Genomic DNA, 115343 nt, shown 5'->3' with positions numbered 1-115343 from the left:
AGGGTGGATTTTCCCGCTCCGTTTGGTCCCATCACGGCCAGCACCTCGCCGGGCTGTATCGATACCGAAACATCCCGCAACAAAGGCCGCCCCCGCACCTCAAAGGACACATTTTGCGCCAAAAGGGTCATATCCGCCGCCTTTTCTTTTCACGCAGCAACAAAAACAGGAAAAACGGCCCGCCGAAAATGCCGGTGACCAAGCCAATCGGCAATTCAGCCGGTAAGACAATGACCCGCGCCACCGCATCGGCCAACACCAGTAAAATCGCCCCACACAGGGCCGATGCCGGTAAAACCGTGCGATTGTCCGGCCCGCAGACCAACCGCACCAGATGCGGGGCCAGCAAACCAACAAAGGCAATGATCCCGGAAATCGCCACCGCCGCCCCCACCACCAGGGCGGTGATGATGGTCGCCCGTCGTTTAAGGGCTTCAACTTCTATGCCCAAATGGCGGGCCTCCGCCTCGCCCAGTAAAAACAGGTTTAACGGTGTGCCCAATGTCAGCAAATAGCCCGCCCCGGCCAGCATCACCAACAGGGCGGGCCAATCTGCCTGCCCGCCGCCGGAAACGGAGCCCATTTGCCAGAATGTGAGGCTGCGTAACTGCATATCATTGGCAAGATAGGTAAAAATCCCCACCCCGGCGATGGCAATGGCATTGATCGCCACCCCGATTAACAACATCAGGGCCGCATCGGTATAGCCCTCCTGACGCGAAAGCGCCCGGATCATCATCGTTGCCAAAACCGCCCCGGCAAAGGCTGCCACCGGCACGCCATAGGGCCCGACCAGAGGATAAAACCGCCCCAAAATTTCGGGACCACAGACAATCATGGCGACAGCCCCGCAAGCAGCACTGGCCGAAACCCCGATAATGCCCGGATCGGCAATGGGATTACGAAACAGGCTTTGCATGACCGCCCCGGCTATGCCCAAAACCCCGCCTATCACCACGGCCCGCACAATGCGCGGCAGGCGCAGACTATCCAGGATGCGGGCAGTAAAATCATCAACACCCGAACCCGCCAAACCCGTTTTATGGGCCAGATGGAGGATGATTTTAACGCTGTCAATCGGTGCCCCGCCAATGCCCAACGAAAACAAAACCACTACCGCCAATGTTCCCGCAAGAACCAACACCGGCACAACAGAAAACCCGGCATGATGACCTGGCAAGACAAAAAGCCCAAAACGGCACAACCAGGCCAAACTGTTCACAAATCCTGTCATTGGTCCGCTTCAAACTGATGAAGACGCGTGGCGATTTGGCGAATTTCATCGGCGGATCGCGGGCCAAATCCCAAAATGGTAGAGGCGGAAACACTTAAAACATGCCCCCTCGCAACTGCGGGGTGTAACCCGAACACCGGGCTGGCCTGCAAACCGGCAATACCGCCAAGCTGGTCCAGCGTGCTGGATGTCACCAGGACATAATCGGCACGATTGGCGGCAATAATTTCGGGCGAGACGGGCTTGAACCCTTCGTAATCCACCATCGGGTTTTCAGCGCCCACCAGATCAATAATTTCGTTGGCCGTGGTATTTTGCCCCGCCGACATCGGCTGTCCATGCCCGACCGACATCAGGAACACGATGTTTTCGGGCCTGCCTTTTGCCTCCTTTTCAGGGTTATTTGCCCCGGCAAGGGCATGAATGGCAGTAATGTCGCCTTCAACCTTTTTGCGCAATTTCGCGCCTGCCTCATCCCGGCCAAGGGCCGACGAAACCGCATCAATTGCCGCAGGCAGATTTTCAATCCTGTTAAGGGACGGTAGTAAAACCACAGCAACACCGAGTTCACGAAGCCGGTCAAGGGCTGCCTCAGGGCCACTTTCGGCAATGGCGATGATGATGTCGGGCCGCAGGCTGATAATCCCCTCGGCAGCAAGGGTGCGCATATAGCCAACCCTGGGCAGGCTCTGCACATCCTTGGGCCAGGTACTGGTGATATCCACCGCCACCACATTTTTGCCCGCGCCCAGGGCATAAACAATTTCGGTTGCCGGGGCGCCGACAGTGACAATGCGTTGTGGCGGTGTTTTCGCACGCCCAACCGCAGTGCCCTGGGCAAAGGCCGGAAAACACAACCCCAGCAAACCAATAATCGCCGCGATAAAAAGCAAATATGACCGCATGGCTCATGCCCCCGCCCGGCGAGAGGATAAGGTGGCAAATTGCCACCCCTGCCGGAACTTTGCCGGAGCAAAAATGCAAAAACATACCCGGAAAAAGACCGGTGGGAATAACGCAGAGAAAACCCGGGAAAACGGCGTTGTGAGTAGGGCCGCCACGATCCGGGCCAACCGGGTTTGCGCATCATCACGGCGGGCATTATAAACTTTGGCAGGCCACAAAAGTCGGGCTGTCGGGGTCATCATCATGGTGTCATTTCCTGGCAGTCATCAAAGCAGCGGGACCATCCCCACACCTTTTCAGACGAGCCAGGTGGCATGATTTCCGAAATTAATTTTATTAATTATCATTATCATAAAGTCGAAAATCAATTCGGTATCGATACGGCGCTTAGTCCCGCTTTATTCGCGCATATTTCACCCCACCCAAACGGCACGCCCCGCCTCAATATGCCGGGCGTGCCGCCGTGCCAGGCAGGTCAGGCAAGTCAGGCCGATATTTTATCGGATGATCCCGCCCGCAAACCGGCCAGAAACTGCACGCTCACCACACCAAACAAAATCAACAGCGGGATATGCCAGCTTTGCAAAATGTCATGCAAGGCACCAAATAAAACCGGCCCGGTTGCGGCCAGCAAATACCCCAATGACTGGCACATGCCCGACAGTTTGGCCGATGTTTGCGGGTCCGCCCCGCGCATCCCCACCAGCGTCAGGGCAACGCTAATCATGCTGCCCTGCCCCATACCCAGGCAAATCGCCCACAAATAGGGCATATCGGTTGTGGCAAAAACAAAACCGGGAATGCCGATAAATAACGGAATATGCAACACCGTCATGGCGAGCTTTTTGTTGGGAATGGCCGAATAAATCAACGGGGACAATAAGGCTGCCGGAATACCAAATATATTGAAAACCGTCAGAAGGGTGGCGGACTCGGCCTCAGACATACCAGAATCGAGATAAATTTTCGCAACCCAGGCAACACCGGTATAAAACATCATCGACTGACTGCCAAAAAACAGGCTGAGCCACCAGGCTTCACGGTTGCGCCACAACGAAATGCGCGTTGCCGTTCCTTGTGCGTGATGATGATAACGCAACATCGGCAGCCAGCATATACAGCCAACCACAGCAACCACCGCCCACAGGCCAAGGGCATAGCGCCAGTCCCCGTCCATGCTATTGCGAATGGGAACCGCGCTAAAGGCGGCAATCGATGCGCCGCTTGACATCACAAAGGTATAAAGGGCTGTCACCAGCGCCACGCGGGCAGGAAAACTGCGCCGAACCAGGGATGGTGTCAGCACATTCATCACCGCAATCGCCGCGCCCAAAACAACCGTGCCCATAACCATGACACCATATTGCCCGCTGGCCCGCAGCCCCTGCCCCACCGCCACCAGCACCAGCATCGTGATCAGGGTTGCCTCCAGGCCAAAACGCTGGCCCAAACGGGGGGCAAAAATAGATAACATACCGAAACAAAGCACAGGAATGGTGGTTAACAGGCCCAGCTGCGCCCCGGAAAGCTGAAGGTCGATCCCGACCCTCTCGGCAAGTGGCCCCATAACCACGATACTGCCGCGCATGTTAAAGGCCAGCAGCAACACGGCGGCCAAAAATCCGAGATGCGGCCATAACCGGCGAAAGCCGCGCTCTGCCGGGTCGCTTGTCTTTAAGGGCATATCACTCGCTCCACCATCCGTCGCATCATCCGCCAGGTTGGTTGCAGCCATCGAGGACGGCGCAGAGGCATGTTTATCAGGCATTGTCAAAAATCCATTTGTCCGGCGGCGCATGATTGGCAATCAAAGGCCCCGGGCGCACAACATAGAATCAGACCTAAAATATCCGTGTTAATAAAGGGCGATCCGACATCAAAAACCGGCCCGTAGTGCCGGTTATTTAGCCCAACAAAACGGGAATGATGGACCAGAAAACCCGCACCGCAATGACCAGAAACAGAATGGCAATCAACCGTTCGATGATGCCCGAATTGCGTTGCAGCCAGGGCAATACCGCCCCATGGGACAACCCGATTGCCACCAGACAATACCAGGCACAATCAATACCCGCTGCGGTTAAGGCCAGCCAGATTTTCGCCGTCCAGCTTGCATCGGCGGAAACAAACTGGCTAAACAGCGCCAGGAAAAACAACGCAATTTTTGGATTGAGAAAGGCAATCATAAAGCCATCGCGCGCGGCGTGGCCAATATTATCGGCGGTCGCACGATTGGGACCTTCGGTGGCAAACCGCGCCCTACTGCCCGCCCCGCGCCACGCCTTGAGGGCCAGCCAGGCCAAATAAAGTGCGCCCAAAATGCTGACCGCTTCGCGAAATACCGGCATGGTCTGGAACAAAACGCCCAAACCCGCCATCGTCATCACCGCGTAAAAGCCAACCCCCGCGCCATGCGCGAGTGCACAGGCAAACCCCGCCTGCCGGGACTGCCCGACAGAATGGCGCAAAACCACGGCAAGGCTTGGCCCCGGCGTCATCGCCCCCAAAATGCAAATGGTGGCAACAGACAGCCACGCAGCGAACGTCATAACGTTTCCCCGGTATTCTTAATCTTTTCATTCTCAAGCCAGAAAGCTATCTGCCCCGGCATCCGGTTTCAACGCAAATGACCACCGTCAGAGGTATAGGCCCCCTTGCCCACAGATACAAACGGGCCACCCGATCCGGAAGATCACAAGAAAATGCAACAACTCAAGCAATATAAGGCGGTATCCCACCATACAGGCAGACCACCACGATCACACCCGGCAAACCAACGCCAGGACTGGCAGGACTAGCTGGATAGTGCCGGGGTAAAGCAGCCAATTGAAAGAACGGAAATTTGCAGTTCCGATGCCTCTCTGGCGTTGGAAGACGCAATGGCCGAGCATGAAACCATGCTGAGATGGCCGGCTATCGTTCAGAATGCCCAAAAAACGGCGATTTGATTACACCTTTTAATATCTGTGCGCCAACACCGTTTGCCTATTGGCTGGTTTCATCCGGGCACCGCTGGAACCGGCCGCTGGTGCGCCAGTTTGGTAACTGGATTATTGAGGAAATGCTCCTTTTCCAAAATTAATCGCCACGCCCTCCCAAAAAAGCTTCTCCGCCACAACAAATAATAAACGGCCCCAACCAAACTTCTGGTTTTGCTTGCAAACCCTGCGCATCGTTACAATCAAATCGGGACTTTGCGCCACATTTCGCCCTAACAGCGCCCTATCAACCGCACAAATCCCGTTCAAATTCCCATACAGACAGAACTGCAGGGCGAATTCCCGCGCATCATCAAAGGCCGCAAAAACGCACCGGGCATACCCCGGCATGTCGTTGCCAACGGTCACGATGATGCATCCTTAGCGGTTTAAAGAAACAAGGTCGGCCCCAATGACAGGGCCAAACAAATCTGGTTTGGACAGCAAACAGGCGGGGGGATTCACGGGGAAAATGAACCCATCCGCAAAAAGGGAAACCGAAAGAATGGCGAAAAAACATATTCGTTTCGCAATCGGAACACTTGCGCTTGGATTTAGCGGCATTGTTGCCGCCCCTGCCAAGGCCGATCCACCCTCGTGGGCCCCGGCACATGGGGCGCGCGCCAAGCATGGTGATGGCGGCCACCATAACAAAGGGCACGATTTTGGCGCGGATGGCTATGGCGACCTGTTTTTGCCCAACGGTAACGTTCTGCAATGCAACCGCGATGTCATCGGTGCCATTCTGGGCGGCGCGGCAGGGGCGGTCGCCGGGTCTACTATTGGCAAGGGCGATGGCAAACTTCTGGCAACAATTGGCGGTGCCATTTTCGGGATGCTGGCTGGCAATGCAATCGGGTCTGGCATGGATGCAGCCGATTCGGCCTGCAGTGGCTATGCGCTTGATCGTCTTCCCGATGGTCAGACCGCGACCTGGACCAATCCCGACTCGAAACAGCAATATAGTATTACCCCGGTCAAAACCTTCAAAAACGAAGATGACCAATATTGCCGCGAATATAACGCATCGGTAAAAATCAACGGCGCACAGCAGAAAACCTTGGGCACAGCCTGCCTGCAACCGGATGGCTCATGGCGGCTTCTTTCATAAGTTTATCAGCGCTGTTGTTCCGCAGGTTGACGCAAATTCAAAATTGCGCCAGCCTCAAATACCCTTAAAAGTTGAATTTTCCTTGGACAAACAACACCTTAATCAGTAATGAGTGACTTTGAAGTAAAACAATTTACCTTTACGTCACTTTGCGCTACATTACGGAAATAAGAAGACAAAGACAAAAACAAAACCAACAAAGCTCCAGGGAGGATTTCGTGGATAAAAGCATCCTCGAAGCCGTAGAAGCCAGACTGCCGCAATTACGCGGTCTGAACGCCATTGTCGCCTTTGATTGCGGCGATGATGGCAGCATCGTAATTGATGCCACCGGGCCAGAACCGGAAATAAGCGACGAAGACCCGTCAGATGCGGACTGCATTCTGAAAATCTCCCAGGCAAATTTACAAAAACTGATCGCTGGCAAACTCGATCCCATGCTCGCCTTTACACTGGGCAAGCTCAAGGTGAAGGGATCAATGGGAATCGCAGCCAAGCTTTCGTCACGGCTTGACTGACGTCAGACATTCAAATTTCAGGATCGGGGGATTCGGATGCCGAAATCAACACTGGGCCGGTTTTTACTTTCAACATCAACCTTGGGTTTATTTTCCTTGTGCGCGTCACAGGCAATGGCCGACCAGACATTGAATTACAAGGTTTTCAAGGACGGCGAACCGATTGGGTCGGAACAGGTTATCCTGTCCGATACCAGCGACGGGCAAACCGCCCGTGTGATGACCGAAACATCGGTACAGGTTCTGTTTTTAAAGTTCCATTATCATCATGACCGGACTGAAACCTGGAAAGACGATGCCCTGGTTTCAGTAAAGGCCGAAACCGATGATGATGGCACCCCCTATCAATGGCTGGCCGAATATGAAGGCAAATGCTTTGAAGTTGCCGGCAAAGGGGTCCCCAGGCGCGAACAATGTGACGGGGCCTGGCCCCTGACATTATGGCGCGAAGACGTTACCAGCAAAACCAGCCTTTATAGCGTCATTGACGCCGCACCTTACAAGGTGTCGGTCGCCAAAACCGTCGATAACAGCCTTGAAATCGACGGCAAAACCGTTCCGGCCACCCATTATGTGATGACCGGGGATGTTACCCGTGACCTTTGGTACGACAAAGAAGGCAAGCTGCTCAAAACCAGCTTCAAGAAAAAAGGCTATGACATCGATTTTATCAGGGTCGATGCCAATTAAGGCCGAAAACCGGGCAAAAGCCTGAATTCACAGTTCGTTTCTAGGGAGAAACAAATGAAAAAAACGTTGAACAGGGCCGGCCTTGGCGCGGCAGTTTCGGCTACCGCTTTCATGGCTGCAATGACATTGAGCGGGCAAGCACAGGCATCTGGCTATCAGCTTCGCGAAGTCAGCGGCACTTTGCAGGGATCTTCCTTTGCCGGAATGTCCACTTCCTCACAGGATGCCTCGACCATTTTCTATAACCCGGCAAATATCGGCCAGTTTGACCACAGCACCTATAGTGTTGGCGGAACGCTGGTCATGCCGAAATCAACCCTGAAAAATGCCAAGGCAACCGCACCCTTTGGTCAGAATGTCTCGCGGACTGACTATGGCGACATGGCGCAGGATGCGTTTATACCGAATGCCCATGCGGTATGGAAACTAAACGACAACCTGAATATGGGTATTTCCATAACCGCCCCCTGGGGTCTGGTGACAGACTATGACGGCAACTTTGCCGGACGGTTCTTTGGTACGACGTCCGATATTAAAACCACCAACGTCAAACCGGCCTTTGCCTATCGTTTTGATAACGGCCTTTCGCTGGGTGCCGGTCTGCAAATTCAATATATGGATGCACGCCTGTCAAAGGCCGTCGTCACAGGTGCTGGCACCGAAGCCGCCTCGGATGTACAGGGGGATGATCTGGCGCTGGGTTGGTCGGCGGGCATGAACTGGGAAATCATCCCGGGAACCCGCATTGGGGCCAGTTACACCTCCGAAGTGACCCAGCATTTGAAAGGCGATATCAAATTTGGGTCGACAGCTGCCTATAATGACCGGTCTGCCACTGCCGAAGTCACAACGCCTGAATACGCAACATTCGGCATTGCCCAGGATATTGGCGAAAAATGGACGGTCATGGCGGATGCCCAGTGGACAAATTGGACGGCGCTTAAAAACCTGACATTCAATTACAGTGGCAATATTTCCAACCTAGGCGGCACAGTTACCTCGACGTCGGAATATTATAACTGGAGCAGTGCATGGTTCGCCAGCATCGGTGCGCGGTATCAGTATAACGAAAACTGGGCCTTTACCGGCGGTGTCGCCTATGATCAGACACCGGTTAAAACCGACCATCGCACGGTACGTTTGCCGGACTCCGACCGTTATTGGGTATCTCTTGGCACGTCTTACAAAGTCAACAATTGGGCCGATGTAAGCCTGGGCTATACGCATATTTTTGGCAAAGAAGCCCATGTCAATTTACGAGACGCCTCTGGCAACACGTTTTCAGGCGATTACGAGTCCAAGGTTGATATCATCGCCCTGCAAGCAAGATTCCAATTCTGATCCTATATATACCGGTACGGTCGTTTCCGCGTGAAACGCACCGTGCCGGCTTTTCCTTGCCCCGAAAGTGACGTTAACGTAATGGAGTTAACGCAAATGATCCAAATGAACGTCCAACAAGCCTCTGCCGCCGCGCCAGGTGTTGACATGGTCACGCCCCTTAAACCGCGCCGGATCCATGATATTTTTGATGAATCCGCCCGGATACATGGTGATCGGCCCTGCATCGATTTTCTGGGGCGTATTTATGACTATCGCGAAATTGCCGATCAAGTCGACAAAGTGGCCGAAGGGTTTCACCAGCTTGGCGTGCGCAAAGGGGACAAGGTAGGGCTGTGCCTGCCCAATACCCCGTATTACGTGGTTTGTTACTATGCCGTATTGAAATGCGGCGGTGTGGTTGTCAATTTCAACCCGCTTTATGCCAAACGCGAAATTGCCTTTCAGATCAATGATTCCGGTGTGCGGATCATGGTCACGCTGAATTTGAAACAGATTTATCCCAAAGTCGCGGCCTGCCTGGACGAGACAAGCCTGCGCCGCATTGTCGTCTGCGAAATGAGCGACATTTTACCGGCCGTTAAAAGCGTTCTGTTTTCGCTGTTCAAACGCAGCGAGTTGGCCGATGTGCCGCATGATTTGCGCAATATTCCCTATTCGCGCCTGGCCAATTGCCCGCCTTTGCAAAAACCCTGCGATACCAGCCCCGATGATTTGGCGGTGTTGCAATATACCGGCGGCACCACCGGCCGCCCCAAAGGGGCGATGCTGACCCATGCCAATTTAAGCGCCAATGTCGAACAGCTTAGCCGCTGGATGCCCAATGCCCGCCCGGGGCAGGAAGTGACCTTGTGCGTCTTGCCGTTTTTCCATGTCTTTGCCATGACGGTCGCGCTCAATACATCGATCAATCTGGGTGCCGAAATGGTCTTGCAGCCCCGGTTTGAACTGGAAGCCCTGTTAAAGGCGCTGGATCGTAAAAAAGTCACCATCTTTCCCGGTGTGCCAACCATTTACACCGCGATTAACAATTCCCCCGAAACGGTTAAATACGACCTTTCATCGGTACGCTGCTGCATTTCAGGCGGTGCGCCGCTGCCCGTTGAAGTCAAACACCAGTTTGAAGACCTGACAGGCGCCAAACTTGTCGAAGGGTATGGCCTGTCCGAAGCCAGCCCGGTTTGTACCTGCAACCCGATATTGGGCACCAACAAGGAAGGCTCGATTGGTATTCCCATGCCAGGTGCCGGGGTTGAGATACGGTCGCTGGACGATAAAACCCGTGTTGTCGCGGATAACGAAAAGGGCGAATTATTTGTATCGGGCCCGCAGGTGATGGCCGGATACTGGCAAAACCCCGACGAAACAGCCGCCTGCCTGAAGGATGGCTGGCTGGCAACCGGCGATGTCGGCTATCGCGATGAAGAAGGGTATCTGTTTTTGGTCGACAGATTAAAAGATGTGATCATGTGCGGCGGCTATAACGTGTATCCTCGTGCGATTGAGGAAGCGCTGTATCTGCATCCCGATATTGCCGAAGTTACCGTCATCGGCGTGCCCGATTCCTATCGCGGCCAGGCACCCAAAGCATTTGTTCGCCTAAAAGACACCGCCAAGCGCGACGCCATAACACCCGATACCCTGCGCAGTTTTCTGGATGATAAAATTTCTCGCATCGAAATGCCCCGCGAAATCGAATTGCGCGATGAATTGCCCAAAACAATGGTCGGCAAGCTGTCCAAAAAAGAACTGGTCGACGAAGAACGCCTGAAATCGGCGAAAAAGGCATGATTGACGTTGGCAAATGCCAAAAATGACACAAAAGAAAAATCAAAATGACGTTAACGTAAACTTGTTGACGTATAGATAAAATAATGTACCAATAGGGCCATGAAATGCCGAATGTAGACAACAGAATCTACACTGTTCCGGAACTGGCAAAGGATTTGGGTGTCACCCCGCGAACCATCCGGTTCTATGAGCAAAAAGGGCTGGTTTCGCCGCAACGTGCCGGCAGCACCCGGGTTTATACAAGGGCAGACCGGGCCAGAATGCTGATCATTTTGCGGGGCAAACGGCTGGGTTTCAGCCTGCGCGAGATTGCAGATTATCTGGATCTTTATGCCGCAGACCCGACCCAAAGCGAACAGATCCGCATGCTGCTGGGCCAGGTACGCCACCGGATAAAGGATTTGACCGAACAGCGCCAGGCGCTGGATGTCACCCTCGACGAATTACGCGAAATCGAACAACAGTCGATTGATGCACTCAAAGAAAAAGGACTCGATCCGGATGCGGAATGAAACCGCGCCGGATAGCAGAAACGCTCAGGAAGGAAGATCCGCTATGACCAATGCAGTAATTGCCGGCTATGTCCGGTCCCCTTTCACCCCGGCACGCAAGGGTGCGCTGGCAAAGGTGCGCCCCGATGATCTCGCCGCCCAGGTTGTCAAAGGGCTGGTCGAGCGTACCGGGATTGATCCGAACGCGATTGAAGACCTGATTTTGGGCTGCGCCTTCCCCGAAGGCGAACAGGGCCTGAACGTTGCCCGCCTGATCACGTTTCTGGCAGGGTTGCCGCGCTCCGTTGGCGGGGTAACGGTCAACCGGTTCTGCGGGTCTTCCATGCAATCCATTCACCAGGCCGCCGGGGCCATTGCCATTGGCGCGGGGGATGCGTTTATTTGCGCGGGCGTTGAAAGCATGACCCGCGTTCCCATGATGGGCTTTAACCCGATGCCCAACCCGGCCCTGTATAAGGAAATGCCCGAAGCCTATATCGGCATGGGTGATACCGCCGAAAATGTTGCCAAAAAATGGAACCTGTCGCGTGCCGATCAGGAAGCCTTTGCCATTGAAAGCCACAAACGGGCCGCAAGCGCCCAACAGGCCGGCAAATTTACCGACGAAATTATTCCCATCAACGGCCCCGATGGCACCGTGGATCAGGATGGCTGTATCCGTGGTGACACCACCGCCGAAGGTCTGGCTGACCTGAAACCGGCCTTCCGGGAAGATGGCGTTGTCACGGCAGGAACCTCCTCGCCATTAACCGATGGCGCATCTGCAGTTTTGGTCTGTTCCGAAGAATTTGCCAAGGCCAATGGCTTAACGCCACTTGCGCGCATCAAATCCGTCGCCGTTGATGGCTGCCTGCCCGAAATCATGGGCATTGGCCCGGTCGGGGCAAGCAAAAAGGCCCTGAAACGGGCGGGCATTACGGCTGCCGACCTGGGTGTTGTTGAACTGAACGAAGCCTTTTCATCCCAGGCGATGGCATCGATTTCCGAACTGGGCCTGGATCCCAAAACCGTCAATATCGATGGCGGTGCCATTGCCCTTGGCCACCCGCTGGGTGCGACGGGTGCCCGTATCGTTGGCAAGGCTGCGGCCCTGATGAAACGCGAAGGTGCAAAATACGCCCTGGCATCACAGTGCATTGGTGGCGGACAGGGGATCGCGACGGTTCTGGAGGCAATGTAATGGCTGAAATCAAACAGGTCGCCGTGATTGGCGCCGGTGTTATGGGGGCATCGATTGCCGCCCATATCGCCAATTCGGGAACGCCGGTTCTGTTGCTTGACATCGTGCCGGAAGGGGCCAAAAACCGCAATGCGGTAGCCGAGGGCGCGGTGGCAAAAATGCTGAAAACCGACCCGGCCCCCTTTATGAACAAGCGTGCGGCAAAACTGATTACATGCGGCAATATCGAAGATGACATGGCCAAACTGGCCGATTGCGACTGGATTGTCGAAGCCGTCATCGAACGCCTAGATATTAAACAGAACCTGTATCGCAAGATCGACGAGGTGCGCAAGGCAGGCTCGGTTGTGTCATCGAACACATCGACCATTCCGCTGGCAACCCTGATCGAGGGCATGCCTGCAAGCTTTGCCAGTGATTTCATCATCACCCATTTCTTTAACCCGCCGCGCTATATGCGCCTGCTGGAACTGGTTTCCAGCGGTGAAACCAATGACGGCGTGGTCGATATGGTGGCGGCCTTTGCCGATGAAAAACTGGGTAAAACCTGCGTTGTCTGCCATGACAAGCCCGGTTTTATTGCCAACCGCCTGGGCGTTTACTGGATTCAGGCCGCCATGGTCGAGGCGATGGATGCCAAATTAACCGTCGAAGAAGCCGACAGTGTCATTGGCCGCCCGTTTGGTATTCCCAAAACCGGCGTATTTGGCCTGATGGATCTGGTCGGGCTGGATTTGATGCCCCATGTCCAATCAAGCATGGCCGGTGCCCTGCCGAAATCGGACCCGTTCCACGCCATTTACCGGGAATCAGAGCTGGTTTCCAAACTGATTGCCGATGGTTATACCGGCCGCAAGGGCAAGGGTGGTTTTTACCGTATCAACCGTGCCGATGGTGGCAAGGTCAAGGAATCGGTCAATCTCGAAACGGGTGAATTTGCCAAATCCGAAAAGGCCCGCCTTGAAAGTGTAAAGGCCGCAGGCAAAGACCCGCGTGCTCTAATGGAAAGTGGCGATAAGGGCGGCAAATATGGCCGTGCCGTGATGGCAAAGACCCTGGCCTATGCCGCCTTCATTGCCGAAGAAGCCGCGCAGAACATCGTCGATGTCGATGACGCCATGAAGCTGGGCTATAACTGGAAAACCGGCCCGTTCGAGCTGATTGACAGCATCGGGGTTGATGCCCTGATCGCGATGCTTAAGGAAGACGGTATCGCTGTACCGCCGCTTCTGGAACGCGCTTCCAGCAAAACATTTTACAAGGTCGAAGACGGCACCCTGCATTATCTGGGTTTTGATGGCAGCTATCAGGCTGTGACCCGCCCCGAAGGCGTCTTGCTGCTTGAAGACGTCAAACGCAAATCCGAGCGTATTCTGGGCAATGGCTCCGCCTCCCTTTGGGATATTGGCGATGGGGCGGTTTGCCTTGAATTCCATACCAAGATGAATGCGCTGGATGCTGATGTCATGGCGATTGTGAAATCCGCCATTCGCACAGTGAAAAAGCAATACAAGGCACTGGTCATTTATAACGAAGGCAGCAATTTTTCTGCCGGGGCCAATTTGGGCTTGGCACTGTTTGCCGCCAATATTGCCGTTTGGCCGGAAATTGAAAATCTGGTTGAAACCGGGCAGATGACCTACAAGGCGCTGAAATATGCCCCCTTCCCGGTTGTGGCCGCACCCAGCGGGTTGGCATTGGGTGGTGGGTGCGAAATTGTGCTGCATTCCGATGCCGTGCAGGCGCATGGGGAAACCTATATCGGGCTGGTCGAACCCGGTGTTGGCCTGGTTCCGGCCTGGGGTGGATGCAAGGAAATGATCCGCCGCTGGCATGAAAACCCCAAATTCCCCAAGGGGCCAATGGCGGCCAGTGCCAAGGCATTTGAAATCATCAGTGTCGCGACCGTTGCCAAATCCGCCTATGAGGCCAAGGAAAACCTGTTCCTGCGCCCTGATGACGGCATCACCATGAACCGCAATCGTCTGCTGTTTGATGCCAAGAAACGCGCACTTGCAATGGTTGAAGGCTATGAACCGCCCGAGGAAATGGTTTATCGCCTACCCGGCGAAAGTGCCCGGGTGGCCTTTGAAATGGCCGTCGATGGTTTTTACCGCCTGGGCAAAGCCACCGATTATGACCGCGTGGTCGCCGGTGAACTGGCAACCGTTCTGGCTGGCGGCGACACCGATGTTACCGTCGAACTTTCCGAAGACGACATGCTTGAACTGGAACGTGAAAGCTTCATGCGTCTGGCCCGCAACCCCGGCACGCTGGCGCGCATCGAAACGATGCTGCTGACCGGCAAACCGCTGCGGAACTAAAGGACAGAAAAATGGCTGAATTTAAAGCACCCCTGCGCGATATGCGTTTCGTCCTGACCGAGCTGTTTGACTATAACGACATCAACCAGCTTCCCGGTTGCGAGGATTTCACCCCCGACGTGGTTGATGCCGTTCTGGAAGAGGCCGCCAAGGTTTGCGAGGAAGTCCTTCATCCCATTAATCGCAGCGGCGACGAGGAAGGCTGCCATTGGGATGACGGCGTTGTTACGACTCCGAAAGGATTTAAGGAAGCCTACAAAACCTTTGCCGAAGGCGGCTGGACCGGCATTGCCTGCGACCCCACCTATGGCGGCCAGGGCGCGCCCAAAACCCTGAATGCTCTGGTCGAGGAAATGATCTGTTCGACCAACCTTTCCTTTGGCATGTATCCGGGCTTGTCATTTGGGGCCTATGCCGCCTTGCACAGCCACGCATCGGATGAATTAAAGGACAAATACCTGCCCAAAATTGTTGATGGTACCTGGTCGGCCACCATGTGCCTGACGGAACCACAATGCGGGACCGACCTTGGCATTATTCGCACCAAGGCCGAACCACGTGATGATGGCAGCTATGCCATTACCGGCACCAAAATTTTCATCTCCGCCGGTGAACATGACCTGACAGAAAATATCATTCATCTGGTGCTGGCAAAACTGCCCGATGCGCCGAAGGGCACCAAGGGCATCAGCCTGTTTGTGGTACCCAAATTCATGGTCAATGAAGATGGCAGCCTTGGCGATCGCAACAGTGTCAAATGCGGTTCGATCGAACATAAAATGGGCATCAAGGCATCGGCCACCTGTGTGATGAACTTTGACGGCGCCGTTGGCTGGCTGGTGGGCGAACCGCATCAGGGGATGCCCGCCATGTTCACCATGATGAACCAGGAACGCCTTTCGGTGGGCATTCAGGGGCTTGGTATCGGCGAAGCATCCTATCAGGGGGCGGCAGCCTATGCCCGCGACCGGTTGCAGGGCCGTGCCCTGACCGGGCCGAAATCTCCCAACAAAGAAGCCGACAGCCTGTTGGTTCACCCCGATGTGCGGCGCATGTTGCTGACCCAGCGTGCCTATAACGAAGGGTCGCGGGCGATGGGAATTTGGGTGGCACGTGCCCTTGATACCATGAAGCATCATGGCGATGCCAAAACCCGCGAGGAAGCCGACGAATTTGTGCAATTGATGACCCCCATCGTCAAAGCCCTGTTTACCGACTGGGGGTTCGAAACCGCCAATCTGGGTGTGCAGGTTTTTGGCGGGCATGGCTATATCCGTGAATGGGGCATGGAACAATATGTGCGCGATGCCCGCATCGCCCAGATTTACGAAGGCACAAACGGCATTCAGGCCCTGGACCTTGTCGGGCGTAAAATGGGGGCCAAGGCCGGGCGTTACCTGCGCCGTTTCTTCCACCCGGTTCAGGAATATATCGAAACCCATGTCAGCGACGAGGGTTTGGGCGACTTTGTCCAGCCGCTGGCAAAGGCTTTCATGCGCCTGCAACAGGCTACCGCCGAAATCGCCCAGCGCGGCATGAAAAACCCCGATGAAGCCGGGGCCGCCGCAACCGAATATCTCCGCCTGTTTGGCCTGGTGGCGGTTGGCTTCATGTGGGTGCGCATGGCTGAAATCGCGCTTAAAAAACAGGATGATGACAGTGACGGCTTCTATAAGGCCAAGCTGGTAACAGCCCGGTTTTATATGGAACGCATCATGCCGCAATCCGGTGCGCTGTTCTCATCTATCATGGCCGGTTCCAAAACCATGATGGCGATGGACGAAGACGCCTTCTAATTTATATCGGTTTCGCAACTTCCTTTTAAAACCGCCTGTTGGCGGCAAATTCGGGGCAGACGATGAATTTGATCTTTCGCTTGATCCGCATTTTATTTTTGGGGTGGTTGCGGCCAAGTATACACCCGATGGACCCGTCGGCCATTGCCTTTCGGGCGTGGCCGACGGATCTGGACATCAATATCCACATGACCAATTCACGTTACTTTGCCCTGATGGATTTGGGCCGTACCGAATTGATCCTGCGCTCCGGAATTTTTCGGCTGGTGTTAAAGCATAAATGGCAGCCGGTTGTTTCGGTCTCGACCATGCGTTTCAAACGCGCGATCAAGCCGTTTCAACGTTTTCACCTTGAAACGCAGGCCTTGTATTGGGATGAACAGGGATTTTATCTGGAACAGCGATTTGTCGGCGATGGCAAAACCCTGGCGCTGGCCGTGGTCAAGGCAGTGTTTGTCAGCCGAAAGGGTGTTGTCCGCCCCGCCGACATTTGCGCAAAACTGGGGCTTGATGATCCGTCGCCCGATGTCCCAGCCTGGCTAACTGGCTGGCCTGATATTGAAAGTGCCATTGAACAACGGCTGGGCGCGATTTAACGCAGTACCAAACCAAAACGTCATTAAACCCAATTCCAGAAGGCCGACACCTGAAATCAGCAAACGGCCCATTCATCATTCCGCCGGGGAGGATACCCATATGTCATCGCAAGATGCCGTTCTGCTGAAAATTGAAAACGATATTGCCACACTAACCCTGAACCGTCCGGAACGCATGAATGCCCTGGACGATGCAATGGTAACAGGCCTGTTGGCGGCCCTGGACCAAATCGAAAACGAAATAAAAAATATCGGCGCGGTCATTATCACCGGCAGTGGCGGTACCTTCATGGCGGGCGGGGATGTAAAATTCTTTCACCAGCTTGGAGCCATCCCCGCAAACGAAGCCCAGCCGCAAATCCGGGCCATGATCGACAGGGTGCATGAAATCATCACCCGTCTGGTCAATCTGCCCTGCCCTGTTATTGCCAGTGCCAGCGGTGCGGTTGCCGGTTTTGGCCTCAGCCTTCTCAATGCCTGCGACATGGCACTTGCGACCGATGAAACGGTTTTCACCCTGGCCTATTGCCATATCGGCACCTCGCCCGATGGCGGTGCCACCCATTCGCTGGTGCGCCTGGTTGGTATGAAAAAGGCCAAGGAAATTGCCCTGCTGGGCGACCGATTTGATGCCAACGAGGCCTTGCGCCTGGGATTGATCAACCAGGTGGTGGAGGGTTCAGAGCTTGAAAAGGCCACGGCAAAACTGGCGATGCGGCTTGCAGCTGGTCCGCGTGCGGCCCTGGCAAAAACCAAGGCGCTGTTAAACAGCGCACCAGAAAGGGATTTGCACAGCCAACTGGCAGCAGAAGCCGAGGCCTTTGCCGAATGTGCCATTAGCCCGGATTTTCGCGAAGGCGTTCGTGCCTTTGTTGAAAAGCGCAAACCGGTTTTTAACAGCAAATAAGAGGGTCATGGCAACCGGTTTCATAATCGGCACAGCACAAGACCACGAACCAGACCAGTCATCAGGGGACGAAACATGGCCAACCTTAACGGCAAAACCCTTTTCATCACCGGCGCATCACGCGGCATTGGCAAGGAAATTGCCCTGCGCGCCGCCCGCGACGGGGCGAACATTGCCATCATCGCCAAAACCGATACGCCGCATCCCAAACTGCCCGGCACCATTTACAGTGCCGCCGAAGAAATTGAACAGGCCGGCGGCAAGGCCCTGGCCCTTAAGACCGACATTCGCGACGAAGACCAGATTGCCGATGCCGTCGCCCAAACCGTGGCAAAGTTCGGCGGGATCGATATTCTGGTTAATAATGCCAGCGCCATTAATCTGACGCCAACCCTGAAAACCCCGATGAAGCGGTATGATTTAATGGCCCAGGTCAATACCCGCGCCACCTTTGCCTGTGCCCAGGCCTGCCTGCCGCATCTTTTGAAATCGGATAACCCGCATATCCTGACCATGTCGCCACCACCCAATATGAGCCCGCAATGGTTTGCCAACCATCCGGCCTATACCATGTCAAAATATGGCATGAGCCTTGCCACCTTCGGCCTGGCTGCGGAATTTGCCGATGAAGGCGTGGGGGTAAATTCGCTATGGCCTGTCACGGTGATTGAAACTGCCGCACTTAATATGATCCCCGGCCTTGAAGCAGGCCGGGCCCGCAAACCGGAAATCCTGGCCGACGCGGCCCATGCGATCCTGACCAGCCCGGCAAAGCAGGTAAGTGGCGGGTTCTTTACCGATGAATGCGTACTGGAAGCCATCGGTATTACCGATTTGGAATCCTACAACCTGTCCCCAGGCAAAGAACCTTATCCCGATTTCTTTTACGAGCCCGATAAAAATGGTGCCAATGACCCGCATGTCGCCAAATTGCTCAAGGTCATTGCGCAATATCACAATCACGCGCCTTCTAACGCATAATACAGGTTTTCTTGGCATTGGCGGTGATCGTCAATGCCACCTACCGGGGCCAAACCATTGTGGAATGGCCTCAATCGCCCGCGACCTCGACCCGCCCAACCTACCGGGCGGGTTCTTTTTATCCCGTGCCCAAATACAAAAAGAGCCGCCTGGCACATGCGCAAGGCGGCGACTTTTTGCAAAGCGGGAACAGGTCGGTAATCGATAGAAGCGTTTAAGCGATTACGATGCGCGGGATGCCAATGTCTGACGCGGCATAACACGTTCATGACGCGCCGGGGTCGGCAGCATCATTTGCGCCTGCAACGCCATATTCAGATCCTGGCAGGTATGGTGACGGTCAAGAAAACGGTCACACCAGTCCTTGCCCTGATTGGCCGACAGGAATGCACAGCGCAACATGGCAAATTTGTTTGCGCTATGGGCTTCTTCTTCGCCCGTAACATGGGCCAGCCAGGTTGCGATGGCAGAATGGGCGGCGGTGTCCAGCATATCCTGCAAATTGCCCTTGGCAACGGCACCGACCATGTCGTCGCGCAAAGCCAAGCGCAGTTCGCTCGCCAAACGGTCTTCGGCGATTTCGCTTTTCACGCCGAACGAACGGGTCCAGGCGCGTGCAGTTTCGTTCAGTAACCGGGACATTGCTGCCGGTTCGCTTGACAGACCAGACTTTGAATTTTCCACGTTACTCATCTCAACCATGATGCAATCCCTATTCGGGTGAATATGAAGGTTAACAAACCGTTTATTGATATCGTTGATCTTCACAATGACCGGAATATAGTCTGAATCTTTGCCGAAACTTAGACGTTTTTGTGGCACGGGCCATGCACTGCCCACATGGGGCCATACCATTTACGCACTTATTTTTTACTAGCTAAACCGATGTTTTTTCAGCGCCTTCCACGCCAATCAAATGTTGCCCGGCCATGATCTGATCCAGCGGCTTTACCGGCCATGACAGGATCTTGAGCTTCTCTTCCTTGGTCAGCGACTCCACACCCAGACGGGCCAGTTTTTCATAAATGATGCCCACCTCGATCTGGGTACGGCGGTCTGGCTTGCGTGCAGGTAACAGCGCACTGTGCAACGCATTGGCATAGGGGTCCTCGATCAGCTGCAACAACCCGTCGCGCACATCTTCACCGGTATGCTGGGCTGTAATGCGATAAAGCGATGCCAGTTCTTCCGGCGTTGCAGTTTCTTCGGGGGTCAAAAACAGTTTCAGTTTCCGGGTTTTCTGGCCCAGGCGCAGCAGGCTTGACCAATGGGTTAACCAAGGCGAGAGCACCAAACCGGCCAAAATCGGCGTCAGCCACCAGAAAAACGCCTGATCCACATAAAGCGCAATCGCGCCCCAGGCCAAACCCGCCAAAATAATGCCGATATGGGTTTTGACAGCCGCCATGAACGGCACCCCGGTATCGTCCCGTTCCTGCGCATCCCAGCCCACCTGGTTGCCAGTCAGCACCGAAAACACAAAGCGCGAATGCAGCGTCATCATGATCGGCGCTTGCAGGGCGGAATAAATCATTTCCAAAAGGCCGCTGAGCAACACGGCAGCCCCGCCATATTTGCGCCGGTCGCGGCCCAGAAACACCATAAAGACCGAAATCACCTTGGGCAAAACCAGCATGCCAATGGTGAAAACCAGCAACACCACCATTTCCATTGACCGGTCCACCGGCCATTGCGGGAACATGGTGAATTGACCGGGGAAAAAGCTGTAGGTCAGGCGCGAATTTTGCAGCGTTGCAATGGTGGAGCTTAACAACAGCAAAAACCACAAGGGCGAGGACAGAAAGCTCATAACCCCCATAAAGAAATGCAGGCGCGAGAGCGGCAAAAAGCCCGGAGCGAAAATAAGCCGCGCATGTTGCATATTGCCCTGACACCAGCGCCGGTCGCGCACGGCAAAGTCAATCAGATTGGGGGGAAGTTCTTCCCAACTGCCTTCAAGCTGCGGGATCAGCCATACCCGCCAGCCTGCCTTGCGCATAAAGGCGGCCTCGACGAAATCGTGGCTTAAAATATGCCCGCCCATCGGCGGCTTGCCCGAGAGAACCGGCAAGCCACAACAATCGATAAAGGCCTGTACGCGGATAATGGCGTTATGGCCCCAATAGTTGGAACTGCCCATGCACCAAAATGCCAGCCCGGCCGACATGGTCGGGCCATGCACGCGCGAAATGAACTGCAAAATACGGGCAAACAGGGTGGAACGGCCGGTCGGCTGCGGCGGGCTCTGAATAATCCCGGAATCCGGGTTGTTTTCCATCAGATAGGCCATGTTCACCATCGCCTCGCCCGACATCACACTGTCGGCATCAAACACGATCATATGATCATAGTTCGACGCATAGGTTTCGCAGAATTCCTTGAGATTGCCTGATTTACGCTCGGTATTTTCCGGGCGACGGCGGAAAAAGATTTTGCCGCGCGCATTCAGTTCCGAGCAGGTGCGCGCCCAGGCCATTTCCTCGGCAATCCAGATGTCGGGGTCGCGGGTGTCGGAGAGCACAAAAAAATCAAAGGCATCAAGTTCGCCCGTCGCTGCCAGGCTTTCATAACTGGCGCGCAAACCGGCAAAAACGCGATCCGGGCTTTCATTGTAAACCGGGATCACGATAACGTTTTTCGATTTCAGTTTGCCTTTGCGTTCAATCGGCTTCATCCGGCGCAATGTGATGGCATCAATGCCAAAGGCACGTAGAAAAATACCGACAACACCGGTGTAAAACGACAGGGCAATCCAGGCAAAATTGATGGTGAAAAAGGTAATCACCACCATTTCCATGCCGGTTAGCTGGTCTGCCCCCAAAACATCACTCATGAGCCAGGCGGCATAAAAGGTTGTCACCAGCGACGCGCCAAACAAAAACAGGCGCCGCACCGTCGAGGAAGGCCCCGCCAGCTTTACAGCCGGGTCAAGTTCTTCGGGGGAGCGGGGCATAGCCGGGCTGTCGGTCATCAATTTTGTTCCTGGGCAGAAAGGCAGTTTGAAAAATAAACGGGCGACCCGCGCCACCGGGGCGCTCTGAAAATCAGAACGCCCACGGCATGGTCCAGGTTTCGCTAATTACGCGGTCTTTATAATGCAAAAAGGCGCGCAAATTGGAAGTCGGGGCTTCGCCGGTCCCGGCCAGATCAAACAGCACGCGCACACCGCCATTTTCTGCATCCTTAACAACATGAACATTGGTGACATTGGCGTTTGATGCACTGATATCGGCCTGCAAATTGGCAATATCATCCAGATAATAATCCAGATCCCCCCCGCGGAAATTAAGGATAAAGCGATGAACGCCGCCATTATCCTCGTCCCCGCCTGTGACCGGGGTAATGCGGGTATCAAGGGCGCGCGCCATGCCATGCAATTCGCGGCCATCGCTCATGGCGGTCAGGTCATAGGAAATTTCCAGCTGATCACCCGCCTTGGGTTTCACATCGGGCACCCAAAAGGCGACGATATTTTCGTTGGTTTCATCGGGCGAGGGAATTTCGACCAGTTCAACATGGCCCTTGCCCCAGTCGCCTTTCGGCGTGATCCAGTAACCGGGACGTTTTTCAAAATGCGCACTGGCATCCTGATAATGGTCAAAATTGCGATCCCGCTGCATCAGGCCAAAACCACGCGGGTTCTGATCCAGAAAAGAGCTGATCTGAAGGTTTTTGGGGTTATCAAGCGGACGCCAGAGCCATTCCCCCTGCCCGTTATGGATCAGAAGGCCGTCGCTGTTATGCACTTCATCGCGATAATCATCGAAATGACGGCGTTTCTGTTCGCCAAACAGGAACATGCTGCTTAAAGGCGCAATGCCCAGCTTCTGAATCTGGTCGCGGAAAAACAGGGTTGCCTTGATCGAAGCAACCGAGCGTTCGCCCGGAACAATATCAAACTGATAGGCCCCGGTCACACGCGCACTATCAAGCAGGGCATACACCGTGACCTTACCCCACGGATCGGTCGGCTGTTCGATCCAGAATTCACGGAAAACCGGAAATTCCTCGCCCGAGGGAGCGGCCAGATCAATCGCCAGCGCCCGTGCCAACTGACCACGCACCTGATTGCGGCCCATCACACGGAAATAACTCGCCCCAAGGAAGGAGGCCAGTTCTTCGTTGCTGGTTACGGAATCAAGCGGGTATTTCAACTTGAAACCGGCATATCCCTGCGCGCCGACATTATTGTCCGAAAGCCCGGTATCGGCAAAGTCAAACAAATTGGCGGAATAAGGCACGGGTTGTACCTTACCGTCACGCACGGTGTTAATGCCCACCGGCACGTCATACATGTAACCGGGATGATAAAGTTCCATTGAAAACCCGGTTGCAGGGTCCTTTAAAAAGGCCTGATCGGATTTGAATTTGATTTTGGCATATTTTGCCGCATCCAGATCGGCCAGGGCTGCTGGCAATTCACGATGCGGATTTTCAAACGGCTTTTTAGCCAGTTCGCGCGCACGGTCAATCACCAGTTGCGGGCTAAAGGCCGGGGCCTGTTCGGCCTGATCAGCCTGCTCCCCTTGCGCCGCCTGCACCGCATCACCAGACGGTGCCTGATTATCGTTTGTGGCGGGCGCATTTGCATCTTGGTCCGTCGGTGCGTTGTCAGTTGGCGCGTTTTCTGCTGCCTTGCCTTCACCGGCACTGTTATTGGCATCTGGAGCCGGTGCATTTTCCGCAGCAGGCGTTGCAGATGACACGGATGCGTCAGAAGCGGGCTTATCGCCCTGGTCTGCCGGAGCTGTCTGTTTGCCCGCGTCAGCCGATGCTTTTGCGTCCTGACCAGAGGCCGGGGCATCCGATGCGCCTGTAGCACTTTGCTTGGTGGTTGCATGCGCCTTGGCGGCCGCCGCCATCGCTGGCTGACCGGCAAGACACAGGGTCGTCAGCACATAGGCCGATGCCATTCCCAACCGGAACAGGGGAAAACGTTTGTGCGGGACACATTGCGAGTCAACCTGCTGGCAAATTTGCATTTTTTTCACGCCGGAACCTTTGTTGATATGCCTTGCGGGCTTTTGCACGATGAACGGGGCAGCAATGTGACAGTATTGAACCAACAGGGTTTTACCCCCAATTGACCCATAATGACCATACGGATTTAGGCCCTGTTTAAGGTCTTGAAAAGCCGGTTTTTCGCATCTTCAACGCAACAGACATATGAATGTTTCCAGCGCACCGTTCAAAGGCGTGGAAAAGCTGGGTTTTTTCTTATTTTGCAATGCAACCGCTTTTGCGTTTTCCGGCATTTATTCCTGCCTACGGGTAAGATTTCCTTTTGAAAACAAAGGAAAATTTCACCAGATTCCGTCCTGCAAACAAACAGACCACAGGGACCGAACAAAACAACCACACCTGGCAAAAATTATTTTGCACAGCAGCAACACGCCATGATTGCATTATGGATTCGGTTATCCTTGTTCCAGCTTGTAAAAAGCTGTCACAAAAATCGACAAGGTCATAGAAGACCGAATATCTGCCCGCAACTTGTCCCGAGCGTCGATCGCAATCATTCCCCTTATTCCCGCTCGACCCATTCAAGGAAAAGCGCCTCGGCCTCTTGCGCAAATTGCTCTGCATTGGCGCGCTTTGGCACCTCGTCCACACGGTCAAGTTCATCCTGTATCAACTGCTCTATTTCCGGCAATCGGATCGTATTCCCGGCCTCGCGGGTTTCTGCCTTGCGGGCGATCAGTTCGTCCACCTGCTCCACCAGCGCCGGGGCAAGTTTTGCCGCCTGCATCAGCGGCTGTATGCTCATCGGCGGGCGATGCGATGGATCAAGGCGCAATGCGCGCACCGATAATGCCGGACGCAGCGCATAGAAATACCGTTTCACCGCGATCTGACCATCAGGATCAAACCAGCGGCTGACCATTCCCTTGCCAAGACTGGCATAATGGCGCGCATAGCCATACGGGTCAAAATGACGGCTGGCAAGATCGGCCAGTTGGGCCACCACCGGATCATCCTTGATATAGCGAATCGGACTTTCGATCCATTCCGACAACACCGCGTTATGCTTGAGCAACAGACCAAGTGCCTTGCGAATATCCCATCCATTCAGATCAATCAGGTCGACAATCGGCCGTTCGATCACGTCACGAACGGGCTTAAGCGCCAGATAATCGCGGCGCGAGCGGATATAAAGAAAACGCACATCATAGTCGCTGTCGGGCGAAGGAAAGCCCCAGGCGCGGGAACCGGATTCAACCGCCATTAACAGGCGCACGCCATCCTCGCGCGCCACACGGGCCAAGCGCTCTTCGATGTCGGCACGTATTTCCGGCGCAATCGTGAAGAGATTCTTTTGCATCATCACTCGCCCATGTCTTCCGTTTGGCTTCCGTCAGATCAACCAGAAATCGAACGTCCTATTCGCAGACAGTGCGATTCTGTTGAAACACACGTCACTCTTCTGGCGAATAAAGATTAAAATTTCAATTAATGGGGGAAACCACCACAAAACCGGGCAAATGTGCATCTGCAGTCACAAAGGGGGCCGTAAAACGCCCTAACTAAATAGAGGCTGGCGCAAACCCTTCAAACATACCGTGATAGGATTTGGCCGGTGGCGTGCCATAGGTGCTGTGTTTACTGGTCGTCAATTGCAGGGCGGCCAACCCCTCGACCATTTTGATCGCGGCCTGCACCCCGTCAATCACCGGCACGCCCAAATCAGCACTCAGGTGTTCTGCAATATCCGTCATCCCGGCACAGCCCAGAACAATCGCCTCTGCCCCGTCATCGCGCAGGCTTTTTTGCGCTGCTCCATACAGGGCTTCATAGGCACGGGCGGCCTCTTCGCCTTCAAAATCCAGGGTGCGCACCCCGGCGGCCCGCACCACACAATCGCGGTCCGCGCCATATTTGCGCACCAGATGTTCCAGCGGGCGCACGGAAACAAACATGGGAGTGACAATGGCATAGCGCCCGGCCAGGGCCTGGGCAAAACGAATGGCCCCTTCGCACAGCCCCATCACCGGCGCCTGGGTCAGGCAGCGGGCGGCATCCACGCCGGTATCGTCAAAACAGGCCACGACATAACCGTCAATCCCGGTCGCATCAAGCTTGCGGATGACCGAAAGCAAACCAACACTGGCAAAGGCTTCATCGTAATATCCTTCGATGCTGTCGGGGCCAATATCGGGGTTAAGGGCCACCACCTGATTGTGGGGATAAACGGTACGCTGCGCCTGAATACGGATTTTATCGGTAAAACCGGCCGACATGTTCGGGTTGATCACCGCGATTTTTGACATTTTCTATCGCCCCCCCTGATCACGCCTTGCGACGGCGCAACAACACCACCGCGCCAAAGGCCAGGCCGATGACAACAAAGGAAAATACCGTTGTTAACGTACCCAGCGCATACAGCACCGGTGTGGTGACATTGGTGGTCATGCCGTAAATTTCCAAAGGCAGGGTGTTTAAGGACCCTGCCGTCATCAGGGTGCGGGCAAATTCATCGTAAGACAGAGTAAAGGAAAACATCGCAACGCCAATCAGACTGGGGGCGACCATTGGCAGCACCACATGGCGCACCGTTTGCCAGTTTGACGCGCCCAAATCCCGGGCCGCTTCCTCAAACGAGGGATCAAAACGGTTAAACACCGCAAACATGATCAACAAACCAAACGGGAAGGTCCAGGTCAGATGCGCCCCCAGGGCGGAGCTATACCAGTGCGGCTGTATTTCAAAGATATTAAACAGCAAGCCAATACCCAGCGAGATCAGGATGGAGGGGACAATCAAACTGGCAATCGCAAGGTAAAACACCACCGTATCACCGCGAAAGCGCCGCCGGAAAGCCATGCCCGCCATGAAGGACACGACAACCGTCACCACCATGACAATCAGCCCCAGTTTGAGCGAGCGCATGAATGATCCGCCAAAATCGCCCACCGCCTGTTGCTGAAACAGATTTACAAACCAGTGAAAGGAAAAGCCATTCATCGGAAAGGTCAGCCCGCCATTTGGCCCCTGAAAGGACAGGATAAAAATGGTCAGCATCGGCCCATATAAAAACAGCACAAACAGGGCAAAAAAGGCAGCAAGGAAATAAAAGGCCGCCGGTCGTTTTTCGCGGGTGATGGCCATGTCAAAGCTCCTTGCGAATATCAACGAGGCGCAACAGGGCGGTGACGATCAGCAATACCGTGATCAGCAGCACAACCGCACTGGCCGCGGCTGCCGGATATTGCAACAGCCCGATTTCATTGGAAATCTGCAACCCGACGGAGGCACTTTGCCCGCCGCTCATTAACCGAACCGTAATAAAATCGCCCATCACCACCGTGATAACAAAGATCGATCCAATGGCGATACCGGGTTTGGACAACGGCAAAATCACATGGCGCAGGGTGGACCAGGCACTAGCCCCGTTATCACGCGCGGCCTCGATCAATGAACGGTCAATCCGCATCATCGAATTGAAAATCGGCACCACCATAAACAGGGTGTATAAATGCACATCGGCCAGGACCACGGCAAAGTCGGAAAACAGTAAAAATTCAAGGGGTTCGTGGATAATCCCCGCCCCCATCAGCGCCTGATTAAGCAAACCGTTACGCCCCAGAAACGGAATCCACGAAATCATGCGGATGATGTTTGATGTCCAGAACGGAATGGTGCAGACCATAAACAGAATAATCTGCCAGGTCAGACTGCGAACATGAAAGGCCAGGAAATAGGCCACGGTAAAACCGATACCGAGCGTAAAGGCCCAGGTCAGCGCGGCATATTTAAAGGTGTTCAGATAAATTTGCCAGGTCACGGAGGAGCCCAGCAGGTAGCTGTAATTTTCCAAAATAAAGTCGGGCAGGATGCGGTATTCGTCATAATCCCAGAAACTGACCACAACAATTGTCAGCAGCGGTATCACCAGAAAAATGGCAAATACCAACGCCATGGGCGTGATCAGAAAATAGGAACCGCGTTTGGAATTGGATGCTGACATACCGTTCCGCCACATTCAGAAATTTCCCAAAGGATCACCGGGCCGCCGCATGTGCGGCCCGGTCGCCTTATCCCCGCATCACGCGGCGATAAATTCGTTCCACTTGCGAACCATGTGTTTGTTTTCATCCATTACAGAGTTCCAGCAGGCAACATGGCCCATGCGTTCTTCATAAGAACCGCCATCGCGCACGGCACCAGCCTTTTCCATCACCTTGCCTTCGGGGCTAAGGATGTCGCTCTGGGCGGGTTTGCCTTCCATCCAGTAGCCCCATTCATCGGCGGTCATGAATTTTTTGGCCGTTTCCGGTGCGGCACTGTAATAGCCCTGGCGGTTCAGATACGCCCCGACCCAGCCCGACAGATACCAGTTGATATATTCATAGGCCGCCTCAAGCTCGAGGCCGGAAAGATGCTTGGCCAGACCAATACCGCCACCCCAGGCGCGATACCCTTCCTTGAGCGGCTGGTATTTGCATTCGATCCCCTTGGAGCGCACAGCCGCCACGGCAGGCGACCACATCGACTGGATCACCACCTCGCCCGACGACATCAGATTGACCGATTCATCAAAGCTCTTCCAGAAAGCGCGGAACTGGCCGTCCCTTTTCGCCTTGATCATCAACGCAATGGTCTGGTCAATTTCGTCCTTGGTCATGTTGCCCTTGTCGCCATAGGTGATTTCACCCATCGCCTCGGACACCATCGCCGCATCCATGATGCCAATCGCCGGGATATTCAGGATCGATGCCTTGCCCTTGAAATCGGAGCTGAGCAAATCCGCCCAGCTATTGACAGGACGATTGATCAAATCAGGCCGAATACCCAGGGTATCGGCATTGTAAATGGTCGGGATCAACGTCATCCACTGGGTCGGCGCACTGGCAAATTCGGTGCTGTCCGGGCCTTCGACAAAGCCAACCGTGTTTGGTGCCGTGCCCTGGGCAATTTTGGACTCCGGCGTTAGCTTGCCGGTAATGAATAACGGCGAAATTTTATCGTAATTCTTGATCTTGGTGGTATCCATCGGCTGAAGCGTGCCCGCCGGGAAAACCTTTTTACAAATCCAGTATTCGATATCGGCAATATCAAACGAATTGGGCTGGGTCACAGCGCGCTGGGCCACGGCATCGGAATCAAGGGCCGTCATTTGCAGGGTAAAGCCCAGATCTTCCTTTACCTTGTCGGCAACAGCATTGATGTTGGAAACCCCGGTGCCAAACTGGCGCAGAGTCACATTTTTAATGTTCTGCGCCCAAATGGTCGGAAAACCGGTAATTGCACCAGACCCGATGGCAACACCGGCTGTCGCGGCTGCACCCTTAAGGAAACCGCGACGGGTAACATCCTTGCTCGGCAGAATGGACTTCAATTTGGTCTTGTCGGTCGTCATGTGAAGCTCCTGATAAAAAGATGTTTTTTTGATTTCAGGCCAGAACATGTGCGTGTTCGGGTTCCCAATAGGCGATAAACTTTTCCTTCCTGCGCACAGGCGCACGCCGAAATTCGCTTTCGGTCTTCATAAGGGTGATGTCCTTGCCATCGATCGTGGTGGCAACGATCCGCACCCAAAGTCCCAAATATTCCACTGTGGTGATTTCAACCGGGATCTGGCTTTGCCCGGCCCCGGCGGGAATTTCCTGCGCCAAGCCGATCAGATCGGTGCGAATGGTAAATTCAAGGTCTTCGCCGGTTTTCACATCATTATGTGCCGGTAAAACAAACTGGTCCGGCCCGCGCTCGATAATGGTCGCGGTTGAATCTGCGCGAGTGACCCGGCCTTTGAAAATGTTTTGCCCACCCATGAAATTGGCAATAAAACGCGATTTGGGCCGGTTAAAAATCTCTTCCGGGCTGCCTTTTTGGCGGATAACGCCATCTTCCATCACCACCACCATGTCCGACAGGGCCAGGGCCTCGTCCTGGGCGTGAGTGACATGGACAAAGGTAATGCCCAAATCCTGCTGCAAGCGGCGCAGTTCATCGCGCATCCGCGCACGCAAAAAGGGATCAAGCGCTGAAAGCGGTTCGTCAAGCAGCAGGACTTCGGGCTGCGTAATCAGCGCGCGCGCCAGGGCAATACGTTGCTGCTGCCCTCCTGAAAGCTGGTCCGGTTTGCGATCGGCGAATTTTTCCATATGCACGCGGGCCAGCATTTCGGTGGCGCGTTCGGCCCGCTCGGCTGGTGCAACACCCTGCATACGCAGGCCAAAGGCCACATTTTCCGCACAGGTCATATGGGGAAACAGCGCGTAATTCTGAAACATCATGGCCGTACCGCGCTTGACCGGCGGCAATTCCGTTACATTACGCTGCCCGATTAGCAGATCCCCTTCGCTGATCACCTCGTGACCGGCGATCATGCGAAGGGTTGTTGTCTTGCCACAGCCCGATGGACCGATCAGACAGCAATAGGCGCCAGCCGGTATTTTGAGATCGATCGATTTGACTGCGATTGTGCTGCCGTAATATTTACTGACAGCGATCAGCTCAATGGCCCCGTTACCCGTCATCCGCCCACCCGATACTGCATGCAAATTGTCAACAATCTGTGTTTTGAATTGTTAGCAAATGCTATGCCACTTCAGAAAGAGCGCACAAAAGCTGGCATTCATGATCCTCAGGTTGATCATTCACGCCACCAGTGCCTTTTTTATGCACATAAATTGCATATCTTTTAATCAAACACGATGTTATGAATATTTTTTGATCTATCATTAAAACGTGCGAAACTGTTCCTTCGATTTTTTGTTGTGTAAATCGTCAACAATTTTGTAAAACATTTATATGACATCCTCACCCCACTTTCAGGAAAGACGCGCCGCGATGGCCCACCCCGCCGAGCCCCAACGCTTTACCGGCAGCGGCAAATTACGGCCGGAAGAACAGATTTATCAGGAAATGCTGGGCGCCATCCTGGACCGGCGCCTCGAACCCGGCATGAAGCTGGTGGAAGAAGACCTTGCCAAAACCTTTGGCGTCAGCCGGGCGCGTATTCGTGCAGCCTTTCTGCAACTGGCCCATGACAAGCTGATCAATCTGGTTCCCAATCGCGGGGCTTTTGTTGCCGAACCCACCATCGACGAAGCGATTGAGGTTTTTTCCGCCCGCCGTATGATCGAAGATGGCGTGGTGCGCAAAGTGACCGCGCACATGAATGCGGACCGCGCAGAGCAAATCCGCGCCCATCTGGCGGCCGAGCACAAAGCCCACCATGATGGCGACCACCGCGCCGCGATTATTCTATCAGGCGAATTTCACCTGTTGCTGGCCCGCCTTGCCAATAATCTGGTGATTGAGGAATTTTTGGAACGGCTGATTTTACGAAGCTCGTTGATCATTGCGATGTATGAAAGCCCGCAACCGGCCGATTGCTCGCATGATGACCATGACGAATTGCTGCGCACCCTGACCGGCGGCGACCCGGATGCCGCCGCCGCCTGCATGGCCCGCCACCTTGATAACATCCGCGACCGCCTGCAGCTTCATCGCGAAAAACCTGGCAAAACCGATTTCGCCAGCATCTTTGGCCGCCAGCCCAGCAGCAAGGCGAGCTAACAGGCAAATTCCCACAGCAGCCTGCTTTTATGACCTTCGCCGACATAGAAAGGGACGAGGTGCCAAACCCCGTCCCTTTTGCTTTAACGCCATCGCAGCGAGCAAGAACATGCTCAAGAAGGCAAACGAGCCTTAAAAACCAACAGCGCACCCATCCTTGCGCGGGTCGGACCCGGCAACATATCCGGCATCGGTTTTGGCAATAAGCTGCGCACCACCAAATCCAAAATTGGTTTGATCGGGCGTTTCGACCAAAATGTTATGACCCTTGGCGCGCAAGGCTTTGATCGTTTCATCCCCCAAAACATGCTCGACCGCCACATCCAGCCCGGAAATGGCCTGCCAGCGCGGGGCATCGGCGGCGGTTTGCGGGTCCTGGCCCCAAAGCTGGGTACGCAGCGTCATTTGCAAATGCCCCTGGGCCTGCATCGGCCCGCCCATGACGCCAAAGCTCATAACCGGGTTGCCATCCTTGCCCATCAAAAAGGCCGGAATAATGGTTTGGAACGGACGTTTGCCACCCGCAACCAGGTTGGGATGCCCCGGCTGCAACGAAAAGCCATGCCCCCGGTTTTGCAAGCTGATTGACGTACCCGGCACCACAACACCGGAGCCAAAACCCAGATAATTCGACTGAATAAACGACACCATCATGCCGCTTTCATCCGCCGCCGTCACATAAACCGTCCCGCCATGTTCGGGCGCACCGGCCTTGAAATCCTGCGCGCGCGCCGGATCAATCAGGGCCGCCCGCGATGCCAGATAATTATCTGACAGCAAATGTTCCACCGTCACATCGCGCATATGGTCCAGATCGGCGACATAAGTGTGCAAATCGGCAAAGGCCAGTTTCATGGCCTCAATTTCCAGATGCAGCACCTCGGGGTCATCAGGGCCATATTGATCAATCTGGCAATGGCGCAAAATGCCCAAAGCCATCAGGGCCGAAATGCCCTGCCCGTTGGGCGGAATTTCATGCAGGGCCACATCGCCAAATTCCTGGCTGATGGTGCCACACCAGTCCGCCTTATGATTGGCAAGGTCTTCTTCATTCAGGGCTGCCCCGTGTTCACGGGCAAAATCGGCAATTTTTTTCGCCAATCGACCTTTGTAAAAACTATCCCCACCGGTCTGGGCAATATCGCGCAGGCTTTCGGCCATTGCCGGGTTGACAAACAACTCGCCTGCTTTGGGGGTACGGCCCCCGGGCATAAAGGCTTCGGCAAAGCCGGGTTTGTCATGCAACACTTTTGCGCCATTGGCCCAAAGCTGGGCAATGATGGGCGATACGGCAAAGCCCCGGCTGGCATATTCGATAGCCGGTTCAAACAGCTTTTCAAACGGCAATTTGCCAAATTTATCCGATATCGCCCGCCAGGCCGAAACCGCACCAGGCACCGTGACAGCCTCCCAGCCCCGTTGCGGCATTTTTTCCTGCCCGGCAAACCGTTCGGGCGACCATGCAGCCGGGGCACGGCCCGATGCATTAAGACCGTGAATTTCCGTGCCATCCCAAATAATGGCATAGGCATCGGAGCCCAGCCCATTGCCGGTTGGCTCCACCACCGGCAGGGCAATGGCGGCGGCCAAGGCAGCATCGGCGGCATTACCGCCCTGGGCCAGCATCCGCAAACCGGCCTGTGCGGCCAGTGGTTGCGATGTCGAAACAATATTGCGCGCCATCACCGGTGACCGGCGCGAGGCATAAAGCCCTTCGGTGGTAAATTTCATGGGTTTAATTCCTCCTCGCAGCACTCAGGCGAGCGCATCTTTGTTTCCATTGCCCTTTTTATGGGCTTTCCAGATCGACCGGATGCTTAAAATAACCGACAAAACCGCCGCTGCCAAAAACAGGGCAGAAATCGGCCGGGTAAAAAACACCGTCCAGTCGCCATCACTCATTAACGCACGGCGCAAATTGGTTTCGGCAATCGGGCCGAGAATGACCCCCAGAACCAACGGGGCCAGCGGATAATCCAGACATTTCAAAATGTAACCCACCAGCCCGATCGCGCCGAGCAGATAAAGATCGCCCATGCGGTTATTAAGGGCAAAGGCCCCGATCACGCAGCAGATCATCACGGTTGGCACAATGAACTGTTTGGGAATATCGGTAACCCGCAAAAACAGCCGCATCGAGGCCACACACACCACCAGCATCATAAAGCTGGCAACGGTGAGGGCGATAAACATGCCATAAACCAGATCGGCATGATCCAGAATCAGCCTAGGGCCAACACTAATGCCATGCACCATCAGGGATGCCATTAAAATCGCATCTACTGCCGATCCGGGAATGCCCAGCGAAATCAGCGGGATCAACCCGCCGCCTGCCGTGGCAGAATTGCCAGCCTCGGAGGCCACAACCCCATCGGCAATCCCCTGGCCGAATTTTTCCGGCGTTTTGGAACTGCGCTTTGCCTGATCATAAGCCAGCAGATTGGCAATAGAGCCCCCGGCCCCGGGCAGCGCCCCAATCACAACCCCCACCAGCGATGATCGGATCAAATTAACCGGGCGCATCAAAACTTCGCGCATGACTTCCCAGGTTTTGAAATCGATACTTTTGGGGATCAGGGCATGATTGACCTTTTTGCCGTGAATTTCGACCTCGTCCAGAAGCTGGCTGATGGCGAAAATGCCAATCAGCACCACCAGAAACGGCAGGCCCGGTGCCAGCAAATCCATATCAAAGGTCAGGCGCGGGCGACCCATCATCGGGTCCGGCCCAATGGTGGCAAGGCCCAGGCCAATCACCCCGGCAATCAAACCACGAATCAGCGAATTTCCCACCAGGCTGGCGACAATGGTTAAGGCAAAAACGATCAGCGAAAAATATTCCCACGGGCCCAGGCGCACTGCCACAACTGCCAGCGGCGGGGCGGCAACAATCAGCACCAGTGTGGAAATAATGGTGCCAAAAAACGAGGCCCACACGCCGAGCGACAAGGCCCGGCCCGGCTCGCCATTGCGCGCCATGGGAAAGGCATCAAAGGTGGTGGCAACCGAACTCGGCGTGCCGGGAATACCTAACAAAGCCGCACTGATCAGGCCGCCGGTATAACCCCCGACATATACCGACAACATCACAGAAATGCCCTGAAGGGGTTCCATGGCAAAGGTCAGCGGCAAGGTCAGAATAATTGCCATCGTCACGGTAAAACCGGGGATCGCGGCGGCAACAATACCGGCAACCGACCCGATCAACATATAAATCAGGGTGTCAAAGGCAAAAACCTGATGCGCGCCCTGAAAAAAAGCATCCAACATATGTCTGAACTTTCAGCAGTATGTGACGGCGCTGTATCGCTGCCTAAAAGGCAATCAGAACACCACGCGGCAGGAAAACATTGAAAACATCGGCAAACAGCATGTTCAGCCCGAACGAAAACACCAATGCGGCGATAACAGACTGAATAACCGTTCGGCGCGTCACACCCGCGATCAGCAATTGCGCAATCAGCAAAAAGCCGAACGTCGCCAGCGAAAAGCCCAACGTGGACAACACGCCAAGGTAAATCACCAGCAAACCGTAAATCGCAAAGGAAATGCGCCGGATTTTAAGCCAGCGCCCAAAGGCATAAACCGCTTCGGGCATGCCGCCATTCCGGTGAATATCAATCACCGACTTGATGGCGGCAAACAGGCACAAAGCTGCCAGCACAATGAAAACCAGCTTGGGGAAAGACCCGGCCCCCAATGGCTCCCAGCGTGATGTCGGCAAGGATGATGCCCGCCAGACGCAATAAACTGCAGCAACACCAAAAACAATATAGGAAACCAGCCGGGCCAGTTCGTTTCTGGCCCGCGTGGCAGCAGATGCCACTGCATCTGCCGCCGCCGGTTTCGGGGTATCGGCCGTCATCCCTGCAACTTGCCGACCAGTTTGGTCACGTCAGCATCAAGTTTTTCGAGATAGGCTTTGTAATCTTCCTCGCCAATGAAGACATTGGCAGAACCGGCATTTTTCATTTTGGTTTTAATGTCATCAAGCGACATGGCTTTTTTCAAATCATCCGCCAGCTTGTCGACAATCGGCTGCGGTGTGCCCTTGGGCAGAACAACCCCGCGGGTCACCGCCATTTGCAAATCGTAACCCTGTTCTTTCATCGTTGGCACATCGGGTTCTTCGGCGGTGCGTTCTTCCGTGCCCACACCGGCAAAAATCAGATCGCCGTTTTTCACAAACTCACTCGCCGATGAAACATCGCCAATGGCAATATCAATATTGCCGCCCACCAGGGCGCGAATACGTTCACCCGTGTCGCGGAACCCGACATAACTGAACTCGACACCCAAAGCATCCTCGATCATGGCCATGTGCAAATGTGGCACCCCGCCCAGCGTCACACCGGCGCGCACCTTGCCCGGGTTGGCCTTTGCATAGGCCTTGAGTTCCTCAAGATTTTTGAAATTGTCGTTTTTGGAAAGCGTCAGATATTGCGGCGAAGATGCCACCAGCGCGACCGGAATAAAGCTGTCCCAATCCAGGTCGGTGATGCCGGTTTTATTTGCCGTTAACAACCCTTCGTGGATTTGCGAAATCGTATAGCCATCTGCCGGGCGCTTGGCAAATTCCTTCAGGCCCACCGTTCCGCCAACGCCGGGCATATTAATAATTGGCACCGGCTGGCCGGTCACTTCCGACAGGCCAAGGCCAACAATGCGCATCAGGGTGTCACTACCGCCACCCGGGCCCCAGGGAACAATAAATTCAATCGGTTTACTTGGATAATCCTGCGCCATAACCGGCGTTACCGCCGCAGCGGCCAGCATCAATCCCGCCGCCATCGCAATTTTGCGAAGCATATCTCCAGCCTCCTGATAAGTGGTTCATTATATAGTCAAACCATTTTAGATATGGTTCGTTATGTTTATGCCCATATTGTTTGCACCTTCATTGCTGCAACGCAAGCGGAAAACACAAATTCGCCACAAATTGGCATTTTCAACCTTCGCATTTGCAAAATATCTATACAAAAATATTGATTTATGCGTAGAACCATTAACACATTAAAGCAAAATTGGTTTGGATTGGTTCAGAATGATGGATCTGGGAAGCGGCGCACATCTTTATCTGGTTTGGGGCGGCGCCATGCTGTTTGCCGGTGTGGTTGGCGGCATTATGGCAGGATTACTGGGTGTTGGCGGCGGCATTGTCATTGTACCGGTGCTGTATCATTTCCTCTCCGTGATGGGGGTGGATGAAAGCATGCGCATGCAAATTGCCGTGGCAACATCGCTGACCACCATCATTGCCACCGCCTTGTCCTCAACACGCAGCCATTACAAAAAAGGGGCGGTTGATGTCGGGCTGCTTAAACGCTGGGGCCCTGCCATTGTTGTGGGCGTTATTATTGGCACGGCCATTGGCGGCCATGTCGATGGGCGTGTTCTGACCGGCGTTTTTGCCGTGGTGGCCCTGCTGGTCGCCACCAACATGATGCTGGCCCGCGACCGGTCTGCCGACCCACAAAAAAATCCGCCCAAATCGGTATGGGCCTTACTGGGCATTCTGGCCGGGGGGCTTTCGGCCATGATGGGCATTGGCGGGGGCACCATTTGCGTGCCGATGCTCAGTTTTCTGGGTTATGACATTCGCAAGGCTGTCGGCACCGCATCGGCCATTGGCCTGATCATTGCCCTGCCCGGCACCATTGGTTATGCCATGTCGGGCATTGGCATTGATGGCAGACCGCCCTTTTCGCTGGGTTATGTCAATGTGCTGGCTGCCGCCCTTCTGATACCCATGACCGTGATGTTTGCACCAGTCGGCGCACGCATTGCGCACAGCATTCCGCAACGTGCCTTGCGCATCTGTTTTGGGCTTTTCCTGCTCGTCACATCAATTCGCATGTTCCATGACCTGATTTTTTGATACCTGATGGCACTGGAAACGTCCGTCGCAACAAGAAAAACCGCCATGAATGATATATCAACACAGGGGCTGGCCGAAAAACTGCGCAATGCCTTTAACCAGGGGCAATATGTGGAGAATGGCCGTGTTATTGCCGAGCGCAGCCTGGCCGAAAAACTTGATGTGGGCCGCCGTGCGCTCCGCAAGGCACTTGACGAACTTGAAACCGACGGGCTGATCTGGCGGCGGCAGGGACAAGGCACCTTTGTTGGCACCCCGCCCACCCCGCGTTTGCGCCGCCTGGAAGGGCTTGCCACCAAAACCAGCCCCCATGAAATCATGGAAGTCCGCCTTGAAATTGAACCATCAATGGCGCGCTTTGCCGCCCTGCGGGCATCCCAAGCCGACATTGATACCATGCGCATGATGGTGGAAAACGCCGCCCAGGCCCAAAACCAGGCCGATTATGAAAAATGGGATTCGGCCTTTCATCAAAAACTGGCCGAAAGTGTGCGCAATACCCTGTTTTTAGCGGTATTTGAGGCCGTAAATGCCGTGCGCCGTGATGCCGCCTGGGCTCGCATGCGCGAAAGCAGCCATTCAGACCGCCTGATCACCAAATTATCCGAACAGCACCACGCCATTGTTGATGCCATCGAACAACGCAACCCCAACCGCGCCGAAGAAGCCATGCGCGCCCACCTTTTGCAGGTTGAACGCGCCCTGACCCAAAGCGGATGAAGCAACGGCACGCCCGAAAATGCGGCAATCCATTGCTTAATGTCATTTATAAGCCGGATAACGGGCAAATCTGCCCAAGGCGGCAAATGCCAGCAGCATAAAACACAGTGCCGGCATCAGGGCCGTTTCCGCACTTCCGCTGCGGTCTGCCAGCAAGCCTCCCAGCAATGACAGCACAAACGCTACGCCAAAACCAATCAGGGTCATGCCCGCACTTAGCCGGGTGACGGCAATACCGGACGCAATAACCGGCGGCAAGGATACCAGTAAAATCAGCTCGATTGTTGCGGCAAAGCCAACTGCCAGGGCCGATAGCCAGGATACCCACCCCTCAAAAACAATAAAGCCCGCCAGCCCGATTGCCGCGATCAGGGCCGACACGGCAACCGGTTGACGAAACCCGATCCATTTCGGAACCAAAACAACCGCGAAAGAGGCAAAAAGCGGCATCACATTATAGGCGAATAGCACGCCTGTAAGGGCATCCGCCTCGCCCCGCGCCTGAAGGATCGCGCCCATATAGGCATTGACCACAAAAAAGGCGACAACCGAGCTCCCCAACAACAGGCCATATTGCCATACACGCCCATCATTTGCGCGCGGCAACGAAGACCTGGCCGAAAGAAAGGGTGCATCATCGCTCCCGCCTACATGGACGGACAGTTTGGGCACGCGCACCAACAACACCAAAAGCGCAATCAGCAAAATAGGCGCCGCCCATAAAACCAGGGCAAATCGCCAGTCACCCCCTGCCAGCGGCAACACCACTGGCAGGGTCAACCCTGCCCCGGATAATTCCCCCAACATCATGCCATTCAGATAAACCGCACTGCCAAGGGCCGTATGTGTGGGCGTCCAAATCCGCGTTGCCGCTGGCAAAGCCGTTTGAAACACGGCAACCCCCAACCCCATCACCACAGAAACACCCCACAGCAGCGCCGTGGAGGGCACCTGACCACGGGCCACCGATGCCACCACCATGACCACAAGCCCACCCACAATTGCCGCCCGCACGCCAAAGCGGCCAATGATCCACGCGGCAGGCACAGCACCAAACGCAACCGCAATAACCGGCAGCATCGTCAAGGCCCCAATCCCTGCCGCACCCAAATCAAAGCTGTTTGCCATGCGTGTTGCCAAAGGCGGGGCTGACAAAATGGGCACCCGCAGGGTCCAGCCCACCAGCCACAAAACGGCCAGCATTCCATAAGGTGGTAACGCGGCAGATGGCTTGGCAATATCCCGGCACATAAAACAAAAAGCCCTTTGATTGATATGAGATTTTATCACGCACATATTGGCAAGGGCCGGGATAGCGGCAAACAGACCAGGCTGCCATTGAGTTTTTGGTCGATAGATATTAGAAATTCTTACATTATGGAAAATTTGAAACACCTGCGTGCCCTGCTGGCCTTTCACGAGACCGCAAACCAATCAAACCTCAGCAAGGCTGCGGATGTTTTGCATGTCACGCATGGCGCGATCAGCCAGCAAATCAAGCTGCTGGAACAGTATCTGGGAACCAGGCTGTTTCATCGCCGCCCCAATGGCGTGGCATTAACCCCCGCCGGGCAGCAACTTTATCAATCCACACAACAGGCGTTTCCACTCCTGCAAAAAGGTGTCTCTGCCGTTAAACGACAACATCAGCGTCAGTCTTTAAAACTATCGCTGCCGCATTCGGTCGCACTGAAATGGCTGGTGCCACATCTGCCTGATTTCCACAAACGCCATCCCGGTATCGCCCTGTTTCTGGAAACCGATGACACAATTGCAGATTTTGACACATCGGAAATCGATCTTGCCCTGCGCTTTGGCCTGCCCGGATGGGACGGCCTGTTTCACGAGAAAATCGCGGATGAAGAACTGGTCGTCGTTGCGGCCCCCGCCCTGGTTGGCAACGCCAAATTGCCGATGCCTGCCGGAGATATCGTCGAGCTGCCGCTGCTCTATGATGCCTTTAACAAAGGCTGGGACCAATGGGCGATAAAAGCAGGCATCGACCCCAATCTATTAACGGCGAAAAACATAAAATACTTCGATAGTGCGGTGCTTTTGGAAGCCGCCATCGACCGGCAGGGCGTGGCCCTGGCAAGGCATCTGCTGGCCGCCAGAGACCTTAAAGCTGGCAGGCTGGTGCGGCTGGATGACATCGCCGTTCCACTGGGGCGCGGGCTGTATTTTGTCTGCCGCAACGGCGACCAGGACCGCACCGCGATCCGGGTTTTTAAAGACTGGCTGCTATCACTGTAACGACGCACCTTGAGTGACTAACGGATAAAACCTCACCCGATATCAATTTGTTATCACGCAATATTTTCCCAAACCCCTGCCTGGCAACGCTGCCAGATGTCAACCGCATTACTTTTCATATGATGACTTTACAGGCCCTGATCCGCCCCATACATTCCCGGCAACGGAAATACCGGTCCAATTTGCAGCCTGGGTGACAGATTCCATGCAATATAGTACTATTGTATGATTTTTTACGGAATCTGGAGAGAATTTGCGGTATAGACAGACAATAACGTCATGAATTGCGAATATTTTTATGGCTTTAGCTGTCTGTTGATCCCGGGCTTGCCTCTGGATAACGGATATACAGATCCAACTCACAGGAGAACCCGATGCTGAGCGGAAAAAACTATATTGCTGGTGAATGGCTGGATGGCCCCGATGTTTTTCAGGCGGACAATCCTGCCACCGGCGAGAAGCTGCCGACCAAATTTCAGCAGGGTACCGAAGAACATGTAGATCAGGCGGCCCGTGCGGCAGATGCCTGTGCCGAGGAATTTGCCTCGATGGCACCGGCAAAACGGGCGGCCTTCCTGCGCGCCTGTGCGGAAGAAATTGACGCGCGCGGCGACGAACTGACCGAAATGGGCAATCTTGAATCCGCCCTTCCCGCTGCCCGCCTGCAGGGAGAACGCGGCCGTACCGTCGGCCAGCTGCGCTTCTTTGCCGACTGGATCGAAGAAGGCTCGTGGTTTGAAGCCCGCATCGAAACCGCCCAGCCCGACCGCGCCCCGCTGCCCAAGCCCGACATCCGCTCGATGTTCAAGGCCCTGGGTCCGGTTGGCGTTTTTGGCGCATCAAACTTCCCGCTGGCATTTTCGGTTGCCGGGGGTGATACCGCATCGGCCCTGGCCGCTGGTTGCCCGGTGGTGTTCAAGGCCCATGCCGCCCATCCCGGCACCTCGGAAATCGTCGCCCAGGCCATTGCCGCAGCAGTTGAAAAAACCGGCATGCCCAAGGGCGTGTTCAGCATGGTGCATGGCGGCGGCCGTATTGTCGGTCAGTCGCTGGTCGCCCATCCGTTAATCAAGGCCGTTGGCTTTACCGGCTCAACCGGTGGCGGCCGTGCCCTGTTTGACATTGCCGTCAGCCGCCCGGACCCGATCCCGTTTTATGGTGAACTGGGCAGCAACAACCCGGTTTACCTGCTGCCAAATGCCATGAAGAAAAATGCCGCTGGCATTGCCAAGGCCTGGGCCGGGTCGCTGACAATGGGTGTCGGCCAGTTCTGCACCAATCCGGGCCTTTTGCTGGCCGTTAAGGGCGCGGATCTGGATACCTTTGTGACCACCGCCGTTGAAGAACTGGGCGGTGTTGCCAGCCAGGCCATGCTGACGGACCGGGTTTCCAGCGCCTATCATCATGTCAATGACGACATGGCAAAACACCCGAAAGTCACCTGTGCGCTCAAACGCCGTGACACTGACGGCCCGTTTGAAGGCAGCCCGGCGGTTTACCGTGTATCGGCGGCCGATTGGCAGGCAAACCCGGAACTGGCCGAAGAAATGTTTGGTCCGGCCGGGATCATCATTGAATGCGACAGCGAAGAGCAGATTTTGGAAATCTCGGCCAAGCTGCTGGGTCAGCTGACCGCAACCATCCAGATGGACGATGCCGACGCCGCATTTGCCACCAAGCTGCGTCCGCTTCTGGAAAAAGTTGCCGGTCGTATCCTGGTCAATGGCTGGCCGACCGGTGTGGAAGTGTGCCATTCAATGGTGCATGGTGGGCCGTACCCGGCAAGCACGGATTCGCGTTCAACCTCGGTCGGTTCGCTGGCGATCAAGCGTTTCGTCCGCCCGGTCGCCTATCAGGCCTTCGCCGATGCCCTGCTGCCCGACGCGCTGAAAGACAGCAATCCGCTGAACATTCCGCGTCTGGTCGATGGCAAATGGCAGATGCCGAAATAATCGATAGATATCAAATTTCTAACGCAAAAGGCGCTGTCATCGGGCAGCGCCTTTTTGTGTGGCTCGTCTACAGCCAAAACCTTAATCGCGCGGCACACCAGCCTTATCTTCGCTGCCACGATGATAGCGAAATGTACCGGTGGCAGACGCAATGATATCGCCCTTGTCGTTATAGGCCGTGGCGGTTGTGAAAATGATCTTGCGCCCACCGCCCTGTCGCTGCGCTTCGACCTTCACAATATCACCATCAACAGCCTGCCCCATGAATTGGGTCGTCAGGGACAGAGTCAGGCAGCGACGGATATTTCCCGAAACCGTGCAATAGCAGCAGGCGTACCCGGAAGCTGTATCGAGCAGCGTCGCAAGGACACCGCCATGCAAAATTCCGGCGCGATTACAATGCCGGGGCGCGACATGCAGTTCGACAACAGCACGGTCATCTTGCCACTCCACCAGGCGATACCCCAGCATTTCCTGCAGGCCGCTGCCATGTTTCTGCTCGTAACAAAGATTGTTGTCGTCGTCGTTATTCATATGCGCCCTTCTTTTCCAATATGTGCCATTTTCTCACATAATTAATGACGTTTTTACACATAATAACAGAAATAATTCCAATTCCTTTGAAGCATAAACACAAATAATGCATTTTCCTTGTGCGCCGCGAAAATTCGATATCCTTCAATTTCAATAGCTTAACGGTTATCGTTCTCCAAACAAGAACGGGGACGCCGCAAACTGGTGATAGTGGGCAATGCTCGCCTTTGCTAGCTTTCAAATCACGGAAAACAAACCGCACTTCCTTGCCAAAGGAGATTTGAAAATGGCTACTCTCGCATTTAACAGCGCCTCTGTTTCCCACAAAGAACCGAAAGCGGCAAAACCGAAATTTGCCTGGCTTGCCGACTTTTTTGAAGCTGTTCGCATTGCCCGGATCATGGAAAACAGCCCGGCACGCGATCACTCTGCCCTGGTTAATGAATGGCGCGCCCACATGCTTGGCGAGAAGAACTAAGCGTTCTTCTCTGCCCTGCCTGATCGCGATGCGTAATAATCGCGCTTGACCGTTTTGGGCCGGGCGACCTAAACGATTATATGCAAAAGTTTGACATCGTCACGATCAGGCTGTTCGTCGCCATTGTTAAGGCCGGCAGCATTAATGAAGCCGCCCGGCGCGAACATATCGCAACATCCGCCGTCAGCCGGCGTATTGGCGAGCTTGAGGCCCTTTTGGGTGTGCGCCTGCTGCGCCGCCTGCCCCGTGGTGTAGAACCCACCCCGGAAGGCACCATTTTTGCCCGCTATGGTGAAAAGCTGCTGGGTGATTTGCGCCATCTGTCAAACGAACTGAGCGACTTTAACGCCGGTCAGAAAGGCGAGATTTTTCTGGCCACGGTGACATCGGGCATCCTGACGGGGCTTCCGTCCTATCTGGCCGATTTTGGCCGGGATTTTCCCGGTATCACGGTTGATGTCAGTGAACTGACCAGCCGCGAATCGATTGATGCGGTACGTGAAGGCCGCGCCGACCTTGCCGTGGTGGCCGACAATATCGGGCGCTACGACCTTGATTATCATGTTTTTTGCGATGACCCGATCTGGCTTGTGACCCCCAAAGGGCATCCGCTCATTCCCGATCCGAAAAATCCGCAACCGGTTTATTTTGCCGATGCCATCAAATACCAGATCATTTCCCTGCATGAAGGGGGCGTGATTGACGATTTGATCAGCGAAGCTGCCAACAAACTAAGCCGTGCCATGCACCCGCATATCAAGGTGATGCGTTTTGGCTCGTTACGTCGGGTAATTGCGGCGGGGCTGGGCATCGGCTTTTTGCGTCGCTCCAGTGTCGAAGAGCATCTATCGCACATGAATATTTCCGGCACCCCCATTGCCGATGACTGGGCCAAACGGCAATTGCTGATTGTGCATGAAGCCGAAAAAAACCTGTCTTCGGCCACACGCACCTTCCGCGACTATCTATTGAAAAAGTCAAACGCCGCCATTGCACCGGAATAACCCGGCAAGCCCTCCGTAAATTAACCCGGCCTGGCCCGGCGGATTACGGCTGGCAATACCAAGCCAGCCGCACATTTTTACGTGAAAAAGACGGCCAGATCAGGAAACCAGGCTGTTATGGTCGCGGCTGCCAAGCGGCATCATATAATTTGCCAAGACCACGGTCCGGCGGGCTTTTTGGGCCGCCTGCTCCAGAATAATGGGCGGCAATACCGGCCACGTCCCGACAGGGTCGAGCAAAACACCCTTATCCTGCCCGACCAGCGCCAGCATTTCGGGCACATCCTCGCGCGCGTGAACACCACCCCCCGCCAGAATCGGCAAAAACAGCCGATTGGGCCGATCCGTTTTTTGCCGCCAGTCCTGCAAGGAAGGTTGGCCTTCAATATTGACCACAGAAACCGACATTTCCGGCAGAACATTGGCAACACGCTGCGCCAGCCAGATTTGTTCGCTTGTTGCTTCGCGCAGGGTTTTAAGACCATGCGCAATCAAAAACAGCGTCGTGTCACTGGCCGCCCAATTCTGTATCCGCAAGGTCTGTTCCAGATACCGGGCCACCATTGGCACGAAGCCGTTCAAACCGGTCACAGGGGATAACACCATCGCATGTGACAAACCGGCAGCATCCAGTATCTTTGGCAATTCTTCCGTCACCAGATACCCCGCACTAAAAAACAGCGGCACCACCAGCAACCGGTCCGTTTTACCCTGCTGCGAAAGGTCATCCAGCACCTGTTCCAGGCCCGGTTCGGACCGCATATAGGCAGGCACCACATCACCAAACCAGGCTGGTGACAGCTTTCGCGCCAGATCCCCTGCCGGATCGCCATTTTCAACACTGGTACCGTGGGCAACAATCAATAAGGTCGTTTTACCGCGATAGGACATGATTCACGTATCACCTTGCTGCGAGCCAAAATTCCAGAACGTTTCCAGACTGTATTGAGGTACGGCAGGAATCAGACATCCGATCAGTTTTTTATTCCTTTTTCGCAAAAACAAAACACAACCCCGCCTGATGCAAATCCAAGGCTTGCAACATGTCGGCCGCGACCACGGGCTATAACCATGCTAAATGTGCTAATATCCTGAAATTTCCACCCGGAACGGTCATATAGCGCCCGGCTCGGGCACGAAAGCTCCGGCCCGGTGGGTGGGTGGTTGATCATGGCCGCCCCTTCCTGCCTGCGCCCAGGTGATTGCGTTACGGAGACCAAAATGAGCCCGCATAACCATGATGATGATATTGGCCAAGACGATCCGCACGATTTTGCCAATAGTGACCGGCAGATAAACCAATATGACGATCCTCACCCTCATGCAAACAGGACGCAGGATGAAAGACAACGCGCCAGCCATCGCGAGGACTTAACCCGTAATCTGCGCCACCCGCCCCATTTAGGCCGCAGAATGCCCTCAGCACCCGCATTTCTTGCCGACGAACCTAACGATGGCAAACGCCGTGGCCGTTATGCCCTGCGGCAAATCGCGGCCATTTTTATGGTCTTTATTGCCGGTGGTCTTGGCGGAGCAGCCATTATGGAAGCCACCCTGTCTGACACACCGGCCAACCGGGATTTTGTAAATGCCCTGCCTGCCATTTCCAGCGCGGGATATGGCATTTATGCCAGCGAAGTCCGCCACCCTGTCGAAGTCTATGCCGATCAAAAGGATCATTTGGTGAACTGGCTGAGCAAACGGCTGGGCGTTTCCTTTTCCGCACCTGATCTATCATCGCAGGGGTTCCACCTGATAGGAGGCCGCTTGGTCCCGCTTGAGGATAAACCCGGCGCATTGTTGATGTATGAGAACAATAACAACCAGCGTGTGACCCTGTTGGTGGGACATAATCCCGACAATATATCGACCGGTTTCAGCTATCAAAGTCACGGAAAAATCGAAACATTTTACTGGATAGACGGGCCAATCGGCTATGCCATCAGCGGCGAGATCAACAAGGAAAATCTTGAGGATGCGGCCCTGGTGGCGTATCGCCAGACAGGGGGATAATTAAGCCCATTTCAGAAACAGTTTGTCTATCCTTTGGTTGATTGTGGATAATTAAAAACAACGTAATCTGGCTTCAACACATGTCCCCCTGATACAGGAGCCGACAATGATTACGATACGCAAATCACACGAAAGAGGCCGGGCCAATTTTGGCTGGCTCGATTCCAACCACAGCTTTTCGTTCGGCCATTATTATGACCGCAACCATATGGGCTGGGGCCCGTTAAGGGTTATCAACGAAGACCGGGTTATTGCCGGTGCCGGTTTTGACCCCCACCCCCACCGCGACATGGAAATCATTTCCTATGTCATTGACGGGGCCCTGGAACACAAGGACAGCATTGGCAACGGGTCGGTCATTCGCCCCGGCCGCCTGCAACGCATGAGTGCGGGAACCGGCATTCGTCACAGTGAATACAATGCCTCGAAAACCGAACCGGTGCATTTCCTGCAAATCTGGATTCTGCCCGAGCAACAGGGCATAGCGCCCGGTTACGAGGAAAAGGACATCGCCGCCACAGCAAACGACCTGCAGCTGATCGGCAGTCGTTCAGGCCGCGATGGGTCCATCACCATCCATCAGGATGTGGATCTTTATGCCGCCCATCTTGGCAAAGGCAGCGTGGTCGAGCACACCCTGCAAAAGGGACGAATCGCCTGGCTGCAAATGGTCAGCGGCACGATTGACCTTGGCGAAACCACGCTAAATGCCGGGGATGGTGCCGCCATCACCCAGGAAGACATCCTGAAATTACAGGCCCGAACCGATACCGAGGCCCTGCTGTTTGACATGGCCGCCTGATCGTTGCGACCAGCCCGTACCTGTTTGCATCGCGTAACGATGCCCAAAATCCATTCGGAGTTTTTAAAATGAACAATCCTGCTGGCCAGTCTGGCCCCCGTCCGATCATTCCCGCCCTTGGTTCTCTTTGGGCGGCACTGGAACCCCTGTCATGGCTGATCTTGCGCGTCACCACAGGTATTTTGTTAATGCCGCATGGTGCGGGCAAACTGTTTGGCCTGTTTGGCGGTTATGGCCTTGAAGGAACGGGCGGCTATTTCGACAGTATCGGTTTCCATCCTGGCTATTTCTTTGCCCTTCTGGTGGGCACACTGGAATTTTTTGGCGGTGCGCTGCTGGTTCTTGGCCTGCTGACCCGCCCGGTCGCGGCTGCCGTGGTTATTTTCATGTCGGTCGCCTTTTTCATTCACCTGCCAAACGGCTATGCCTGGATCGATGCCGGCGTTGAAATGCCGATCATGTGGGGCATGCTGGCCCTGGCGGTTCTTATTCGGGGTGGCGGGCGATTCTCGCTCGATCACAAACTCGGCTACGAATTTTAATCATCCGGTTTTATGACCGAAACGGCAAAAGGCGGGGACTCCTCACGGAAATCCCCGCCTTTTCTTTGCTTTTCAGCATCTTATAATACTCCTCAAATAGGGATGTAGGGAAAATCCAAAACTGCCTAAGGTTGCGCTCAGAATGCACCTGACAGAGAAGTCAAAGCCATGAACCGTACACCTGACCACATGACTGCACTGGCACCGATCCCCCGCACATCCTGTCGTGCGGAGCGGACCGCTGTCTCCAGAATCATTGTCAGCGGTGCTGACAGGGCACTGTCGCCAGCCGAAAATCCGGCGGCGCAAACACGCCAGGATGACCTGTTGCAGGCCTTTATTGTCTGGAACATCGAAACGCATAAAACAGCGCGTCATACCCTGTTTGCGCATTGGCTTCGCACTTAAACAGGTGCCCCCTGCAAGCGGCTCCCCGTTAAACGAGGGCCACTGCGGAACTTCAACTGTTTTGTCATATCGTGGCGCATCATCAGACATGCGCTGTATAAGGGATACACTCATGGCTGACGCACCGTCGATCATATTCGTCGATGACGATCCAAATGTTCTTAGCGGCCTGCGACGTCGTGTTCGGGCCAAACGACCAAACTGGCGTTTGCAGTTTTGCGACAATGGGCAGGAAGTGCTTAATCTGCTCAATTCACATCACAGTGCGGATGTCATTGTATCTGACATGCGCATGCCCATCATGGATGGCGCAGAACTGTTTCGCAAAGTCTCGCAGCTTTACCCGGAAATCGGGCGGATTCTGCTTTCGGGATATGCTGATGAACATGCAAATCTGCTCGGTACGTCGGCCACGCATCATTTTTTGATGAAACCCTGTGATGACCAATCCATCATCAATGCAATCGAACGCGCCCTGATTTTACGGTCCTATCTGCGGGACCCGTATCTTCTGGGGGTCATGTCCTGTTTGCCGGCGCATTATCTGTGGCCGACCTCATTTCGCAACATGCAGGTAACACTGTATCACGATGGCCCGGTTTCGGAACAAAGCCTGTCGCACTATGCAATGGACCACCGCGACTGCGTGACCTTTATTCAGCATTATGCCCAGCGCGAAGGCCTGATTGCTGAACACAGCACACCGACCCTGCATCACCTGTTCGAGGTGCTGGGGGTTGAAAGTGTCAAAGCCCTGACATTGCTGTTTGAAATCTATGGCAATGGCGACCTTGAAACGGCCGAAAATGACCCCGACCTGGTCCGCACGCTAATCATGGCCGAAATTGCCGCCCATTTGGGCCGCCATGACAAAAATGGATTTGAAAATATTGATGCCAGTCGGGCAGCAGCCCTTTTGGCGCATGTCGGTAGCAAACTGATTGAAATGGTGTTGCCCAATCAAAGCATGTCGGCCCGCCATATCGCCGACAAGAACCAGTGCGACATCATTTCAGCCGAAATTGATGTGATGGGAATCAGTCATGCCGGGCTGTCGGCCTGCATGGCCGCACTCTGGAGCTTCAAACACGAAATTATTGAGGATATTGCTTTCCATCACCGGCCGGAATCGGCCCCCTCTGGTCGATCCTCAACACTGGCAGTCGTCTACGCAGCCCAGCATTTTGCCCGCGAATATGGCCGTTCAGGACGTTTGGTGAAAGAAAAATACCCGCTCTCGGAACGTTACCTGGCCGCTGTTGGCCTGGGCGAGAAATGGGCTGCATGGTCCAGCATCGCACGCGATACCATCCGCCTGCATGAAATGCGCTAAAAAACCTTCTTAACAAGCTCGCCATGCGATTGCACCATCGCGCGCATTAAAGGCAGAAGGCTCTAAAACCCGGTTTCCACCTGTGATCCCTGACAGAAAATGGAAACCGGGTTTTGTTTTTGGCAATACTCACAGCTGAAAAACCGGGACTTGGACGGAAACAGGGATGGGGACAGGAACGGGTTCCGACACCAGAACCAGCACATCGTTCCGGCCCCGTCTGACGGCAAATATCAGCTCAGATGCTCCAATCGCTCGGTCGATATCGGTAACTTGATCACAAACTCCGCCTCACCAACCAAACCGTCACTCAGGACAAGGTCGCCGCCAAAATCATCCTGGATCAATTTACGGCAAATTGGCAACCCCTGCCCCGTACCAACACCATGTTCCTTGGTGGTAAAGAAATAATCGAAAATACGATTGCGCAGTTCTTCGGGAACGCCGCCGCCATTATCACGCACGCGAATTTCAATCAGCGCGTCTAGCTGCGTGACCATTATGGAAATTTGCCCATTACGAATGCCATTGCCTTTAATCGCCTGTCCAGCATTGACGATCAGATTGATCAATGCCTGGGACAGATGGTTACGCCTGCCAACAACTTCGGTTACTTGGGCATGGTAGCTATAGTCAAGCTGGGCGGTATGTTTGATCTGGTTGCGCGTCAGGGTAATGGCCGTTTCAATTTCATCTGGCACGGACACCGTTTCAATCGACTCGTTGGTCGGATGGGCAAACTTGCGAATGCCACGCACAATCCCGGCAATACGCTCCAGCCCTTCCAGGCTTTCGCGTAAGGCCAGGGGCACTTCCTCGGCCATAAATTCAACCCGGTCGCGGTCAATTTCAATCCGTGCGGCACCATCATCGGTATAACGGATCGCCCCGGTCAGTTCGTTAAAACTGTCGGACAGAAATTCAAGATTATTGTGAATATATTGGGCCGGGGTATTGATCTCGTGCGCGACCCCGCCAGCAAGCGTCCCAAGCGCGTGCATTTTGGCATATTCGGCAGCTTCTTCGACAACATTTTGCTGCTGGCGGGCAACCTGGGCATCAATATCGGCCTGAAGGGCGCGCTGACGGCTTCGCAGCAAAATCGCCAACAGCCCGATCATCACCAAAAGCCCGAATATGAACAGATATGACAGTTCCTCGATATCGCTTTTGACAGCAGCGATATTGGATGAATTATAAACCGACACATAATTGGTTGTCAGAACCGCCACATCCTGAATTTGCTCGGCCATACTCTCGAGTGTCCTGTCCATATCCGCCACCACCTGGGCCGGCGGCATATCGGAACGGATTTTCTGATCAATCTCGGCAATAAACGCAGTCAGGTCTTTTAATAATTTAATTGCTTCGGGGATTTCCTGAAGGGTTCTAAAACCGCTGCCGTCACGGACAATCGCAACGCGGCTGACAAAAAGATCATAATCAAAAAGGATGTCGTCATAGGACAGGCTGCCGTCACGTTGGTCTTCCGAAAACCGAAGAATATCGCGATCAAGCACCAGATACTGTTTTTGTATCTGGAACATGGCCCAGGCAAAATTTTCACGATAGGCAAACCGTTCATCTTCGAGTTTGCGCACAATCGTCATCGAATAAAAATAATAAACGGCCACAAACAGGGTCAGAATTAATATCGTGACCCCGTTTGAAACCAGTGTAATTTTGCGGTTTTTTTTACGGTTGAGCATTAATGCTTTTCACCTGCCAGACAGCATAAGACCAATATTGATCTGTCTGTAAATCAGGGTCACTGTCAAACGGGAAAATAACCCAATAAGGACCCTTATCGCGCACCGACATGGCCTTGCCATCCAACTGATACGCAAGAATAGCCCCTGTTGCCGTCAGGCGTTCGGCCGGGACCGTAACACTATAATCATTCAGGGCGAAAACCCGAATATTGCCGCCTTCGATGCCGTTGTTTTTCAAAAGGTCAGCAAAAGAAACACCGGTAAAATCGTGTTTTCCTTCTGTCCAGGGCGTTGATGTTTTAATCGTTGTGGACGGCATTTTCACGAGGTCATCATAAGAAAATACCGTTTTTGTTCCGTCCAGTGCAACGACCGCCAGTTCGTTACGGGCCTGTGCCGGGTTTGCGGGCAACACCCACATGGCAAAAGCCATGAGAAGTGCAAATCCAGTTACAAAAGCTTTCATGTATTTTCCCCCTCCCGGAAATAAATCCGATCCCCAAACCTGGTTCAGACTTGGGGGTTATAGTGTACAAGATCAAGACGTTGCGATACCGGCAACGCTATTCATCAACAGATTTTCGGGTATTTCCGGTCGCGAGAAATAATATCCCTGCATTTCATCAACACCGTATTTCTGCAAACGTTTGGCAACGGTCAGATCCTCGACCCCCTCGGCAATCACGCACAAACCCAGCTTGTGGGCGATCTGGACAGTCCACTCAACAAACGAATTATCCAGCGTTTCCGTCATCATACGCGATACAAGGCCGCGATCGAGCTTGATGCCGGTATAAAAATTATGGCGCAGCAACTGGATCGAATTGTTTCCCGTGCCAAAATCATCAATCAGCAACTGAACCCCCTGCTCCTTCAAAAAGCTGGCATTGCGAATAAAGGCCGCAGAAAGAACCTTGGGATTATGCTCGGTAATTTCAAATTCAAGCTCGATATGCCTGCGTCGAAAATCAATAACCCGCTGCATCAGAAACTGGACAAAATCCATATTGGCCAGTGAATAAGGCGAACAATTCACCGAGATACGCGCAAAACTCCCTAATTTCGCCTGTAGGGTATCTGCAGCATCTTCAAGCAAGTAGAGCACGTTTGACGTCATCTGGTTCATCACCGGGTGATCTTCGCTCGCCCCGATAATATCCTCAAGGGTAAAGCGCTGCTGCAAACATGAAAAGCGACTAAGCACTTCACCCCCGACGATACTGAAATCCTTTGCCGAAACCCTTGGTTGAACTACAATACTGTGATGATTTTTTTCAATGGCGTCGCCAACCTCAAGCGCCGACACCTTGTGTCGTGCCGCGCCAGGCAAAGGACTGGATATGCAGTCATTCAATGCTTCCCGCAAAATAGCGGGAGAAACCGGCTTTGCCAGCACACGGCTGACCATACCCCGATTGATGGCATCACGCAGCGACAGGAAAGAAACATTGCCCGAAAGCAAAATGCGCGGCACTGCCGGGGCAACCTCGGACGCCCGGTGCAGAAATTCAATTCCGTCCATTTCCGGCATCATAAAATCGGCGAGAACGGCATCCACAGTCGAAAAGTTTTTCGCCAGCCAGTCCAGGGCGGCAATAGCAGAACTGTTGGTCACGATATGAAAGCTGCTCCCCAGGGTCCGACGCACGGAAGACAGCAGCATTTCATCGTCATCCACCATCAAAATGGTGGGTCGAAAATTAAGGGCTGCGTGTTGCATCTTGATGATTACCCCGTTGCGCGAACCATACCGATCAGGCGACCGCCCGCCTTTGGCCCTGTGCGATAAAGTTGCGCACCGATGGACATAGCGGATAGGCTTCAGTCTCAGGACGATAGAATATCCGGATTTACGGCAATATCCCCAAACGAGGAGGGATTTTAATGAAACTATCCAGTTCGGGCATCAAAGTTGCCTTTGTCGATGATGACGACAACCTTCTGGCAGCACATCGCCGCAGTTTGCGTGGCATGTCACTGGACTGGGAAGCTCTGTTTTTTAACAACCCCCAAGACGCACTTGACGTTATTTCCGGGGATCCCGCGGTTGATGCCGCTATTCTCGACATTCACATGCCCATCATGACCGGGCTGGAGTTGGCGGCGAAATTGCGCAAGTCCCGGCCAGACGTCATTATCATCATGCTCACCGGCTATGCCGACCTTGAAGCCGCCCTTGAAGCGGTCAACGAACATGGCGTGTACCGTTTTTATCCCAAACCCACCCCCTTGCGGACTCTGCTTGAGGGCATATCCGACGCCGTCACAAAAAACCGCAACACCCAAAACCAGATTTCGTCGGCATTTCTCGATATTTTCAATCTGGGGCTTATTGCAACCGACGACACCCTGTCGGTCCGCCATATGAATGCCCAGGCCGCCGAGCTGTTACGGCGCTGCCCGCTTTTGCATATCCAGTCCGATAACCGTCTGGTCCTGGAGCGTGCCCCCGAAGACCTCGACAAATTCCTAAACCCGCCGCCCGGTCGCTCGCTTCCGCAGCAAAAAGGATTTTCGCTACAATCCGATGATATGGCCGTATCAATCTTTCTAAAGCGCATTTCGACAGCAAATGGCGAAAAACCGGGTTTTGTTTTTGTTTTGGTCGAACCTGAAACCGTGGGCCCGCCGTCAGTTGACAATCTGATGGATGTCTTTGGCCTGACCCGTTCCGAAGCCCGCCTGACCCAGAAACTGGCCGAAGGTGTTGCCCTGGACGAGGCATCCGAAGCGGTTGGCATTTCGGTGCATTCGGCGCGCACCTATTTAAAGGCGATTTTCATGAAAACCGGGGTTAACCGCCAGCCCCAACTGTTAAAAACCGTGTTTTCCAGCATTCCGTCGCTCCGCAATTAAAGAGATTTGTCTTTAAACGGGCTTACCTGCCAAAACGATATGCCCCGAAACAGGCGCAATCAGGGATGTTTGGACAATTGCCGGGGCGGCAGGGCGGCCCGCCATTGTTGCAGGAAAATATTGCGTTTTGCCTGATCCAGCCCCACCAGCAGGGCCGGCGTTAACATAATTGGTCGCAGCTCCTGCGGGTCAGCATTTCGCGGGCTGCCAACCAGCCTTGCAAGCCGGGCCGGGCCATCGATGGGGGATAATAAACCGGCATCGCGTGATAAAATCGCCCGCCCTGGCGGCGACAGCATAAAATCGATAAAGGCGCGCGCCAGACCAGGCCGTTCGGCATTGCGCGAGATAAAGGCCGCCCGCGACATGATCAGGGTATAATCACTGGGCAGGACAATCCCCACCCGGTCATCCCGGCCAATACGCGACAGGGCATAGGACCCCAACACATTATAGCCCAGCAGCAACCGCCCATCGGCCACCCGGTCCAATATCTCGCCGGTACAGCAAAAAAGCTGTGCTTCATTCCGGCCAAGACCTTCCACCAGACGGCCCCAGGTACTGGCCTGAATGGCATCCTGAAAGGCAAATAAATAGCCCACACCAGATGTTTCGATATCGTAACTTCCAACCTTGGCACGAAAGGTATCGCTTTCACGCAACAGGTCGATCAAATCAAACCGGCTTTGCGGCGCGGGGCGATTGGCAAAAAAGGCCTTATTATAAACCGTTACTGCCGGTTCATAGGTCAGACCAAACAGTTCATCGCGCCATTTGGCCCAATCAGGCAGGCTTTCCCCCACATTTGGTCCCGGTGACTGGGCACACCCATCATTAACCAGCTTCAATTGCTGATCAATCGACGAGGATATGATCAAATCCCCGATAAAACGGTCCTGCGCGCAGGCATATTCAACCGCGGCATTCAGTTCGTTGGTGGTTACTTCGTTATACGTAATCAAAATCCCCGGCCAGCGTTCCTGGAAGGCTTCAATCACGGGCGCAATTACCATGTAATCGGTGGTGCTTTGAATAACCAGACGGCCGGAAATATCGGTCGGAATGGGGAAATCCCGGTCCCGGGCACTGGCAACCTTATCAGCCATGGCCCACATGCCGGTTATAGCCGCACAACAGCCCATAAGCCCCCATACCAGACCCCGGATATACCGTTTATGCCACATCTGGCGTGCCATCCTGCCACAGGATCTGATCATGATGCGCTCACCGTAAATTCAAGGCCAATTTCAAAACCATCCGCCGTTTTGCGCCGCACCAGAACCGCTCCGTGCGATGACGCAACCGACGATACAATCGACAGCCCCAGCCCCGCACTGTCCGGTCCAATCCCGTTGGATGCAAAACGCTCACCAATCCGGGCGGACATATCGGAGGCAATGCCCTCCCCGCCATCGCGAACCAAAAGGCTGGCATGGCCAGCTTGAACCGCTGTCACACGCAAACCTACCGGCGGCTTGCCGTGCTTCAGGGCATTGTTCAGCAAATTCTTGATCGCCTCGCGCAAACTGATCGGATCACCGGTAATCGTCACCGGCTCGTCTGGCAAATCAACCGCAATATCAGCCTCGGAAACGGCACGGATTTCCCGTTCCGCTTCCAGGGCCAAACGCCGCAAATCCAGTTCCTGCGCCACCGCCATATCCGCCCGGTGCGCAATCAGGGCATGGCTTAAAAGCTGATCTGCCAGCCGCCCCAACCCCACGGTACGTTCGTGCAAACGCTGGTGCAAACGGGCCAGAACCTCGGGGTCGGTTTCCTCCAGGGCCAATTGCGATTGCGCCCGTAATGCCGTTATCGGCGTTCGGATCTGGTGGGCGGCATCGGCCACAAAATTCTGCATGGCCTCAATCCGCCGGTCGAGGCGACGCATGAAACGGTTAATCGCCTCTAACAGCACCGCAACTTCGGCAGGCGCAGCAATATCGATGGGGGATAAATCATTTACATCACGTTCAAGGATCGTATGTTCCACCCGGGCCAGCGGGCGCAAGGCAATGCGCATTGCCACCACCACCAGCAACAACAAAACAATCCCGGCGGCGGCAATGGTCAGCACCGCCTGGGCGGTAATGCTGCGCGCGAGCGCCAGCCGTTCGGATGTGGTTTGCGCCACAATGACTTTAACATCGCCCGTCACTGAGCGTTCGGCCAATTGCCGCCGTAATAGATAGGCGCGTACATCCACGCCCTTATAATGGGCATTATAGGTTTGGTCCGCCCCTGCCCCGCGCTTGTCATCCTTAGGCAATGGCAGGTCGCCATAACCGGTCAGGGTTTTGCCATCCGGGCCGATAATGCGATAAAAAACCCGGTCTGCACGAGCCAGCGACAACAGCTCGAAGGCAGAAACCGGCAAATCCACATTGGCATGCCCGTCCGTAACCAGAATACGTTCGGCAATTTGCAAGGCCGCGCCGCGCAACAGCCGGTCAAAGGTCTCATCGGCGGCATCCTGGCCGTATTTATTGGCGGCAAAAATCGTTCCCAACAACACCACCGCCAAAATCACCGCCATTGCCATGCCCAGACGCACGGCAACCGATTGGCGGGGATGGGTTATGGGTGGGGCGGGGGCGGGTCTCATTATGATTTATCAGCCTGTTCACCGGGAACGGCCTGATATCCCAATCCGCGCAGGGTACGAATTTCCAGGCTGGCATCTGCCAGTTTGCGCCGCAGGCGCGCCACATAGACCTCCACCGCATTCAGCCCGGCTTCCCCCGTCAGGCCATATAACCTGGAATAAAGCTCTTCTTTTTGCAAAACACGGTTCAAATTCATCATAAAGGCTTCAAGCAAAATAAATTCACGACGGGTCAGCTCAATATCGGTGTCATTCACACGCACCGAATGATCGGCAAAATTGCAATGCAGGTTGCCCACCGTAATACCGGCCTCATTCGCCCCATGCTTGCGCCGGGTCACAGCACGCGCCCGTGCTTCGAGTTCACGCAAGTCAAACGGTTTGACCAGATAATCGTCAGCACCAAAATCCAGCGCATCGATTTTATCATCCACCTGCAAACGCGCGGTCAGCACCAGCACCGACACCCCGTTTTTGGCCGCCCGCAATTGTTTCAGAAAATCCAGCCCCGAACCATCGGGCAAATTAATATCGAGAATAATCAGGTCATAGGATTCCAGACGCAAAAAGTGGCCGGCATCCTCGATCGTCGCGGCCACCTCGCAGACATGCCCCTGACGCGAGAAATGCGCAAGGATGGCTTCCGCCACATCTTCGGTATCCTCGACAATCAGTATTCTCAAGATGCTGCTCCTGTAATTTTTGCGATGACAGGTTGATGAAAGGTTGAGCCGCTAATCTCCTATACACCGTCGTACCAGCAAGGTGCGACCAGAAACTGGGAGGAATAACCATGAAAAAGATTGCCGCACTTGGTGCAGCAACCATCTTTGCTGCCTTGTCCTTTACATCTTCCGCCTTTGCTTACGAGCCCGAACAGCCCGAATGTATCGCCCCGGCCAATGCCGGCGGTGGCTGGGACTTTACCTGCCGCCAGATCGGCAAGACCCTTTATGACCTTAAAACCATCGCAAGCCCGATGCAGGTTGTGAACCTGGCTGGCGGCGGCGGCGGTGTTGCCTATGCCGAAGTCGTTTCCAAGCGCAATGACGACAATGACCTGATCGTTGCTGCTTCTTCGGCTACCACCACCCGTTTGGCCCAGGGGGCATTCCCCGGTTCGACGATGGATCAGGTGCGCTGGGTTGGTACCATTGGTGCCGATTATGGCGTGATCGCCGTAGCCAAGGATTCGCCGATCAACACCCTGCCGGAACTTTTTGAAAAAGTTAAAGAAAACCCCCGTGGCGTGGCATTTGCCGGTGGGTCGGCTGTGGGTGGCTGGGACCACCTCAAGGTTCTGATCGCGGCCAAGGCGGCTGGCATTTCCGATGCCCGTGCCGTCAAATACATTGCCTTTGAAGGCGGCGGGGAAGCCGTCACCCAGCTTCTGGGGGGGCATGTTCAGGCCTTCACCGGTGACATTTCCGAAGCCAAGGGCTTTGTTGATTCGGGTGATTTGAAAATTCTGGCCGTTCTGGCCGAAGACCGCCTGCCGGGCGACGAATTCAACAAATTCCCGACCGCCAAGGAACAGGGTATTGATGCGATTGGTGCCAACTGGCGTGGTTTTTATGCCCCCAAAGGCATGAGCGATGAAGCTTATGACTATTGGGTCAAAGCCATTCAGGACACCTATGCCAGCGACGAATGGAAACAGGTCATGGCAAATAACGGCCTGATGCCGCTTGCCAAATTTGGCCCGGACTTTGAAAAGTTCGTTGCCGACCAAATCTCCTCTACCCAGGAACTCAGCCGCGAAATCGGTCTGATCAAGTAATTATCCGCCCTTACGGAGCGCCGCATCCTTCTGGTTGCGGCGCTCTCGTCATTTTGGAGACGTGCCATGAGTGACAGAGTTCTGGGCGTTGCATGCCTGTTGCTTTCTGCATTCTATATTTTCATGGCGACCCAGATTCAAACCAGCTTCATCACGGACTATCTGGGCCCGAAATTTTTCCCGATTCTGATTGCCAGCCTGCTGGCAATTGCCGCCATTTTCCCGATTATCAAGCCGGATCCCGACCCGGACTGGCCCGGAATCGGACGTTTGGTGGAAATAGTATTCGCCGTTGCCGTTATGGTGGCCTACACCTATGCCCTGCCCGTGGCCGGTTTCGTTGTTTCAACCGCCATTACCGCCGGTATTCTAAGCTGGCGTCTGGGGGCAAAACCCGTCGCCGCCGCCACTGCCGGTGTATCCATTTCCGTAGGCATTTACGTCGTATTCCACCTTATTCTTCAACTCTCGCTGGCCCGCGGGCCCTGGGGGTTCTGACATGGAAGTATTCTCACAACTCGCCGACGGCTTTGCCGTTGCGCTGACCTTCCAGAATCTGGCGCTTGCCCTGGTTGGCTGTTTCCTCGGCACCATCATTGGTGCGCTGCCCGGTCTTGGCCCGTCCAACGGTGTTGCCATCCTTATTCCCGTGGCCTTCACGCTGGGCCTGCCCGCCACCCCGGCGCTGATCCTGCTGACCTCGGTTTATTACGGGGCGATGTATGGCGGGCGTATTTCCTCGATCCTGCTCAATATTCCCGGTGATGAACCGGCCCTGATGACCACGCTGGACGGCTATCCGATGGCGAAAAAGGGTCAGGCGGGTGAAGCCCTGGCCCTGTCGGGTATTGCTTCGTTCGTTGGTGCCTTCTTTGCCACCTGGGGTCTGGTTTTTCTGGCACCGCAGCTGGTCAAGGTTGCCCTGCTGTTTGGTCCGGCCGAATATTTTGCCCTGTTCTCGCTAGCCTTTGCCACACTGGGCGGCATTGCCTCGCAAAATCAGGCCAAGGCAGTCATTGCCGCCATGATCGGCCTGGGCATTGCAATGGTTGGCGTGGACCACCAGACCGGTGTGCCGCGCATGACATTTGGCAATATCCACCTTTATGAAGGCATCGACTTCCTGGTGGCGATTGTCGGTCTGTTTGCGATTTCCGAAGTCCTGCTGTTCCTGGAACACAAGGCCGGTGCCGCCCCCAGCGAAGCCAACCAGAAACTGGCCCGTGTCACGGCACCGTTCTGGATGCTGAAAAAGACCGCCGGCACAATGGGCCGCAGCACCATTATCGGCTTTTTGGCTGGTGTTTTGCCCGGTGCAGGCGCATCGCTGGGTTCGTTTGTGTCCTACACCATCGAAAAAAAGATCAGCGATAAAAAAGGCACCTTTGGTACCGGCGATCCGCGCGGGGTGGCCGCACCGGAGGCCGGTAACAACGCCGCGGCTGGTGGCGCACTGGTACCGATGCTGGCCCTGGGTGTGCCCGGTTCGGGGACCACGGCGGTTTTGCTGGCAATGCTGATGGCACTTAACATCACGCCCGGCCCGCTTTTGTTTACCCAGCGTCCCGATGTGGTCTGGGGCCTGATTGCCGCCCTGTTTATCGGCAATATCATGCTGCTGTGCCTGAACATTCCGCTGGTCGGCCTGTTCGTGCGTGTGCTGCGGGTTCCCAGCAAATATCTGATGCCTGCCGTCACCATGATTTCCTTTGTCGGCATTTACGGCATTTCGGGTTCGACCTTTGATTTGCTGATGATGATCATTTTTGGTGTTGTCGGTTATGTGCTGCGCAAGCTCAATATCCCGACGGTGCCGATCATTTTGGGCATTTTGCTGGGCAACGAAATGGAAAAGAACCTGCGTCGCGCGCTGGAAATTTCCAATGGGGATGTCAACATTCTGTGGGGATCGCCCTTGACGATTGGCATCTGGGTTCTGGCGATTGCCGGTTTCATCGCGCCCTTCGTGGTCGGCCGCTTCCTGCGGCCGAAAAAAGACCCGACCGTCGCCCCCTAAACATCTCATCAAAGGCCGGGATCACCACAATGATCCCGGCCTTTTTTTATCTACAATCCTGGAAAATTGATTTATTTGATTTAAATAATCGCGCCACCCCAGCAATAGACAGGTAGAACATGGCCCTGCCATCCGGTTTGAACAGTTTTTTTTCAGGTCTGACACCGCGTTTTTTCCGCCTGCTGTTTACCGCCCTTTTTGTCGGTTTGCTGGGCGGGCTTATTGCCGATTACATCGCGATGCCGCTGGCCTGGATGATGGGACCAATGCTGGCAACCTTCGTTCTCGCCCTGTTGCGCCTGCCAATGGCGGTGCCAATGAAATTTCGCGCCGTTATTCTGGGTGTCATCGGGGTATTTTTGGGTGGCTCCTTTACCCCCGATACCTTTGACCATGCGGCGCGCTGGCCTGCCAGCATGGTTGCCGTTTTGCTGTATGTGCCCGTGATTACCGCCATCATTACCTGGTTTTACATCAAAGTGGCCCGTCTGGACCCGGCCACAGCCCTTTTTTCCGCAACACCGGGCGGCTTGACGCCAATGGTGGTTTTGGGGGCGGCTGCTGGCGGGAATGAACAGGAAATCGCCCTGACACAGGGCCTGCGTGTTTTACTGCTGGTCATGTCCGCCCCCATGATTGTGCTGATCATGACGGGTGTGGTTGCCAACAGCCACGGCGAAGGCCACACCACCATCATGACCCTGAATGAAGGATTGCTAACAGCGGCGTGCGCCCTTGCCACGGTGGTGCTGTTTCGCCGCCTGCGCATTCCGGCCGCCGAAATGACCGGCGCCATGCTGGCCAGTGCCAGCCTGCATGTCAGCGGCATTGTGGTCGGCAATTTGCCCGAATGGCTTTTGGCAGGCAGTTTGCTTATTTTGGGTGCCGCCATTGGCAGCCGCTTTGCCGGGGTCAAACTGGCGTTTCTGATCCGGCTGTCGGGCTATGCCATATTGGCAACCATCGTTATTGTCGGCTTTACCGGCGTGGTGGCCTATGGCGTTTCGGTGTGGCTCGACCTGAATTTTATGGCGGTGTTGCTGGCCTTTGCGCCGGGCGGGGTGGCGGAAATGTCGCTCATTGCGCTCGCCCTTAATATCGAACCCAGCTTTGTCGCCTTTCATCATATCGTTCGCATTTTTGAAATCGTGCTGCTGGCACCGATGCTGGCAAAATGGTTGCAAAAACGGCATCTGCGTAAATTGCAAGGCTGACAGCCACAAACCCGCTGCCCATTCTGTCACCACATCGCGCCAGCAGCACCGCTAACCCAACGGCTACCGGCCCATTGTTACGGCCATTGGCCCAACAACCGTTTGCACCATGCGCACCGATATGCTGGCAAAACCGGCGGCGCGCATGGCCTGTGCAATCTGGTCTTTGTCAAACGACGCATCATTGCCCTTCATCGCCGGGATCAACCGCCCGACAATATGGGGTTCGGGCAAGGTGCGTTCGTGGCACAGTTCCTCGTGAAAGCTGACAAACACGCCCCCCGGGGCCAGGGACTGGCGGCACCGGCGTAACACCGCCGTCAGATCGCGGGCATAATAAAGGGTCATCGATGCCCAAATCACATCCTGATTTTCCGGCAGATCAACATGATTAAAATCCCCTGCCATCACGGTAATCCGGTCCCGGGCCGGGAAATCCGCCAATTGTTCCTGCGTCATCCGTTGGGCAAGGGGCGGTAAATCAATGATGGTGGCCCGTCGTGCCGGGTGTGAGGCGACAATTTTTTGCGCCAAAATGGATGACCCAGCCCCGATATCCAGAAAATGCCGGGCCGTTTCCCATTCCGGCAATTCACACAGGCAGGCAAACATCTGCTCTCCGGCGACAGAGCGATGAAAGGCAAACAGGCTTTTGGCCGCCCCATCCCAGTGTTCTGCACGGTTCATATCAAGCGGGGCAGATGTTTCGCCCCCCTTCAATAGCAGCTCCAGGTCATCATGCCGGGTTTTCGCGAGATGAAGGATCAGGTCACCCATCGATTTTTCACCATCGCTTTGTAAAAAAGCACCATATCCGGCCCGGTTCACAAACAGGCCCTGCTGTTTTTCAATCAACCCCATCGCACACAGGGCATTAAGGTACAATTCGCAACGCACCGCATCAAACCCCAGCCTTGTTGCAACATCCTGCGCCGTTATTGGCGTTGCCAAATGGTCAAAAATACGCTGCGAAAAGGCAATTTTGACAATTTGCCAGCGTATCGGGGCCTGAACCAGATCAACCAGCATCGCTGGCAGCAGGTTATCGTGCTTTTCCATCGCCAAATTTACCATTTTACCCGCCAGTTCACCCCGATTGTGCGGGCCTGCCCATCTTCCACAACCATGCCCGACATCGTTGCCGTCGCCCGGCGATAGATTTCCTGATCAAAAATATTTGCCATCCAGATCGAAATTTCCGACCGCCCGAGGCGATAGCCGATTTCCGCATCGGTAATGGCATAGGCATCCTGCCGGGCGGTATTCTGACTGTTAAAATAATATGGGCCCGACCCGTTAAGCCCGGCCTGCCCAAACCAGCCCTCATCGGCATCCTGCCGATAAGACAAACCCACCGCATAGGTATAGTGCGCCGCCATTGGCAACCGGTTGCCCGACAGGTCCTGTGTTGCCCCCGTTGCGGTTGTCACCCGGTAGGATGTTGCTTCGCTATACTGCAACCCAAAGGAACCATAAACCGACCAGTCTTCGGTCACGCGCGCATCGGCACTGGCTTCCAGCCCGTAAATTTCGGCTTCGCCCGCATTGGAAACCTTCTGATTGCCGCCAACCACAAAATCAACAATCTGCATGTCGGTGACTTTGGTGTGAAACATCGACAAACCGGTGGTTAGGCGGCCATCCAGTGCCGAGAATTTCACACCGGTTTCCGCCGTCCAGCTATATTCGGGGTCATAGGTGAAACCGGCAACATCAGTTGATTGCGCATAATTATAGCCGCCGGGCAAATATCCCCGCGCATAAGAGGCATAGGCCATCACACCATCGGCGACATCATAAGACACCGAAACTTTAGGCAATAAGGTTGTGGTGGTGTTTTGTGCCGCATAATAGGCCTGACTGCCCGTACCGCTGTCATAATGCTGCGATCCATCCTGGCTGATACGTTCAAGACGTGCCCCACCGCCAAGCCGCACTTTCTCCGTTACATTGACTTCAACCTGACCAAACGCCGCGACCCCGGTTTGTTCAATATCGGTCAGGCGGGTTGTGCGCGGGGTGGAAAACCGGAAATCGGTATTGGACCATTCATAAAAACCATACAAACCGGCCAGCCAGCGCCAATCGGCATCCGGCTGATCGGATGACAGGCGCAACTCCTGGGACAAAGCATCGTTTTGATTGGAAAACTGCGAGGGCAAAGCCGGCAGCGTCCAGGCATCAAGATCCATTTGAAAATCACGGTCATAATGGGTCCAGCCAGAAACGCTTGTCAGTTTCAACCCCTCAAACTCATGATCCACCCGCAGGGACTGAACGGCGGTTAAGCTGTCATCGTAACTTGTTGAATTATAGTTGGTCACAAAGCGGTCGGTCGCCCGTGCCCCTTCGACATAGCGAAGGCGCTGCTTGCCAAGGTTCTGACGGTCTATCACGCTTTTTAGCGTTATTTCCGTTTCATCACCTGCCCATATATCCAGCCCGGCAGAGCTGGTAAAATTATGGTCATTGCCGCCCTTTTTGCTGTCATCATACTGGTTGTAATAAACGCCATCCGTTGTTTCACCCCGCACGGCAAAACTTGCAGCCGCCTTTTGCGGCACAAGCACACCTGAAACCCTGGCATTGGCAACATAGCCCGGCGTCCAGTTTCGCGCCCCGTCTTCAAAATAGGTTTCCAGGCCAATTTCCGCACTGTTTGACCAATCCGGCGTGGCGGTAGAAACCTTAATCGCACCCGCTTCGGTATTGCGACCATAAAGGGTTCCCTGCGGGCCCTTCAGGATTTCCATGCTGTCGGCATCAAATAAACGCGGCGCCTGCATCGCCCCATGCGGCAGGGCGACATCATTCACAAAATACCCGACCGGGTCCTGCATGGATGTATCCGTGGCAGTCATGCCACGGATCACCACGCGCTTTAAAATGGTGCTTTGTTCAATCTGAACATTGGGCACCTTTTTCGCAATCACGGCCAAATCATCCACCGCCGGCCTGTCCAGGGCCGATTTTTCGATGACCGAAACACTGCCCGGCACACGATCTTGCGTTTCCTGCCAGCGTCGCGCATCAATCAATACCGGCTCGGTTTGAAAAACAGGCAATGCCTGATCATTTGCCGTTTTCGACTGTGGCTGAGAAACCTCCTGTGCATGGGCCACAACATTCCCCAAACAGACAGCCATGACGGAGACAGTGGCCCCAAGGCCCCTTTTCCCGATACGCATCCTTTGTCACCTTTTCCAAATTAATCCGAGCAAAAGGCTTAGGACGTGTTGGCAAAAGCCGCGATCAAATGCCGAACAGGGAGCTATCAAACTGCGAACACATATTTACGGCGCAAAAACAGCGAGATGCCCAAAATCACCAGCAACAGAACCACATTCAGCATGTAAGGCGCGATCTGGGAAATCTGATACAGAGCCGCCCCGGCAACCGACCCGGTTGCCATGCCAATGCCTTGGGCAATGGCATTAATGCCGGCCCCACGAGCCTGCGCGTCGGGCCCCACAGCAAGACTTAACAGAGCCAGATTTCCCGGCACCAGCAAACCAAGCGAAACGCCCAGCAAAATCATGGAGAATGTCAGAAACATTAGGGTTGGCGCCATCGTCGCCCCCATCATGGCCAATGCGGCAAGTAATGCGCCGGTTTGTAACAGGGTCATGGGATGGCATCGTAAAAAGCGCACGCCCACCCCCTGGCTGATCACCATGCCCGCCAAAGACAGCATCATCATTCTGCCGCTTTGCTGCATGGCCTGTTGGGCGGAAAAGCCAAAAACATCCTGCAACCGCAAGGGTGTTACCTGATACAAAAGCCCATAAACCGACAGGCCACACACCGTAACCGCCAGAAACGGCAGCAAACTGCAAAAACCATTCGCCAGCCCTTCAGAAGAAAACAAGGGTTTCGCCCGGTACGGGCCTGTTTTACGTTCATCATCATGCAGGGTTAAAAACACCCCCAACATGGCTGACAAAATCAAGACCGCGATCAATGTGAGGGCCGGGAATAGTGCCGTCGCACTCATTTGCCAGGCAATAACACCGCCCAGAATGGAGCCCAGACCAAAGGCCATTCCCATCAGGGCCATCGCGCCCGCCCGTTGATCGGGGCAGGAATGATCGGCAAGCCAGGCTTGTGCCGCTGGCATAAGCCCGCCACCAAAACCCACCTGAACAAGCCGGGCGCACAGCAAAACAGCAAACAAAATACCGGAATGATCAAACACCGCACGGTTATGAATGATCCCGCCTAAAAGCAGCAAAAAACCGGCGGCCGTCATCAAAGCAAGCAACAAAACCGGGCGACGCCCTTTTCTGTCACTAAAACCGCCCCAAAACGGGCCGGACAGTGCCAGCAACAAAGCAGACACTCCGATTAAAAGGCCGGTCTGTACATCACCAAACCCCAACAACCGCCCCAGGGTTGGCATGACAATTAGAATGAACGAATGCCCGGTCGCATTGACAACCAGCGCCCAAACCAAAAATATCCTGGCAATACGGTGTGTGGTCCCAAACCTTTTTGAGCGGCCAATATCCTGATCCATCTGATCCCTTCCCATGTTCCGTAACAACGCGTGTGATCTCGTCTGTTAGAAAGGGATCTGATTAGGCGCTATCACCGGGCGAACATCGCGCATCATTTGGCGAATGTCACATATCAGGGCATTGACGGAATTGCTGTGGTGTTTGTCCAAAGCGGGCGCGAAAACAACTGCCAAAATGGCTGGAACTGCTAAAGCCACAAAAATAGGCAATATCGGTAATGCTTTGATGATCCCGGCCCAGCAAAATGCGCGCCTGTTCAAGGCGATAGTCACGCAACCAGGCAAAAACCGTTGTCCCGTAAGCCTTGCGAAAACAGCGATTAAGCCGGGTATGGGTAAATCCCGTCGCCCGGGCCAGGGTTTCAAGATCGGGCGGGCAGGACAGATCCTTGATCAACAAATCGCGGGTCTGGGCAATCGCGCGTTTTTCTTCTGGCGAAAGGGCATTGGAAGTCCCAAGATCCGGTGTTGGTGTTTTTTGCAAACACTCCACCAGCAAGGTCAGCGCGGCACTTTCGGCTGCCAGGCGGTCCAGCCCCGTTACCAGCGGATTACCCAGCAAATCACGCAGCACATTTGGCATATCCAAATTCGCCGTTAACCGCAGGGCATGACCATCGGATGTAACGGGCTGCAAACGGCTGTCGTTAATTTCCTCAAACACAGCGGCAAATCGGGGACCACTGAATTTGAGGGCCACCATCTGGCATTCCTGACCCGCTGGCGTATGACGGCACATGGCCTGGTCATCGGGCCGATAAAGCCATATGTCACCCGGTCGCACCAAAGACGATGGAGAACGACGCCCGAAGGAAAAATTGCTGTGTCCCCTCAGGCCAAAGCCCAATATGGCAACAGGCGCGTCATGATCGACGCAGGATCGGAAATCCTGTTTCAGGGAACATTCGCTTTTGGTGATCGAAATTCCCGGCGCGACATTTCCCGTCACGAAACGCGGGCTGCCGTAATGGACAGGAAGCTGATTTTCCTGCCACCCCTGCTTTGCCATAAAACCGGATAAACGGCCTGAATCGACCTCCAGAACACCCGCAGACATGTCATGCGCCACAAGAGACAGCGTCATCTGACCAACCTTCTTAACACATACAATCCCTTTGGTGATTGTATGGCATTAAGAGTGATAATGATACTCATTAATAATGAAGGTCATAAACACGCATGAAAATGCCGAGCAGGCAAACGCGCGAAGGCCTTTCAGCCCCCCCCTCGATCAGGCCATTTTACGTTCGACACCTTTATAAAACACGGCCTTGCAGGGATTGCCGCCAATGGCATAGGAAAGTTCCGCAGGGCTATCGATGTCCCACACCACAAAATCGGCAACCTTGCCGGTTTCAAGGGTTCCGTGCGTCTCACCGCGTCCCAGCGCCCGCGCGCCATTGCGGGTAATACCCGCCAGGGCTTCTTCGGGCGTCATGCGAAACAGGGTGCAGGCCATATTTGCCATTAGCAGCAAGGACAAGGCTGGGGACGTGCCCGGGTTGCTGTCGGTTGCAAGGGCGATATTGACACCATGCTGACGCAACAGGTCAATCGGTGGCAATTTGGTCTCGCGCAGGCAATAAAAGGCACCGGGCAGCAACACCGCCGTTACCCCAGCCTTTGCCATCGCAATCACGCCGTCTTCCGCCAAATATTCCAAGTGGTCGGTTGAAAGTGCCTTGTAATCAGCAGCCAGAATACTGCCTTTCTGGTCACTTAACTGTTCTGCATGCAGTTTGACCGGCAGATTCAGCTTGCGTGCGGCCTCAAACACACGGCGGGTTTGTGCGGTGTTAAAGGCGATATTTTCACAAAACGCATCAACCGCATCGGCCAACCCTTCGGCGGCGATGGCGGGCAGCATTTCCGAACATACGAGGTCAATATAACCATCGGCATCGTCGGCATATTCCGGTGGCAGGGCATGGGCGCCGAGGAATGTCGTAACGACATCAATCTCATTTTCCCGGCCCAGGCGACGGGCCGCGCGCAGCATTTTGGCTTCGTCTTCGGTCCGCAGTCCGTAACCGGATTTTATTTCGATGGTGGTGACACCTTCACGCAGCAAATTGTCCAGCCGCTTTTGCGCCTTTGCCACCAGTTCATCCTCGCTGGCCGCGCGCGTCGCCGTGACCGAGGACCGGATACCACCCCCGGCCCGGGCAATTTCCTCGTAACTCACACCATTCAACCGTTTTTCAAATTCATCGGCACGGTTGCCGCCATAAACCAGGTGGGTATGGCAATCAACCAGACCGGGTGTGACCCACGCCCCATCAAGGTCACTCACCTGACGGGCCAGTTTCGCGGGCTCGGCTGGCAAACCCTCCATCGCGCCAATCCAGGCAATTTTACCATCCTGTATGGCAATGGCCCCGTTTTTCAGGGTGCCATAGGGCTGGTCAATCGCCGGGTTCATCGTGGCGAATTGACCGTTGATCCAGATATGATCCCACATGGTTGTATCCCTGTCTTGGCAGTTTATATGTATATACATAATGATGCGCCATTCACGCTAAAACGTCAATGGCGCAGTCATTCAGATTGTCATACGAGCCCGGCCTGCCCTGGCAAACCGGCACATAAGATTAATCAGGCAAAGCTGGGCAAAAGGTCATCAACATAACCATGAATGGCCGATGATTTCAAAAGGGCCTTTACCGCTGCAATATCCGGGGCGAAATAGCGGTCCCGGTCATAAAAGGCTGCAACCTCGCGAACCGAAGCAATCACCTTTTCCAGCGCGTCGCTCGACGTCATCGGGCGGCGAAATTCAATCGCCTGGCAGGCGGCCAGCATTTCGATTGCCAGAATACCATTCACGTTATCGGCAATATCGCCCAGACGACGCCCGGCAAAGGTTGCCATTGAAACATGGTCTTCCTGATTGGCCGATGTTGGCAAACTGTCGATCGAGGCCGGGTGGGCCAGCGTTTTGTTCTCCGATGCCAGGGCGGCTGCCGTGACCTGGGCAATCATGAAGCCCGAATTCAACCCGCCATTTTCCACCAGGAAGGCCGGTAAATCGACCATTGCCGGGTCAATCAAAAGCGCAATGCGCCGTTCGGAAATCGCCCCAATTTCCGATGCGGCAATTGCCAGAATATCGGCGGCAAAGGCGACCGGTTCGGCATGGAAATTCCCGCCCGACAGAATATCGCCCTGATCGGGAAAAATAAGCGGGTTATCGGTCACGGCATTGGCTTCGCGTTCCAGAATGACGGCTGCATGGTGGATCTGATCCAGGCACGCCCCCATCACCTGGGGCTGACAGCGCAGCGAATAGGGGTCCTGCACCCGTTCACAATCAACATGGGATCGGCGAATTTCGGAATCGGCCAGCAATTCGCGATATTTGGCCGCGACCGCAATTTGGCCCGGCTGGCGGCGCAGTTTGTGGATACGGTCATCAAACGGCGTATCGCTGCCCTTGGCGGCATCCACCGACACCGAACCGGCCAAAACGGCAGCGGCAAAATTATCCTCGATGGCAAACAGGCCGGAAAGGGTTAGCGCGGTTGAAACCTGGGTGCCGTTCAACAGGGCCAGGCCCTCTTTCGGGGCCAGGGTGACACCCTCTATTCCGGCCTTTGCCAGGCCCGCCATTGCGGAAATGATCTGTCCCTCATGGCGCACGTCGCCTTCGCCAATCAACGCCAGGCTCATATGCGCCAGCGGTGCCAAGTCGCCCGATGCCCCGACCGATCCCTTTGCCGGGATCAGCGGATAAATACCGTTGTTAAACAAGGCGATCAGCGCATCAATCACCAGCGGACGCACGCCCGAATGACCTGCGGCAAGGCTTGTGACCTTGAGCGCCAGAATCAGCCGCACAACCGCATCAGGCAGTGCATCGCCCGTACCCGTGCAGTGCGACAGCACCAAATTGCGCTGCAAATCGCGCAGGCTGTCTTCATCAATGCGGGTTTTTGCCATCAGGCCAAAGCCGGTATTAATCCCATAAACGCTTTTGCCGCGTTTCAGCACCTCTTCCACAGTGCCCGCGGCAATGGCAACCCGTTCGCGGCAGGCATCGTCAATATCGATCTGCACATTGCCAGCGGCAATTTTGCGCAATTGGGCCAGTGTCAGTTCGCCCGGTACAAGCTTGATCGTTTCCATGATTATTTCACCATCGGCAGGTTAAGGCCCTGTTTGCGGGCACCGTCAATTGTAATGTCTTCGCCAGCATCAGCAGAGCAACACCCCGCGCGGTTTCGGGTCATGGGCCGTTTTTGATGCAATATGTATATACAAATTTATAAATCGACTTTTGTCAAGCGGGCAAAGGAAAAGGATTTCCTGTTCTACACGGCGGATTATTGCGATATTTTTGACAGTTCAGGGCCGAACAGGTACATAAAAACATCTATACATTTAACAAAATCAAGGTTAGCTGTTACAGCCGGTTGCCGCTTTGGCAACGGTACAAAACCAGACATGACGAAAAAGGCCCGTTCCTTGACCCAGGATTTGCCCGCAACACTGCCCGCTACCAGCCTGACCCTTGATGGCAAGGGTCCGCTTTATGACCAGATCAAGCGGGTGCTGGCGCGCAATGTCATTTCCGGGTACTGGCTTGCCGGGCAGCAGATCCCGACCGAAATGGAACTGGTGGCGGTTTTTCAGGCATCCCGCATGACGGTCAACCGCGCGCTCCGCGAACTGGTGGCCGAAGGGGTATTAACCCGCACACGCGGGGCGGGCACCTATGTTGCCGATCGCAAGGCACAATCACCGATTTTGGAAATCCGGGCGATAGAGCGCGATATTCTGGCACGCGGCCATCGCCATGATTGCGACATCATCACATTTGAAACGGTTGAAGCCGATGCCAGCCTTGCCACCCAGTTTGGGTTAACATCCGGCGCGATGCTCAGTCATTTTATCTGCCTGCATCGCGAAGAAGGGCTGCCCGTCCAGATCGAGGATCGCTGGGTGAACCTGGCCGCTGCCCCGGCCTTTGCCCGCCAGGACTTTCGCGATATTACGGCGGCGGCCTGGCTTTTGGAAAATGCGCCTTATTCCGACGCCCAGCACCTGATTGAGGCCATTGCCGCCGATAACATCACCGCCAAACGGCTTGATATTGCCTATGGCGCCCCCTGTCTGGTGTTGCACCGGCGCACCTGGTTTCACGGCACGCCTATTACGGTGGCAAAATTCATTCATCCCGGCGAAAGCTATCAACTGGGCGGGCATTTTGCCCCCAGCCACCCCAGTGATGGTTAAGAAACAGCGAACCAACGGCTTTGCCTAAAGAACACTGCCAAACACAGACAGAGAGTTGTCGACCAGAATGTCCTGATATATTGCTTAAGCGCACTAAGCTCCCTAAAGCCCCTTACGCGACAAAACGGATATTTCATGCCTGATAAAACTGCACAATCCGGCAAAGAACTGCCGCAGACAAAAGAGCATGAACACAATACGTCCTTTGCAACGCAGAACATACCCGCCCCCGGCACAGGCAATGGCTTCATGAGGCAGCTCGTCGCATTTTTATATCGTTATCGTTTTTTGTGTTTGATGTTATGGGCGCTGGCAATGGTCGCGATTGGCTATGCCGGGATAGAACGCCGCTTTGCCGTGACGGATAAACACAATCTCGATAAATTTGTTCATGTCGGCGTGTTTGCCGCCATGGCGTTTTGGCCGATCATGGTTTGCGGCTGGCGAAAAACCGGTCTTTTTTTCGCGCTGCTGGTTATTTTAGGTGCCCCAGGCCTGGAACTGATGCAGGCCCATTTTGGCAATGGCCGCATTGCCTCCCTTGCGGATATGACAGCCAGCCTGAGCGGTGCCGCCGCCGGAATGGTATTGGCAGCCCTGGTGCGCCGAACAGGCTAACGCCTCACAAAGACAGAACGTCAATCCTGACGCAGCAGCCAGACTCGCAACCAGCGGGTGACAAAGACGTGAAAATTTTCTGACGCAACATAATCCGGCAGAATTTATATCGTTCAAAATCTCTATATCATTTCAAATACTTACCAAAAATATCGGCAAATCAAACAGATCATGCTCATTTGAATGACATGATAGCCGAGATTTTGCTATTCTTTTGGACAGTTCCATTTCTCTTGTCAGCTTGCTAGGCAAAGCGTTAACAGAGTTATACGTTTGACCAGTTTCGGGACACTGGTGCAAAGGGTGAATACTGCTTTTGGCAGCAGACAGATCGTGCAAAACGCTTAACAGGCTTACAGGGACGAGGGCTGGCAGATTGCGGGGTGCAACTTGCCAGATTTTAACAGGGGGAATGCTGGGTGTTAACACACGGCAGAAATCAGGCAATTTTACGCGACCTTTTTGCGCTGGGCGATGTGCTCGTGCTGCTGGTGGGCGCGGTTATTGCCTCGCTGCTGCGGTTTGATACCTTTTTCCCGACCGACGATTTTCTGGTTCCGACCTTTATGGCGCCTTTGCTGTATCTCATGATCATGATCATGATCCGCGGCTATCAGACACTCAACCCCGAAACCATGCAGATCGGCCTGTTCCGGTTACTTACCGCACAATTGGGCACCTATGCGCTGATGCTGGTTTTTGCCTATTTTGCCAAAGTATCAGAGGATTTCTCCCGTCTCTGGACCGGCTATTCGCTTTTGGCCGGTACCGCCCTTTTGATCGCACTTCGGATCGGCGTGTTTGTCTGGCTGCGGCGCAAGGGCACGGCGGGTCATTTTCGCCCGCGTGTGGCGCTCATTTGCAGTGCGCCGGAACCGCTGATTATTTCGCAATTGCGCGCCCGGGCCGAAAGCCACAGCTTTAATATTATTCAAAGTCATCGCATTGTGCCGGGCATCTCGGGCCCACAGGCCAGCGAAAGCCTGCGGGATGCCCTGCATGGCATGCGCGTCGCCCAGCCCGATATTGTGGTAATGGCGGTAAATTCCAGCGATAAAATCCGCTATGCCGATATTCTCGACGATGTCGGGGCCATTTCATCGGATCTGGTGGAAATTTCCGATTTGAATGAAGGCCAGGCCGGGGACGTGGCCAGCGAATGGATTATTCTCGCTGGCCTGCCGTTTTTACGTCGGGCGATGCGGCCCTTTGGCGCACGCGGATGGTGGGTGAAGCGGCTGGAGGATATTGTGCTGGGTACGGCCGCACTGGTCATTCTGTCCCCCCTCATGCTAACCATTGCGATTGCCGTCAAGGCGACCAGCCGGGGGCCGGTATTATTTGCGCAGTTGCGCCACGGCTTTAATGGCGAGACAATCCGGGTGATGAAATTTCGCTCCATGTATGTGGATAAAATGACCGATACACCGGAAAAAGTGCAACAGGCGCGGCGCAACGACCCGCGCATTACGCCGCTGGGCGCGTTCCTGCGCAAAACCAGCCTGGACGAGCTGCCACAGCTTTTTAACGTGCTGCGCGGCGATATGTCGCTGGTCGGCCCGCGCCCGCATGCCACGGCCCACAACGAGCTTTACCGCACCCGCATCGACGGCTACTTCGCCCGCCACCGTGTAAAACCCGGCATCACCGGCTGGGCCCAGGTCAATGGCTGGCGCGGCGAAACCGACACCGACGAAAAAATGCGCCAGCGCGTACTGCACGATATGTATTACATCCAGAACTGGTCCCCGTGGCTGGATATGCGAATTATGTTTTTAACCTTGGTAAATGGGTTTGTGCATCGAAATGCGTATTAATAATAAAAATAATCTTAGCAAGATAAAATGACCCAAAAAGTACTGACCGTATTTGGCACTCGCCCGGAGGCAATTAAAATGGCGCCACTGGTACAAGCGCTGGCAGTTGATTCGCGCTTTAACGCCAGGGTTTGTGTTACAGCGCAACATCGTGACATGCTTGATCACGTATTACATCTGTTTGACATCACGCCAGACTATGACCTCAACATCATGAAACCGGGACAAAGCCTTAACGATATAACCACTGCGATCTTGCTTGGCATAAAACCCGTACTCGAAACCTTCAAGCCGGATCTCGTGTTGGTCCATGGTGACACGACGACCACTTTTGCGGCCTCGCTTGCGGCATATTATCAACAAATTTCGGTGGGCCACGTTGAAGCAGGATTGCGAACGGGCAATATTTACGCACCTTGGCCGGAAGAAGCCAATCGCAAACTGACAAGTGCCGTCACCCGCCATCATTTTGCCCCCACAGCAACTGCCAAAGCAAACCTGCTAGCAGAAAATATTCCCGACCAACATATTCACGTAACAGGTAATACGGTTATTGATGCGTTGCTTTGGGTTCGCAACAAAATTGACCGGGATGCGGCGTTAAAAGCCCAACTGGCGACCCAATATCCAATGATCGACCCGGCAAAAAAACTGGTCCTGGTTACTGGCCATCGCCGGGAAAGTTTTGGCGAGGGCTTTGAACACATTTGCAATGCCTTAAAGGATATTGCCAAACAACACACCGATTGTCAGATCATTTATCCGGTTCATCTCAATCCAAATGTGCAGGAACCAGTTAATCGTCTGCTTAAAGCAGTGGGAAACATTCATCTAATCCCGCCACAGGGTTATTTACCATTTGTTTATCTGATGACCCAGGCCACCCTGATACTAACAGATTCTGGCGGTGTACAGGAAGAAGCCCCCTCATTAGGCAAACCCGTACTTGTTATGCGGGAAACAACAGAAAGACCGGAGGCCGTGGCAGCCGGAACCGTTAAATTGGTAGGAACGGACGCAAATACCATTACGACAGAAGTAAATAACCTGCTGACAGACGAAAATGCCTATCGACACATGACGCTGGCACATAATCCATACGGAGACGGCAAGGCTTGCCAACGCATCCTTACTTCACTGCGTTAACGAACCAGGTACGCGCGTAAGCTCCAATCGCAAGGAAGAACTATGCAATTCAATACCGTATCCGTAATTGGCCTTGGCTATATCGGGCTACCCACGGCCGCTGTATTTGCATCACGCAAAATCAGGGTGATTGGCGTCGACGTAAACCAGAACGCGGTCGATACCATCAATCGTGGTGAAATTCATATTGTGGAACCTGACCTTGATATGGTTGTGCATGCAGCCGTAACCGAAGGTTACCTGCGCGCCACCACGTTGCCAGAACCCGCTGATGCTTTTTTAATCGCCGTGCCAACCCCTTTTAAGGGAGATAATCATGAGCCGGATTTATCCTATATAGAGGCCGCCACCAAAGCAATTGCACCAGTCCTTATGCCCGGAAATCTTGTTATTCTCGAATCAACCTCGCCCGTCGGTACAACCGAGAAAATTGCGCAATGGCTCGCAGAAGCGCGACCAGATTTGACCTTTCCACAAAGCCAGGGTGAAAATTCGGATATTCGCATCGCCCATTGCCCGGAACGGGTATTACCCGGTCAGGTTCTGCATGAACTGGTCAGGAATGATCGTGTTGTGGGCGGCATGACACCAAAATGCTCTGCTTTGGCATGTGCGCTATATAAAACTTTCGTGCAGGGCGAATGTGTCGTCACCAATGCCCGTACCGCCGAAATGGCCAAACTAACCGAAAACAGCTTTCGCGACGTGAACATTGCCTTTGCCAACGAGCTATCGATGATCTGCGACAAACTCGACATTAATGTCTGGGAGTTGATCTCGCTTGCCAATCGTCATCCACGTGTCAACATTCTTCAGCCCGGACCCGGCGTCGGCGGGCATTGTATCGCAGTAGATCCTTGGTTCATAGTACATAGCGCACCAAGTGAGAGTAAATTAATTGAGACGGCAAGGAGAGTAAACGACGGAAAAAAAGAGTGGGTCTCAAAAGACATAATACGAACAATTAAAGTTTATTTAAAAACAAAAAAAATAAATGACCATAAGAAAATAACAATATCATTTCTCGGAATAACATTTAAACCGAACATAGACGACCTCAGAGAAAGCCCCCCTTTGGAAATAATAAAAAAAGTATCAGAAAATTTTGACGGCACAATAAAAGTTGTGGATCCTAATATTTCAAATGAAAAAAATCCATTCAACACATCAACCCTAACAGACGCAATAAAAAATTCAGATATAATAATTGAACTAGTTAACCACAGGGAGTTCTCTGAAATAATTACAAAACCTCAAACAAAATTCAAATCATATTGCCGGCACATAAATAAAATAAATGAAAAAAAATGATAAATATAAAAAAAATCACAGCGCCACTTCTATTTCTGCTTTTCTTCTCGGCGCAAGTACTTTTGTCTCAAATAAAAAACGAAATATCTTGGGGGTACTACGCCACAGATATAACAAAATATTATGGTATATTTTTCATATTCATCACATCATTAATAACAGGATACTACATATCACCTAACATTACAAAAAAAATACCTGCAGATCATCATGAAAGTATATCTTTTTCACGACTGTACTTCCTTGTCGTCTTTAGTCTGCTGTTCATTTTTTTAAAAATATATATCCTTGGCGATATCCCATTAACAAGTAACAACCCTTTAATTAGATCAATTGGTCAAAACTTAGGTGGCCTAATAGATTACCCAGCTCGGCTTATAACTCTACTCGCAATACTTTCATTTTACGCCTACCACCGAAACCTAGCAAAGAAGGTTATCCCTATTATCATAATAGGTTATTTGTTTAATTTATTAATGCTGAACAGATCTGAACTTTTACTTATGACCTTTTCTATGTTTGTCATATTTATGTTTGACAAAAGAATTAAATTTTATAAATTTACGATTTATTTCTTTCTTTTATTATTTTCAGCTTTCTCTATTATCTCGCTTCTTGCGATTATAAGATACGGATCTCAAAATATCGGGAGTGGACTATCATTATTACAATTATCACTTTGGATTATTCATGGAGATTTAATAGGAGCTCTAAATTTTGGTTCGTTTGTAAGTGACATAGCGGGGCACCAACAACTTAACGGAAGATATACATTTGGCGAGTATTTTTCTATTATAAACCCATCATACGGCCACCATGGATCTGATTATTTAAGAGACGTATACCTGCCATCACGACTAACAGCTCAATCAGTAGCGGCCCCATTTAACTATTATCTAGACTTCGGGGTAAGCGGCGTCATAATTATCACACTCGCAATGGGCGCTGTATATAAAAATTTAAGAATAGCATTTTTAGAAAACAAATCTCATATTCTATACATATTGTTCCTATATTTCCTATACAACTTATACCTCTCAACCAGGAATGGGTTATTGCCGACGCCGCCAATGTTTGTATATTATTCAATGGCGCTGTTATTTTGCTTTAAAACAAAAAAAGATTCTATTGTATCTAAAATAAAAATGATTTCTGACGTGGCTTTCGTTGCAACATGGATCGTCAGCTTTTTAGGTGCAGTCACACGTGTTTAAAATTTCATTTCTCATTTCAGCAATTACAAATTTTATTATTGTAATATCACCAGGTTTTCAACGTACAATTCCAAGCATTCTTGCGCCGAGCAGCGAGCTCGGCACAACTACAGTTACTCAATATATTTTAGGGTTAACTATAGCAAGTTTAATTGTAACAACAACAGCTACGTCGATGGCTAACGTATTATTCTCCAGAGAAAAATCAATCCGCCAAGGCACATTTTCATTCATTTGCGCAGATTATTTAATCATATCATTATTAATATCAACAGCATCAGAAACACTAAAAACAATACTAAAACTAGAAAACACTTACCCAATAGAACTTTGGGCAATAACTTGGGGATTTTACCAACTATCCCGAACTTACCTAATATCAAATCAAGAGAAAAAACTACTCGTAACACTTGAGATTTTCGCAATACTAATATTTACAATTTTGTCAATAACAACGCATACCTATTCAATAAAAAAAGACTACATTCTACTTATCCCAGCAATATCTCTAACACCTTTTATATATATCACGTTTATGAAATACTCTACCCGTTCGAAGGTCAATAGATTAGAATACGTACAGTACTCTTTATCAAACATATGTAGTCTCGGTCCGCTAATGTTATCACCAACATTAATTTCAATTTATGGAGCTCAATCGAGTATCATTATATTTTCCGGGCAACTAGTAATGGTCATCAGTGTTGCATCATTAAGCGGCCGGTTACTGTCAAATATATATCTTCCCCAAATGGCAAACTGCTCAGGATCAAAAAAAACAAAAATTTTCAATGAGTTCCGAAATAAAAACTTGAAGTGCACTGCGTTAATCATCCCATTTTCTTACACTTTAATTTCAATTTTCTTCCATTATCAGAAAGGAAATTTTCCAGAAAACGGGTACATTTATATTTCTTTGTGCCTCTCATGGTTCTTCTTTTCACAATTACAGCTTCCCTATGCTAATTATTTGGTTTCTGCCGGAAACTCAAAACTAATACTAAAATCCAATGCGTTATCTTCCATATTGTTTTTTTCGCTGATTGGCGGTACATATTTTTATTCACCAACTCCAACAATGATATTTTTTTCTCTTCTTCTGTCGGCAGCTTTTCGTTTTGCCTATAGCTCTTGGCATATAAAAAATATTTATTCCCTATGAAAGCAAAGAAAATTAAACCGGAAATTAATAAAACTATAAGAGTACTACACATAGGCCCGTCCATCTCAAGCTTCGGAGGGATTTCTCAAGTACAACGCAACCTAAAAAGTTACTTCCAGGAGGAAGAGTCAGATGTTCATCTTTCCTTTTTAGCCACAAAAAACGACACAGCCTTATATAAATCAGTGCACATTTTTATATACTCTCTAATAAAAACTTTTATTCTTTGCGCGTTCCGTAAAGTTGATATTGCACATATACACCTTGCATCACGAGGTAGCTGTTATCGGAAAATTTTAATTTCCTACATATGTCGCATAACTAATACCCCATATATAATACATTTACATGGTGGTGGGTTTTCGATGTTTTTTCAAAAATCTCCCCGAATGCTAAAAAAATCCATCCAAATATTATTCGAAAAAGCGAACATAATTTTAGTTTTATCAAAAAATTGGGGCATTTGGGTAGAGGATAATTTTTCAAAAATAGAAGTCAGAGAACTAAATAACGGTGTCCCAAACCTTGCACTTCCAGCGTCTACTCACCAGGGAACCAATATAATTTTCTGTGGTACAACGTCACAAAACAAGGGACTTGATACACTAATTAAATCTTTTATTGAAACCCAAAAAAAAATCCCGAATATGAAGTTAAAAATTTGCGGCGGAGGAAAAGAAAAACGTTTCTACCAAGAAATGGCCCAGGAATTCGAAAACATAGAATTTTATGGCTGGATTTCGCCTGAAGACGTTCGAAAGCACATGTCATCAAGTGATATTTTATGTTTACCGTCTTATAAAGAAGGCCTTCCTCTCTGCATTCTAGAGGCAATGAATGCTGGTCTTCCGATTATTGCGTCAAATGTAGGATCCATTCCGGAAGCTGTTGTTAATGACAAAAATGGCTATCTAATTGAACCCGGCGACACACAGGCTTTGACAAGAAACTTAATAAGTTTGGCCAAGAATCAAAAACTACGTACCCAAATGGGGGTTCAATCAAAAACTATGTATGAAGAAAAATTTAGCATCTCAAAAATGGCCGAAAAATTGGTAGAAATTTATCAAGAATCAATTAAAATAGACGATAGAAGCTCCAACTAAATTATGAAAGATATTTTTCGACATGACAGGATGTGAAATCACCATACAATGGTGAAAAGACTTCCGAGTATTGTCAACTGCTAAAATACCAATATAAATTAATTTATTCACTGATAATACACAGAGAATTTAAATGAGAAAAAAGATCGATATCAATTTTTTAATTTCCACTACTGCATCTTACCTTCCCAAAAAATTTGTTTTCGGGGAAAGTTACAGACGAGCAATGAAGATTAACGATGAGTTCTTAAAAACATCGAATAAAAATAAATACATTGAAGAGTATACTTATAAAATCCTAAAAAAAACTTATCAGAATGCAAAAAAATGCGTATTTTATGAAAATTATGATTTCAACTCACCACATACTGACCTTCCATTCATCGATAAAGACATTGTAATAAAATCAAAAGAATCCATTATTACCAGCAAAAAAAATGCTGACCTTATGACAACAGGTGGAACATCTGGAAAACCATTGTCATTTTATATTGATAAATCACGAAAGGGTTGGGAATGGTTTTGGATGACAAGCGGCTGGGAAAAATCTGGATACTCAAAAGAAATTTCATGGAGAGCAGTTTTACGAAATCACATTTTAGGAGAGAATAATATTGAAGTAGATCCCTTGCTTCGGCAAGTTTGCTTTAGTAATTTCAACCTCACGAAACAATATTTATTAAAAATAACAGAATATATCGAAAAAAATAAAATTCAGTTTATTCACGCATATCCAAGTGCAGCGTTTATTTTATCGAAGTTTTGGCTTGAAAGCAGCAAAAAACCGGAAAATGTGAAGGCATTTTTATGTGGAAGCGAAAACATCCTCATTCCGCAGAAAACCCTGATCCAAGAACAACTTGGTCTACGTATGTTTACATTCTATGGACATAGCGAGAAATTAATCTTAGCACACGAGGGAATTAAGTGTGAAAACTATCACTCTAATCCATTCTATGGGCACGTTGAAATCATTAACTCATTTGGAAGACCAGTAAAAACCCCGGGAGAATTCGGCGAATTAGTCGGAACAGGATACATAAATACCAAAACGCCTTTTATTAGATATAAAACAGGTGACTATGCAGAATTTGTCGGAATAACTTGTCCTGATTGCGGTCATATTGGATTAACATTTAAAAATGTAAGAGGCCGTTGGAACGGGGATAAAATTTATCTTTCTGACGGCACGACAGTCACAACTACTGCTCTCAATCTACATGATTCTATCTATTCAAAAATAAATGGAATCCAATATCATCAAAATCATATAGGTCATCTGAGCATTCACATCGTCCCAGGGTATCGATGGAATGAGAGCGCAAAAAAACAATTAATTGATAATTTCAATAAAAAATTATCTGGAAAAATGATTATATCTGTAAAAGAAGTAGATGAATTGGAACTGAGCATGAATAGAAAATTTCAATTACTCATTCAAAACATATCAAAACCATGAAACAAGTTACCCAAACCCTTCGCACAGGCATTATTGAAGTCACTGACGTCCCGGTCCCTACCCTGACAGACAAATTTGTACTGGTTCAAAATAGTGTCTCTATCATCAGCGCTGGCACCGAAAAAACTAAGATCGACATGGGAAAAAAGAGCCTGTTGCAGAAAGCAAAGGCGCGCCCAGATCTGGTCAGGCAGGTAATCAGTAAGATCAAGACGGAAGGACTCAGAAAAACACTTCAAACCGTCACTTCACGTCTGGATGCCCCTTCACCGCTTGGCTATAGCTGTGCAGGTGCGGTGATCGCTGCCGGAGGTCTGGTTGAAGGGTTACAACCAGGTGATCGTGTTGCGTGTGGTGGTGCTAATTATGCAAACCATGCGGAGTTTATCACCGTACCCAAAAACCTGATTGTCAAAGTACCAGAGAATGTCAGTAATGAAGAAGCAGCCTTCACAACTGTTGGCTCCATCGCATTGCAAGGCGTACGCTTGTCCAAACCGCAACTGGGAGAAACATTTCTGGTTGTCGGCCTGGGCTTGCTCGGACAAATCACTGTTCAGTTACTCAAGGCCAATGGTTGTCAGGTCATTGCGACTGATCTGGATACATCGCTAATTAAGAAGGCCGAATGTTTCGGCGCCATTGGTCTGGTAGCCGGCACAGATGCCGCAAGTGTCTGCAGAGCGATAACAGCAGGACATGGTGTGGATGGCGTACTCGTATGTGCAGGTAGTTCCAGCAATTCCATTATAGAAATGTGTGGTGAAGTTACCCGCGAAAAGGGACGTGTGGTGGTCGTTGGCGCCGTACGCATGGACATTCCACGCGAAAATTATTTCAAGAAAGAAATCAATGTAGTTATTTCCCGATCTTACGGGCCTGGCCGCTATGATCCCTTCTATGAAGAAAATGGTAATGACTACCCGCTAGCCTATGTACGGTTTACCGAGCAGCGCAATATGGAAACCTTCCTTGAGCTGGTCTCACAAGGGAAACTAGACGTCAAAAGCCTGATTACACACCGTTTTCAGGTAAAAGAGGCGGCTAGCGCCTATAATCTAATCGAAGGCACCAAAACGGAACCTTATCTCGGTATCTTGCTACAATATAACCCCGAGTCCTACAGCAATACTGACTCATCTCGTATTGCAATCAAACCTGCCACCGTTAGTGGCGACAAGATTAAACTTTCGTTTTATGGCGCAGGAAATTATGCAACCGCGAGTTTGCTACCCCCCATGCAGGCTAATGGCAAAGTTAGTTTCGATGGATTGGTAACAGCCAGCGGCCGTTCAGCCAAGGGTGTTGCCAAACAGTTCGGCTTTGTTTTTTGTGCAGCACACTTTGATGAACTGCTTCAGAACGATAGCGACGCAATCGTCATTGCAACACGCCATGATACGCACGGACCTGCCGTTCGCGATGCATTACTCGCCGCCAAACATGTGTATGTTGAAAAGCCTCTGGCAATGCATATTGATGAGTTAGCAGAGATCCATACCGCCTACAACAAAAGCAGCAAAGCCCAATTAATGGTGGGTTTTAATCGCCGCTTCGCGCCCGCTACAAAGAAAGTCATCGAACACTTTAGCGGCGTACAAAGCCCGTTAGTGGTCAATATTCGGATCAATGCGGGGTATATCCCTGCCAATCACTGGAGTCAGGACCCACAAGCAGGCGGGGGCCGCATGATTGGCGAAGGCTGCCACTTCATCGATCTGGCCTCGGCACTGGTTAGCAGCAACGTGAAAAGCATATATGCGATCGGTAGTAGCAAGGCTGAAAAATCTGCCCTGCTAAATGACAATTTGTGCCTTGCTCTATCCTTCACGAATGGTAGCGTAGCGAATATCACCTACACTGCCGACGGTTCCAAAGCGATGGCAAAGGAATATATCGAAGTATTTGGCGGTGGGCGTTCGGCTCAGATAAACGATTTCAAGGAAATCTCGTTGTTTAAGGGAGATACGCACAAACAAAAAATAAAGCTGGGAGTGCAAGATAAAGGTCAGAATTCGATGATCGCGACCTGGTTAGAAAGTTTACAGACCGGTATCGCGTGTATCGATTACGACTGTTTGATGGCAACCAGTTTGGCAACAGTGATGGCGGTAGAATCGATGACAATAGGCGCACCCATGCAGGTTGATCAGAGTGTCTTCGATGCTCCGAACTGAGACAGACCTTCCAAGCCTCAATCGAGATCTTCTGGATGACATCCGGGCGGATAACTATGCCGGATATGATCCCTTTGATTCTCTGAACAGTCGCGTGCTGCAAGCAACACCGCTTAAGCATAGCGCGTTTGCACGTCTGGCCTGGCTGCAATTAAACAAACGATCACCGGTCAATTTACGTCCTTTCCTGATGGTCCCGAAAAAACGCAATCCCAAAGGAATAGGTCTATTTATCTCCGGATTGCTACAAGACTATCGCCGAACCGGCGACGGCTTTTATCTGGAAGAAGCCCGTCAACTGGCCGACTGGCTGCTAACACAAAATAGTGACATCGCTCAATGGCACCATAGCTGCTGGGGGTATCATTTTGACTGGCAGGCACGTGCTTTTTATGTGCCCGCAGGCAAACCCAATATCATTACCACAGTCTATGTGGCGCGTGCATTGTATGAACTTGGTGAATTGATTTCCGACCCTCGGTTAATCGAGATAGCACTGGATTCTGCCCATTTCATTTCCAGGCACCTCTATACCGAAACAGATGAGCGTTGTTTTTATGCCTATATCCCGGGCGAAAATGCATTTGTACATAATGCCAGCCTGTGGGGGGCTGCGTGGTGTGCTTTTGCCGGACGCCAGCAAAACAATGATGCATTGGTGCAGCAAGCCCTGAAAGTGGCCCGGCTATCTGTGTCAGAACAGGCAGAAGATGGCTCGTGGATGTATGGGGCCCGCCACCATCATCAGTTTATTGATGGTTTTCATACCGGATATAATCTTGAAGCGCTTTGCATGCTGCGCGATGTACTAGACAGCAATGAATTTGATTGCTGTATTGAAAAAGGATACCGCTATTATGTTAGTACATTTTTTGAAGCCGACGGCACCGCAAAATACTATAATCACTCAACTTATCCGCTCGACATGCACAGTTTCGCCCAAGCGGTTTTTACCTTGCTCAAGGTAGGGAGCCGACCTGAAGACAGGCTACTGAGTGACAAGGTCGTACAGCGTGCAATTAACCTGATGTATTTGCCCCAAAAAAAACAGTTTATCTATCAAAAGTCCCGATGGATTACGAACAGGATTAACTATATCCGCTGGACACAGGCATGGTCCTATTATGCGTTGGCATTTTACAACCATCATGTAGCTGCCACAGAAGGACCCTTTCTTATCCGCGAGAAAACCCAATGAACAGGATTGAGCTTCTCAATTGCCCGATGGACGTTGCCAGCATGGGTGAAACCGTTCAACGGATCGACGACGCCGTTGCCGTTAATCACTTTACCCAACACGTAGTAATCAACGTCGCCAAAATTGTTAATATGCAGAAGGACCCTCAACTAGCTGCATCGGTTCGCGAGTGTGACATCATCAATATTGATGGCATGGGTGTCGTACTAGGCGCACGAATATTGGGACATGATGTGCCAGAGCGCGTCGCAGGGATAGACCTGTTCCATGAATTACTAAGGATGAGTGCACGCAAAGGTTATTCCGTCTATCTGCTAGGTGCACATGATGACGTCGTAAGTGAAGCAGCAAGACGGGTTAAAACACTATATCCAGACCTTAAACTGGCAGGTTATCATCACGGCTATTTCTGGGATGATGAACAAGCAATGGTCAACAAAGTGCGCGCATCAGGCGCGCAGTTACTGTTCGTTGCCATTACCTCCCCCAAAAAAGAAAACTTCATAAATCGCTGGCGGGAACAGCTCGGTGTAAGCTTTGTTATGGGGGTAGGTGGCACCTTTGATGTGGTGGCGGGCAAGGTGAAGCGCGCGCCGATTTGGATGCAAAAATCGGGCCTTGAATGGCTGTTTCGCGTCATTCAGGAACCCCGCCGCATGTGGAAGCGGTATCTGGTCACCAATAGCAAATTTGCCTGGATGCTCTTGAACGAAAAACTAAAGCAGTTACTACAAAAATCCCAGACCTAAAGTAATCCGAAAATATCAGATACAACAAAAACCGGCCTGATATTTGTGTTGTGGCAATAATATCAGACCGGACCTCACATTAACCAAACAGTTTCAGGTCATATTCCCGGTAATTGCCCTGCAGAAAAGCCTGCCAGGTTTTGTGAATTCCTTCCTCAAGGCTGTATTTTGGCTGCCAGCCCAAAAATCTGGCTTTTGTTGAGGTAAGAAAACGTTCTGCCACCCCGGCAGGCATTTTTTGCAAAAATTTGACCTGTCCTTCAAACTCCACAATATCGGCAACCTTGTAAACAAGCTCCCGCAACGTAATGCTGAAACCCGCACCAATATTCACCGGGTAACATCCCTTTTGACGCTTGATAACGGTAACAACCGCATCGGCGAAATCATCCACATAAATAAACTCGCGGACTGCCGTGCTAAATCCCTGCAATATCATATACGGGGCCTTGGCCTGCTTTGCTTCTTCCGCCTCGCGGATAAAGGCGGGCATCACCCGGCCTGACAGCCGATCAAAATTATCCCCCGGTCCATAAATCTCGGCCGGAATAATAGTGGTAAAATTTGCATTATATTGCTGATGATAAAACTCGCACAGCTTCAGAACAGCAAGACGCGCCATCGCAGAAGATTTATAGGAATCATGAAGAGGACCACTCATCATTGTTTGTTCGTTGGTCGGCACATACGCCATTGCCGGGTAAATATGCGGTGCCGCAATATTCACAAGTTTGCCCACCCCGGCCTCATATGCGCCCCGCACCAAATGCATACCAATGGCCAGGTTTTCATACATAAATTCCACCGGGCGGTTACGGTTGGCAATGGACCCGCCGGACTTACCCGCCGCAATAATCACAACATCAGGCTTTTCCTGTTTCAACCATTCCATAACCGCCGCCTGATCCAAAAGGTCCAGCTCGCTGCGGGTGCGGGTTAAAATTGTACAATCTTCCTGCTCCAACCGCCGCACAAGCGCCGAGCCAACCATGCCACTATGACCGGCAACAAAAACACGTTTACCTGCAATATCGTAAGCCATTAATTGTATCCCTTTACGGACAGCAAAACACAACCAGCCACCAGACGCATGCCCTGCACCCGGTTTGGTTAACGTCCTGCAATGTTGCGGAAATAAAAAATCCACACCGAAATGGCCAACGGGCGCACGTCGTATGTGGACAGACTAATTGTAAGCAAAACGGGTCTTATACCCGTTTTCTATGAAGACAACTCATTAAGAACGGACTGGGACAGGTTCGGACAGGTTCGGACGAGTTGGGACGGGTTAAAAACAACGGCACCATGCGGCCCGTCTCGCAAAAGGCAAGGGCGCGATAAGCCAGCCCCCCAAGGACTGTATTAATCAGTTTCGATCAATACATTTTGCTCTTGTTAAAAAAGAAACGCTTTAATCCCACCGCATTTAATATCAGGCCGGGCATAACCTGAAACGTTCATTTTTCATGTCATATTCCCGATAATTGCCCTTAAGAAACGCGTCCAGCGTTTTACGAATCCCCATTTCAAGGCTGCATTGCGGATACCAGCCAATAGACCGTAATGTCTGCCCGCAAAGGCGTCGCTCCTCGCTGCCAGCTTGCGTTTTGCGCAAAAATTTAATCCGCCCGTCAAACCTGACAAGATCGGCAATCATATAGCCTAGCTCCGCGAGCCTGACACCGAAATTAAAACTGGTCGCAATATTAACCGGGCCCTTGTAACCATAATATTTCAGAAAGGTAACAATGGCATCGGCGCAATCATCAACATACAGGAATTCACGTACTTCCGTGCCAACACCCGAAAGCTCCATATGCCCTGCATTGGCCTGCTTTGCTTCCACTGCTTTACGAATAATCGCCGGAATAACCCGGTTCGAAAGCGGGCCAAAATTATCCCCCGGCCCATAAACTTCAAACGGAACAACAGTTCTAAAAGAAACGCCATATTCCCGATGATAGAATTGACAGAGTTTCAAGGCAGAAAGCCGTACAGCAGATGAGGCTTCACATGAACGGTTAAGCTGTTCGCCCGTAATCCCCCGCTCCAACGTCGGTAAAAACGTATCTTCGGGGCAAATATACGGGCCAGCAATGTTAATCAGCTGTTTCACCCCGGCCTCATAGGCGCCGTGTATAAGGTGGCTGGCTATGGCAAGGTTTTCATACATAAAATCCTCGCCACGGCTCAAATTGGCAATTGCCCCGCCGGAATTGCCCGCCGCAATAATCACAACATCAGGTTTTTCCTGCATCAGCCACGCTGTCACCGATGCCTTATCCAAAAGGTCCATTTCGCTGCGCATGCGGGTTAAAATTGTACAATCTTCCTGCTCAAACCGGCGCACAAGCGCCGAACCAACCATGCCGCTATGACCGGCAATATAAACCCGCTTCCCCGTAATATCGTATGTCAACCAGGCCATCGTTTATATCCCTTTACAGACAACAGGGCACGACCAAACACCGGACGCATCACCTGCGACCGGTTCGGTTAATACCCTGTCATGTTGCGGAAATAAAAAATCCACACCGAAATGGCCAGCAGGCGCACTTCGTGTGTGGACGAAAGTTCAAAAGCAAATTACGGGTGCAACAACAACCATCCATTAGGATAGGAAAAGAAGAAACCGGAATTTATTTTATATCACTCCAGACATAAAACCGCTTGGCAGAACATACCAATTGGTGTTTTCGCAAATATCAGGGGCGTGATCTTCCTTTTGTATCAACAATAATCCTGGCATAGCCAAGCCCCGCAACAAACACCAATGCCGCCCCCATCGCTGGCATCTGAATGCTAAAATCTGTCAGGGCATGCAGCCCCACAATCGTCAGGGCCGAAACAGCCGTTATTAAATAAGCCGTATCGTGCGCCTTTAAAAAGGCCCCCTTCACAAGCCCGAAAAAAATACAGACAAAAGCACACATAATAATGACAAGGCCATAAAGCCCGGCGCCAAAATAAAATTCCAGATAACTGTTATGGGCAAGGCTCCAGGTTAAACCGCTTAAAGGCAAATCCTTAAATGGCCGAAAACCGGGTTCAAAGGTTCCATAGCCATACCCTGTAGATAGCGCCTGTGTGCCAGCAGCCGATACGGCATCATAAAGATGCAAACGAGTTTGCTGATCCCCTTCAAGATACCCAAACCGTTTTTCCAATCCGCCACCACTAATGGCAAACCCGCCCACCGCCAGCAAAACCGCCCCGGCAATCAACCCGTTACCAAACCGGACCGGTAAAATTCGGGCAAAGCGCAGTCCCAGCAGCGCCACAAAAACCCCGATCATCCCGCTCACAAACCCGGCCCGCGAATGCGTAAGCATCAGGGCCGTGCCGGTGGTCAGCACGCCAACCAGCGGCAGCCAGGCGCTGACCAGGGTGCCATCGAGCATTTTCCGCGCAATCTGGCGGGAGGTGCCGCCATCGCGGAAATCGCGGGCGAGGATTTTAACCAGATAAACCAGCGAGGCAACCAGGCCGATCGCCGCATAGGTCGCATAGCTGTTGCGGTTAATAAAGGTACTGGTCAAATCGCCGCGATAAGCGGTTTTGTGATACCACAGCACCGTTTCCCAGCCGCCGAAATACACCACCAGGCCATAAACAGCGTAAGCGGTCGAGACCAGGACAAAGAATTTCAGCATCAATGAGGCATTTTCGCGCCTGCGGCCATAGCGGGCCGACAACCAGAACACCCCGGCATAGGCCAGCAGCACCATCAGCGCATCCCATGTCAGGTCCGGGGCGATGGTCACACGCGGGGCGAGCGGAATGCCCAGTTGCGCACTGGCCTCTGCCCAGATGGGGTGGGCAATGGCGGGCACAAGGCCGGGGGTGGCCTGCACCACAATCCAGGCGACAACGATGAAAAACAGGATCATGGGGATTTTAATGCGGGCATAAAACCGCCGCTCTCCCTCTGGCGGGGAGATCAGGCAGGCAATGGCATCAAGCACCACCAGAATACCCACCCACAAAGACAGCAAAGACCACGCCCAGGGAAGATTACTGCCATAAGGCAAGGGTGCCAGCGCAACCAGGGCGAGCAACCCGAAAAACACAAAGCGGCGTAACAGGCGGGCCAATTTCTCCTCCCCAATTCTTGCATCCGCAGGTGCAATATCCCCGGCACCCCACCCTGCCTAATTACCGCCCTTGCGCGCCCGCGTCAGCAATAAACATAAATTTATGCCAACATCATCGCCTATCGGTTGCTGCAAGGCGCAAAATTCCGTATAGCTAAGCAATAAATCCGGGTTTGGGACAACCCGGGACCAAGGGATATAAACCGGGGGCCAGTTTGAGCAACTCCACCACTTCGCCTTCCACCCCTGCCCATACGCAGGCGGAAGAAAAAAGGTCGCGACTGAAATCGCTGACCAGCAACTTCACATCCAACAGCGACAGTGACGAAATCGACCTGCAGGAATTGCTGCGCACGCTGTGGCGGCGCAAAAGCGTCATTTTCTCGATCGTTATCTTACTGACTGTTCTTGTCACGCTGATCGTCTTTCAAATCGCCCCCAAATATACTGCGGCCAGCAATGTGATTATCGATGGCCGGAAAAACCAGGTTGTCGATATTGAAAGCGTCATGAGCGGTGTTTCTTCCGAAATGGGCGCGCTGCTCAGTGAAGTGGAAGTCATCAAGTCAAGCTCGCTGATCCGCCGGGTGGTGACGGACCTGAACCTGGAAAAAGACCCGGAATTTAATGCAGAGCTGCGGCCCGTCCCCTGGTATAAAACGCTTTTGAATCCGGAAACCTATATCAGCGAGGATTTTCTGGTCTCGATCGGTTTAAAACGGCCCGAGGTTTTGCTGAGCGAAACCGAACAGGCCGAAGAGCGCACCAACCGCGTCATCAATACTGTCAAAGAACATATGGATGTCAGCATTGTTGGCCGCTCGCAGGTGATCGCGATCAGCTTTACCTCGACCAATGCCCGCAAGGCCGCCCTGATCGCCAATACCATTGCCGACCAGTATATCGTCGATCAGCTTGAAGCCAAGTTCGAGGCCACCCGCCGGGCCACATCCTGGCTGAATGACCGTTTGGCCTCCCTGCGTGAAAAGGTCCAAACCTCCGAAGCTGCTGTGCAGGCCTATCGGGAATCAATCTCGAACCAGGTCGGTCAGGGCTCCAAGCTGACCGAACAGCAGATTTCCGAGCTGAATTCCCAGTTGATCCTGGCCCAGGCCAACCGGGCCGAGGCCCAGGCCCGCCTTAATCAGGTGCAGCGCCTGCTCGGCAATTCTGCCGACCTGTCCTCGGCGGCCGAAGTTCTCAACTCACCATTAATTCAGCGCCTGCGCGATCAGGAAGCCGAACTTCTGCGCAAGGTTTCCGAGCTTGAATCAAAATATGGCGACCGTCACCCGGCCATGATCAAGGCCCGGGCTGAACTGGCCGACCTGCGCGTTTCAATTGAACGCGAAGTGCGCAAAATTGCCCAGAGCCTGAAAAACGAGGTCGGTGTGGCCCAGGCCCGTGTCAGCACCCTGCAACAAAGCCTCAATAGCCTGGAAAGCAAAAACAACACCCAGAACCAGGCGGAAATCCGCCTGCGCGAACTGGAACGCGAAGCCACTGCCAACCGCCTGCTTTATGAAAACTTCCTCAACCGGTTTAAGGAAACCAACAGTCAGGAAGATTTGCAGCAGGCCGATGCCCGCGTCATTTCGCGCGCCGAAGTCCCGGTGGATCCTTCCGCGCCCAAAAAACAGCTGATCATCGCCGTTGCCTTTGTCGGCTCCATCTTCCTCGGTGTGGTTCTGGTCTTTGTGCTTGAACAGCTTGATAACAGCTTCCGCAGCACCGAACAGCTTGAACAGCTTGCCGGGGTGCCAGGCATTGGCATGATCCCGCTTCTGACCGGGAACCTGCTGGGCAAAACGGATGTCGGGCGTTTCCCCACCCACAAGCCCGGCTCGGCCACAACCGAATCGGTGCGCAGCCTGCGTACCTCCCTGATGCTCTCGAACGTCGATAATCCGCCGCGCATTGTTGGCATCACTTCGACGGTACCCTCCGAAGGTAAATCCACCCTGGCGGCCTGGCTGGCACAGGTCACATCCAATTCCGGGCAACGCACGCTTCTGGTCGATTGCGACCTGCGTCGTCCGACCGTGCATAAAACCTTTGGGGCCGATAACACCCACAGCCTGGTTGAGTTGCTGGCCGATGAATGCACAATTGACCAGGCCATCAAAAAGGATGCCGAAACCGGGCTTTACCTGCTCCCGGCCAAAGTCACCCAGGCCAACGCGCTGGATCTTCTGTCCTCCAGCCACATGCAGAAAACCCTGATGGCGCTGCGCGAACATTTCGATTTCATCGTGCTGGATGCGCCGCCAATCCTGGCGGTGTCCGATTCCAAGGTGATCGGGCTGATGGCCGATAAAATGCTGTATGTCGTCAAATGGGACAGCACCCCGCGTGGACTGGTCAAGGCGGGGCTGAAAGAATCCGCCGAAGCCGGGATTGACCTTGCCGGGGCCGTTCTGACCCAGGTGAATGTCAAAAAACACGCCAAATATGGTTATGGCGATTACGGCTATTATTATGGCCGTTACAAAGACTATTACGCCAAGGGATAAGGATGCGCCTTCTCTCAAAGCGCAGGCTTCCTGCGATAATCGGGTTGCTGGCGGGAACAGGGCTGCTTGTTCTCGCCATTCCCCATACAATGGCGGCCATGCTGCTTGCCCTCGCAACGCAGCAATATACCTATCTTGCCAATCCAAACACCACCGATGCCACCATCGATGATCTGTATGAAACCACGATGGATGCGATTGACTGGGTACCAACCTCAACGGCCTGGACGCGCATTGGCTATATCGAAATGGAACGGGCCAAACGGGCCACAACGCCAGAACGCGCGACACAGCACTACCTTCTGGCAGACAACGCCTTCACAACAGCCCTAACCATCTCGCCGATGGATACCTATACCTGGGTCAGGCTTACCTTTACCCGCCTTAGAACCGGCGGTGCCGCCGATGGTTCGGCTGTTGCATCCCTGCGCATGTCGCTTCTGACCGGCCCTTATGAACGCAATATCGCGGTAAACCAGATCAGCTATGCCATGACCCTGTGGTCACAGCTTACACCGGCAGAGCAGGAAGATATCCGGGGAAAAATCCGCTGGATTGATACGCTGGAACATCGCGATCTGGTAAATCTCGCCAAACGAAACCTTGAAACAATCCGGATCACGGTGGAAGCCATGAGCACCACCCAGGAAAAGCAATTTAGCCGTTTCATCCTCGACATCAACAAACCGGACTGAACTCTTTCCGATACCATATTTACAAGAATGCACCGTCCTTTATCGCGGAACATGCTAAAAAGCGCCAGCGGGCTCAACCGTATTCTATAGCGATGCCCTGTCACCAAAGCGTCACACGGCAACTATTACGTGCATTGACTGAATGAAATATTCAGTCAAACCTTGTATTTTTGGTCCCAAATTTTACCAAATGTCCAAAAATTATCTATGCTGCGATTCTCGAAAAACCGCCAACTTGCGAATCAATCAGATGGCGTGGTCCTCAAACCTGTACTTTAAGACAGATTAAACCGATCTATTGATCACTCACCAATACGTAGTACCACAAGTTATGTTGCATATTGGCAACAGGCTTCATCCGTTCTCATCCTAAATCACGCAAAACGTGCAATATTGTTTGCGTCCAACAGATACCTCCCATAGATTTATCCTCACGGATAAGGGTCAAAAAACAGGCTATCCATGCCTTGTTACCCATTGGGGACCGAGCAAAGCGCACGTAAGGGAGTCGCTGGAACATGAAGATGATGAGCAAACTTGCAGCCGTCACGGCACTGGCCGGTGGCATGCTTTTGGGGGCCTATGGCCCTGCGATGGCACAATCTGCCGCTATTACACCGTCCACTATTGCAACGCTTCAGGCTGCAAGCTCCTCGCCGGATGCGCTTGCGACAACCGTGGCAACACTGGTCAGAGCTAATCCCAACGCAGCAGCGACCATCGCCGCTGCCGCCGCCAAAATTAATCCGGCCGCCGCAGGTCAGATCGCGGGCGCAGCCGCTGCTGCCGCCCCTGGCACTTCTGCGGGCGCAATCGCCGCGTCTGTTGTTACGGCTGTCCCAAGCGCTGCCAATGACGTGACCACCCAGGTTGTCACAGCCCAACCGGATCAAGCAGCACAGGTCGCCGTTTCGGCCACCAAAGCAGGCGGCACAGATGCCGATCCTGCCGCCATTGCTGCGGCTGCGACGCAGGCGGCCCCTAATAGCGCCCTTATAATTGCCGCATCTGTTTCGCGAGCAAACCCTCAAGCCGCAAGCCAGATTGCAAGCTCGGTTGCCGTTCAGGCCCTGGCCAGCGGATCAACGGCAACGCCGGGAATGATCGCGGCAGTATCCGCCGAGAGCGCCGGTATTACCCGAGACGAGGTTAATCGCGCCGTTTCAAATGCAACAAACATATTTGTTGCAAACGTTGCGATCCAATCTGCGGGTTCGGACAATGGCCGGCTGATTAACTCAATTGTTAACCAGTCAACAACGACGGTTGATGCCGCCGATAGTGACGTTGCTGCCGCAGATACCGCCAACAACCAGGCTGAACAAAGCACGGAAACCGCCGAGGCAAACCAGGAAACCGGTGGTGATGTCGGGGAAACCGATACCACGGACGACGAAACTGCCGCTGAGCAGGATAGCGAAGCTCAAAACAATGCGAGCGATGACCAGCCGCAGAACCAGAACTGATCTGGTCAACCCGTTAAGTTAAAAATGCTTGAAGATTTAGTAAGGGGATACAAAAGTGAAATTTCTTAAAGGGGGACTGCTCGCATCCGTAGCAGTTGGCGCATTGGCGGTTGTTCTTCCGGCTGAAGCCCAGGAACAGGTTAATCCGGATCAGGCCGTGACCGAACGCACGCCGGAAGGCTATGAGCCGAATGGTATTACCGTTGGGTCTTTCCGCCTTTATCCGAAGGTGGAACTTGAAGAAGAATATAACGACAATATCTACAAGTCGAACACCAACGAGAAAGATGATTTCATCACCAAAATCTCGCCGGGTTTGCAACTGCGTTCCAACTGGAACCGTCACTTCCTGCAGTTTGAAGCATCTTCCGAGTTCGGCATCTATGCCGATAGCAGCGACGATAACTATACTGATTACAACCTTCGTGCCACCGGCCGTGCCGATGCGACCGAAGCCCTGAAATTCAACGGTGACGCCCGCCTGCAGCACCTGCATGAAGAACGCGGTGGTGATGATGTTCCGGCCAATGCCAAAGAACCGGTTGAATATGACAAACTGACCGGTGTTCTGGGTGGCACCTACAAGCCTAATCGTTTCAGCATTGGCCTGACCGGCACGGTTGACGATTACAATTACGACAGCAATAAAAACATTAACGGAACCACGACCAGTAATGATGGTCGTGATCGTACCGAAACCAAAGGTGAAGTCCGCTTCGGTTACGAAATCCAGAACGGGTATGAAGCGTTTATCAAAAGCTCGGTCAATGACCGCAACTATGATAAAACCGCAACATCCGGTCCCAATGCCGGGGTTAACCGTGATTCCAGCGGTTACAAGGTTCAGGCAGGTATTGCCATTGATCTTGACCGTCTGATCCGTGCTGACCTGGGTGTTGGCTGGATGGAACAGGATTACGACAATCCCTCCCTCAAAGATGTCGATGGTTATTCGGCCGATGCCCGCATTCGCTGGAACATCACCGAACTGACCACACTCCGCGCACTTGCGTCGCGCACCATCAATGAAACCACCACTTCTGGTGCGTCTTCCACGGTTGGCACCGCTCTTGGCGTGGGTGTTGATCACGAATTGCTGCGCAACCTGATCCTTAACGCCGATGCGAAATACTACAATTCGGATTATCAGGGTATTTCGCGCGAAGACGACAAATACACCTATTCAGTAGGGGCGGATTACAAGCTTAACCGCAACCTTTATGGTGGCGTCAAGTTGAGCCATGAGACGCGTAATTCTAACGACGCCGTCAATGAATATGATCAAAATGTGGTTATGGTTAAGGTCGGCGGTCAGTTCTAATTTGCCGAGTTACCGTTCCGCATTCTTGAGATAGATGCTATGATCCCTTCGGGTTCGCCCGAAGGGATTTCTTTTAGACAGGTTGGTTATGCGTAAATTAAGTGGATTCATCTTCGCCCTGTTCATGTCGCTGATGGCCATCAATGCGGCCTACGCGGCACAACCGGTTTATACGCTTGGGTCAGGCGACAAAGTCCGAATTACCGTATTTGGCGAACCCGACTTATCGGGGGAATTTGAAGTCTCCGGTGAAGGCCAGATTTCCCTCCCCCTGATCGGGATTGTCAGTGCCGGTGGGAAAACCCTGCACGAGCTGAGTTCCGATATCGAAACCAAACTCAAAGATGGCTATCTGGTAGACCCAAAGGTAAGTGCTGAAGTCATGAATTATCGCCCGTTTTACATTCTGGGCGAAGTCAAGGAACCAGGAAGCTATCCCTTTGTCAACGGCATGAGTGTTCTCAATGCCGTGGCGCTGGGCGGCGGTTTCACCTACCGGGCCGACAAGGATGATATCCTGATCATTCGCGGCGGTGATGAAAGCCGCAAGCCGGAAAAGGCAACACCCGAAACCATCGTTTTACCAGGCGATATTGTCCGTGTTGAAGAACGTTTCTTCTAACCCGCACAAAAGCCCAAAAGTATCAAAGACCGGCTGCGTCAGGCCGGTCTTTTTTTGTGGTCACTCATCCCAGGCTACAAAAACCGGTAATCCCGCCCCTCAAGGCGAAGGCACGTTAATTGACCGGAATAATAAGCACCCGTATCAAGGCCGATGCGATGGTTGCGCACGGTCGGTTCTTCCGTCACGGTATGTCCGTGCACCACAACCTTGGGCAACGTGCCCGAAAAGCTTAAAAACGGTTCGCGTATCCAGCGCAGAATTTCCGACCCCTGCCCGGCAATCGGTTTTTCCGGGTCAATTCCGGCATGAACGAACAGATAATCGCCCATTTCAAAACTGTCCTGAAAACGCGCAAAGAACTGGTCATGCCCCGCATCCTGCATCGCGACCTGTAAATCCTCTGCGGCCTTGATCGCCTTTTCGGCGTTAAACGCCCCCGCCGCGACCGAGATATTATAGCTCAGTAAAGTCTCTGCCCCGCCATAGGTCAGCCATTCCATGCTGTTTTCCGGATCAGCAAGAAACCGCACCATAAATTCCTCGTGATTGCCCATCAGCCAGACCTGATCAATATCCTCTGCCTCATAGGCAAGAATAAGATCAATGACCTCGCGGCTCTTCAAGCCACGATCCACCAGATCTCCGAGATAGATAATCATCTTGTTCTGGTTATGGGTTACGGGATCAGCCATAATCCTGTTCAGCTTCTGTTCAAGCAAATCCGCCCGACCATGAATATCGCCAATGGCATAAACAACAACGTTTTCAGGGACAGTTGCCTGATCAAGCCCGACCTTGCCTGTCGCCCCCCTGGTTGTCGCTTCCGTCGGCCGCTTCTTTTTGCCGAACCACCCAAACATAAAATATCCTCGTTTTTTCTTCCGAATCAGGACAATCCGAAAGCAACAAACCGGCAGCCTACCGGGTCAAAAGCCCAAAAGGCTCAGTCTTTGGCAACCAGATTCATATAAATCCAGACACGATATGTGTTGCCATCCGGCCCGACATAGGAAAAATGCCCCCAACCGTCTTTCTGCTCCAGCAACTGCATCGGGGTGCTTTGCGGCATGGCAAAGGCGACTTCATAATCGGTGCCCGGCCCCATGCGGGCATTGACATTATCTGACGTGGTCCGCCAGACATCCGCTTTTTCCTGATCGGCATTGTTGTTGTCTGCACCATCATCATCTGCCGTCGCCTGCGCCGTTTCATCCGCGGGACCATCCGATGCCTGCCTGTCCGCCGCCCCGGATGCGTCTGGTGCTACAGGCTGAACCGCCCCATCTCCCGGCATGGCGGTATCAAGCGCATTCGTCATCCCAAGGGCTTGGGATTCGCGGCTTTCAAGGGCCGCTGTCTCGTCAGGCGTATCGGACGCATCGCCGTTTTCCGCCACCGTTCCAACCAGCTTTAACGGGCGCCCGTCAACAACCAGTTGGCTCAATTTCCAGCACGCATCTTCATCCCCGCCCTGCGGCCCACAGGTATAATCAACCTGGCCGTAATAAGCGGGCGAAAGATTGCCACTGCGCGCGGTACCCCGAAAAACCCAGCTATCGCCGTTGGTCCGGTCGCCAGGGACAAGCATGGCGATTTTATAGCCATGCAAATCAAAAACCGGCGTAACCTGGTCAGCAATGCCCGTATAAAGCTGAGCCGGAGACGGCTGAAAGTGATTAGCCATTCTTTGCTGCTTTGCCTGTTGCTGAGTCCAGTAAAATCCACCTCCGGCGACAACAACCCCAAGAACAACGATTCCGACAATCAGCTTTTTCATTCGCACCCGCTTTTATCGATTATCTGGCACATCGGGAAATCGCGACCGATTTCCCGGCCCTTTTGGACGACCCATGATCCTGCCCGCATCCTATGAAGCTGATCCCATTGAATCCAGTCACAAATTGAAATTTCATGCAATCTGCACGATTAAATCACGATTGCACAGGTTTTAAAGCTCTGCACGCCCAAACCACCGTGGCATCTGCGAAAAATCACCCCAAGGCAGAATAGTCCTACACACTCCGTGCCGATATTTGCAAGATCCCCGGCCTTTGCCATAACGTGTTCCGATTGTGTGAAGGCCGCTGCGAAATGGCAATCTCCGTTTTGGCAGCACAATATCGCCCCCTTTTGCTCATATCCGTTCTTTACCTTACGTGCCGGTCATGGTGATATCCTTGGCGTTAGGACAAAGAACTAACGCCACCATCTGCCACCAACGAGGAATAACATGTCCATACAACCCGGTTTGCGCCACGGCGGACGCATCCTTGTCGATCAACTGCAAATTCATGGCTGCGAACGCGCCTTTCTGGTCCCAGGCGAGAGCTTTCTGGCTGTACTTGACGGCATGGTCGATCACCCCGAAATTACCCCTGTTATCTGCCGTCAGGAAGGCGGTGCAGCCATGATGGCCGAAGCTTATGGCAAACTGACAGGCAAACCCGGCATTTGCATGGTCACGCGCGGCCCCGGCGCCACCAATGCGTCTGCCGGTGTCCATGTTGCCCATCAGGATTCAACCCCGATGATCCTGTTTGTCGGCCAGATTGGCCGGGATATGGTCGACCGCGAAGCGTTCCAGGAAGTCGATTACCGTAAAATGTTCGAACCGCTCTGCAAATGGGTCGGCCAGATCGACAGCATCGAACGCATTCCCGAATATATCAGCCACGCCTATCACATCGCGACATCTGGCCGCCCAGGGCCTGTCGTTCTTGCCCTGCCCGAGGATATGCTTTCGTCCAGTGCTGTGGTCGCCGATGGCAAACGCTATGTCGAGGTGGAAGCCAAAACCGCCGCTGAAGACGTGGCACTCTTTCGCGCCGAGCTGGAAAAAGCCCGCCAGCCGGTGATGATTGTCGGTGGCGGCGGCTGGACGGCTGAAACCAGCAAAAACCTGGTCGCCTTTGCCGAAGCCAACAATGTTGCCATCGCAACCTCGTTCCGCTGTCAGGATTACATGCCCAATACCCACCCCAATTTTATTGGCGATGTTGGCATTGGCATCAATCCCAAGCTGGCCGGTTTTATTCGCGATTCCGATCTGGTTATTCTTGTCGGCTCGCGCATGGGGGAAATGACCAGCAGTGGCTATAGCCTGCTCGACATTCCCTGCCCCAAGCAGCGCCTGATCCATGTCTATCCGGGCCCCGATGAACTTGGCCGGGTGTATCGCCCCGATATCGCGATTAATGCCTCCCAGCGCTCGTTTATGCGCGCCCTTGCCAATATGGCGCCCGTGGATGGTGCTGCACGTACAGAGCAAATCAAACAGGCCCGCGATGCCTATCTGGCTTTCTCTACTCCGCTAGATACGCCCGGGGATGTGAAAATGGCTCATGTCATTGGCCATTTGCGCGATGTGCTGCCTGACAACGCCATTGTCACCAATGGTGCCGGCAATTACGCGGCCTTTTTGCATCGTTTCTATCGCTATCGCAGCTATCGCACCGAGCTGGCTCCGACATCAGGCTCGATGGGCTATGGTCTGCCGGCATCGGTTTCGGCAAAGCTCCACCACCCGGACCGTCCGGTGGTCTGCCTGGCCGGTGATGGCTGCTTTTTAATGCACGGGCAGGAATTTGCAACCGCCGTGCAATATGGGGCCAATATCATTGTTGTGGTGGTCAATAACGGCATGTTTGGCACCATCCGCATGCACCAGGAACGCAACTATCCGGCCCGCGTTTCTGGCACCGAACTGCACAACCCGGATTTCGCTGGCTACGCCCGCGTCTTTGGCGGACACGGCGAAACCGTCACCAAAACCGAGGATTTCGCCCCGGCCCTTGAACGCGCCATGGCGGCCAACAAACCCGCCATCATCGAAGTCCAAGTTGACCCGCAGGCACTTACGCCGGTAAAGACGCTGGATGAAATCCGGAATGGTGGTTAAGCCCGCCTTTGGCGATGAACACTGAGATTGAACAAAAATGCCGCCTGCATTTCCCGCAGGCGGCATTTTTATCATTATTTCCGGCCGCTGGCAGGCTCAGGTTAAAACGACATCACCGTTCTCAAGCGTCTTTTCCAATTGATCAACAGCCAGACTCAATTTCTCGTCGATAACATGGAGATACTCCGTCCAGTCCGAAATATGGGTCAGTTCTTTTTTGCCATCGGAAATGCCCCGCAGGCCAATCAAAGGCAAGCCAAATTTCTCACATACGCGCCAAACGGCATAGGTTTCCATATCCACCATATCAGCATCAATGGAATCATAAGCAGCACCAGAAACAATGTTCCCGCCTGTCGACAATGTTGCCTCCGCAATACCGGGAATACGATGGGGCAGGGCAACAATAGCCGGAAACTCGACAAAAGGCGTGCAGCCTTTCTCAAAGCCCAGCGGCGAGGCGTCCATATCACGATAGGAAACAGCAGTGACCTGATAAATCTCGGCCTGAACCAAGTGCCGAGATCCGGCTGAACCCAGAGATACCACGACATCCGGTAACTTCCCTTCAATTTCCCTACGCGCCAAAACAGCCGTTAAATTTACCGCAGCTTCAACAGGACCAACACCAATCATTTCAGGCGTTATCTTGGCCTGCAAATGAGGGCCGTATTCAGCTGGAGCAGCCATGACATAGACTACGCTATCTCTCATCTTTCCTCACCCGATTTGACAGGCATCACCTTAACGATTGATGAACTTTTCGAACTTGAACAAAGTTCAATCAAAATCAGACCGACAACATATTTGAAATTTCAGTCATCATTGACACCCAAGTACAGCATCATTATACGATACGTTCTTGCTAAAATCAGTGGTTCAACTCACCATCTACAACCAACCAAAGCATAAATAATCAAGAGGGCTACCCGTGACCCCAGCTAAAGTTTCTTATTTCTGGAAACGCCTAGGCAACCTCACAAAACGGGTGTCCTGGATGACGAAGCTAAGCGGAAATCCACTGACAGCTTTAAGGCTTGTTTTAGGTATTCGCAAAGATATTTACGCACCTCAGTTAATCCATGCAGCTTCAGGAGACATAGTATTCCGCGGCATCGACGAGCAAGCACTTAAGGAAGTACTAATAGACTTGGAGTATGCATTTCTAGATGATGAATTACGCAACATCACATCTCCAGCGGTCTTAGACGTAGGTACACATATCGGCACATTCGCAATCTGGTTACTTGGAGTAAATCCGAAAGCGCAAATTGTTAGTGTGGAAGCGGACCCCGAAACGTATAAACTTGTCGAGTGCAATGCGGCAAATCGCAGAAGACTTGGTTGCTCTTGGAGTACCGTCCATGCAGCCGCCAGTAAAAGAGATGGAGACACGGTATTTTTATCAGACTCCGGACCTTCGATGAGCCACCGTGTGGAAGCGAACGGAGCAATCCCGGTTCAGACAACCAGTCTTGCAACATTAGTAAACCAGGCTGCATCCCAAAATCATGAAATTGACCTGATGAAAGTAGACATAGAGGGGTCTGAAGAAGATTTTTTATGCGGTACGCACGAAATTTTAGCCAAGGTAAAGAATTTGGTTATTGAACTGCATCCAAGTCTTTGCGACACGGAGCGTGTATGCAAACATCTCTCTATTTACTTTGATGAAATTACTGAAGTAGGCGGACGAGCTTCTTCCAAGCCACTTTTATACTGTAAACGCTCAAAAAATTGGTCGCCGGCTTAAACCCCTAGGAAATTCATAGTCTTGGCCTTAAAATTGAATAGTCTGGCATATCATTTTGGCAAACAGGCTCCAGTACTTGTAGGTCGAAAAATTGCTGAGTTAGTTTGCGGCATGGCTACATTTGCGATCCTGGCTCGAGAGTTATCACCCGAAAATTTCGCCATTTATACATTAATTCTTGGCCTCATAAGCTTTGTAAGGCTAACCTCTCTTCCTGGCATTGGCAACGCACTCGCTCAATCATTTGCCCGCGGCCATAAAGGAGACTTTCGCCGCGCTGTACTATTATCAGCGAAAACATCACTACTAGGTATGTTAGCGCTGGCCGCCGCCGCTTGGTGGCACATGCATACCGGGGACAACACAATGGCAGCAGGTTTACTAGCTGCCAGCATAGGTTTTCCATTATATTCTGGTTTTCTTTACTGGCGCAACACTCTTGTTGGAGATGAAAAATATTGGCGGCTATTATTTTTCGATGGCGCCTCTTTTACTTTACGCACCATTACTGTTTCAGCCTGCGCTTTCACTTTTCCTCAGTATATATTTCCGACTATTCTTATTGCTCTTCTAGCGCCCGGATTAGTAAATATTTTCGCGACATTGTGGCAAACTCGGCAAATTCCAAAATCTTCAACACGAGAACCAAATGCACTTCGTTACGGGGTGAAAGTCAGTATGTACGAAATTCCGTCTCTAGCTGTTCAGCAACTAGACCGAATAGCACTTTTTTACTTTATTAGCCCCGAGGCTCTAGCAGTTTACAGTGTTGCAGTACGTATTCCTCAGTTGTTACAAGCAATGATAGGCGAGGCAATAGCCGTTCTTGGTCCAGTCTTTGCTCGCCGAGAAAATTATGACCAATCCCTGCATAGGTTTACTTTTATAATTACAGCAACATTGCTTTTCGGCTGTTTTTTATTTTCATTAATAGCCATACCATACATATTACCACTTCTTTCTGGCCCCAAATATAACGATTCTATTTTTTACGCTCAGATATTAACGACCGGGATTGCCACCGGGACAATTGGTCAGATTTATTTTCGATATGTAAAATCAAAGCTAGATAGCAAGGCGTTCCTGCAAATCACCCTTAGCCAGGCAGCTATTGATGGCCCAACAATACTTTTATTGACATTTTATTTTGGTATAAAAGGAGCTGTTGCAGCCTTTATCCTTAAAGGCGCAACAATCAGCTTAATCACTGGATTTATAGTTTATCGTAAATACCATCTAAAATCATCATCTGTTTGCAAGGAAAAATAATGACAAAAATTTTATTCCGCCCTCCCACCTGGAAGCGATACTTGTCATTTCGCGAAGCAATCAAAAAACAGAGCCTGCTTCGCTGTCTGGAATATGAGCGACTGGCTCTGTTGGGACTAAAAGGGCGCGTGCTTGATTTCGGTGGGGGAAGACATGTAAATTATGCTGAAAAGATCGCAGAATGGGGCAGTGAATCTGGTTTTATATATGAGTCAGCAAATATTGATCCCAACACAAATCCACATTTCCTACTTGATAAAAGCGGTCGCATCCCAACAGATCCGGCCCAATATGATGCCGTCATATCTCTAAATACTTTAGAACATGTCAGTGACTTAAATGGAACTTTATCCGAATTACGCCGTGTAAGCCGCGATGGTGCCCGACTTATTTTAGTGGTTCCGTTCCTCTTTCCCGTACATGGACATCCAAGCGATTACCATCGGGGAACACCCAGCTTCTGGGAAAAAATACTTCATGATCATAACTTTAAGAACGTCAACATTGAAACCCTAACATGGGGGCCTTTTTCCACAGCCAGCTTAGTAACAGGTTTACCTGGTCCCTTAAAAGGCTTAAGACGTACAACAAGCCTTCTCCTAGACCTAGCATACTCACAAAAGAACTTTCGCGGACGCGATAAAATAATGGCCGTTCAGGATGATCCTGCGTGCCGAGCACCAATTGCTTACTTTATTGAGGCTTCAGCCAGGTAAAATACGCCAATGACACTTTCAAAGCCAATGGTAACAGCCGCACTCTGCAGCTTTAATGCAGCGAAAACCATTTCTGCGGCACTCAATTCAGCATTCGCCCAGGATTGGCCAACATTGGAAGTGCTTGTAATTGATGACGCATCAACAGATGATACCATTAATACGATTGAAAAATTTATTCAGGATAAAAGAAATAAATACCCGTCATTCCGCCTTTTAAAAAACAAGGAAAACCTTGGTGTAGCATCTTGTCGCAATCGCCTCATAGAAGCAGCACAGGGTGAGTATATTGCCTTCTTCGACGATGACGATATTAGTCACCCGCAACGTATTTCAAAACAAATGGCACGCCTGGCGGAGGCTGAACGCACCATTGGTCATGATTTGGCAATATGCCATTCTTCACGTGAACAGATCTATCCCAATGGTGTCATACACTATGAGCAAACAATGGGTGGGGAGAACGGCAAAATACCAGCAGGGGATGCAGTGGTTGATCGTATCCTTCTTGGCCGCATCACTCCCAATGTAACTGGCTCGTGCGCAACATGCTCCCAGTTAGGGCGTAAGTCAGTTTATCTACAACTAGGCGGTTTTGATGAATCTCTACGTCGAGCCGAGGATACGGACTTTGCAATCCGACTGGCAATGGCTGGCGGGGCATTTGCTGGTTTGGACGAACCATTGGTCCGTCAATTAATGACACCCGGCGATGAGAAACGCCTAGAGGCAGAACACGAGGCCTATGTTGCTCTATTACACAAGCACCAAGGATTTCTTGCTCTTCACGGCTGGTTAGGTTTTTCTAAAAAATGGCAGGACGCGCGATTACTTCATTTACAAGGGCATAAAGCAGCCCTCTTCTGGAAAATCGCTTTAATTGGCATGCGGTACCCGTTTAAAACGCTGCAAAAATTATTTTGGTCTCTTCCGGCCTCTGCAACCCGACGACATCAAAAGTGTTGGCATGATATGCATAAAAAAACGGATTCCTTATGATAGATCAATCGCTTCCCCTGATCTCTATTGGAATAACGTGCTTCAACGCAGTGACAACAATTAGTCGTGCGTTGGACAGTGCATTAAGTCAGGACTGGGAGAATTTGGAAATCTTGGTGGTCGATGACGGATCTCATGATGGAAGTCAAGCAATCCTGCAAAAAAGGGCAGCTCAAGATAGTCGGATTCGCGTAATAGAACACGCTCAAAACAAAGGATGCGCTGCAGCGCGCAATACGATTCTTCGAGAATCTAACGGTGAGTTCATTGCCTTTTTCGATGATGATGACGTTAGTCGGAAAGACCGAATTCGTCTCCAGTATAAACGAATCACTGCATACGAGCGTCTAGCCAATACAAAGATGATTGCATGCTATGCTTCTGGTCAAAGAATTTACAATAACGGCTATGAAATGCCGATCCTGGCCATTGGATCAAAGGGCCCGGGCCCGATTGGAGTAGAACTCGCCGACTATTTATTATGTGCACGCTACCGCCGTGGTATTTTCTATGGCGGGGGTACACCTACCTGCTCTCTAATGGCTCGCGCAACGACCTTCCAGAAGATTGGGGAATTTGATCAAAACATGCGTCGACAAGAAGACGCCGATTTTGCAATCAGACTTGCTCTTAACGGAGGTCATTTCATCGGGATTTCTGAAAGTGTGCTAACACAATATGCCTCTCATAGTTCTGATAAGACAGCTCAACACGAACACGAAAGCTTTCTTTATCTTTTGGAAAAGAACAAAAAATACTTGCTAAGCAATGGAAATTATATCTACATGCGGCGCTGGGCGGAGCTTCGTTTTAGACATTTTAGCGGTCGCCCCGTGGCCGCTTCGATTATTCTAATTCAATTACTCATTACATATCCTTTCCGCACTTTACGTCATTTCTCCCGAACGGCGCTGAACCGTTTTATTCACGAACGCCGAATGAAAGCGTGAAAAATGTCTGTCTCCATTTTATTCGTCTGTCGTAATTTTCATCGTATGGCGGGTGGGGTTGAACGCATGGCAACAGCCATGATGAACGAAATGATTGACCGGGGCTTCAAAGTCGGTCTTCTCACTTGGGATGAAGAAAACGCCGAGGCACATTACGAACTACATCCTCAAATTAAGTGGATGAAACTGGATATGGGGAATCCTCAAAACGCGGCAGGATGGGGCTTGCGTCTCAGAAGGCAAATGCGTATTCGACACTTAATACTGGACTTCCAGCCTGACGTAATTATTGCTTTTCAAGTTGGAGCCTTCATTGCGACACGAACTGCTTTATTAGGAACGGGAATCCCAATCATTGCCGCAGAGCGTAACTCTCCAGACTTGTTTGACTACGTTCGACACGGGAAGCAACTTCGTCGCCGATCAAATTTGTTTTTAGCAACATCAGATTGCATCACTGTACAATTGGAAAGCTATCGAAAGAAGTATCCCGCGTTTTTGCGAAAACGCATTGTTGCGATTCCAAATCCAGTCTGGAAACCTTCAAACTGTCATCTTAGCATTAGCCGAGCTCCAAAAACAAAATTAATTCTTAGTATGGGACGCTTAAGCTACCAGAAAAACCAAACCTTTCTCCTTCGCGCATTTGCGCTGATAGCTGACAAAAATCCCGACTGGACGCTTGCGCTTGTGGGAGACGGAGAGGCCGAAACAGAATTACGTGGTCTCGCAAAAAAACTAAATTTAACAGATCGTGTAGTCTTTGCTGGCTCAGTTAAAAACGTATCAGATTGGTATGAAAAAAGCGATTTTCTTGCCTTTCCATCATTATGGGAAGGTTTTCCAAATGCACTTGTTGAAGCATTAAGCTACGGAGTTCCTGCCATTGGATTGAAATCCACATCAGGTGTTAATGAACTTCTTCAAGACGGTTATAACGGATTACTCGTCGAATCGACAGAAGCAGCCTTTGCTAAAGCGATGCAACACATGATTGACTCTCCGGAAATGTGCAAAGACATGGGAGAAATCGCAATAGAATCTGTAGCTAAATACGCACCTTCACACATTTTCGATAGATGGCAAAAACTTTTTTCTGATTTAGCCAGAGTGCATAAATCATGAAAATTATGATGATCATAAAAGGTCTTCATCAAGCTCCAGGAGGAGCAGAGCGCGTTTTCTGTGAGTTTGCAACATATTTACAAAACTCCCATACAGTAACAGCCGTAACATCCGATGCGATTGGAGAAGCACCTTTTTATCCATTTCCATCGAATATTGAAAACATAAGAATGGGAATCGGAAACCCGCATACACCGTCTACATTAGGAACACTACTACACCGAATTAAAAAAATAAGAGAAATAATCATTAAAAAAAAACCTGATGTAGTCCTTGCTTTTATGCATAGTAGTTTTATACCCGTTTCGCTCGCTCTCATGGGTAGTCAGATACCAGTTATAGCTTGCGAACACACAAGTATCGAACATTATAAAAATCATCCAATAGAAAAAGCACTATACTGGACAGCACTTCCCTTTTTACGGCACATAACTGTTCCCATGGAATCAATACGCTTGGGTTATCCTTCTGCTATAAGAAGAAAGATGACTACGATAGAGAATCCAGTTAACATGCCCCCATCTTCATCTACCCCTTTATTACAAAGAAATAAAAGAATTATATCTATTGGTAGATTCGACGAATCAAAAGGCCATCAAATACTATTGGAAGCCTTTGCAAGTATAGCGAACCAGATCCCTCAATGGGATCTAAGAATTTTAGGCGATGGACCACTTCGCGCTAACTTAATTCAACGGGTCAAAGAACTAAAACTTGAAGAACGTGTATCAATGCCTGGCATAGTGCAAAAAGTTGAGCCTGAGCTTCAAAAAGCCCAGATTTTTGCGCTAGCTTCACAGTACGAAAGCTTTGGCCTAGTCGTAGCAGAAGCAATGGCGTCAGGCCTTCCGTGCGTCGCTTTTGCCAATTGCACTGGCGTCAACAACCTCATCAAAAATAACCAAACAGGTATCCTTGCAGGCGGAAATATGAAATATACTTTGATGGCAGATAGCTTAAAGAATTTAGTCGCCGATAACGAAGCAAGACGCCTTATGGGAATTTCAGCACAGGTTAACATAGCACAAAGATTTAATATCGAAACCTTAGGCCCTCGTCTCGAAAAACTAATAATCCAAACCATCCATAATTCTGAGACAAGACGTTTTTAAAACCTCTTTAACCCCCATTATATTTTTTTTCATCGAATGCCAAAACAATCCAATTTTAAAGCATCACGCTCCTACAGAAGTTTATTAAGAAATTACAGCCCAATACTAAACCTGTCAGAAATATGTCTGTTTTCTCGATGCATAACGAACGATATTTTGCCTGGAGGTCAGCAGGAACACGTCGTGAGAAATAAAAGATTCTGCGTTTTTGGAAAGTATAGCTCGGGGATTGGTCTACAAACTGGTCTACCATGCGTCGCACCAACATCGCTGTTTTGGCGATTTTCGGCAATGAAATCAGTTATTTAGTGGGAAATACGCATGGAAAAGTGGCGCACCCGACAGGATTCGAACCTGTGGCCTTTGCCTTCGGAGGGCAACGCTCTATCCAGCTGAGCTACGGGTGCGCAGGGCATTGATGCAAAATCATCAAGCGATTTGGGTGATACAGGTTTTGCACCATTCGGGCAAGGGTTTTTGACAGGTTTTTGCACAATAAGGGGTAAGCAATACGTCGCCGTCTTTTTTAACAAAGATTGCCCCGTCAGCTTTCAACGTCGCGCCGTTCATAAGGATCGCGCACCACCCAGGTACCGTTCCATTCGCGGTCCTGTTCACGGCGGCTGAGGCGTTCCATGCGGTTGATCATGAGCTGGGCGGCAAAATCACCGTTATTGAAATCCAGCACCTTCTCAAACAGCGGTGCTGCTTCCTCAAACGCCCCCTCACGGTAAAAGCCAATCGCCGTTTCGTAATCCTTGCGCCATTCACGGCGTTCATCACTCAGTTGCCCGTTTTCAGACAGTATTTCATAGAGATAAACCACCTTTTCCGTGCCCAGCAGCACCACATGGTCCAGATCGCGCATTTCCACATCTGACGACGCCAGGCTGGCCGTCTCGTTCGAGGCCAGAATGCGCGTACCATAAATGCGGTTGGCCTTTTCAAGCCGGTGGGCATAGTTCACGCAGTCGCCAACCACAGTATAAGCCCGCGATTTATCCGTGCCGATCGACCCCACAACAACCTCGCCCGTAGCAATGCCAATACGAATATCGAGGCCATGATCACCAATCAAATCGGCATATTTGGTTTTAAGCGCATTAAAGCGAGCCACCTGTTCCAGCGCCGCCTTACAGGCGTGCATTGCATGGCTTTTTTCATTACAGAAGGGCGGGCCCCAAAAGCCCATCACCCGGTCGCCGATGAAATTGTCGATAATGCCGCTATGGCCGGAAATCGGCTCTGTCATCGCGGTCAGATAGTCATTCAGGAAATCCACCAGCTTTTCCGGCGCGGTATGTTCGGCCAGCCAGTCAAACCCGGTAAGGTTGACAACACTGACCGTCATCACCCGCTTTTGCGAGGTTTCAAGCGCGGTTTCCTGCGACAGCAGGTTATTCAGAACCTTGGGATCAACATATTTGCCAAATCGTTCGCGCATCCGAAACCGCACCCGCAATTCGCGCGTCATGCGGTTAAAGGCATTGGCAAGGGCGGAAAAATCGCCCTGTCCCTTGAAATCCAGGCTGGTATCAAGTTTGCCGGACTGCACACTGTTAATCGCCTTGGTGGTATCATTCACCGTGCGGGCCACACCAATGCCAAGGTAATAGGCAATGCCCAGCCCCGCCACCGCCGCGATCAGCATCATGATGAATTCCGCCTGGATCAGAAAATCCTCGCGTGCCGAAACGGCCTCGACCGTTTCGGCAACATAGCGTTCAAGACGCAAAATCTCGCTGCGCAAATTCAGCACGATGTTGCGATGGATACCGCGTACGACATTTTCCTGACGCTGAGCGGTGGTAATATCGCCTTGATGCACCGCATCCAGCAGCTTTTCCATCCCGATATTGAACTGAGAGGAAATATCGGCAAATTCGCGCATGCGGACATCAAGGTTAAGCAAAACACCCTGATCAAAATGCGAACTGGCTTGCGCCCGCCCCAGTGCAGCCGAGGTAAAGGCCTTGCGAAAGGCCTGTTCGATCTGGGTTTGCTTGGCCTTGATCTCGATTTCGAGACCACCAAGCAAAGAGGCATCCCCCCCCTCGCTTTCCACCACCCGCATATAGCGGTCCAGCAGGGCAATCTGCTCAAGCTGGCGGGCACGCACATCGGAAAGGGCATCCTTTACCGGCGTCACATAACGTGACACCGCCTCTAGATCACCATTAATACCCAGCGACTGAATAACGGAGAAACCGGTTCCAATGGTCAGGCAGACGACAAAAAATGCCGCGACCCCCACAAACTTTGCTCGAACGGTCCGCAGCATACCGGCCCTGATCCTTCCGCAATGGACTGACCCATCACCACCACATCCCAAGATGCCGCCGAATGGCCTGTCAGCCCTTATTTTTCAAATGCTTCAAAATGTTACCTGATCCTGGCCTTGCGGTCAAAAAGCAATCCGTTACCGGCAAGCAGCCGACTTTGCAGATATGCTGCCCTTCACCCACGCCGCCATGTCGGCAATCACATTGGGCCCGTTCAAATCGCGCAACAACATGTGATAACCGTTGTCATACACACAAATTGTTGCCGATCCCTTATCAACGTTGCCATGTCGGTCATGTTCCGCAATATCACGGGCAAAGGCCGCCATGACGTCAGGTGGAATAACCTGGTCGTGCCGCCCCATCATGATCAATGCCGGAACCTGCACATCCCTGGCGCGCATCCGGGCCTCATCCATCAAATTGGCAAGCCCGGCCACCATATCAACCCTGACCGACGATAACATATTCGGATCACGGGCCAACCGGCGCAACATGGCGATATTATCCGATGGCCAAATATCCAGCCCCCGGCCCGATACCGGCAACCACGGCAAACTGTGCGACAGAACCGACAAAGGCAGCGTTTGATACCAGGGCATGTCATCGCGATCCCACACCGCAGGCGAGACCAGAATAACGCCATCCATCAAATAGGGACGAGTTGCCGCCGTCACGGTTGCCACCGCCGCCCCCATCGAAACCCCGGCCAGATAAACCGGCTTCCCGGGATATTGATGACGCAAAAGCGCCAACGCATCGCTGGCATCCTGCACCAGCGTTGCCGTGCCCGGCCAAAAACCACGGGTGGGGGAACGGCCAAACCCGCGCTGGTCATAAGCATAAACCGCAATACCGTGCTGGCGCAAAATCTGCCCGGCTTCATCCAGGCCATTGGCATAATCGCCAAAACCATGCAACGCCAGAATCACCGCCCTGGGCGCAACTTGCCGCCCGTCATCACTTTCCTTCCGAGGCAGCCAGCGTTGCAAGGCCAGCCGGGTACCATCTGCGGCCTGATAATACTCATCCGCACTTTTCAGGAGATATCCAGATGTATTCACTTCATCGGAAACATCAGAAGCTGCAACAAACGATACCGTTGCCACTGGATCATCTGCAGCCTTAAGGGTCGGCGCACAGGCCGCCATCAGCAATATCAATGGCAGAACCGCAAACCGCACCACATCCGGAAATATCCATTTTCGTCCTTGGCATAGCTGATTTCGTGTCTGACTCACCTGCCTGTTCTCCCGTTACCGGTCTATGCCGGTCTATGATGGTATATTTCCAATCCCGGATCATAATCGCCGTAAAATATCGGGCAAAAACACAACTCCCGGCAGGGAAATTATTCCTGCCGGGAGGGATGCGGGGCTTTACTCTGCCCAAATTTGCACGGTTCACGCCACCATATCAGGCCGCCTGACCAGACGTGCCTTCAGCCAGTGATTTATTGTTTTCCCGCGTCAGCATCAGGAAAATATCTTCCAGATCACCTTCATCGGTCGACAGGTCATTGATCTCAAGGCCGCTTGCCTGAATAGCCCGCAAAATATCGGACATGCTGTTTTCACTGGGGCGATAATGCAGGGCAATCTGGTTTTCACCTTTTTGCTCTGCCCCCCACGGGGCCAGGGCATCGGGCACCGCATTCAGGGTGCCCTTCACGGTCAACACCAGCGCCTTGTGATCAATGCGGCGCAACAGGGTTTTCTTGTCTTCATGGGCAATGACCTTGCCTTTGTTGATGATGGCAATTTCATCACAAAGCTCTTCGGCCTCTTCCAGGTAATGGGTGGTCAGAACAATCGTCACACCGGCCTTGTTCAGTTCCTTGACATAAGCCCACAATTGCTGGCGCAGTTCGATATCCACCCCGGCGGTTGGTTCATCAAGCACCAATACCGGCGGGTTATGTACCATTGCCTTGCCGACCAACAAGCGACGGCGCATCCCGCCCGACAGCGAACGGGCATACGAATCCGCCTTATCAAGCAGGCCAATCGCATCAAGAATTTCATCGGTGCGCCGTTCGGATTTGGGCACGCCATACAGCCCGGCCTGCAATTCCATCGCCTGACGCGGGGTAAAAAAGGCATCCAGGTTCAATTCCTGCGGCACGATCCCGATCGAACAGCGCGCCAGGCGCATCTGATCGACAATATCATGACCCCAGATTTTGGCCGTACCACCACTTTTTGTCACCAAACCGGCCAAAATGTTGATAAAAGTCGATTTTCCCGCCCCGTTTGGCCCCAAAAGGGCAAAAAACGACCCCCGGGGAATTTTCAACGAAACGTTATCAAGCGCGAGCTTTTCACCCTGCGCGCTTTTATAGATCTTGGTCAGTCCTTCAACCTCGATCGCATAATCGGGCATTGCATTCATAAATGAATGATCTCCGCTCTTTTCCACATGGCGCAATTGCGCTAAACCGATGCGGAAGTGTTGATTGAATATGCGTTATGGGTATCATCCCGATCAAACCGGGGTCAATATCGCCGCAAACTGGGAACTAGATATATGAAGATCAGCGAAGAAATCAAAGTTGGCAGCCTGAATATCGCCTGCGACGGCGGCAAAGGGCATCTTGGTCATCCGACCGTTTATCTCAATCTTGAAGAAAAAGGCGAAGTCGTTTGCCCCTATTGCTCCAAGAAATATATCTTTGATAAAGAGCTGGCCCACGCCGACCATTAAGGTCCCCCGTCCGCACAGCGCCAGTCATCCAACCGGCGCCTGACTGCGTAGACATACGGTGTTACCTTCATTTGCCTGCCTCACCCGTCGCAGCCATCATGCTGCGGCCTAAAACGGGGACTATCCATGACGTCTGCTCCGACTTCCGTAAACAGTTTTCGCTCCATGCCCGACCCGGACGGGCATTTTGGCCATTTTGGTGGTCGCTTTGTTGCCGAAACCCTGATGCCGCTGATCCTGGAACTGGAGCAGGCCTACAAAGACGCCAAGGAAGACCCCGAATTCCGCAAGGAAATGGATTACTTCCTGAAATATTATGTCGGGCGTCCCAACCCGCTTTATTTCGCCGAAGGCCTGACCAACCATTTGGGCGGGGCCAAAATCTATTTCAAGCGCGAAGACCTGAACCATACCGGCGCGCACAAGATCAATAACTGCATCGGGCAGATTTTGCTGGCAAAACGCATGGGCAAAACCCGCATCATCGCCGAAACCGGTGCCGGGCAGCATGGGGTGGCAACCGCCACGGTTTGCGCCCGTTTTGGCCTGCCCTGCACCATTTACATGGGTGCAAAGGATATCGAGCGCCAATCGCCCAACGTGTTCCGCATGCGTTTGCTCGGCGCCGAGGTCAAACCGGTCACATCGGGCTCGCGCTCGCTCAAGGATGCGATGAACGAAGCCCTGCGTGACTGGGTCACCAACGTTACCGATACCTTCTATATCATCGGCACCGTTGCCGGGCCGCACCCCTACCCGGAACTGGTGCGTGATTTTCAATGTGTGATCGGCAACGAGGCCAAAGCCCAGATTATGGAAGCCGAAGGCCGCCTGCCCGATGAAGTGATCGCAGCCGTTGGCGGCGGGTCGAATGCGATGGGCCTGTTCCATCCCTTCCTGGATGACAAGGATGTTGCCATTACCGGTGTCGAGGCCGCAGGGCATGGCGTTCATACCGGCCGCCATGCCGCCAGCCTGACCGCTGGCCGCCCGGGCGTTTTGCATGGTAACCGCACCTATTTGCTGATGGATGATGACGGCCAGATCAAAGAAGCCGACTCGATTTCAGCCGGGCTGGATTACCCCGGCATCGGGCCGGAGCATTCCTGGCTAAAGGATATTGGCCGGGCCACCTATGTCTCGATCACGGATAAGGAAGCCCTGGATGCCTTTACCCTGTGTTCGGAAAAGGAAGGCATCATTCCCGCCCTGGAATGCAGCCATGCCATTGCACAAATCGTTAAAACCGCGCCGAAAATGGGCAAAGACCAGATCATTCTGATGTGCCTGAGCGGACGCGGCGACAAGGACATCTTTACCGTGGCTGAAGCACTGGGAGTCAAACTGTGAGTGACGCAATTATCGGCGGCCAGGACCGCATCGCCAAACGGTTTGAAAAACTGCACGCGGAAGATCGTGCCGGTCTTGTCACCTTCATAACGGCGGGCGACCCGGACCCGGAAACCTCGTTTGAAATTCTCAAAGCCCTGCCCGAAGCCGGTGCCGACATTATCGAACTGGGCATGCCCTTTACCGATCCGATGGCCGATGGCCCCGCGATTCAGGAGGCCTCCAACCGGGCGCTGGCTGCGGGCATGCACATGCGCAAGACACTTTCGCTGGTCCGTGGCTTTCGCGATCAGGACCACGAAACCCCGATCATCCTGATGGGTTATTACAATCCCATCTTTATTTACGGTGTGAACGAGTTTCTGGAAGATGCCCGCAATGCCGGTGTTGATGGCCTGATCGTGGTGGACCTGCCGCCCGAAGAAGACGCCGAGCTATGTGTTCCGACCGTCAATAAAGGACTAAGCTTCATTCGCCTGACCACCCCGACATCCGATGACAAACGCCTGCCCAAACTGGTTCAGAACACCAGCGGCTTTGTTTATTATGTATCGGTTGCCGGTGTCACAGGTGCGGGCTCAGCCACAAATGAGCAGATTGTCGAGGCAATGGCCCGCCTGCGGCGCCATACCAATTTGCCCATCGCGGTTGGTTTTGGTATCAAAACGCCTGCCCAGGCCGCCGAAGTTGCCCGCGAGGCCGATGCCGCCGTTGTTGGCTCGGCGATTGTATCAAAAATCGCAGAAAGCCTTGACGAAAACGGCAAGGCCACCGATAACACCGCCCTTGTGGTCACTGGCCTGGTACGTGAACTGGCCGACGGCGTGCGCAACGCCCGCAAATGATGTTGCGCCTGCCCGCAAGACCGATATAGGCAAAACCGAGGATCAATATCCGATATGTCGTGGCTGACTGAATTCGTCCGACCCAAAATTCAGAAACTGGTTCGCCGCAGCGATGTGCCCGAAAATCTCTGGCACAAATGCCCGTCCTGCGAACAGATGATTTTTCATCGCGATCTCGCGAAGAATAACCATGTCTGTCAGCATTGCGGCCACCATATGCGGATTTCCGCGCGCAACCGGCTGGAGCTGATGTTTGACAGCGGCAAATACCAGACCATCGAATTGCCGTCGGTCCCGGTTGACCCGCTGCGTTTCCGCGATCAGAAAAAATATACTGATCGCCTGAAAGCAGCCCAGGCCAAAGCCGAATTCAAGGACGCCCTGGCCGTTGCCCACGGCAGCGTTGGCGGCCACGACACCGTTATTGCCGT

At 52.4% G+C, this 115343-nt stretch carries 100 protein-coding genes and 1 tRNA gene (2 of these 101 only partly in view); 57 read left to right on the top strand and 44 right to left on the bottom strand.

Translation table 11 applies throughout. The features are described 5' to 3' along the window. The 6 genes from LF95_RS11375 to LF95_RS11345 form a co-directional block, all read right to left on the bottom strand. Positions 1-131 carry the 5' portion of a heme ABC transporter ATP-binding protein gene (locus LF95_RS11375; protein ID WP_073955259.1) on the bottom strand. 841 nt of this gene lie to the left of the window's left edge, so only the first 131 of its 972 coding nucleotides appear in the window; the start codon lies at positions 129-131; its stop codon lies beyond the left edge, outside the window. Next, complete coding sequence (locus LF95_RS11370) at positions 128-1234, bottom strand: FecCD family ABC transporter permease (RefSeq protein WP_083607647.1); 1107 nt, start codon at positions 1232-1234, stop codon at positions 128-130. Before LF95_RS11370 ends, LF95_RS11375 begins: the two co-directional genes overlap by 4 nt. Beyond that, positions 1231-2139: a heme/hemin ABC transporter substrate-binding protein gene (locus tag LF95_RS11365; RefSeq protein ID WP_073955258.1), complete on the bottom strand. Its 909-nt coding sequence runs from the start codon at positions 2137-2139 to the stop codon at positions 1231-1233. Before LF95_RS11365 ends, LF95_RS11370 begins: the two co-directional genes overlap by 4 nt. Before the next feature lie 485 nt (positions 2140-2624). Continuing rightward, positions 2625-3908 (bottom strand): CynX/NimT family MFS transporter, encoded by a 1284-nt coding sequence (locus LF95_RS11355; RefSeq protein ID WP_252509737.1) that lies wholly within the window; start codon positions 3906-3908, stop codon positions 2625-2627. 136 nt (positions 3909-4044) lie between these two features. Then, a complete protein-coding gene (locus tag LF95_RS11350) occupies positions 4045-4689 on the bottom strand; it encodes a LysE family translocator (protein WP_073955256.1) in 645 nt (214 codons plus the stop codon). 501 nt (positions 4690-5190) lie between these two features. After that, the gene (locus tag LF95_RS11345) at positions 5191-5487 is read right to left on the bottom strand and encodes a hypothetical protein (RefSeq protein WP_073955255.1); all 297 of its coding nucleotides are present in this window, start codon (positions 5485-5487) and stop codon (positions 5191-5193) included. A 136-nt stretch (positions 5488-5623) separates the two neighbouring features. On the opposite strand from LF95_RS11345, the gene LF95_RS11340 reads away from it, so the two are divergent. From LF95_RS11340 to LF95_RS11285, 12 genes are all read left to right on the top strand, one after another. Then, positions 5624-6229: an RT0821/Lpp0805 family surface protein gene (locus LF95_RS11340; protein ID WP_073956201.1), complete on the top strand. Its 606-nt coding sequence runs from the start codon at positions 5624-5626 to the stop codon at positions 6227-6229. Between the two features lie 218 nt (positions 6230-6447). Then, positions 6448-6747 carry an SCP2 sterol-binding domain-containing protein gene (locus LF95_RS11335; protein ID WP_073955254.1) on the top strand — a complete coding sequence of 100 codons (300 nt, stop codon included), beginning with the start codon at positions 6448-6450 and terminating at the stop codon, positions 6745-6747. 36 nt (positions 6748-6783) lie between these two features. Further along, on the top strand, positions 6784-7437 hold the full coding sequence (locus LF95_RS11330) for a DUF6134 family protein (protein ID WP_073955253.1): 654 nt from the start codon (positions 6784-6786) through the stop codon (positions 7435-7437). 54 nt (positions 7438-7491) lie between these two features. Further along, entirely contained in the window at positions 7492-8778 is a 1287-nt protein-coding gene (locus tag LF95_RS11325; protein ID WP_073955252.1) for an OmpP1/FadL family transporter, read from the top strand. Between the two features lie 96 nt (positions 8779-8874). Beyond that, positions 8875-10569, top strand: a complete 1695-nt coding sequence (locus LF95_RS11320) for a long-chain-fatty-acid--CoA ligase (protein WP_073955251.1) — start codon at positions 8875-8877, stop codon at positions 10567-10569. 104 nt (positions 10570-10673) lie between these two features. Then, entirely contained in the window at positions 10674-11081 is a 408-nt protein-coding gene (locus LF95_RS11315; RefSeq protein WP_073955250.1) for a MerR family transcriptional regulator, read from the top strand. Between the two features lie 43 nt (positions 11082-11124). Then, positions 11125-12261 carry a thiolase family protein gene (locus tag LF95_RS11310; RefSeq protein WP_073955249.1) on the top strand — a complete coding sequence of 379 codons (1137 nt, stop codon included), beginning with the start codon at positions 11125-11127 and terminating at the stop codon, positions 12259-12261. Then, a complete protein-coding gene (locus tag LF95_RS11305) occupies positions 12261-14585 on the top strand; it encodes a 3-hydroxyacyl-CoA dehydrogenase/enoyl-CoA hydratase family protein (protein WP_073955248.1) in 2325 nt (774 codons plus the stop codon). The genes LF95_RS11310 and LF95_RS11305 overlap by 1 nt, the downstream gene beginning before the upstream one ends. 11 nt (positions 14586-14596) lie before the next feature. After that, positions 14597-16381 (top strand): acyl-CoA dehydrogenase C-terminal domain-containing protein, encoded by a 1785-nt coding sequence (locus LF95_RS11300; RefSeq protein ID WP_073955247.1) that lies wholly within the window; start codon positions 14597-14599, stop codon positions 16379-16381. 62 nt (positions 16382-16443) lie between these two features. Further along, positions 16444-16977, top strand: coding sequence for a thioesterase family protein (locus LF95_RS11295; protein WP_073955246.1), 534 nt, complete (start codon positions 16444-16446; stop codon positions 16975-16977). A 100-nt stretch (positions 16978-17077) separates the two neighbouring features. Then, positions 17078-17884, top strand: a complete 807-nt coding sequence (locus tag LF95_RS11290) for an enoyl-CoA hydratase/isomerase family protein (RefSeq protein WP_073955245.1) — start codon at positions 17078-17080, stop codon at positions 17882-17884. A gap of 75 nt (positions 17885-17959) precedes the next feature. Next, entirely contained in the window at positions 17960-18865 is a 906-nt protein-coding gene (locus LF95_RS11285; RefSeq protein WP_073955244.1) for an SDR family oxidoreductase, read from the top strand. Between the two features lie 222 nt (positions 18866-19087). On the opposite strand, the gene LF95_RS11275 is transcribed toward LF95_RS11285, so the two are convergent. The 9 genes from LF95_RS11275 to LF95_RS11230 form a co-directional block, all read right to left on the bottom strand. After that, positions 19088-19567 carry a hypothetical protein gene (locus tag LF95_RS11275; protein WP_073956200.1) on the bottom strand — a complete coding sequence of 160 codons (480 nt, stop codon included), beginning with the start codon at positions 19565-19567 and terminating at the stop codon, positions 19088-19090. A 175-nt stretch (positions 19568-19742) separates the two neighbouring features. After that, a complete protein-coding gene (gene mdoH, locus LF95_RS11270; protein WP_073955242.1) occupies positions 19743-21836 on the bottom strand; it encodes a glucans biosynthesis glucosyltransferase MdoH in 2094 nt (697 codons plus the stop codon). Between the two features lie 73 nt (positions 21837-21909). Beyond that, entirely contained in the window at positions 21910-23847 is a 1938-nt protein-coding gene (locus LF95_RS11265; RefSeq protein WP_083607757.1) for an OpgD/OpgG family glucan biosynthesis protein, read from the bottom strand. Between the two features lie 542 nt (positions 23848-24389). Further along, positions 24390-25187 carry a nucleotidyltransferase domain-containing protein gene (locus tag LF95_RS11255; RefSeq protein WP_073956199.1) on the bottom strand — a complete coding sequence of 266 codons (798 nt, stop codon included), beginning with the start codon at positions 25185-25187 and terminating at the stop codon, positions 24390-24392. A gap of 202 nt (positions 25188-25389) precedes the next feature. Continuing rightward, positions 25390-26133: an aspartate/glutamate racemase family protein gene (locus LF95_RS11250; protein ID WP_073955240.1), complete on the bottom strand. Its 744-nt coding sequence runs from the start codon at positions 26131-26133 to the stop codon at positions 25390-25392. A gap of 19 nt (positions 26134-26152) precedes the next feature. Continuing rightward, complete coding sequence (locus LF95_RS11245) at positions 26153-26971, bottom strand: ABC transporter permease (RefSeq protein ID WP_215905679.1); 819 nt, start codon at positions 26969-26971, stop codon at positions 26153-26155. Between the two features lies 1 nt (position 26972). Then, positions 26973-27830, bottom strand: coding sequence for an ABC transporter permease (locus LF95_RS11240; protein ID WP_073955239.1), 858 nt, complete (start codon positions 27828-27830; stop codon positions 26973-26975). Positions 27831-27908: 78 nt separating this feature from the next. Continuing rightward, positions 27909-29222 (bottom strand): ABC transporter substrate-binding protein, encoded by a 1314-nt coding sequence (locus LF95_RS11235; protein WP_073956197.1) that lies wholly within the window; start codon positions 29220-29222, stop codon positions 27909-27911. A gap of 34 nt (positions 29223-29256) precedes the next feature. Beyond that, positions 29257-30342, bottom strand: coding sequence for an ABC transporter ATP-binding protein (locus LF95_RS11230; RefSeq protein WP_073955238.1), 1086 nt, complete (start codon positions 30340-30342; stop codon positions 29257-29259). Between the two features lie 313 nt (positions 30343-30655). On the opposite strand from LF95_RS11230, the gene LF95_RS11225 reads away from it, so the two are divergent. Continuing rightward, the gene (locus LF95_RS11225; RefSeq protein WP_073955237.1) at positions 30656-31387 is read left to right on the top strand and encodes a GntR family transcriptional regulator; all 732 of its coding nucleotides are present in this window, start codon (positions 30656-30658) and stop codon (positions 31385-31387) included. 132 nt (positions 31388-31519) lie between these two features. Here LF95_RS11225 and LF95_RS11220 read toward each other — a convergent pair whose 3' ends face one another. The 4 genes from LF95_RS11220 to LF95_RS11205 are packed head-to-tail and all read right to left on the bottom strand — an operon-like array spanning position 31520 to position 36196. Then, a complete protein-coding gene (locus tag LF95_RS11220) occupies positions 31520-33118 on the bottom strand; it encodes a gamma-glutamyltransferase family protein (protein WP_073955236.1) in 1599 nt (532 codons plus the stop codon). A gap of 24 nt (positions 33119-33142) precedes the next feature. Continuing rightward, positions 33143-34657 (bottom strand): tripartite tricarboxylate transporter permease, encoded by a 1515-nt coding sequence (locus LF95_RS11215; RefSeq protein WP_073955235.1) that lies wholly within the window; start codon positions 34655-34657, stop codon positions 33143-33145. Between the two features lie 43 nt (positions 34658-34700). Then, positions 34701-35252 (bottom strand): tripartite tricarboxylate transporter TctB family protein, encoded by a 552-nt coding sequence (locus tag LF95_RS11210; protein ID WP_073955234.1) that lies wholly within the window; start codon positions 35250-35252, stop codon positions 34701-34703. Beyond that, positions 35249-36196, bottom strand: a complete 948-nt coding sequence (locus tag LF95_RS11205; RefSeq protein WP_073955233.1) for a Bug family tripartite tricarboxylate transporter substrate binding protein — start codon at positions 36194-36196, stop codon at positions 35249-35251. Before LF95_RS11205 ends, LF95_RS11210 begins: the two co-directional genes overlap by 4 nt. Before the next feature lie 235 nt (positions 36197-36431). Here LF95_RS11205 and LF95_RS11200 point away from each other — a divergent pair, with 235 nt between their 5' ends. After that, positions 36432-37265: a sulfite exporter TauE/SafE family protein gene (locus tag LF95_RS11200; protein ID WP_073955232.1), complete on the top strand. Its 834-nt coding sequence runs from the start codon at positions 36432-36434 to the stop codon at positions 37263-37265. 45 nt (positions 37266-37310) lie between these two features. Further along, the gene (locus LF95_RS11195) at positions 37311-37985 is read left to right on the top strand and encodes a FadR/GntR family transcriptional regulator (RefSeq protein WP_073955231.1); all 675 of its coding nucleotides are present in this window, start codon (positions 37311-37313) and stop codon (positions 37983-37985) included. Between the two features lie 42 nt (positions 37986-38027). Here LF95_RS11195 and LF95_RS11190 read toward each other — a convergent pair whose 3' ends face one another. After that, a complete protein-coding gene (locus LF95_RS11190) occupies positions 38028-39236 on the bottom strand; it encodes an MFS transporter (protein WP_073955230.1) in 1209 nt (402 codons plus the stop codon). Positions 39237-39362: 126 nt separating this feature from the next. Here LF95_RS11190 and LF95_RS11185 point away from each other — a divergent pair, with 126 nt between their 5' ends. Continuing rightward, the gene (locus LF95_RS11185) at positions 39363-40238 is read left to right on the top strand and encodes a LysR substrate-binding domain-containing protein (protein ID WP_073955229.1); all 876 of its coding nucleotides are present in this window, start codon (positions 39363-39365) and stop codon (positions 40236-40238) included. A gap of 374 nt (positions 40239-40612) precedes the next feature. Beyond that, positions 40613-42190, top strand: coding sequence for an aldehyde dehydrogenase (NADP(+)) (locus LF95_RS11180; protein WP_073955228.1), 1578 nt, complete (start codon positions 40613-40615; stop codon positions 42188-42190). Between the two features lie 81 nt (positions 42191-42271). Here LF95_RS11180 and LF95_RS11175 read toward each other — a convergent pair whose 3' ends face one another. After that, positions 42272-42724, bottom strand: a complete 453-nt coding sequence (locus tag LF95_RS11175) for a PaaI family thioesterase (RefSeq protein ID WP_083607644.1) — start codon at positions 42722-42724, stop codon at positions 42272-42274. A 286-nt stretch (positions 42725-43010) separates the two neighbouring features. Between LF95_RS11175 and LF95_RS11170 the strand changes: the two genes are divergently transcribed. Further along, a complete protein-coding gene (locus tag LF95_RS11170) occupies positions 43011-43202 on the top strand; it encodes a hypothetical protein (RefSeq protein ID WP_143182016.1) in 192 nt (63 codons plus the stop codon). An 80-nt stretch (positions 43203-43282) separates the two neighbouring features. Further along, positions 43283-44206: a LysR family transcriptional regulator gene (locus LF95_RS11165; RefSeq protein ID WP_073955226.1), complete on the top strand. Its 924-nt coding sequence runs from the start codon at positions 43283-43285 to the stop codon at positions 44204-44206. A gap of 99 nt (positions 44207-44305) precedes the next feature. Here the strand turns inward: LF95_RS11165 and LF95_RS11160 are convergent, their stop codons facing one another. Further along, complete coding sequence (locus tag LF95_RS11160; protein WP_073955225.1) at positions 44306-45097, bottom strand: sirohydrochlorin chelatase; 792 nt, start codon at positions 45095-45097, stop codon at positions 44306-44308. Between the two features lie 330 nt (positions 45098-45427). Here LF95_RS11160 and LF95_RS11155 point away from each other — a divergent pair, with 330 nt between their 5' ends. The 5 genes from LF95_RS11155 (at position 45428) to LF95_RS11135 (ending at position 49304) form a co-directional block, all read left to right on the top strand. Then, entirely contained in the window at positions 45428-46219 is a 792-nt protein-coding gene (locus LF95_RS11155) for an anti-sigma factor family protein (protein ID WP_073955224.1), read from the top strand. A 106-nt stretch (positions 46220-46325) separates the two neighbouring features. Further along, positions 46326-47021: a pirin family protein gene (locus tag LF95_RS11150; protein WP_073955223.1), complete on the top strand. Its 696-nt coding sequence runs from the start codon at positions 46326-46328 to the stop codon at positions 47019-47021. Between the two features lie 68 nt (positions 47022-47089). Continuing rightward, entirely contained in the window at positions 47090-47563 is a 474-nt protein-coding gene (locus tag LF95_RS11145) for a DoxX family protein (protein ID WP_073955222.1), read from the top strand. 168 nt (positions 47564-47731) lie between these two features. Then, entirely contained in the window at positions 47732-47971 is a 240-nt protein-coding gene (locus tag LF95_RS22950) for a hypothetical protein (protein ID WP_168173695.1), read from the top strand. 112 nt (positions 47972-48083) lie between these two features. Next, on the top strand, positions 48084-49304 hold the full coding sequence (locus LF95_RS11135) for a response regulator (RefSeq protein ID WP_073955220.1): 1221 nt from the start codon (positions 48084-48086) through the stop codon (positions 49302-49304). Positions 49305-49537: 233 nt separating this feature from the next. Here LF95_RS11135 and LF95_RS11130 read toward each other — a convergent pair whose 3' ends face one another. The 3 genes from LF95_RS11130 to LF95_RS11120 form a co-directional block, all read right to left on the bottom strand. Next, positions 49538-51013: a sensor histidine kinase gene (locus LF95_RS11130; RefSeq protein WP_073955219.1), complete on the bottom strand. Its 1476-nt coding sequence runs from the start codon at positions 51011-51013 to the stop codon at positions 49538-49540. After that, positions 51000-51482 carry a putative pterin-binding protein gene (locus tag LF95_RS11125; RefSeq protein ID WP_143182015.1) on the bottom strand — a complete coding sequence of 161 codons (483 nt, stop codon included), beginning with the start codon at positions 51480-51482 and terminating at the stop codon, positions 51000-51002. Before LF95_RS11125 ends, LF95_RS11130 begins: the two co-directional genes overlap by 14 nt. A 72-nt stretch (positions 51483-51554) precedes the next feature. Continuing rightward, positions 51555-52736, bottom strand: a complete 1182-nt coding sequence (locus tag LF95_RS11120; RefSeq protein ID WP_073955217.1) for an EAL domain-containing response regulator — start codon at positions 52734-52736, stop codon at positions 51555-51557. A 164-nt stretch (positions 52737-52900) separates the two neighbouring features. On the opposite strand from LF95_RS11120, the gene LF95_RS11115 reads away from it, so the two are divergent. Continuing rightward, positions 52901-53872 (top strand): DNA-binding response regulator, encoded by a 972-nt coding sequence (locus LF95_RS11115; RefSeq protein ID WP_073955216.1) that lies wholly within the window; start codon positions 52901-52903, stop codon positions 53870-53872. 59 nt (positions 53873-53931) lie between these two features. On the opposite strand, the gene LF95_RS11110 is transcribed toward LF95_RS11115, so the two are convergent. The 3 genes from LF95_RS11110 to LF95_RS11100 all read right to left on the bottom strand — a co-directional run bounded on the left by LF95_RS11110 (position 53932) and on the right by LF95_RS11100 (position 57160). After that, a complete protein-coding gene (locus LF95_RS11110; protein ID WP_168173694.1) occupies positions 53932-54978 on the bottom strand; it encodes an ABC transporter substrate-binding protein in 1047 nt (348 codons plus the stop codon). A gap of 107 nt (positions 54979-55085) precedes the next feature. Next, positions 55086-56477: a sensor histidine kinase gene (locus LF95_RS11105; RefSeq protein ID WP_073955215.1), complete on the bottom strand. Its 1392-nt coding sequence runs from the start codon at positions 56475-56477 to the stop codon at positions 55086-55088. After that, a complete protein-coding gene (locus LF95_RS11100; protein WP_073955214.1) occupies positions 56477-57160 on the bottom strand; it encodes a response regulator in 684 nt (227 codons plus the stop codon). The genes LF95_RS11105 and LF95_RS11100 overlap by 1 nt, the downstream gene beginning before the upstream one ends. Positions 57161-57270: 110 nt before the next feature. On the opposite strand from LF95_RS11100, the gene LF95_RS11095 reads away from it, so the two are divergent. The 4 genes from LF95_RS11095 (at position 57271) to LF95_RS11080 (ending at position 61488) form a co-directional block, all read left to right on the top strand. Further along, a complete protein-coding gene (locus LF95_RS11095; protein WP_073955213.1) occupies positions 57271-58257 on the top strand; it encodes a Bug family tripartite tricarboxylate transporter substrate binding protein in 987 nt (328 codons plus the stop codon). Between the two features lie 66 nt (positions 58258-58323). Beyond that, a complete protein-coding gene (locus tag LF95_RS11090; protein WP_073955212.1) occupies positions 58324-58755 on the top strand; it encodes a tripartite tricarboxylate transporter TctB family protein in 432 nt (143 codons plus the stop codon). A 1-nt stretch (position 58756) separates the two neighbouring features. Continuing rightward, entirely contained in the window at positions 58757-60274 is a 1518-nt protein-coding gene (locus tag LF95_RS11085) for a tripartite tricarboxylate transporter permease (protein WP_073955211.1), read from the top strand. Between the two features lie 119 nt (positions 60275-60393). Further along, on the top strand, positions 60394-61488 hold the full coding sequence (locus LF95_RS11080) for an AbrB family transcriptional regulator (RefSeq protein WP_073955210.1): 1095 nt from the start codon (positions 60394-60396) through the stop codon (positions 61486-61488). A gap of 63 nt (positions 61489-61551) precedes the next feature. Here the strand turns inward: LF95_RS11080 and LF95_RS11075 are convergent, their stop codons facing one another. The 6 genes from LF95_RS11075 to hutH all read right to left on the bottom strand — a co-directional run bounded on the left by LF95_RS11075 (position 61552) and on the right by hutH (position 70135). After that, positions 61552-62562 (bottom strand): methyltransferase, encoded by a 1011-nt coding sequence (locus LF95_RS11075; protein ID WP_073955209.1) that lies wholly within the window; start codon positions 62560-62562, stop codon positions 61552-61554. Continuing rightward, complete coding sequence (locus tag LF95_RS11070; protein ID WP_073955208.1) at positions 62556-64676, bottom strand: TonB-dependent receptor; 2121 nt, start codon at positions 64674-64676, stop codon at positions 62556-62558. Before LF95_RS11070 ends, LF95_RS11075 begins: the two co-directional genes overlap by 7 nt. An 86-nt stretch (positions 64677-64762) precedes the next feature. Continuing rightward, entirely contained in the window at positions 64763-66004 is a 1242-nt protein-coding gene (locus LF95_RS11065; protein ID WP_168173693.1) for an MFS transporter, read from the bottom strand. Between the two features lie 106 nt (positions 66005-66110). Continuing rightward, positions 66111-67088: an AraC family transcriptional regulator gene (locus LF95_RS11060; protein ID WP_073955207.1), complete on the bottom strand. Its 978-nt coding sequence runs from the start codon at positions 67086-67088 to the stop codon at positions 66111-66113. A gap of 147 nt (positions 67089-67235) precedes the next feature. Beyond that, entirely contained in the window at positions 67236-68465 is a 1230-nt protein-coding gene (hutI, locus tag LF95_RS11055; RefSeq protein ID WP_073955206.1) for an imidazolonepropionase, read from the bottom strand. A gap of 134 nt (positions 68466-68599) precedes the next feature. Further along, complete coding sequence (hutH, locus tag LF95_RS11050) at positions 68600-70135, bottom strand: histidine ammonia-lyase (RefSeq protein ID WP_371440830.1); 1536 nt, start codon at positions 70133-70135, stop codon at positions 68600-68602. A 312-nt stretch (positions 70136-70447) separates the two neighbouring features. On the opposite strand from hutH, the gene hutC reads away from it, so the two are divergent. The 11 genes from hutC to LF95_RS10985 all read left to right on the top strand — a co-directional run bounded on the left by hutC (position 70448) and on the right by LF95_RS10985 (position 85196). Continuing rightward, a complete protein-coding gene (gene hutC, locus LF95_RS11045; protein ID WP_073955204.1) occupies positions 70448-71239 on the top strand; it encodes a histidine utilization repressor in 792 nt (263 codons plus the stop codon). Between the two features lie 135 nt (positions 71240-71374). Then, on the top strand, positions 71375-71857 hold the full coding sequence (locus LF95_RS11040; RefSeq protein ID WP_073955203.1) for a VanZ family protein: 483 nt from the start codon (positions 71375-71377) through the stop codon (positions 71855-71857). A 419-nt stretch (positions 71858-72276) separates the two neighbouring features. After that, positions 72277-73674: an undecaprenyl-phosphate glucose phosphotransferase gene (locus LF95_RS11035; RefSeq protein WP_073955202.1), complete on the top strand. Its 1398-nt coding sequence runs from the start codon at positions 72277-72279 to the stop codon at positions 73672-73674. Between the two features lie 27 nt (positions 73675-73701). Beyond that, entirely contained in the window at positions 73702-74820 is a 1119-nt protein-coding gene (wecB, locus tag LF95_RS11030; RefSeq protein WP_073955201.1) for a non-hydrolyzing UDP-N-acetylglucosamine 2-epimerase, read from the top strand. A gap of 42 nt (positions 74821-74862) precedes the next feature. Beyond that, positions 74863-76131, top strand: a complete 1269-nt coding sequence (gene wecC, locus LF95_RS11025; protein ID WP_073955200.1) for a UDP-N-acetyl-D-mannosamine dehydrogenase — start codon at positions 74863-74865, stop codon at positions 76129-76131. Continuing rightward, positions 76128-77345, top strand: a complete 1218-nt coding sequence (locus tag LF95_RS11020; protein WP_073955199.1) for an O-antigen polymerase — start codon at positions 76128-76130, stop codon at positions 77343-77345. The genes wecC and LF95_RS11020 overlap by 4 nt, the downstream gene beginning before the upstream one ends. A gap of 1527 nt (positions 77346-78872) precedes the next feature. Next, positions 78873-79613: a glycosyltransferase family 4 protein gene (locus LF95_RS11005; RefSeq protein WP_073955196.1), complete on the top strand. Its 741-nt coding sequence runs from the start codon at positions 78873-78875 to the stop codon at positions 79611-79613. Between the two features lie 133 nt (positions 79614-79746). Next, entirely contained in the window at positions 79747-81072 is a 1326-nt protein-coding gene (locus LF95_RS11000) for a phenylacetate--CoA ligase family protein (RefSeq protein ID WP_073955195.1), read from the top strand. Then, positions 81069-83249: a bi-domain-containing oxidoreductase gene (locus tag LF95_RS10995; protein WP_073955194.1), complete on the top strand. Its 2181-nt coding sequence runs from the start codon at positions 81069-81071 to the stop codon at positions 83247-83249. The genes LF95_RS11000 and LF95_RS10995 overlap by 4 nt, the downstream gene beginning before the upstream one ends. Continuing rightward, positions 83227-84447, top strand: coding sequence for a YyaL domain-containing protein (locus LF95_RS10990; protein ID WP_305790985.1), 1221 nt, complete (start codon positions 83227-83229; stop codon positions 84445-84447). Before LF95_RS10995 ends, LF95_RS10990 begins: the two co-directional genes overlap by 23 nt. Then, entirely contained in the window at positions 84444-85196 is a 753-nt protein-coding gene (locus tag LF95_RS10985; RefSeq protein WP_073955192.1) for a WecB/TagA/CpsF family glycosyltransferase, read from the top strand. The genes LF95_RS10990 and LF95_RS10985 overlap by 4 nt, the downstream gene beginning before the upstream one ends. A gap of 79 nt (positions 85197-85275) precedes the next feature. Here the strand turns inward: LF95_RS10985 and LF95_RS10980 are convergent, their stop codons facing one another. From LF95_RS10980 to LF95_RS10970, 3 genes are all read right to left on the bottom strand, one after another. Continuing rightward, positions 85276-86238: an NAD-dependent epimerase/dehydratase family protein gene (locus tag LF95_RS10980; RefSeq protein WP_073955191.1), complete on the bottom strand. Its 963-nt coding sequence runs from the start codon at positions 86236-86238 to the stop codon at positions 85276-85278. 390 nt (positions 86239-86628) lie between these two features. After that, positions 86629-87624 carry an NAD-dependent epimerase/dehydratase family protein gene (locus tag LF95_RS10975; RefSeq protein ID WP_073955190.1) on the bottom strand — a complete coding sequence of 332 codons (996 nt, stop codon included), beginning with the start codon at positions 87622-87624 and terminating at the stop codon, positions 86629-86631. 277 nt (positions 87625-87901) lie between these two features. After that, positions 87902-89290: an O-antigen ligase family protein gene (locus tag LF95_RS10970; RefSeq protein WP_073955189.1), complete on the bottom strand. Its 1389-nt coding sequence runs from the start codon at positions 89288-89290 to the stop codon at positions 87902-87904. Positions 89291-89505: 215 nt separating this feature from the next. Between LF95_RS10970 and LF95_RS10965 the strand changes: the two genes are divergently transcribed. The 5 genes from LF95_RS10965 to LF95_RS10945 all read left to right on the top strand — a co-directional run bounded on the left by LF95_RS10965 (position 89506) and on the right by LF95_RS10945 (position 95907). Beyond that, entirely contained in the window at positions 89506-91803 is a 2298-nt protein-coding gene (locus LF95_RS10965; protein WP_073955188.1) for a GumC family protein, read from the top strand. A gap of 2 nt (positions 91804-91805) precedes the next feature. Next, a complete protein-coding gene (locus tag LF95_RS10960) occupies positions 91806-92498 on the top strand; it encodes a hypothetical protein (RefSeq protein ID WP_143182014.1) in 693 nt (230 codons plus the stop codon). A gap of 524 nt (positions 92499-93022) precedes the next feature. Beyond that, positions 93023-93964, top strand: a complete 942-nt coding sequence (locus tag LF95_RS10955) for a hypothetical protein (RefSeq protein ID WP_143182013.1) — start codon at positions 93023-93025, stop codon at positions 93962-93964. A gap of 55 nt (positions 93965-94019) precedes the next feature. After that, positions 94020-95285 (top strand): outer membrane beta-barrel protein, encoded by a 1266-nt coding sequence (locus LF95_RS10950; protein ID WP_083607637.1) that lies wholly within the window; start codon positions 94020-94022, stop codon positions 95283-95285. An 88-nt stretch (positions 95286-95373) separates the two neighbouring features. Next, complete coding sequence (locus LF95_RS10945; RefSeq protein ID WP_073955184.1) at positions 95374-95907, top strand: polysaccharide biosynthesis/export family protein; 534 nt, start codon at positions 95374-95376, stop codon at positions 95905-95907. A gap of 74 nt (positions 95908-95981) precedes the next feature. Here the strand turns inward: LF95_RS10945 and LF95_RS10940 are convergent, their stop codons facing one another. Both LF95_RS10940 and LF95_RS10935 read right to left on the bottom strand, forming a co-directional pair. Further along, positions 95982-96770, bottom strand: coding sequence for a metallophosphoesterase family protein (locus tag LF95_RS10940; RefSeq protein WP_083607636.1), 789 nt, complete (start codon positions 96768-96770; stop codon positions 95982-95984). 83 nt (positions 96771-96853) lie between these two features. Then, positions 96854-97687 carry an SH3 domain-containing protein gene (locus tag LF95_RS10935; protein WP_073955183.1) on the bottom strand — a complete coding sequence of 278 codons (834 nt, stop codon included), beginning with the start codon at positions 97685-97687 and terminating at the stop codon, positions 96854-96856. Between the two features lie 453 nt (positions 97688-98140). On the opposite strand from LF95_RS10935, the gene LF95_RS10930 reads away from it, so the two are divergent. Next, positions 98141-99808: a thiamine pyrophosphate-binding protein gene (locus LF95_RS10930; RefSeq protein ID WP_073955182.1), complete on the top strand. Its 1668-nt coding sequence runs from the start codon at positions 98141-98143 to the stop codon at positions 99806-99808. Between the two features lie 96 nt (positions 99809-99904). Here LF95_RS10930 and LF95_RS10925 read toward each other — a convergent pair whose 3' ends face one another. Continuing rightward, the gene (locus LF95_RS10925; RefSeq protein WP_073955181.1) at positions 99905-100522 is read right to left on the bottom strand and encodes a 5'-methylthioadenosine/S-adenosylhomocysteine nucleosidase; all 618 of its coding nucleotides are present in this window, start codon (positions 100520-100522) and stop codon (positions 99905-99907) included. A gap of 283 nt (positions 100523-100805) precedes the next feature. On the opposite strand from LF95_RS10925, the gene LF95_RS10920 reads away from it, so the two are divergent. Genes LF95_RS10920 through LF95_RS10890 form a run of 7 tightly spaced genes read left to right on the top strand, consistent with a single transcriptional unit; the run spans position 100806 to position 107732 of the window. After that, complete coding sequence (locus tag LF95_RS10920) at positions 100806-101561, top strand: FkbM family methyltransferase (RefSeq protein WP_073955180.1); 756 nt, start codon at positions 100806-100808, stop codon at positions 101559-101561. Between the two features lie 21 nt (positions 101562-101582). Then, positions 101583-102830: a lipopolysaccharide biosynthesis protein gene (locus tag LF95_RS10915; protein WP_073955179.1), complete on the top strand. Its 1248-nt coding sequence runs from the start codon at positions 101583-101585 to the stop codon at positions 102828-102830. Then, positions 102830-103546 (top strand): class I SAM-dependent methyltransferase, encoded by a 717-nt coding sequence (locus tag LF95_RS10910; protein ID WP_073955178.1) that lies wholly within the window; start codon positions 102830-102832, stop codon positions 103544-103546. Before LF95_RS10915 ends, LF95_RS10910 begins: the two co-directional genes overlap by 1 nt. 9 nt (positions 103547-103555) lie before the next feature. Further along, positions 103556-104545: a glycosyltransferase family 2 protein gene (locus LF95_RS10905; RefSeq protein ID WP_073955177.1), complete on the top strand. Its 990-nt coding sequence runs from the start codon at positions 103556-103558 to the stop codon at positions 104543-104545. Further along, positions 104542-105495: a glycosyltransferase family 2 protein gene (locus LF95_RS10900; RefSeq protein WP_073955176.1), complete on the top strand. Its 954-nt coding sequence runs from the start codon at positions 104542-104544 to the stop codon at positions 105493-105495. The genes LF95_RS10905 and LF95_RS10900 overlap by 4 nt, the downstream gene beginning before the upstream one ends. A 3-nt stretch (positions 105496-105498) precedes the next feature. After that, the gene (locus LF95_RS10895) at positions 105499-106620 is read left to right on the top strand and encodes a glycosyltransferase family 4 protein (protein WP_252509736.1); all 1122 of its coding nucleotides are present in this window, start codon (positions 105499-105501) and stop codon (positions 106618-106620) included. Next, positions 106617-107732, top strand: coding sequence for a glycosyltransferase family 4 protein (locus tag LF95_RS10890; protein ID WP_073955175.1), 1116 nt, complete (start codon positions 106617-106619; stop codon positions 107730-107732). The genes LF95_RS10895 and LF95_RS10890 overlap by 4 nt, the downstream gene beginning before the upstream one ends. A gap of 330 nt (positions 107733-108062) precedes the next feature. Here LF95_RS10890 and LF95_RS10885 read toward each other — a convergent pair. From LF95_RS10885 to LF95_RS10870, 4 genes are all read right to left on the bottom strand, one after another. Continuing rightward, a tRNA-Arg gene (locus LF95_RS10885) sits at positions 108063-108139 on the bottom strand. Between the two features lie 137 nt (positions 108140-108276). Beyond that, positions 108277-110013 (bottom strand): adenylate/guanylate cyclase domain-containing protein, encoded by a 1737-nt coding sequence (locus LF95_RS10880; protein WP_073955174.1) that lies wholly within the window; start codon positions 110011-110013, stop codon positions 108277-108279. Between the two features lie 138 nt (positions 110014-110151). Next, positions 110152-111255, bottom strand: a complete 1104-nt coding sequence (locus LF95_RS10875) for an alpha/beta hydrolase (protein ID WP_252509735.1) — start codon at positions 111253-111255, stop codon at positions 110152-110154. A gap of 175 nt (positions 111256-111430) precedes the next feature. Beyond that, on the bottom strand, positions 111431-112405 hold the full coding sequence (locus LF95_RS10870) for an ABC transporter ATP-binding protein (RefSeq protein ID WP_073955173.1): 975 nt from the start codon (positions 112403-112405) through the stop codon (positions 111431-111433). Between the two features lie 135 nt (positions 112406-112540). Here LF95_RS10870 and LF95_RS10865 point away from each other — a divergent pair, with 135 nt between their 5' ends. The 4 genes from LF95_RS10865 to accD all read left to right on the top strand — a co-directional run. Continuing rightward, positions 112541-112717 carry a zinc-finger domain-containing protein gene (locus LF95_RS10865; RefSeq protein WP_073955172.1) on the top strand — a complete coding sequence of 59 codons (177 nt, stop codon included), beginning with the start codon at positions 112541-112543 and terminating at the stop codon, positions 112715-112717. 126 nt (positions 112718-112843) lie between these two features. Continuing rightward, the gene (gene trpB, locus LF95_RS10860) at positions 112844-114067 is read left to right on the top strand and encodes a tryptophan synthase subunit beta (protein ID WP_073955171.1); all 1224 of its coding nucleotides are present in this window, start codon (positions 112844-112846) and stop codon (positions 114065-114067) included. Further along, positions 114064-114912 (top strand): tryptophan synthase subunit alpha, encoded by an 849-nt coding sequence (gene trpA, locus LF95_RS10855; RefSeq protein WP_073955170.1) that lies wholly within the window; start codon positions 114064-114066, stop codon positions 114910-114912. Before trpB ends, trpA begins: the two co-directional genes overlap by 4 nt. Positions 114913-114966: 54 nt before the next feature. Next, positions 114967-115343: the beginning of an acetyl-CoA carboxylase, carboxyltransferase subunit beta gene (gene accD / locus LF95_RS10850; RefSeq protein WP_073955169.1), read on the top strand. Its footprint extends 541 nt past the window's final position; only the first 377 of its 918 coding nucleotides appear in the window; the start codon lies at positions 114967-114969; the stop codon falls past the right edge of the window.

The sequence above is a fragment of the Thalassospira sp. TSL5-1 genome (genome assembly GCF_001907695.1).
Classification (GTDB): domain Bacteria; phylum Pseudomonadota; class Alphaproteobacteria; order Rhodospirillales; family Thalassospiraceae; genus Thalassospira.
Note: the sequence above shows the minus strand (reverse complement) of the source record. Positions and strands in the feature narration are given on the sequence as shown.

Coding starts and splice junctions, on each gene's coding strand:
- LF95_RS11370 (WP_083607647.1), bottom strand. CDS start 1,234: ATGACAGGATTTGTGAACAGTTTGGCCTGGTTGTGCCGTTTTGGGCTT.
- LF95_RS11365 (WP_073955258.1), bottom strand. CDS start 2,139: ATGCGGTCATATTTGCTTTTTATCGCGGCGATTATTGGTTTGCTGGGG.
- LF95_RS11355 (WP_252509737.1), bottom strand. CDS start 3,908: ATGCCTGATAAACATGCCTCTGCGCCGTCCTCGATGGCTGCAACCAAC.
- LF95_RS11350 (WP_073955256.1), bottom strand. CDS start 4,689: ATGACGTTCGCTGCGTGGCTGTCTGTTGCCACCATTTGCATTTTGGGG.
- LF95_RS11340 (WP_073956201.1), top strand. CDS start 5,624: ATGGCGAAAAAACATATTCGTTTCGCAATCGGAACACTTGCGCTTGGA.
- LF95_RS11330 (WP_073955253.1), top strand. CDS start 6,784: ATGCCGAAATCAACACTGGGCCGGTTTTTACTTTCAACATCAACCTTG.
- LF95_RS11325 (WP_073955252.1), top strand. CDS start 7,492: ATGAAAAAAACGTTGAACAGGGCCGGCCTTGGCGCGGCAGTTTCGGCT.
- LF95_RS11320 (WP_073955251.1), top strand. CDS start 8,875: ATGATCCAAATGAACGTCCAACAAGCCTCTGCCGCCGCGCCAGGTGTT.
- LF95_RS11315 (WP_073955250.1), top strand. CDS start 10,674: ATGCCGAATGTAGACAACAGAATCTACACTGTTCCGGAACTGGCAAAG.
- LF95_RS11310 (WP_073955249.1), top strand. CDS start 11,125: ATGACCAATGCAGTAATTGCCGGCTATGTCCGGTCCCCTTTCACCCCG.
- LF95_RS11305 (WP_073955248.1), top strand. CDS start 12,261: ATGGCTGAAATCAAACAGGTCGCCGTGATTGGCGCCGGTGTTATGGGG.
- LF95_RS11300 (WP_073955247.1), top strand. CDS start 14,597: ATGGCTGAATTTAAAGCACCCCTGCGCGATATGCGTTTCGTCCTGACC.
- LF95_RS11295 (WP_073955246.1), top strand. CDS start 16,444: ATGAATTTGATCTTTCGCTTGATCCGCATTTTATTTTTGGGGTGGTTG.
- LF95_RS11290 (WP_073955245.1), top strand. CDS start 17,078: ATGTCATCGCAAGATGCCGTTCTGCTGAAAATTGAAAACGATATTGCC.
- LF95_RS11285 (WP_073955244.1), top strand. CDS start 17,960: ATGGCCAACCTTAACGGCAAAACCCTTTTCATCACCGGCGCATCACGC.
- LF95_RS11275 (WP_073956200.1), bottom strand. CDS start 19,567: ATGGTTGAGATGAGTAACGTGGAAAATTCAAAGTCTGGTCTGTCAAGC.
- mdoH (WP_073955242.1), bottom strand. CDS start 21,836: ATGACCGACAGCCCGGCTATGCCCCGCTCCCCCGAAGAACTTGACCCG.
- LF95_RS11265 (WP_083607757.1), bottom strand. CDS start 23,847: ATGCAAATTTGCCAGCAGGTTGACTCGCAATGTGTCCCGCACAAACGT.
- LF95_RS11255 (WP_073956199.1), bottom strand. CDS start 25,187: ATGCAAAAGAATCTCTTCACGATTGCGCCGGAAATACGTGCCGACATC.
- LF95_RS11250 (WP_073955240.1), bottom strand. CDS start 26,133: ATGTCAAAAATCGCGGTGATCAACCCGAACATGTCGGCCGGTTTTACC.
- LF95_RS11245 (WP_215905679.1), bottom strand. CDS start 26,971: ATGGCCATCACCCGCGAAAAACGACCGGCGGCCTTTTATTTCCTTGCT.
- LF95_RS11240 (WP_073955239.1), bottom strand. CDS start 27,830: ATGTCAGCATCCAATTCCAAACGCGGTTCCTATTTTCTGATCACGCCC.
- LF95_RS11235 (WP_073956197.1), bottom strand. CDS start 29,222: ATGACGACCGACAAGACCAAATTGAAGTCCATTCTGCCGAGCAAGGAT.
- LF95_RS11230 (WP_073955238.1), bottom strand. CDS start 30,342: ATGACGGGTAACGGGGCCATTGAGCTGATCGCTGTCAGTAAATATTAC.
- LF95_RS11225 (WP_073955237.1), top strand. CDS start 30,656: ATGGCCCACCCCGCCGAGCCCCAACGCTTTACCGGCAGCGGCAAATTA.
- LF95_RS11220 (WP_073955236.1), bottom strand. CDS start 33,118: ATGAAATTTACCACCGAAGGGCTTTATGCCTCGCGCCGGTCACCGGTG.
- LF95_RS11215 (WP_073955235.1), bottom strand. CDS start 34,657: ATGTTGGATGCTTTTTTTCAGGGCGCGCATCAGGTTTTTGCCTTTGAC.
- LF95_RS11210 (WP_073955234.1), bottom strand. CDS start 35,252: ATGACGGCCGATACCCCGAAACCGGCGGCGGCAGATGCAGTGGCATCT.
- LF95_RS11205 (WP_073955233.1), bottom strand. CDS start 36,196: ATGCTTCGCAAAATTGCGATGGCGGCGGGATTGATGCTGGCCGCTGCG.
- LF95_RS11200 (WP_073955232.1), top strand. CDS start 36,432: ATGATGGATCTGGGAAGCGGCGCACATCTTTATCTGGTTTGGGGCGGC.
- LF95_RS11195 (WP_073955231.1), top strand. CDS start 37,311: ATGAATGATATATCAACACAGGGGCTGGCCGAAAAACTGCGCAATGCC.
- LF95_RS11190 (WP_073955230.1), bottom strand. CDS start 39,236: ATGTGCCGGGATATTGCCAAGCCATCTGCCGCGTTACCACCTTATGGA.
- LF95_RS11185 (WP_073955229.1), top strand. CDS start 39,363: ATGGAAAATTTGAAACACCTGCGTGCCCTGCTGGCCTTTCACGAGACC.
- LF95_RS11180 (WP_073955228.1), top strand. CDS start 40,613: ATGCTGAGCGGAAAAAACTATATTGCTGGTGAATGGCTGGATGGCCCC.
- LF95_RS11175 (WP_083607644.1), bottom strand. CDS start 42,724: ATGAATAACGACGACGACAACAATCTTTGTTACGAGCAGAAACATGGC.
- LF95_RS11170 (WP_143182016.1), top strand. CDS start 43,011: ATGGCTACTCTCGCATTTAACAGCGCCTCTGTTTCCCACAAAGAACCG.
- LF95_RS11165 (WP_073955226.1), top strand. CDS start 43,283: ATGCAAAAGTTTGACATCGTCACGATCAGGCTGTTCGTCGCCATTGTT.
- LF95_RS11160 (WP_073955225.1), bottom strand. CDS start 45,097: ATGTCCTATCGCGGTAAAACGACCTTATTGATTGTTGCCCACGGTACC.
- LF95_RS11155 (WP_073955224.1), top strand. CDS start 45,428: ATGAGCCCGCATAACCATGATGATGATATTGGCCAAGACGATCCGCAC.
- LF95_RS11150 (WP_073955223.1), top strand. CDS start 46,326: ATGATTACGATACGCAAATCACACGAAAGAGGCCGGGCCAATTTTGGC.
- LF95_RS11145 (WP_073955222.1), top strand. CDS start 47,090: ATGAACAATCCTGCTGGCCAGTCTGGCCCCCGTCCGATCATTCCCGCC.
- LF95_RS22950 (WP_168173695.1), top strand. CDS start 47,732: ATGAACCGTACACCTGACCACATGACTGCACTGGCACCGATCCCCCGC.
- LF95_RS11135 (WP_073955220.1), top strand. CDS start 48,084: ATGGCTGACGCACCGTCGATCATATTCGTCGATGACGATCCAAATGTT.
- LF95_RS11130 (WP_073955219.1), bottom strand. CDS start 51,013: ATGCTCAACCGTAAAAAAAACCGCAAAATTACACTGGTTTCAAACGGG.
- LF95_RS11125 (WP_143182015.1), bottom strand. CDS start 51,482: ATGAAAGCTTTTGTAACTGGATTTGCACTTCTCATGGCTTTTGCCATG.
- LF95_RS11120 (WP_073955217.1), bottom strand. CDS start 52,736: ATGCAACACGCAGCCCTTAATTTTCGACCCACCATTTTGATGGTGGAT.
- LF95_RS11115 (WP_073955216.1), top strand. CDS start 52,901: ATGAAACTATCCAGTTCGGGCATCAAAGTTGCCTTTGTCGATGATGAC.
- LF95_RS11110 (WP_168173694.1), bottom strand. CDS start 54,978: ATGGCTGATAAGGTTGCCAGTGCCCGGGACCGGGATTTCCCCATTCCG.
- LF95_RS11105 (WP_073955215.1), bottom strand. CDS start 56,477: ATGAGACCCGCCCCCGCCCCACCCATAACCCATCCCCGCCAATCGGTT.
- LF95_RS11095 (WP_073955213.1), top strand. CDS start 57,271: ATGAAAAAGATTGCCGCACTTGGTGCAGCAACCATCTTTGCTGCCTTG.
- LF95_RS11090 (WP_073955212.1), top strand. CDS start 58,324: ATGAGTGACAGAGTTCTGGGCGTTGCATGCCTGTTGCTTTCTGCATTC.
- LF95_RS11085 (WP_073955211.1), top strand. CDS start 58,757: ATGGAAGTATTCTCACAACTCGCCGACGGCTTTGCCGTTGCGCTGACC.
- LF95_RS11080 (WP_073955210.1), top strand. CDS start 60,394: ATGGCCCTGCCATCCGGTTTGAACAGTTTTTTTTCAGGTCTGACACCG.
- LF95_RS11075 (WP_073955209.1), bottom strand. CDS start 62,562: ATGGTAAATTTGGCGATGGAAAAGCACGATAACCTGCTGCCAGCGATG.
- LF95_RS11070 (WP_073955208.1), bottom strand. CDS start 64,676: ATGCGTATCGGGAAAAGGGGCCTTGGGGCCACTGTCTCCGTCATGGCT.
- LF95_RS11065 (WP_168173693.1), bottom strand. CDS start 66,004: ATGGATCAGGATATTGGCCGCTCAAAAAGGTTTGGGACCACACACCGT.
- LF95_RS11060 (WP_073955207.1), bottom strand. CDS start 67,088: ATGACGCTGTCTCTTGTGGCGCATGACATGTCTGCGGGTGTTCTGGAG.
- hutI (WP_073955206.1), bottom strand. CDS start 68,465: ATGTGGGATCATATCTGGATCAACGGTCAATTCGCCACGATGAACCCG.
- hutC (WP_073955204.1), top strand. CDS start 70,448: ATGACGAAAAAGGCCCGTTCCTTGACCCAGGATTTGCCCGCAACACTG.
- LF95_RS11040 (WP_073955203.1), top strand. CDS start 71,375: ATGCCTGATAAAACTGCACAATCCGGCAAAGAACTGCCGCAGACAAAA.
- wecB (WP_073955201.1), top strand. CDS start 73,702: ATGACCCAAAAAGTACTGACCGTATTTGGCACTCGCCCGGAGGCAATT.
- wecC (WP_073955200.1), top strand. CDS start 74,863: ATGCAATTCAATACCGTATCCGTAATTGGCCTTGGCTATATCGGGCTA.
- LF95_RS11020 (WP_073955199.1), top strand. CDS start 76,128: ATGATAAATATAAAAAAAATCACAGCGCCACTTCTATTTCTGCTTTTC.
- LF95_RS11005 (WP_073955196.1), top strand. CDS start 78,873: ATGTTTTTTCAAAAATCTCCCCGAATGCTAAAAAAATCCATCCAAATA.
- LF95_RS11000 (WP_073955195.1), top strand. CDS start 79,747: ATGAGAAAAAAGATCGATATCAATTTTTTAATTTCCACTACTGCATCT.
- LF95_RS10995 (WP_073955194.1), top strand. CDS start 81,069: ATGAAACAAGTTACCCAAACCCTTCGCACAGGCATTATTGAAGTCACT.
- LF95_RS10985 (WP_073955192.1), top strand. CDS start 84,444: ATGAACAGGATTGAGCTTCTCAATTGCCCGATGGACGTTGCCAGCATG.
- LF95_RS10980 (WP_073955191.1), bottom strand. CDS start 86,238: ATGGCTTACGATATTGCAGGTAAACGTGTTTTTGTTGCCGGTCATAGT.
- LF95_RS10975 (WP_073955190.1), bottom strand. CDS start 87,624: ATGGCCTGGTTGACATACGATATTACGGGGAAGCGGGTTTATATTGCC.
- LF95_RS10960 (WP_143182014.1), top strand. CDS start 91,806: ATGCGCCTTCTCTCAAAGCGCAGGCTTCCTGCGATAATCGGGTTGCTG.
- LF95_RS10955 (WP_143182013.1), top strand. CDS start 93,023: ATGATGAGCAAACTTGCAGCCGTCACGGCACTGGCCGGTGGCATGCTT.
- LF95_RS10945 (WP_073955184.1), top strand. CDS start 95,374: ATGCGTAAATTAAGTGGATTCATCTTCGCCCTGTTCATGTCGCTGATG.
- LF95_RS10940 (WP_083607636.1), bottom strand. CDS start 96,770: ATGTTTGGGTGGTTCGGCAAAAAGAAGCGGCCGACGGAAGCGACAACC.
- LF95_RS10935 (WP_073955183.1), bottom strand. CDS start 97,687: ATGAAAAAGCTGATTGTCGGAATCGTTGTTCTTGGGGTTGTTGTCGCC.
- LF95_RS10930 (WP_073955182.1), top strand. CDS start 98,141: ATGTCCATACAACCCGGTTTGCGCCACGGCGGACGCATCCTTGTCGAT.
- LF95_RS10925 (WP_073955181.1), bottom strand. CDS start 100,522: ATGAGAGATAGCGTAGTCTATGTCATGGCTGCTCCAGCTGAATACGGC.
- LF95_RS10920 (WP_073955180.1), top strand. CDS start 100,806: ATGACGAAGCTAAGCGGAAATCCACTGACAGCTTTAAGGCTTGTTTTA.
- LF95_RS10910 (WP_073955178.1), top strand. CDS start 102,830: ATGACAAAAATTTTATTCCGCCCTCCCACCTGGAAGCGATACTTGTCA.
- LF95_RS10905 (WP_073955177.1), top strand. CDS start 103,556: ATGACACTTTCAAAGCCAATGGTAACAGCCGCACTCTGCAGCTTTAAT.
- LF95_RS10900 (WP_073955176.1), top strand. CDS start 104,542: ATGATAGATCAATCGCTTCCCCTGATCTCTATTGGAATAACGTGCTTC.
- LF95_RS10895 (WP_252509736.1), top strand. CDS start 105,499: ATGTCTGTCTCCATTTTATTCGTCTGTCGTAATTTTCATCGTATGGCG.
- LF95_RS10890 (WP_073955175.1), top strand. CDS start 106,617: ATGAAAATTATGATGATCATAAAAGGTCTTCATCAAGCTCCAGGAGGA.
- LF95_RS10880 (WP_073955174.1), bottom strand. CDS start 110,013: ATGCTGCGGACCGTTCGAGCAAAGTTTGTGGGGGTCGCGGCATTTTTT.
- LF95_RS10870 (WP_073955173.1), bottom strand. CDS start 112,405: ATGAATGCAATGCCCGATTATGCGATCGAGGTTGAAGGACTGACCAAG.
- LF95_RS10865 (WP_073955172.1), top strand. CDS start 112,541: ATGAAGATCAGCGAAGAAATCAAAGTTGGCAGCCTGAATATCGCCTGC.
- trpB (WP_073955171.1), top strand. CDS start 112,844: ATGACGTCTGCTCCGACTTCCGTAAACAGTTTTCGCTCCATGCCCGAC.